This is a genomic window from Chromatiaceae bacterium (assembly GCA_016714645.1).
Taxonomy (GTDB): Bacteria; Pseudomonadota; Gammaproteobacteria; order Chromatiales; family Chromatiaceae; genus M0108.
The window spans coordinates 57,672-173,014 of sequence record JADKCI010000006.1; the positions used below are offsets into that span (position 1 = coordinate 57,672).

A 115,343-nucleotide genomic window follows, 5' to 3' on the forward strand; every position below is an offset into this window, starting at 1 on the left:
GGAGGCCCCTGTTTCTGGCCAGCCTGGTACTAGCGGTTGCCTGGACCCACACCTGCGCTAGCCGCTGTCCATTTGGAGAATGTTGTACATGCGCATCGCCGTGCTGTGGAAGCGTCGCTACATGGGCCAGGATGTGATCACGGATCGCTATGCCCGGCTTTTTGAACTGCCACAGGGGTTGGCGCAAGGGGGGCATGAGGTATTGGCCCTGTGTCTCAACTACCATCCTGGCCGGGCGGAATGCCGGGTTGATGCGGTTCCTCCGCCGGGTGCGCTGGTGTGGCGGGGGTATCAGGCGGGGCCTTGGCTGGTTGGCGGGCTGCCGGGCTACTGGCGGTCGGTGCTAGCGGAGCTAGAGGCGTTTCAGCCAGCCTTGTTGCTCGGTGGGTCGGATGCGCCCCATGCCATCCTCACCCGGCAACTTGCGCGCCGGCTCGGTATCCCCTATCTACTTGATCTCTATGACAACTATGAGTCCTTTGGGCTGGGGCGCCTGCCCGGAGTGACCCGTTGGTATCGGCGGGCCCTGCGCGAGGCGGCGGGCATTACCGCCGTGAGTGACTTGTTGACCGAATATGTGCGGACCTTGGCCCCCGGCGTGCCGGTGATGACGCTGGAAAGCACCATCGACCCCCGTCGCTTCTACCCCCGTGATCCTGTCGCCGCGCGCGAACGGCTGGGCCTGCCTGCGGCGGGGCGGCTACTGGGGGTCTCCGGCAGCCTTCATCCTAACCGGGGCATCGGCCAGGTCTATGCCGCTTTTGCGCGCTTGAGTGCCGCGGACCCAGGGCTGCATCTGGTCCTGGCCGGAGATGCGCCTCGGCGTCAGCCGCCGCCCCGGCATCCGCGGCTGCACTGGCTGGGCCGGCTGCCCCATGACGAGATGCCCTATTTTTTCAGCGCCCTCGACCTCGCCCTAGTGCCCATGATCGATACCGCCTTCGGGCGCTATGCCTTTCCGCAAAAGGCCTATGAAATCATGGCCTGCGGTACTCCGCTGTTGACCGCCCGGGTGGGCGCCCTGGCGCGGACCCTGGCCGGCTACCCAGCTTGTCTCTATGACGCCGGGAATCCAGGGGATCTCGATCAGCGCATCCAACAGCAATTAGCCAACCCAGTGACGCCAGAGATCCCCATTCCAAGCTGGGCGGACCAGTCGGTCCGGCTTGCCGGCTTCATCGCCGGGCAAGTTCCCGGGGTTGGTTAAATGGCTAAGCGTTCGCCAAAACTGGCCTTGCGGCAAAGCTGTGTGCTTGACCTAAGCCAATCCTGGTCTCAGGGTCGATTTCTGGAGGTCGGCGCCGGTATTGGCTACATGACCAGGCTGTTTCTTGAGCGTGGTCATTGGGGCCTGTGCTATGACCTTGATGACGCTAGTCGTAACCATCTGCGCCACAATCTTGCGGCTTATGGGGAGCGCATCCAGGTCCTTGATACCCTGGATAAGCTCCCCGAGGCCTCTTGTGACTATCTGCTCGCCTTTGAAGTGCTGGAGCATATTCAGGACGACCACCGGGCACTTTCCGACTGGAGCCGTTACCTCAAAACAGGCGGTAAGCTCATGGTGTCCGTACCGGCGCACCAGCGCCACTATGGGCCTTCGGATGCCCGGGTCGGGCACCTGAGACGCTACGAGCGGGCCGATCTGCTCGCCTTGCTTAGGCAATGCGGCTATCAAACCACTTGCCTGGTCAATTATGGCTATCCGTTGACCGAACTCAGTCGGCGCCTTTCCGACCGTTTGCTTCATCACGTCCCGGACCAACCGGAAAAAAGCCTGGCCCAGCGCAGCTTGGAAAGCAGTTATACGAGACCGCAACTCGCTAGTAAGGCCTTGGCGTTGATCAGCGAAGGGGTTTACCGCCCCTTCGCCATCTTGCAACGCCTCTGCTATCGCATGGATTGGGGTGATGGCATCGTCGCCGTGGCGGTGAAGGACCCCTGAACGGCCACGCTCGATTTGGACCTCGGCGGCCTGGTGGTTTGGGCGATACCACCATCCCCCGGGGCGTGCTGTTCGCCGCTTCGGCTTGCTAATCCTGCTTCGCCCCAGCGGCGCCGAGCAACAAGGCCGTATAGCGCCCGGCGATGGATACCCAATCGAAGGCCTCCAGGCAGCGTTGGCGGGCATTGGCGGCCAGGCGCTGCCGGCGTGGCGGGTCATTAAGCAAGGCGATAATGGCCGTCGCAAGGGCGGCGGAATGACCCGGGGGCACCAGCAGCGCCTCCACGTCGTGACGGATCACCTCGCCAAAGGCCGCTACCTCGCCGCAGATGATGGGGCAGCCGCAGCCAATCGCCTCCAGCGGGACTAACGGAAAGCCCTCCTGATCGCCGCTGGCGGCGACCATGAAGGGTGCCACGAACAGGGTGGCGCGTCGATAGAGCGGGGGCAGGGCCGACTGCGCAACCATGCCCAGGAAGTCCACTTGGTCGCCGATGCCGAGCCTGGCGGACAGTCGTCTCAGTTCCCCATCCAGTGGCCCCCCGCCGGCAATGATCAGACGCGTGCTTGGATGCCGCGCCAATACGTCGGGCATGGCCTGCAACAGGAGTGGCAGGCCCTTCTTTTCCACTAGGCGGCCAACGAATAGCAGTTCATGTGCTTGCCGCTCATCCCCCGGGCCTGGGGTGAAATGGCGCCGCATATCCACGCCCATGGGGATGACGGCCACCTTCTGGGGGGCGATGCCCATGGCCATGACCTGCGTACGCATGGCCGCGCTCACCACGCTGATTCGGGTGCTGGCGTTCATCACCCCCTGCTTGATCCGGCTGAGCAGTGCCCCCCGGAGGGCAAAGAGGTCGCCGCCATGGGAGGTGCAGACCAGTGGGACCGGGCGGCGGGTCAACCAGCGGGCGAGAACGGCCACCAGCCCTTGGGGGATCAGCCAGTGGGCGTGGATGAGGTCGATGGGCTCCTGCCTGAGGAGGCGGGTGAGCGCCCATAGCTCGCCGAGCAGGAAAGGCGGGATCAGCAAATAATTGAGCGGGTTGGCGCGCAGGCGATTGAGGATGCCGCCGCCGTGACTGGCGAGATTTTCCCAGCGCCGGATGAAGTAGGGGAAGCGGATGACTCTCAGCCCGTCCAGGGTTTCGTGGTCCAGGCTGCCCGGGGCGCGCGGCGCCAGGACGGTGATGTCGAAGGTGGCAGTCAAACGGCGGCTCAGCTCGAAGACAAAAGGCGGTTCCGGATCATCGCGCCAGCGCGGAAAGGTCGAGGTGAGGACCAGCAGGTGGGGCCTGGGTTTGGGTGTCATGGCGATCCTGCTAGCCAACCACCGGCTCAGCGATCCCCGTCGCGATAATTCAGCGCCGTGATCTGCTCCGAGATCAGGCCCATCATGAGAATCACCACGGCGGCGGTAAACAGCAGGGCGCTCATGTTGGTGAATCTATGCAGCGTGATGAAGGTATAGAGGTAATACCCTAAACCGCTGCCAAACAAGAGCCCACTGACCGGGAAGAAGATCTTCAAGGGTGAGTAGAGGGTGGCGATCTTAAAGATGATGAGGAGAAAGCGCACGCCATCGCGCCAGGGCCGCAGATGGCTGGCCCCCTGGCGGGCGCTGGCGTGGATCGGGACATAGCCGACCGGATACCCGGAGCGGAAGAAGGCCATGGTGATGGTTGTGGGATAGGAGAAACCGTTCGGCAACAGGTAGAGGAAGCGCTTGAAGTAGTCCGCGCGCACGGCGCGAAAGCCCGAGGTCAGGTCCAGGATGGTCTGCCCGGTGATCAGGGACGCAAGGCGGTTATAGAGACCATTGGCCAGCGCCCGCCCCCGGCTGGCTTGGGATGCGGAGTTGCGAGCTCCCACGACCATGGCGTAGCCTTCCTCGAATTTGGCCAGCAGGCGGGGTATGTCCGCCGGGTTGTGCTGACCATCCGCGTCCATGAAGACTAGGATATCCCCGGTTGCCGCCCGGGCCCCGGCCTTGATGGCGGCGCCATTGCCGAGGCTGTAGGGGTGGGTGATGACGCGGATGCCAGGATCAAGGGCTAAGCATCTGGTTTCGTCATCGGAGCCATCATCGATGAGGAGAATTTCTGCCCCGGGCACCTGGGCTCTGAGTTGCTCGATTAAAGGCACCAGGCTGCCGGCTTCATTCCTGGCGGGTAGCACAATGGAGATCTTAGGGCGTGGCGCGGGCATCGTTCAGCAGGGTCCTGAGTCGGGCGATTTCCTGATCATACAGGGTCCGGGAGCGTTTGAGGGTGTGATCGGACTGCTGTCGATACAGGGTCTCGGCCTGGTCAAGCAGGCGAAGGGAATTGTCGATATGGCCAGCATTGGCCATTAATGTCACCATCTGAAGTGCCGCGTCGATGTCATTGTAGCGGGCCATGGCGTTAGTCAATTCAACCAATGCCCGTTCTGGCAGGCCTTCGGCAAGGTAAAGCTGTCCTTTCAAATAGGGTACAAATCGCGAAAAAAGGGGCAACTGATTGTATTTGCTATTCTCGTTAAGCTTGTCAATCAGTTGGACAGACCCCGTGCGATAGAGGCTGGGGTAATTAGGGCCAACGATCCTTTCGACAAGGGTGCGCAAGCCCATCACGACTTGTGCATCGAAGGTCTGCTGGGCCAGGCGTTCGCCCGCGACATTAAAATCCTCGGCGGTTGCCTGCCGCACCCGAATTTTTTGTAACAAGCTGCTTAGGGTCAATAGACCGCTTTGGGGCAGGCGCTCCGTGGCCGTTTTTAATTGGCGTTGGGCGTCCTCGAATAAACCTTGCCGCATGTAATAGTCCGCGAGGGCATTCTGGGCGCGTGGGGAGTGCGTGGCCGTGGTTGCCCAATAGAGTTCGAGCCTGTCGGTGTCGGACCAGAGGTGGGCGCGATTCCAGGTAAAGAATGCCAGCAGGGCAAGGATGAGCAGGCCCAGCCCCATGGGGATGGCCTTGCTGATGTACTGACCGAGGATGTGCAGACCCGAGGCGATAGGCAGAAACAGGAAGGCGGCGGGAAGGTAATTGCGGTGTTCGAAATAGAGTTCGAGCCCCAGCAGGGTGGATTCGAGCAGATGCCCCGCCAAAAAGAACAGCATGCCGAGACTAAAGAGTGGGAAGCGCCGGCGCAGGGTGAGGGCGGCGCCGAGGAGTACCACTAGGCCCAGCAGGGCCGGCAAGGTTGAGCCGGGCGTGAAGAAATCCTGGGAAATGGCTAGGTCGTCGCGGTAAAGACCCTGCCCTTCGATGCGCGGCAACAGGAGATTGCCCAGGTAATCCCAGATGATGCGCGGCTCCGTCAAGAGCCGCTCGATCTGATTGAAGTTCCGCGTGGGCCAGGGGATGGGAGAAAAATTAATGTTGTTTGCCAGGTAGCCAAAGACGGTAAGGGCGGGTAGCCAAATGAAGAGGGCGCGGAATGCCAAGGCGGGGCGGATGATTGGGGCACCGCGCGGCGCGCAGAATTCAATGACCCCGACGAGGAGCGGCAGGAGTATGCCGTTTTCCTTACTGAGGAGGGCCAGTAGGGTGCCGAGGGTCAGGGAGCCGGCCATCCAAAGGTAAGCGGCGCGTGGGCGCCTTGGCAGCAGACTTCGCCCATGCAGATACCCCGCGATGCCAGCGAAGACAAAGAGGGCGGCCAATTGGGCCATGCGCTGCACCACGTAGAGGGTGGTGGAGACCAGAAAGGGATGCAGCAACCAGCAGGAGGCGGAAAAGGCGGCCAGCCATTGGGCGGTGGGTTCCTCATGGCCATAGCCGCGAAGCAGCAACAAGGTCGCCCACGCCAGTAGCAGACCACAGAGCAAATGAATGGCGAGGTTGGTGGGTTTGAACCAGGCGGCCTGGCTGGGCCAAGTGTTGTCATTGAGCAGGAAGCTCATCAGGCTCAGCGGTCGTCCCGTGGGACCAGACCAGCCTGCCAGCACAAAACTCTTGAAGGTTTCCCAATCGGTAACACCCCCGAGGGTGCCGAGGTCCTTGAGGTTGGGGGTGTCGTCAAAGAGAAACCCGCCATGCAGTCCGGGCCAGTAGCAGGCCAGGGTGAGGAGAAGGACGGCCAGCAACAGTAGCGAGGGGCCAAACGGGCGAGTCAGCATGGCAAAAGGGGATGGGCTCTAACAGGAACGCCCACTTGCGTGGGCGTCCCCGTCATACCCTCAGGGGAGGGTGGATGGTTTAGTTCCGGCAATTTGACGGCCGGTATTTCGCTGTAATGGAGGAGCCAGCGCTATCACCACAGGACCATCTGATCGAACCCCCCGCATTGAATGGGCTCAATACAATTGCATTTCCAGACTCGACCTTATCGTTATAGAGAATAGTGGCTGCGCCATCAACAACGGTGACCGACGTCACGGCATTGCCGCTGATCGAAGCTGCCGTAGCAAGTCCTGCGGATGCGTTGTTCGATGGGAAATGGCCAACATCGGCATAGAACTCAGCAATGGCTGTTTTGACACCGTCACCTAAGACCATGCCTTCTGACACATGGGTACGCTTAGTGTAGTCCTGATACGCAGGAATGGCGATTGCCGCCAGGATACCGATGATGGCAACCACGATCATGAGTTCGATCAAGGTGAAGCCGGATTGTAATTGACGTTTCATCTTCGTGCTCCCGTCTGGATTGTTTGTTCAAGGTTCTGTGTAGGCCGAAAGTGATCCTAGCCCTCGGCGAAGGGGGGCGGTCAGGGAACCGCTTGCTGCTAGCCATGCAAGTCCGAAGCCAGAACGCCCGATCTCCAGGCTTGTGCCTTTCCAGCGGGGTAACCCGCTAATCAAACGAGTAAATTTTCGCCTCCGGTTAGCCATGCCGTCTGGCGGCAGGAGGAAGGGCGCTCCCCAGGCGGTTTGAACCTTTCCCGAAGTGACAAAAATGGTCACATTGTGACGTGCCCGTGTGACCTAGCGCGGCCAGAGCCAGACCGGCGCTGGCCGTGCGGCGGTTCAGGTCTGGGTGGTCTGTTTCCTCAGGCGGAGAGCCCCTCCACGGCGGGGGGTGTTATCAAATGATCCCGATTCTGCCGCCGGGGTCCGGCCGGCGGGGGACGCTGACTAGGCCAAATTACCAAACGAACCCATTTTCCCCGCCTGAATGCGCGCCAGCACGGCACCCTCAGCTGGCAACTGATGATCGAGGGCGAGAGGGCGGAGGACTGTGGCGCCGACAGTGCACGGCGGCGCCGTCAGGAGATCATTGCGGGAGAAGCGATCAGCCGCGGGGCGTCAAGTTGGCGCGAGTCGGCGGGCCAGATGTCATCGGAACAGGTCGGCATGGGTGCCGGTGCGTTCAAAAATCACCGCACCGGATTCCAGCTTATCGATCAGCAGCCAGTCAGGTTCGATCTGACACCATAGCCCCAGCTTGGCGAACAACTCGTTCGCGTCCTGGCACCGCACCCAATCCTCACCGCGGTTAGTGGCTGCGAAGGTGGCTGCTGTTTCGCGGTTAGGTACGCTAATCTATCAGGCTGATAAAAAAGGGCGGGGGCACTGGCTCGCCGACACCAGGGCCGTCCAGTCGTCCGGTGGGTGTCCGCGCTCCAGCATGCGTTGAAAGACGGCATAGGGGTCGCTTTTGCTGCCGGAGGAGCGCAAGGTGGTTTCATCATTCACCCAGGCGAAAATAATGATCCGGGTTTTCGAGTCGAACCGAAAAAACAACCGGAATCGTCGACCCATTTTTGCCCGCCGCCAGTGGCGAAACGCCGTGCCCAGCGTGTTGCCCTGCCGATACTCCTCGCGATGCGGATCACTCGGCACGACCTCGAAAATCAATTTCGACAGTGCGGCGAACAGCCTGACGTTGGCGTTGGACTCGCAACCCCGCGGATCTTGCCGTTGCGCCCGCTCAGCGGCAGCACGCAGTTTTTGTAGCTGTTCAATTAAACATTCGTGAAAAAGCAGATTCCACCCGTGACGCTGGATCACAGCGCCACATCGCCTTCAATGTCCGCGGCTAGGTCGACAGGCTGGGGCAGTGTCGCCCGCATGGCTTGGGCAAGACCGTCGGGCAGGCTCGACAGGTGCCGACCCTTGCGAATGTCTGTTTCCAACAAGGCCAAAAAGCTCCCGATGGCCGGGTCTTCATGGACAGAGTGCTCGGCCCGGGTGACGATGACCTGCGACCCGCGCAGATCGAACGCCACCTTGCCACCGGAGTCCACGCCGAGCGCTTGGCGGATGGGCTTGGGTAGCGTGATCTGACCTTTCGAAGTGATGGTGGCAACTTCATGGATAGTGGACATTGCTTTTCTCCTCTGCACGCATCAAACGTAAGGAATATTCCTTATGCCGTCAAGTGCTCAAGGCTGGGCCTGGAGTACCTGATAACTGATTGCTTGCCGATATTGGCCAAATTACCAAACGAACCCATTTTGCTCGTCCGGCCGCCGGGCGCCATTATTCCCCTTGAATCGGCGGGTCTTTGGCCTTAAGTTACTTGATCATCCTGCCGTTTTGAGGTCTTTAACATGGCGATTTCTCCTACCCAGTTCCTGGCGAACCAGCTCAATGCCCTGCGCGCGACGGGGCCGCGCACGGCCGCCGGCAAGGCGGTGTCCAGCGCGAATGCGCGCAAGCACGGCATCCTCAGCCGGCAATTGATTATCGAGGGCGAGAGCGCGGAGGACTTTGGCGCCCTGCTGGAGGCCTTGCTGGCGGACGAGGCGCCGGTGGGGACCTTGGAATGCGCCTTGGTGGAGCGCCTGGCAATCGGTCTGTGGCGCCAGCGGCGGGCGGTGACGGCGGAGAGCGCGAGCCTGCATCTGCAGCGGTTGGCCTTGGCGGAGCCGGAGTGGCGGGTTATTCAGCAACTCTGCGGCGCCGACCTGGATCTGATCCGGGCGACCCTGGCGGATGGCCTGACGGTGGAGGCGGCCGAGGGGGTCGGCGAGGCTTTCGCGGCCTGGCAGGCGGTGCCGGATGCCGATAAGCCCCAGGATCTGGCCGCGCTGGAGGCGCGTTTTCCTCTCCTGCTGGAACTGCTCCAGGGGATCATGTCGGTGGATGCGGCGCTGCTGGTGGAGCTGGGGGCGCAGGGGTCGGAGTCGTCGGGGGCGGCGTCGCTGGGGGATCTGTTGGCGGCGCGCTGCGCGGGCTCCCTGACGGATTGCCTGGCCTTTGCCCAAGAGCACTTTCTGCGGCAGATGGCGATCCGCCGCGCCGCCGGCCATCTGCGCGCGGCCCGGCTGCTGCCGGCGGCCTCGGAGCAGTTGGCGCGCTACCAGTCGGCGCTGGACAATGAGTTGTATAAGGTGATCAAGGCCCTGCGGGAGGCGCAGACCCGCCGCCGGGCGTTATCGGTGCTGGATGCGGTGCCGGTGGGGGAGGGGGGGTAGGGGTTGCGGGCGTGCGGTCTTGCAGCAGGGCCGCGTCCAGGCGCTTGCTCCCTCCCCCCGGGTGGGGGAGGGCTGGGGAGAGGGTGTGCAGGGGGTTACGCCGCCGCAGGTCAAGAAGTATCCCCCCCGAGTAGGGCCCCGCAGACACCGTCGATTAGCGAGCCATTGTCATTGAACGGCTTGGGCGGTGTCTCTTGTGGTCGCGCTGTGCTAGCCTGATTATCAGCAAGTCAACCTTCGCCGAGGTCATCCGGGCATGAACGACCATCCGTCCACTAAACCAACATCCGCCCGTCGCCGCCTTACATCACCGGCGGGGGTTGCTGGGTGTACCAGGGTTTTGCAGGGTCACGAGCTGTTGGAGGATATGGAGGCCTATCGCGCCAAGGTGGCCGCCAGCCCGGAGTCCGCGCGTAACTTTCTCGTGCGCTTGGGCGTCATGACCGCGGAGGGTACCTTGAAGACCCTGATCCATGGCTAATCACTGGTCAATTTACCAACGCTCTCCCTACTTTGTGTTGGGGTTTCATGGTGGCGACAAAGCGACCATAGACGCCGTTCTTAGTGGCAATAGCGCGCATCTTGTTGAATCAAAGGGGCGCTTCGAGTGGCTGGGGAATGGCATCTATATTCTGGGAGAACGATCCGCAGCGCGGTTTGGAGTGGGCCGAAAGCGGCCATTCCAAGAAAAAGGCCAAGGAACCCGATGTGGTTGGAGCCATTATTGATCTCGGCCTGTGCCTGGATCTGACCACGCGGATGGGCCTTGATGAAGTCGCCAGGGCATTTGCCACCTTGAGCGATGCCTATGCCAGGACCGGTGAGCCTTTACCGACGAACGTCGGGGGCCCGGACCATTTTAAGCGTGAACTGGATTGCCAGGTTATCCAAGCCCTGCATCTCTACCGGCAAGAGCAGGGGCTGCAAGCGTACGATGCGGTGCGCGCCCCCTTCCCCGAGGATGAACCGCTCTTCAGTGGCGCGGGTTTTCGTCGGCGGAATCATATCCAGATTGCGGTCATTAATCCCAAGTGCATCAAGGGCTATTTCCGGCCCATGCAAGATCCATCAGCCTAATTCCGCCCATCATCCGCCGATTGGTTTTGCAGCAGGGCCGTGAGCCGCGCGATTTTGGCTAGGGCGGCGGCTTTCTCTGCTAGTGCCGTCTCTTTGGCTTGCAGCGCGGCGCGTTCTGCGTCGAGATGACGCTGGAGGGAGCGTTGCTGGCGCAGGAAATTCAGGCGGGCCTGATAGGCGTGATAGCTGCGCTCCTTATCGGAAAAGACCTGCAGGGTATTCATGGCTTGCCTCATTTCGTCGGTCTGCATCCAGTCCGGCAGCGTGGCTGCGTCCAGGCGCTTGCTCCCTCCCCCCGGCTACCGTCGCGTGTAGTAATATTTCCGTAACAAAAAATTCATAAAACTGTCGCATTTCAGAAATAATTCTGTAAGACTTCGCGGCTGTGGGGCCGTTGCGAGGGGGTGATCTGAACTCTGGCGAGGATGCTGGCGAGTGGCTGAAAGGGCTGCTGGTCGTGACTTCGCCAGGACACTTAGAAGAATCCTGGTTTTGCGTTCGCTTGGCCTCATGCCACGGCCGCCGTGAGGGGCGGGGTAGTTCCGCGCGGCATGGGTGGGCAGCCTCGATGCTGCAAGGAGGTTTGGCTCCTCCCGAGGGGAAAGTCCAAGAACAGCAGTTGCAAGATGGGCCAGTGAGTTTCCCCGGCCCTGATCCCCGCGGTGGGCGTTACTCGCCGCGCGTATCGGGTCTGGATCCCAGCAACAATCAGCAACAACCCAACAACCAGGCATTCAATGGATACTGTAACCATATTCGCCATAACGGCCATTGTGGTCGTACTGATCTTCGACTATACCAACGGGTTCCATGATGCGGCCAACATCATAGCGCCCATGATTGCCTCCCGCGCCATGACCCCCGTGCAAGCGGTGATCATCGTCGCGGCCTTCGAGTTTCTCGGGCCCTTGCTCGGCGGTACCGCCGTCGCCAACACCATCGGGAAATTTATTAACCTCAATGACGCATCAACGGTCTTGTCGGTCGCCGTGGTGATGTGCGGCGTCTTTGGGGCGATTTTCTGGAATATCTTGACGTGGTGGTACGGTATCCCTTCCTCCTCCTCTCACGCCTTGGTCGGCGGTCTGGCGGGTGCCGTTATCGCCGCGGTTGGCACCTCCGCCGTGGTGTGGGGCTTCGGGGAACTGGTTTCCAAGGGGCATCTCACGGGTGTCACCAAGGTAATCATGTCCTTGATCGTTTCGCCCTTGCTGGGGTTCTGGGTCGGCTTTCTCATCATGCGTCTTTTGAGTATGGTGCTTGCCAACGCCAAACCCTCCGCCAACAAACCACTGCGGAAGGTCCAGTTTGTCACCGCGGCGGCCCTGGCCTTTTCACATGGCGCCAATGACGCCCAAAAGAGCATGGGTATCATTACCCTGGTGCTGGTACTGGGTAACTTCATACCTACTTTCGAGGTTCCCTTCTGGGTCATTCTTTCCTGCGCCACCGTCATCACCCTGGGAATTCTCTCCGGCGGCTGGCGTATCGTGAAGACCGTGGGCTTTGCCATCTTCAAGATCCGTCCCATCCACGCGGTCAGTGCCCAATTGACCTCCGCGCTTATCATTTTCGGGGCCTCCGCCCTAGGCGCTCCGGTATCCACCACCCACGTGGTCAGTTCTTCCATCATGGGTATCGGCTCCTCGGAACGCCCCAAGGCGGTACGTTGGGCAAAGGCGCGAGACATCGCCAGTACCTGGATTATCACCATTCCGGGTTCGGGAGCGGTGGGGGCCCTCACCTATTACGTCATCGCTTTTGCAACGGGGGTTAGATGAGGAAAGCTCCGCCATCCTAGACCCGGCCCCCGCGCCGGTAAACCTTGACCCCTATCTGATTTTCGTTTTGCATTGAGGAACAGCACCATGAGTGGCGACTCGAATTCGGCGGTTGGCAAATTGATGGACCGCATTTTCCCGGTCATGCCGGACTTTTTCCGCATGATGAACGAGCAGTGCGATGTGGCCGTGCAGTCAACCACGGCTTTCCTCCGGTTCATGGAAACCGGGAGCGAGGATGCCCTGGATGAGGTACGTCGCCTCGAAAAAGAGGCGGACGACATCAAGAATCGGAATGTCGATGCCCTCTATAAGGCCTTTGCTACGCCTATGGATCGCGAGGATATCCTGCGTGCGATTCAGACCCTGGACTATGTGATCAATTACACCAAGATCACCGCGCGGGAGATGGGTGCCCTCCATTTCGATTCGGACAGGTACATCCTGGAGATGGCGGTCCTGTTGAACGAAGGGGTGGCATCCTTGCAGCGGGGCTATGCCAAACTGGCGAGCAACCCGGCCCTCGCGGATGTGGATGCCTCCGCCGCGCGCACCGCCGAGCGCCAGATGGAGCAAACTTATCGCCGCGCGCTGGTCCAGCTTTATGACAAGGACACCAACCTCAAGCTGTTGGCGGAAAAGGGGGAAGCCACGGCGGCGGAGGCCTTGAGCATGGCCCTGGATGTGTTTCGGACTCGGGAAATCTACCGGGATATGTTTGGGGCGGCGGACAAATTGCTGGAGGCCAGTCGCGTCCTGCACGACATCGTGGTCAAGATCGCTTAATCTCGCCTGACTTAGGTCAACCGCCAACCGCGGCTTGCGGTTGGCGTCTCGGTGTGCCGGCCATCATCCTCCGCCTGGCGCCTGGCTGAATGCCCTCATCTGAATACCCCGGCCGTGATCCCACCGGCCGGGGAGGGTAGCGACCCTTACCGCCAGCGTGACGCGACGCCAGGGCATCGTCAGGGGCCTTGATATCGTCGATGCTCAGCTTAACGGCGCGGTACTCGCGCTCATCATAGGCATGGAAAAATCCTCTGTTTCAGAAACCGCCGATCATAGCGTGTGGTCATAGCTTCAATTTGCTTCGCCACGCCCGGTAGGTGTCCGCCAGTTCCGCCGCTGCCACCACGGCGGACTCGATGGCCGCAAAACGCGTTTCCGGATCGTCGGGATATTCATGCGCCAGGCGATTACGCGTCTCCCGCCAGCTCAGCCAGTCATCGACACGCATAAATCCCAGCTTTTCCAGTCGGTTCAGGCGATCGATCATGGCCCAGTCTTCGTAAGGCTCGGCAAGTGCCGCCAGCGTCGCTGGCACCAGGCGTAACCCCATGACGTCTTGCAGCTTGGTAAAGCGAAACAGCAACTGGTCAAGGATTCTCAGCTTGTTGGGGTCTGATTCCAGGAGTAGCAGGCTGGCAGCGGGCGCAGCCTGCCAATCCCGCCAGGCGGATGCGAGCGTCGCAATATGCCGGTCGGCTTCCCAAAGGGCCGTCTCCAGGACATCCGCTATCGTCATTCCGGTACCTGCGTCAGTAATTGGCCGTGGCGGCGGGCCGCCTGGATGACCGGCCGGTCGTCGACGACCCCGGCGGGAACGATCAGGACGTCGATGCGCTGTTCGCCCAACTGGCGATAGAGCCGCGCGATGAAGCGATTACGGCGCTCGACCAATTCCTTGGGCGCCAGAGGCGTGGGTGGCTCGACCAGGAGATCAATATCGCCGCCGCGCCGCGCGTCATCCAGGCGTGAGCCGAACAGCCGGATCGTCGAACGGGGCGCGAAACATTCACGGGCCGCCCCCGCGATGGCCGCGAGTTGGGTGGGCGTCATACGCATGGGCATTATCTCTAAGCGAACTCTATCGATCATAGCTTACGGCACTGGCGCATGCGGCCGCTATTACGGGATATACCGCAGCGGGGTGTCCGCCGCGTGCCTGGCCGGGCACACGGCGGAAAATGGGCAAATTACCAAACGAACCCATTTCAAGTTTGAACAGGCCGCCGTTATTTTGCCGAGGGTCAGGCCGTGGGCAGGGCCGAGCAGCGCATCGACGCGGCGTCGATCGCGCAACTGGACACCTGGCTCGACGGTATCTTCGAGGCCCAGAGCCTGGAGGCCCTGATCGGTTCCGCACCCAACTGATCCGTGGGGCGAGGCGCGGCAGCGCCGCTCACCCGCATCAGCACCTTACGCACTGCGTTAGGTGTCTTGTCCCTGATGGAGACGCTGCGCTGATTCACCCTAGGTACCTTTCGCAAGGAGGCCCCGCGCATCCTTGAGCAAGAGCGGCCATGCTGTTCGAGCAAGGGTGATTGCATGAAACCTAACCGAGCATAGAAGTGCGCCGCCGCGTCGTCGATCGATCCGGTGGCGCGCGTCGAGGGGCTCCGGCGCGCCCAGGCTCATCGGCTCTCCCAGGGGTCGGGACGGGAGAAGAGGTCGCGTAGGCCCGGAGTACGCGGGACGCACGCAATCCAAGTGATCCTTGGACCGGCGTAGGTCGAGTTAGCGAAGCGTAACCCGACATTTGGCTACTTCCGCCTGTTACGCATGAGCACCTCGGATGACCTGCTGGCGCACCCTGGCCCCAGGCCGAAGGGATTGACTCGGTACCCGCCGCCTGCCTGGCTGGGCCGCGCCGCCCTTGCCCACCCCCATTCTTGCTATTACTGCTTGGCTAACTGTTAAGACCCGTGAGATTGTCTACCTTCCTTTTAAACAACCCCGGGCATTTCTCCTGCTAATCTTGCAGGGCCTGCACCGGCGCGATGTGCCCTAACGCGCGCTGGGGAATCAGCGCCTGGAGATTCGAGACGCCATGCCGGCGCAGGCAGCGATCCAGACCCGAGCGCGAAACATCGGGATTGAGGAACTCGCGCGTCACCGCCAGCAGGTCATCCAGGGGCAGGAGCAAGGTTTTACGCAACGCGATAACGACCCACTCCTGAGCCGGGGTGAGCGTGGTATGCAGACGATGGGACGATGCGACGCATCCTGACCGGTGTCGCGGCGCCGCCATTTGCGCACCGTGCTGCGATTCAGGTGGTACTCGCGGGCCAATTCGTGCTCTGACTTCGTGGATTCGCGCAGCTCCTGGCGGATGGCCGGGGTGGTGCGCGCATTCTTATGCAGGTTCAGATTCATGGTTCGCCGGTCTCCGGTCAGTCGTGGCCCTGGTCTTGCGCGTTGCGTGACGCGTGCGTTTAACCTCTTCCCTTCAACTCACCCGGACCGTGGCTGGCGGGTGATCTTCGACCGCCCCGCCCGTCAGCCACCCATCGCCGAGCTTATCCCCACCGCCGAGGTCAGCCCCCAGGAACCGGGTATTCAGGTGGTGCGGGGGTGATGTTGCCATCAGCCCGGCTGCGGCAGGCTGCCGGGGTAGGTATCAAAAGGCTCTGAATAGTCCGCCATCCGCCCTCGGGCGCCGTCGGTTTGCGCTATCCTGTGGCGGATCATGCCCCTGGCCATGCGGAGAAAAAATATGCCCCCGATTACCGGCAAGCTGCCCATTGGCATCCAGACCCTGCGTGAGATTCGTCAGGACGGCTATCTCTATGTGGATAAGACCCGCCATCTGCTGGAGATGGTGACCCAGGGCAAGGCCTATTTTCTCTCCCGCCCCCGCCGCTTTGGCAAGAGCCTGTTCCTCGATACCCTCAAGGAGGTGTTCGAGGGCAACCAGGCCCTTTTTTCTGGCCTCCACATCCATGACCGTTGGGACTGGCGGCAGACCTACCCGGTGATCAAACTGGATTTTACCGCCGGCCATGTGGCCAGCCGCGCTGCCCTGGATCTGCGCATCCGTCAACTCCTCGCCGAGAATCAGCAACGCCTGGGCTTGGCCCGCCCTGAGGCGGACAACGATATCCCCGGTTATTTTTCTCAACTGATTCAAGGGGCCCGCGAACGCTTCGGCCAGCCGGTCGTCATTTTGGTGGATGAATACGATAAGCCTATCCTGGATAATATCGAGGACCCGGTCATCGCCGCCGGGCAGCGTGACGGGCTCAAGAACCTCTACTCCGTCATGAAGGCCCAGGATGCCCACATCCGCTTCGTCTTTATGACCGGCGTCAGCAAATTCAGCAAGGTCAGCCTCTTTTCCGGCATCAACCAGTTACGCGACATCAGCCTCAGCGCCCAATATGCCACCCTGTGCGGTTACACCCAACAGGATCTGGAGACTACCTTCGCCGATCGCCTGCGCGGGGTGGACTGGGGTGAACTGAAACGCTGGTATAACGGCTATGGCTTCCTTGGCGAGACGGTGTACAACCCTTTCGACATCCTGCTGTTCATCAGCGAGGACCACAGTTATCGGAATTACTGGTTCGAGACCGGCAGCCCCAGCTTTCTCATCAAGCTGTTTCAGCGGGAGCGCTACTTCCTGCCCGAACTCGAGGAACTGGAGGTAACGGAGGAGATCCTTGACTCCTTCGATGTCGAGCGGATTGATCCCGTTACGCTGCTGTTCCAGGCGGGGTATCTGACGGTCAAGGGCATCCGTACCCACATGTTGCGCCAGACTTTCCGGCTGGGCGTCCCCAATCAGGAGGTCCGCCTCGCCCTCAACGACCAGTTCATCAACGCATATACTGGCCTGACCCGGGCGGACTGGGTAGTGGTAACGGGTGATTAGCGACTCGCTTGTCGATCTTTTCTATCATGCTATGCTCAGCCCGTTTAGCCCCCCGCCGTCCCTCGCGCCTCAGGAATTTGCTCATGACCCCGCTCCTTGCGACCTACCAGGAACTCCCATCCGAGCTACGGAGGCTGGTGCTCCTGACGGCGGTCTATGGGGAGGGCATCTACCTGACCACCCTCAAGACGCTGGTGAAGGAGCTGGGCTGGAAGGGCGAGGATGGCCGGGTCCTCTATCCACGCATCGACGCGACCCTGCGCGATCGTCTGTTGGGGCCGGGGCTGTGGCTTGATGATCGGGCGGGCCTGCGTTGTCATCCGGAGTTGGTCGAGGCGCTGACGGAGGAGGCCCGGGAGAAGGGGCTGCTGGAGCCGATCGTCGATGCGGCTTGCCGGCTGGTGCCCTATCGGCTGGGGGCCTATGGCATCGTCGATGATGAGTCTCAGCGCCGCTTTATGCGCGATGTCCGTTTCGCCATGCTGCGGAATGACCCCGGCCAGGTGTTTCGGCTGCTGGGCATGGATAAGCCGGATTATGTCCAGGCCAACCCTAAGTTCGCGGCGGATCTGGCGCGTATCTATGGTGACCGGCTCGCTCAGGCCCTGCCCGAGATCCAGTTCATGGCCCTGGACCCCATCCTGGATGAGGGCGATCTCCTGTTGCGGGACGCGCGGGAGCTCTATGCCCGCTTCGAGGCCTTTTTTGGCGTCATGCCCGATCCGGGCCCAGTGCTCGCCAACAGCTTGTGCCAGCGGCGGCTGATGCGGGGGGCCTTCGAGGCGGCGAAAACCCTGGCCCCGCCGGGCACCATCCTCGGCGCCATGACCCACGGCGTCGCGGCCTTTATGAGCGGGGATGACGCGACGGCCATTGCCCGCTTTCAGGAGGGGGTGGCCCTGCTGAAGAAGAGTGAGCGCAAGCGCAACATCCATATCCCGGGGCTGGCGGGAGTCTGTCATCTCCTGGCTTTGCTGCGGGAGGGCTCGCCCGCCGCCATGGCGATCTTGCGCACTCAGCTCGACGCGGCCCAGAAGCCCCTGTATCAGGATCATTTTCAGCGGTCCTTCCAGGTGCTGGAGGTGACCGTGGCGGTCATCCGGGAGGGTCGGGAGTTCAATAGCGGCCATCCCTTCTTTGCCCTGATCGCGGTTCAGAATCCCTGGCAGGAGCTGATTCAGGGCCTCTGTCTGCGCTGGCTGGGGGGGCAGCCCACCGTGGAGCGGCTGCGGCGGCTCAAGGAGCACCAGCGCAGCGCGACCCAGGGCGGTTACCTCTGGTATGCCCGCGAGGCGGCCCTGCTCCTGAATGCCTGGGGTGATGAGACCCAGTATGAAGGCATTGACGCCCTGGCTACCCAGCCCCTGATCAACCTGCGCCAGCCCGAGGCGTCCTGGGAGCGCGCCCTGCGCGTCCTGCGCGAGATCGCCACGCCGGCGGCCGCCGGCGCGGGCCCGGTCGCCAAGGCCGTGGGGGAGAGCGAACTCAGCATGGCCTGGGAGTTGACCGTCCTGAAGAATGGCCAGGTGTTCTTCGAGCCCCGGGAACGCAAACGCCGGGGCATGGGCTGGACCAAGGGCCGGGTGGTGGCCATCAAGCGGCTGCGGGAGGAACTGGATCGCTTTACCTATCTGACCCCGGCGGATCGGGCGATCTGCGGCTGTATCCGCGCCGAGCAGGTGGGCTGGGGCTGGGGCAGCTCCCGCACCGAGTATCTCATCGAGCCCCTCTGTGCCCTGCGGGCCGCCGTGGGTCATCCCTATCTGCAAACCCTGGCGGGTCCGGCGGAATTGGTCCAGGAACAGCCGTGCCTGCTGGTGGCGCGGACCAAGGATGGCATCCACATCACCCTGCACCCGCCCTGTGAGCGGGAGAGCAAGTATGCGGTCTCCCTGGAGGGCAGCCGGCTGCGGTTCTATGAGTTCACGGCGCAACACCAGTTGGCGGGCAACCTCTTGGGCAAGGAGGGTCTGCGGGTCCCCAAGGCCGCCGAGACCCAGGTCCTGGAGACCATCACCGCCCTGGCGCCCATGATTACCGTTCATTCCGAGATCGGCGGCGAGGCCGGTGGCGAGTTGGCCGGGGAGGTGGAGCGGGTGGCGGCGGACCCCCGGCCGCGCCTGCAACTTCACCCCCTGGCGGATGGCCTGCGCATCGCCTGCCTGGTGAAGCCCCTGGGCGACAAGGGGCCCAGCGCCCACCCGGGCGAGGGCGCGGCCTCCATCTTCAGCGAGATCGACGGCCAGCGGCTCCATGCCCGGCGCGATCTCAAGGCCGAACGGGCGGCGGTGGCGCACCTCTTTGCCGCTTGCCCCCATCTCGACCCCGAGTTCTGGGAATGGCCGCTGGACGAACCGGATCTGGCCCTGGAGACCCTGGAGGCCTTGCAGGAGTTGGGTGAGACGGTGGTGCTGGAGTGGCCCCAGGGCAAGGCCCTGCGGCTGGCCGGTAATCCGGGCCTGCGGGGGCTGGCGGTCAAAATCGGCGCCCAGCGGGATTGGTTCGGCGTGTCCGGGGAGCTGACCCTGGATGATGGCCGGGTGCTGGATATGGCGCGCCTGCTGGAGCTGCTGGGGTCGGCGCCCAGCCGCTTCGTCAAGATTGGCGAGGATGAATACCTGGCCCTGAGCCAGGAGTTGCGCAAGCGGCTGGATACCATCCGGGTCCTGCAGGACAAGGGCCGGGTCCATCCCCTGGCGGCGGGTCTGCTCGAAGAGGCCCTGGACGGGCTCCAGGTCAAGACCGACCGGGCCTGGCAGGCCCAACTCCAGCGCCTGACCGAGGCCCAGGATCTGGTCCCGGAGGTGCCCAGCACCCTCCGGGCGGAGTTGCGCGACTACCAGGTGGAGGGTTTCCGCTGGCTCGGGCGCCTGGCGCACTGGGGGGCAGGGGCCTGTCTCGCCGATGACATGGGGTTGGGCAAGACGGTGCAGACCCTGGCCCTGCTCCTGACCCGGGCCGCGGAGGGGCCGGCCCTGGTCCTGGCCCCCACCTCGGTCTGTTCCAACTGGGTCGAGGAGGCGGGGCGTTTTGCCCCCACGCTCAAGGCCCATCTGTTCGGGTCCGGGGACCGGGCGGCCTTTCTCGGCGCCCTGGGGCCCTTCGACCTGGTGATCTGTACCTACGGTCTGCTGTGGAGCGAGTCCGATGCCCTGACTCAGGTGCAGTGGCGCACCATCGTCGCCGACGAGGCCCAGGCCTTCAAGAACGCCCAGACCAAGCGCTCCAAGGCGGTGATGGACCTGAACGGCGATTTTCGCCTCATCACCACCGGCACCCCCATCGAGAACCACCTGGGGGAGTTGTGGAACCTGTTTCGCTTCATCAATCCGGGGCTCCTGGGGAGTCAGGAGCAGTTCAACCGGCGCTTCGCCATGCCTATCGAGCTGCGCCAGGACAAGGAGGCCAGCCGCCAGCTCAAGCGCCTGATCCGCCCCTTCATCCTGCGCCGGCTCAAGAGCGAGGTGCTATCGGAACTGCCGGAACGGACCGAGATCACCCTGCATGTGGAGTTGAGCGAGGCGGAACGCCTCTTCTACGAGGCCTTGCGCCGCACCGCCATCGAGCGCATCAGCCAGGTGGGGGGGCAGGGGCCCGGCGACGTCCGCTTCCAAGTCCTCGCCGAGATCATGCGGCTGCGCCGGGCCTGCTGTAACCCCAAGCTGGTCATGCCCGAGAGCCCTATTCCCAGCGCCAAACTCCTGGCCTTCGCGGAGATTGTCGAGGAATTGCGCGACAACCGGCATAAGGCGCTGGTCTTCAGCCAATTTGTCGATCATCTGACCCTGGTGCGGGCCTGGCTCGATGCCCAGGGGATTGCCTATCAGTACCTGGATGGGGCCACGCCCATCAAGCGCCGGCAGGAGGCCGTGGCGGCCTTCCAGGCGGGCCGGGGGGATTTTTTCCTGATCAGCCTCAAGGCGGGGGGCGCCGGGCTCAACCTGACGGCGGCGGATTATGTCATCCACCTCGATCCCTGGTGGAACCCCGCCGTCGAGGATCAGGCCTCGGACCGCGCCCATCGCATCGGCCAGCTACGGCCGGTGACCATCTACCGGCTGGTGGCCCGGGATACCATCGAGGATCGGATACTCGACCTGCATCGCCACAAGCGCGATCTGGCCGATTCCCTGCTGGAGGGCACCGAGATGAGTGCCCGCCTGGGGGTGGAGGAGATGATGGCCTTGCTGAGGGAGGCGGGGTAGGGGCGCGGGAGGTGCTTGAGGAATCGGGACCGTTTCGCCTAACTCCCTCCCCCCTCGCGGGGGAGGGCTGGGGAGAGGGGGCTGAACGCCCGGCTTATGCCCCCACCACCCGCCAGTCGGCCTGCACCAGATTGCGGGCCTGACGTTCGAAGACCAGCCCGACCTCGAACAGCCCCTGGTTGGGCAGACCGCGATACTTGGCGCTGTAGTCGCGGGCGCGGATCTGATCCAGGGCCGGGTTGGCGCCGCTTTGCAGGCGTAAGGGCGAGGCGGCGTCGTCTGACAGCGGGTCGAGGGGTGTGACGGGCCGAGCGGGGGTTTGGCCGCGCTGGAGTTTGATCTCGATAACGTAGATGAAGCCCTCTAGCTTGAGGGTCAGATCAACCTGACCCTGGTTGCCAATGTCCTCGGGGATGATGTCGGCGTTGAGGCTAACGAAGAAGGCGTAGAGGACGCTGGCGTAATAGCCCTCGGCATCCGGGAGATCATTCTGCGTGAAGTTGCGCCAGGGGATACCGGCGAACAGGCGGTGGATGGCGGCGACCAGGCCGGGCAGACCGCCCTGGATCAAACAGCCATAGAGGGCGTCTTGGCGCGGCGCCCGGCTACTGGGCAGAGTGCCGAGATAGCCGTCGATCAGGTGATCGGCCAGCGCCATATTCACCTCCTGGTTCGGCAGGCGCAGGCGGTAGAGCAGTCGCGACCGCTGCCAGCGGCTCTCGGCGATGGTCAGATACCCGGCCTGAAACCATGGGTGGCGAGGCCCCGAAACAGCTCCTCGCTGCCCTCGAACAGCTCCTTGAGGGTATCCAGAAACAGGCTCTTGCCGAAGCGGCGGGGGCGCGAGAGGAAGTAATATTTGCCCTCACTTGCCAGGGCAAAGGCCTGCGCGGTCTTGTCAACGTAGGTATAGCCCTCGGCAATGATCTGGCGGAAGGTCTGGATGCCGATGGGCAGTTTCTGCAACCGGGGGCTCATGGCGGCTCCTGATGGAGGGCAGGGCGAGGATGCCGACAGTCTAGCCCAACTGTCCAACGACCGCCGTTCTCCGCGGGCACCCGTCAAAAACCCTCACGCCTCACCCATTAATGCCCGCCGCCCTTGAGGGCGTTGCACATCCCTTCGATGGTGTCCTTGGCGCCCAGGGACTGGATCTGCTCCTGGGTCTCGGGGCGGACGTCGTAGGCATGGACGTCGCAACCCAGGCGGCGGGCGGTGGCGATGGCCTGGAGGCCGGCGACGCCGGCGCCGGCCTCGATCTGGACCTGGAAACCGGTCTTGACCAGCTTTTTGACCATCTCGGGGGAGGAGGCGACGCGGGTTTCCCCGGCGCAAGTCTCTTGGGGTACACCGATTTTCATAACAGCGGCATGCTTCGGCCAGGGCTAGAAAATTAATGGGCGAATCAGAGCAGCCCCCGCGTGCCAGGGAATCAAGGCATGGGGTGGGTTTATTGAGGCCAAGCCGGCGGGCTCGCGCTATGGTGGTGCGTAATTGATGGCCTTTGCCCCAATTATGAGCAAGGTTCGCGGCTTCTCGGTTTGGGGCGAGGCCGGAGCTTGGCCGGTGGGGGCCCTCGGGCAGGATTCCTGCACCGTGAGGGGGCAAGGCGCACCCTGGCTCGGGGCTGGGGGCCAGGTCCTTATTCGCTGGGCAGTTTTGGCATACATTTGGCATAATATCCCAAGCCTAACGAAATGCCGCCTCTGACTTGGCGGCCGAAAATCCGATACCGGTTCCCATGAGGTGAGCGATGAGCCTTAACGGCCTACCCCAAGCGCAGGGACTCTATGACCCCGCCTACGAGCATGATGCCTGTGGCGTGGGCTTCGTCTGCAATATCAAGAATGTCAAGAGCCGCCGTATCGTCGAGCAGGGTCTGGAGATCCTGGTCCGCCTGACGCACCGCGGGGCCGTGGGGGCCGATCCCCGCGCCGGTGATGGAGCCGGCATCCTGGTGCAGATCCCCGACGCCTTCCTGCGCGCCGAGGTGGGCTTCGAACTGCCCCCGGTGGGCAGCTATGCGGTCGGCATGATCTTTTTGCCCCGGGAGAGCGGTCGCCATGGGGAGATCCAGGCGGTCATTGAGCGCCAGATCGCCGAGGGCGGTGATCGGGTCCTGGGTTGGCGTGCCGTGCCGGTGGACAGCAGCGTCCTGAGTGCGAGCGTCCTCCCCACGGAGCCCGTGGTCCGCCAGCTATTCATCGCCCGCGGGGAGCGACATCTGGACCAGGACGCCTTCGAGCGCAGCCTTTTCGTGACCCGTAAGCGCATGGATAACGCCATCCGCTTCGCCGGGCTGCCCCAGGCCAGCTTTTACGTCGCCTCTCTCTCCACCCGCACCCTGGTCTATAAGGGCATGTTCCTGGCGGACCAGGTGGGGACCTACTACCGGGATCTGCACCATCCGCTGTTTGAGTCGGCCCTGGCCCTGGTCCACCAGCGTTTCTCCACCAATACCTTCCCGACCTGGAACCTGGCCCACCCCTTCCGCATGATCGCCCACAATGGCGAGATCAATACCCTGCGCGGCAACCTCAACTGGATGGCGGCCCGTCGCCACAACATGACGTCCGAGATCATCGGCCCGGACCTGGACAAGATCTGGCCCCTGATTCCCGAGAATCAGTCCGACTCCGCCTGTTTCGACAACGCCCTGGAACTCCTGGTGGTGGGCGGCTATTCCCTGGCCCACGCCATGATGGTCCTGATCCCCGAGGCCTGGGCCGGCAACCCACTGATGGACGATCGGCGCCGCGCCTTCTACGAGTACCACGCCGCCCTCATGGAGCCCTGGGATGGCCCGGCGGCGGTGGCCTTCACCGATGGCCGCCAGATTGGCGCCACCCTGGATCGCAATGGTCTGCGGCCCGCCCGCTATCTGATCACGGACGACGATCTGGTGGTCATGGCCTCCGAGATGGGCGTCCTGGACATCCCCGAGGAGCGCATCGTCCGTAAGTGGCGCCTGCAGCCCGGCAAGATGTTCCTCATCGATCTGGAGCAGGGGCGCATCATCGATGACGCCGAGGTCAAGGCCAGCCTGGCGGCCGCCAAGCCCTACCAGGAGTGGCTGGATCGCACCCAGATTCGCCTACGTGAGTTGCCGCCGGATATCGGCCCCATGGCCCCCGGTGCCCAGGCCCTGCTCGATCGCCAGCAGGCCTTCGGCTATACCCAGGAAGACCTCAAGTTCCTGATGACGCCCATGGCCACCACCGGCGAGGAGGCGGTGGGCTCCATGGGGGCGGACAACCCCATCGCCATCCTGTCGAATAAGCCCAAGCCCCTATTCAATTACTTCCAGCAGAACTTCGCCCAGGTCACCAACCCGCCCATCGACCCCATCCGCGAGGAGCTGGTGATGTCGCTGGTGTCCCTGATCGGGCCGCGCCCGAATCTGCTGGGCATCCACGACGGTGGCAACCACCTGCGGCTGGAGGTGGATCACCCCATCCTGACCAACACGGACCTGGCCCGCATCCGTCATATCGAGGATCACACCGCCGGGGCCTTCCGCACCCAGACCATCAGCATCTGTTACCCGGTGGATCAGGGGTCCGCAGGCATGAAGTCCGCCGTGGCCCTGCTCTGCGCGGCGGCGGAGCGGGCGGTCCGCGACGGCCACAACATCCTGGTGCTCTCGGACCGGGAGGTCGATGCGGACCATATTCCTATCCCCGCCCCGCTGGCCACCGCCGCCGTGCACCATCATCTGGTGCGCATGGGCCTGCGCACCGAGTCGGGTCTGGTGGTGGAGACGGGGGCGGCCCGCGAGATCCATCATTTCGCCGTCCTGGCCGGCTATGGCGCCGAGGCCATCAACCCCTACCTCGCCTTCGACAGCCTCTCGGCCCTGCGCCCCCAGCTGGCGGAGAAGATTTCCGAGGCGGAATTGCACAACCGCTATATGAAGAGCATCAAGAAGGGGCTGCTCAAGGTCATGTCCAAGATGGGCATCTCGACCTACCAATCCTACTGTGGTGCCCAGATCTTCGATGCCGTGGGGCTCTCCAGCGACTTTGTGGAGACCTATTTCACCGGCACGGCGACGCGCATCGAGGGTGTCGGCCTGCGGGAGATCGCGGAAGAGGCGGTGCGCTGGCACGCCGATGCCTTTGGCGCCAATCCTATCTACGAAAATGATCTGGACGTGGGCGGTGACTACGCCTTCCGCATCCGTGGCGAGGCCCATGCCTGGACCCCGGATTCCATCGCCCAGCTACAGCACGCCACCCGCGCCAACGACTGGCCGACCTACGAGGCCTTTTCCCGCACCATCAACGATCAGAATGAGCGGCTGCTGACCCTGCGCGGCCTGTTCGAGCTGGCCCTGGACCGCAACCCGGTGCCTCTCGACGAGGTCGAGCCGGCGGCCGGGATCGTCAAGCGCTTCGCCACCGGGGCCATGTCCTTCGGGTCCATCTCCCAGGAGGCCCACACCACTCTCGCCATCGCCATGAACCAGATCGGCGGTAAGTCCAATACGGGCGAGGGCGGCGAGGAGCCGGAGCGCTTCCTCCCCCTGGCGGATGGCTCGCGTAATCCCCAGCGCTCCGCCATCAAGCAGGTGGCCTCGGGGCGGTTTGGGGTGACCACTGAATACCTGGTCAACGCCGACGACATCCAGATCAAGATGGCGCAGGGCGCCAAGCCGGGAGAGGGCGGCCAGTTACCCGGCCATAAGGTGAGCAAACAGATCGCCCGGGTGCGGCACTCGACGCCGGGGGTTGGCCTCATCTCGCCGCCGCCGCACCATGACATCTATTCCATAGAGGATCTGGCGCAGCTCATCCATGACCTCAAGAACGTCAACCCCGGGGCCCGCATCTCGGTGAAGCTGGTCTCGGAGGTGGGCGTCGGCACGGTCGCGGCGGGTGTGGCCAAGGCCCACGCCGATCATGTCACCATCTCGGGCTACGAGGGCGGTACCGGGGCCTCGCCCCTGACCTCCATCAAGCATGCGGGTTCGCCATGGGAGATCGGCCTGGCCGAAACCCATCAGACCCTGGTGCTCAACCGCCTGCGCGGGCGCATCGCGGTGCAGGTCGATGGCGGCCTGCGTACCGGGCGCGACGTGGTGGTCGGGGCCCTGCTCGGGGCCGATGAGTTCGGCTTTGCGACCGCGCCCCTGGTGGTGTCGGGCTGCATCATGATGCGCAAGTGTCACCTCAATACCTGCCCGGTGGGAGTGGCGACCCAGGACCCGGAGTTGCGCAAGCGCTTCACGGGTAAGCCGGAACACGTCATCAATTATTTCTTCTTCGTGGCCGAGGAGGTGCGCCGTCTGATGGCGCGGCTGGGCTTCCGGCGCTTCGAGGACATGATCGGGCGCGCCGATCTTATCGATGTGCGCCGGGCCATCAGTCATTGGAAGGCCAAGGGCCTGGATTTCGCCCGCCTGCTGCACCTGCCGCCGGCTCGGGAGGGGGTCGCGACCCATCACTGCGAGCCCCAGGATCATGGCCTGGACAAGGCCCTGGATCACGAATTGATACGCCAGGCCGGGCCGGCCCTGGAGGGCGGCCAGCCGGTGCGGATCGAGATTCAGGTCCGTAACCACAACCGCACCTTTGGCGCCATGCTCTCGGGCCGGGTCGCGGCTCGCTACGGTCACGCCGGTCTGCCGGAGGACTGCATCTCGATCCGGGCCCTGGGCACCGCGGGCCAGTCCTTCGGGGCCTGGCTGGCGCGTGGCATCACGGTCGCCCTGGAGGGCGTCGCCAATGACTATGTGGGCAAGGGGCTCTCGGGCGGGCGCATCATCGCCCAGCCCCCGGCCAATACAGGCCTGGCCCGCGCCGAGGACAACATCATCGTCGGCAACACGGCCCTCTATGGCGCTATCTCCGGTGAGTGCTTCCTGCGCGGCGTCGCGGGCGAGCGCTTCGCGGTGCGTAACTCTGGGGCCACGGCGGTGGTCGAGGGGGTCGGTGATCATGGCTGCGAGTACATGACGGGTGGCGTGGTCGTCTGCCTGGGGCCCACGGGCCGCAACTTCGCGGCGGGCATGAGCGGCGGTATCGCCTATGTCCTCGACGAGGAGGGCCATTTCGCCAAGCGCTGCAACCAGACCATGGTCGAGCTCGAGCCTATCCCCCCCGAGGACGCCGCCCTGGAGGCCCTGTATCACCAGGGGGGTGACCTCGCGGCCCACGGCCGGGTCGATGTGAGTCACGACATGACGCGCTTCGATGCCGTCCGTCTGCGGCAACTGGTAGAGCGTCACCGCGACTACACCGGCAGCCCCGTCGCGCAACGGCTCCTCGACCATTGGGCCGAGAGCCTGCAGAAGTTCGTTAAGGTCATGCCGGTGGATTACCGGCGTGCGCTCACCCAGTTGCTCGCGGAACAACAGGCCGCGCTCGCCAAGGCCGCTTAGGAGGATCGCCAATCATGGGCAAGACAACCGGATTCATGGAATATCAGCGACAGGATCGGGCCTACGCCCCCGTCGCGGACCGTCTGCAAAATTACCAGGAGTTCGTCATTCCCCTGGGCGAGGAGGGGATGCGCCAGCAGGGGGCGCGCTGCATGGACTGCGGCATCCCCTTCTGTCATCAAGGCTGTCCGGTCAATAACCTGATTCCTGACTGGAACGACCTGGTATTTCGCGGCGATTGGCGACGGGCCATCGAGGTGCTGCACTCCACCAATAACTTTCCGGAGTTCACCGGTCGTATCTGTCCGGCCCCCTGCGAGGCCTCCTGCACCCTGAACATCGACGACACCCCGGTGGCCATCAAGGCCATCGAGTGTGCCATCGTCGATCGGGCCTGGGAGGAGGGCTGGATTCAGCCCAATATCCCGGAGCACCGCACCGGGCGGCGCATCGCCGTGGTGGGGTCGGGCCCGGCGGGCCTGGCCTGTGCACAGCAACTGGCGCGGGTCGGCCACAAGGTGCATGTTTACGAGAAGGCCGATCGGATCGGGGGCCTGCTACGCTACGGTATCCCGGACTTCAAGATGGAGAAGTTCCTGATCGACCGTCGCATCGCCCAGATGCATGCCGAGGGGGTGGCCTTCCATACCCAGACCCACGTCGGGGTGGATATGCCGGTGAGTCGGCTGCTGGACGACTTCGATGCCCTGGTCCTGGCGGGCGGGTCCGAGTATCCCCGTGATCTGCCCATCCCGGGCCGGGAACTGGAGGGGGTGCATTTCGCCCTGGATTTTCTGCAACCCCAGAATCACCGCGTCGCTGGCGATCGCATTAACGGCTTCACCGCCGAGGCGCGACACGTGGTGGTGATTGGCGGGGGCGATACAGGTTCCGACTGCATCGGCACCTCGAATCGCCAGGGTGCCCAGTCGGTGACCCAGATCGAAATTCTGCCCAAGCCCCCGGAGCGGGAGAACAAGGCCCTGACCTGGCCGGAATGGCCTAATCGTCTGCGGACCTCCTCCTCCCACGAGGAGGGTTGCGAGCGGATGTGGTCCATCGCCACCAAGGCCTTCCTCGACGATGGCCAGGGTCGGGTGCGGGCCGTGGCCTGCGTGCGGGTCGAATGGGCGCGGGATGAGGCGGGGGGCTGGCGCATGACCGAGGTCCCCGGCTCGGCGTTTGAGTTGCAGGCGGATCTGGTCTTGCTGGCCATGGGTTTCGTGCATCCCGTGCGCGAGGGCCTGCTGGCGGGCCTGCGGGTGGAACTGGACAGCCGGGGCAACGTCAAGAGCGGGACCGAGGGCCCCGAGGCCTACCATACCTCGGCGCCGCGGGTCTTCACCGCCGGCGATATGCGCCGGGGCCAATCCCTGGTGGTCTGGGCGATTCGCGAGGGGCGCCAATGCGCGCGGTCGGTGGATGAGTATCTGATGGGCAAGTCCGAGCTGCCCCGCTAGCAGCGGCGGGCCTGGAGGCAAAAAAAGGGGCGATCCTGGCGGACCGCCCCTTTTTCGTGGGTCAGCCTAGCGCGTTACACGCAACCCTGGGCCAGCATGGCGTCGGCCACCTTGACGAAGCCGGCGACGTTGGCGCCGCGGACATAATTCACGAAGCCATCCTGCTCGCCATACTGGACGCAGTTGGCGTGGATCGACTTCATGATCTGCTGGAGGCGCATATCCACCTCCGCGCGCGGCCAGCCGACGACGCCTGCGTTCTGGGTCATCTCCAGGCCAGAAACCGAGACGCCACCAGCGTTGGCGGCCTTGCCGGGTCCGTACAGGATGCGGGCCGCCAGGAAGACCTCGACACCCTCCGGGGTGGTGGGCATGTTGGCCCCCTCGGAGACGCAGAGGCAGCCGTTGGCCACCAGGGTCCGGGCATCGCTCTCGTCTACCTCGTTCTGGGTGGCGCTGGGGAAGGCCAGGTCGCACTTGACGCCCCAGGGCCTTTGACCGGCCAGGAAGCGGGCATTGGGGAAGCGGTTGGCGTATTCGCTGATCCGGCCCCGGCGCACGTTCTTGAGATCCATGACCCAGGCAAGCTTCTCGGCGTCGATGCCATCCTCGTCCACGATGGTGCCACCGGAATCGGAGAGGGTGACGGGCTTGGCGCCGCAGTCAATCAATTTTTCCACCGTGTACTGGGCGACATTGCCGGAGCCGGAGACGGTCGCGACCCTGCCTCTGACGTCCTGGCCACGGGTCGCCAACATCTCCTGGGCGAAATAGACGGCGCCGTAGCCCGTCGCCTCGGGACGTAGCAGTGAGCCACCAAAGGAGAGGCCTTTGCCGGTCAGGACGCCGTTAAAGCGGTTGGCGATACGCTTGTATTGCCCAAAGAGATAGCCAATCTCGCGACCACCCACGCCGATATCACCGGCGGGTACGTCGGTATCGGGGCCGATGTGGCGATAGAGTTCGGTCATGAAGGACTGGCAAAAGCGCATGACCTCATTGTTGCTCTTGCCCTTGGGATCGAAGTCCGAACCGCCCTTGCCGCCGCCCATGGAGAGGGTGGTGAGGCTGTTCTTGAGGACCTGTTCAAAGGCGAGGAATTTGAGGACGCCGAGGGTGACGGTGGGATGAAAGCGCAGGCCGCCTTTATAGGGGCCAATGGCGCTATTCATCTCGATGCGGTAGCCGCGATTGATCTGCATCTGGCCCTGATCATCGATCCAGGGCACCCGGAACATAACCACCCGTTCGGGTTCCACCAGTCGATCCAGGATGCGCGCCTCGCGATAGGCCGGGGTCGCCTCGACCACCGGATAGACGGAGTGAATGACCTCATGCACGGCTTGATGGAATTCAGGCTCATTCGGGTTCTTGGCTACGACCTCGGCCACGAATGCGGCGATTGCCTTTGTATTGGATGACATAGGATTTTTCTTCGGGCGGCGCCCGTCTCAGTGGGTAAATGAGAAGCTTGCGCGGATACTTTGCCCACGCAGTTTATCCAGGATCGGCTGGGGCAATGGTGATGAACCACCCAAGCCTTTCAAGGGGCGGGAAATAGTAGGCCTATCGGTGTCTTCACGCAACTTGCCAGAATCAGGAATACTTATTCGCGGACAAGCCTTTTCGGGGTAGGCGGCTAAGGGTTTATTGCAGATGACGCGCCAGCATAAAGGCCTCGGCGGCGTCGCATCCGACACTGGCGCCCCGCCAGCGGGCCAGGTGCTCGATGCCTTGGCGGGAACGGGGGTGGGGCCAGTCACGCAACTCGTCGGCATAGGCATCCAGGGCCGCGAGTTTGCCATCCAGCGTGGTGCTGATGTCCACGAACCAATGGGGGGTGAAGGCCAGGCCGGAGCCGGGGGGCTGCCACTCGGTGCTGGAGGGCAACTCAAAACAGAGGAGGGTGCGGACGGGGTGCCCCCGCTGGGGCCGGCAGGCAGTGATGACGGCCTGATGGGTGCGGCGGTGGTCGCTGTTGAGATCACCGGCATGGTGGGTGAAGAGGGTGGTGGGGCGATACAGGTCGATCAGGGCCTCCACCTTCTGGGTGATGTCCAGCAGGGGGATGCTGTCCAGCCGGTTGTCGGGCAGGTCGTCAAAGCTCAGGGAGGCGGCGCCCAGGATTTGGGCGGCGGACTCGGCGGCGGCGCGCCTATGTGCCAGTTCCGCCTGTCGCCGGGCGGGGTCCGGGTTGCGCGCTCCGATGCCGTCGGCCAGGAAGGCAATATGCACCTCGGCGCCCGCCGCCGTGAGCTTGAGGATGGCGCCGCCACAACCGAGGACTTCGTCATCGGGGTGGGCGGCGATGATGAGGGTGCGGTTCGCCATGCGGTCAGGACCTGTCAAGGGGATGGGTTGGCGTCGGATTGCTTGCGGCCCGGGCTCATTCAGGCCAGGGCGGCGGTCAACACCGCCATAACCCGGTCCTGCTCGGCCTCGGTCATGGTGGGGAAGAGCGGCAGGCTGATAGCGTGGTCATAGTAGGCCTCGGCCTGGGGAAAGTCGCCGCGCCGGAACCCGAATCGAGCGAAATCCGGCTGGGTATGGACCGGGATGTAGTGGACATTGACCCCAATGTCGGCCAGGCGCAGGGCCTCGAAAATCCGGCGTCTTTCCCTTAGGACCTGGATGGGGTAGAGATGAAGCGCCGATTGATGTCCCGGATCGCGATAGGGCAGGCGCAGGGGCAGATCCGCGAGGCCCCGGTCATAGCGCGCGGCCAGGCGCTGGCGGCAGGTGACATAGTCGTCGAGGCGTTGCAGTTGGCTGTGACCCAGGGCGGCCTGGATATCGGTGAGGCGATAGTTGAAACCCAACTCCATCTGCTGGTAATACCAGGGGCCCTCGGGTTCCCCCCGCATGCCGGCCGGGTCGCGGCTGATGCCGTGGCTGCGCAACCGGGCCATGCGCTCCGCCAGGGCGGGGTCGTTGGTGGTGGCCAGCCCGCCTTCGCCGGTGGTGATGATCTTGACCGGGTGGAAGCTGAAGACGGTGATGTCGCTGTAGCGACAGTTGCCGATGGCTTCCCCCCGATAGCGTCCGCCGATGGCGTGGGAGGCATCCTCGATGATGCGAAATCCGTAGCGCTGGCCCAGTTCGGCGATGGGCCGCATAGCGCAGGGCTGGCCAGCGAAGTGGACCGGGATGACCACCTTGGGCAGCCGGCCGCTGGCCGCGGCCTGTTCCAGCTTGGCGGCCAGGGCCGCGGGGCTCAGGTTGTAGCTGTCCGGGTCGATATCGACGAAATCCACCGCGGCACCGCAATAGCGCCCGCAATTGGCGGAGGCGACGAAGGTGTTGGGGGAGGTCCAGAGCCAGTCGCCAGGGCCGAGGTCGAGGGCCAGACAGGCGATATGCAGGGCGCTGGTGGCGGAATTGACCGCCACGCCGTGGGCGGCACCGCAATAGTCGGCGATGGCCCGCTCGAAGCGCGGCACCGCCGGGCCCTGGGTGAGGAAGTCGGAACCCAGCACCGCCGAAACGGCGGCGATGTCGGCGGCGGTGATCTCCTGGCGGCCATAGGGGATCATGTTGGTGGCCCCTGCCTCACAACTCCACGTTCATTTCATGCTGAATCATGGCGCGCAAGTCCTCGACGGTGAGAAAGTGCGGATTGGTGCCGCTGTTATAGGCATAGCCGGGTTCGACCGCCGGGCAGCCCAGACGCTCGCAATACTGGTCAACGCTGTACTTGGCGGCCATGGGCAGAATGGCGAAGTAGCGGCCGAGATCGACGGTATTGAAGCTGTCACTGGCGGTGATCATTTCCTCGTGGAGTTTCTCGCCGGGACGGATACCGATGACGGTGTGCTCGCAGTCGGGGCCAATGGCCTGGGCCAGGTCCGTGATGCGATAGCTGGGGATCTTGGGGACCAGGATCTCGCCGCCATGGGCGTTTTCCAGGGCCCAGAGGACCATGTCCACCCCCTCCTGCAGGCAAATGTTGAACCGGGTCATCTCGGGGTCGGTGATGGGCAGAATGCCGGTCTTGCGGCGAGCGAGAAAGAAGGGGACGACGGAGCCCCGGCTGCCCAGGACGTTGCCGTAACGCACCACGGCAAAACGGATGTCGCGCTGGCCGCGGATATTGTTGGCGGCGGTGAAGAGTTTGTCGGAACAGAGTTTGGTGGCGCCGTAAAGATTGATGGGGGCGGCTGCCTTGTCGGTGGAGAGGGAGATGACCCGCTTGACGTTGCATTCCAGGCAGGCATCCACCAGATTCTGGGCTCCCAGAATGTTGGTCTTGATGAACTCCGAGGGATTGAACTCGGCGGCCGGTACCTGTTTCAGGGCGGCGGCATGGATGACGGTATCGATACCTTCGAGGGCGCGCTTGAGGCGGTTGTAATCGCGTACGTCCCCGATGAAATAGCGCAGGTTGGGATAGATGGCCGGGTCGAAGACCTGCGACATTTCATACTGTTTGAGCTCGTCGCGACTAAAGATGACCAATCGCCGGGTTTTGGGATGAGCATCCAGTACCGTCTTGACGAAGGCCTTGCCGAAGGAGCCGGTGCCGCCCGTGATGAGTATGGAACTGTCGGTGAACATGGAATTCAGGTCTGATATGCGCCCGGAGGATTCCCGTGGGCGAGTGATAGCGAGCCGTCAGCGTACCGGCTGAACCCCGAGGAAACGATGCCATTTACGGGTTCTGTTGACCTTGGCCGGGCGGGCGATGGGATTTTCGAGAAAGAATTGCACGGCCTGGGCTACGGACAGGCCCCGGTGATGAATCGTCGCCAGGTGCCCGGTGATCGCCTCCCGCCAGCCGCGCTTGTTGGCCCAGTAGTGGGTGAAGTAAGGCTCCTGCCCGTCCGGATTGACTTCACGGATTTCCTGGTTATTGGCCGTCATGGCCGCGCTCATGGCGATCTGTTCGGTCAGCCGGTGCAGGACGTCCGTTGCCAGGATGGCGTCACAGACCGCCAGGGATTTTTTGACCAAGGGGAGATTGGCGCCGGAGAGTCCGGTAATGCCGGTATTCCACATGGGGGTCTTGCGGTCTATGGTGATCCCCGACCATTCCCGGTTGCCGACCTGTGCCCACAACTTTTTGGCGCCCTTATTGCCTTTGCGACCGCTGTCGTAGAGATTGTATTCAAAGCGATCCATATAGATGGCGCCCGCCTTTATCCCGGCGATCACGGGGGCGAGACTGCGATTGAGTACCATGTCGGAATCGAGGTAGAAGACCGCATCCGCGGCGGGTTGCAGCTCCAATCCGAATTCCACGGTCTTGATGAGGGCGCGAAAAAAGTGCCCCTCCGGCCCTATCCACTGGTTAACGTCCTGTTCGGACATGCCATGCACCCTGACGGCATCGCCAAACCAATTAAAGTGGTCCGGGTGATCCGTGGCGATGGCAATATCGTAGGGCGGTTCGGCATGAGCGATCAGGCTCAGAATTAACCAGTGCGCTTGCCAATAGAGGGCATCATCCTTGCCGAATACCATGATGGTGTAACGCGTGAGCATGATTCATTCCGCTCATGCAGACTGAAGGTTGAAGGGTTATTCGGAAGACAATCGCTATCTTGGCTCTTGATTCTGAATGACGCCCGAAAATATTTACAAGATTTTTCAATATTGTAGTCCCGTCATCTGGGCCGCGCAATATTAGGGTAACGCCAGGCCCCGGATTACCCTGGGGTTCAGTCCCAAGCGAACAACCGGCCTCGCGGACCCCTGCTGGCTAACCTAGGCCCACCGGTTGGCAAGGTCGTATAATCCCGATTCGCGCCACTTCCTCTGGTCGGAGCCCCGCGGCAGGCGGGGTGGGTTGGGGCCGGCCAGCTTGCCACAGACCCAGGTATCCGCATGATCGAATCCCACTTCAGCACCGGCATCACGGCCCTCGACCGCGTCTTCCGGGGTTTGCTGCCCGGTGACAACCTGGTCTGGCATATCGATGACATCGCTGATTTCGTGCCCCTGGTGCCGGCCTATTGCCGGGCGGCGCGCAAAGAGGGGCGCCGGTTGATTTACTTCCGCTTCGCCGATCACCCCCCGCTGTTCCAAGAGGGTGACGCGGGGGAGATCCACTATCTGGATATCTCCCTGGGCTTCGAGCGCTTTATCACCCAGGTCCGGGCGGAGATCCGCGAGGCGGGTCGCGGGGCCTTCTTTTTGTTCGACTGCCTGTCCACCCTGGCCGAGGCCTGGTCCAGCGACCGGATGCTCGGCAATTTCTTTATGCTGACCTGCCCCTATGTCTTCGACCTGGAGTCCCTGGCCTATTTCCCCCTCCAGCGTAACACCCATTCGGTGCAGGCCACGGTTCCCATCTCCCACACCACCCAGATTCTGACCGAGGTCTATCGGCGTAAGGGGAAGGTCTATATCCAGCCGAGCAAGGTCGAACATCGCTACTCGCCGACCATGTACATGCTGCATGTCTGGGAGGGCGATCACTTCACGCCGATCTCGGACAGCGCGACCATCGCGGAGATCCTGACCGCCAAGCCCTGGGCGGGTCTGGACGCCGTGCATTTCCGTCTTGGCAAGTGGAACCGCACCTTTCTGCAAGCGGAGCGGGTCTGGGAGCAGCAAGAGCGTGGCGAGGACCTGGGTCAGGAGGCCCAGGAGGTGTTTCGCACCCTGACGGAGATGGTCTTCAGCCGCGAGGAGCGGGTCCTGAGCCTGGCCGAAAAGTTTCTCGATCTCGGCGATCTGCTGACCATCTGGAAGCGGATCATCGGTACGGGTCTGATCGGCGGCAAATCGGTGGGCATGCTGCTGGCGCGTGCCATTCTGCGCAAGGTGGACCCCCGCTGGGGCGACTTATTAGAGGCCCACGATTCCTTCTTTATCGGTTCCGACATCTTCTATTCCTACCTGGTCGATAACGGCTGCTGGCTCCATCGCCAACGGCAGATCATGGGCCAGGATGCCCTGCTCGACGACTTGCACGAGGCGCGCCGCCGTATCATCACCGGCCACTTCCCCAATGAACTCATGGAGGAGTTCGTCGAGATGCTCGATTATTTCAGCCAATCGCCAATCATTGTCCGTTCCAGCAGCCTGCTGGAGGACAGCTATGGCAATGCCTTCGCGGGCAAATACGAGAGCGTCTTTTGCGCCAATCAGGGCTCTCACCAGAAACGTCTCGACGACTTCATCGCCGCCGTCAAGACCATTTATGCCAGCACCCTGAGCGAAAAGGCCCTGCGCTATCGGGAACAGCGTGGCCTGCTGGACCGGGACGAGCAGATGTCGCTGCTGGTGCAGCGGGTCTCGGGCCGCCGCTACGAGAATCACTTCTTTCCCCAGATCGCCGGGGTGGGTCTGTCCAAGAACCCCTATGCCTGGAACAAGTTGATCGACCCCGCGGCCGGCATGGTGCGGCTGGTGTTTGGGCTGGGCACCCGGGCGGTGGATCGCTCGGACGATGACTACACCCGGGTGGTCGCCCTCAATGCGCCGCAGCGCCGGCCCGAGAGTGACGACGAGGAGGTGCGCCAGTACTCCCAGCGGCGCGTGGATGTGATCGACCTGGATGCCAGCCAGGTGGTGGCGGTCGAGTTCACCGACATGACCAGTCGCAGGGACGACCTGCCGCTGCATATCTTCAGTTCCCCGGACGAGGGCCTGGCGCGCCGCGCGGCGAATCAGGGCCTGCCCCCCCCCAGGGCGCGGCTCCTGACCTTTGATCATCTCCTGTCCAAGACCCCCTTCGTCAAGGACATGCGGGAGATGCTGAGAATTATCGAGGAGGCCTACGACTATCCGGTGGACATCGAGTTCACCGCCAACTTCAGCGACGATGAGGACTACCGGATCAATCTGGTGCAGTGCCGTCCCTTGCAAATCTCCGCCGATGGCGCTGATGCCCAACTGCCGATCGCTGCGACCGGGGGCAAAATCGTGCTGGAGGCCGCGGGCGCCGTGATCGGCAAGAGTCGCCAACACGAGATCGATCGCATTATTTATGTCATGCCCAGCGTTTATGGGCATCTCCCCATCCAGGATCGCTATGCGGTGGCGCGGCTGATCGGGCGTCTCCTGCGTGTCGATGACCAGGGGCGCAAGGTCATGCTGCTTGGGCCGGGGCGCTGGGGCACCACCATGCCGCTGCTCGGTGTGCCGGTCTCTTTCGCGGAGATCGACAAGGTGGCGGTGCTCTGCGAGATCGTGGCGATGCGGGAGAATCTCATTCCCGATGTCTCTCTTGGCACCCACTTTTTCAATGACCTGGTGGAGTGGAACATGCTCTACCTGGCGCTCTTTCCTGGCCGGGAGGGCAATCTGTGGGACCTGGGCTTCTTCGAGCAGTCCCCGAACCGTCTGGCGGAACTGGTGCCCGAGGCGGCGAGGTGGGAACACGCCGTGCGAGTCCTCGATCTTGACCGGGAGCAGGGCGTCATGACCATCTGGGCCAGCTCGCTCGAACAAAAGGTGCTGTGCTACCTGGCCTCGGACCACCAGGATCAGGCTTAGGGGCTGGCGGATTCGAGACCTAATTCATTATCAATAGGAAGCATTATGAAGAATAAGCTTTTCACCCTCGCCCTCTTTGCCCTCCCCAGTCTCGCCCTGGCGGCCCCCTACGCCCTGTACGAGAGCGAGAGCGACTTTGACACCGTGCTGGATGGCGCCAAGAACGCCATCCAGGAGCGGGGGCTCTATATCAACAACATCATGCACCTGGGCGAGATGCTGGAGCGTACCGGCAAGGACCTGGGGATTGGCGGGCCCATCTATAGCCGCGCCGAGTCCATCGAGTTCTGTAGCGCCACCCTGTCGCGGAAGATGACCGAAGAGAACCCCCAGCGCCTCGTCAATTGTCCCTTCATTCTGTCCATCTATGCCTTGCCAGGCCAGGCGGGCAAGACCTTCATCGTCCATCGCAACATCTCCGAGGAAGAGACCGCCAACAGCCCCGCCATGCGCGAGGTGGCGGAGATGCTGAAAGGTGTCGCCGAGGGAGCGGCTTCCTGGTGAGGGTCGGGTTCGCTGGCTATACCCAGCGCTGGTCACTCGCCGGCCTTATAGCAGGAGGGCCGGCCCGGGAAACCGAAAACTCCGGTGTGTTGGGTATGAATGGGCTAATATTTCAACGCTGTCGGCGGCGGTCGCCACCGGTGGGTACAAGCTGGATAGACTTGAGGACGAATAAATGAAAAATATCAGAACGCCAATTGCCGCCTGTTTGATCTGTGTGGGACTGAGTGGATGCACCGCCACCACGGGCTCCAACCAGGCCACGGGTACTGCGGTTGGAGCAACCGGAGGGGCGTTGGCGGGAGCCATTATCGCCAATAACAGTGGCGGCAACCCACTTATTGGGGCCCTGATTGGCGGCATCGCCGGCGGTGTTATTGGTGCCGCTATTGGTGCGCAATTGGACGAGCAGGAGCGCATAGCCATGGAGGCGGCTATGCAGAGGGCTGCCGTAGCCAAGCCGAACCAGAAGATTGCCTGGACATCTCCGACCCCGTCCAAGAAATCTGGCAAGAAGACCACCGGCTACGTCATCCCCGGCGAAATTTATACCAATACCTCCGGTCAGCAATGCCGCAATATCGAGCAGGTTGCCGAAAAGGACGGTAAGACCATCCAGGGCAAGACGACGGCCTGCAAGACCAACAAGGGTTGGACCGAGGCCGCTGTTTAATGCTTTGTTGAATTTACGACGGCGGGCAGGGAAGCCCGCATCGATGGTGTTTGACCCCTCATTCGAGGGCGCCAGGATGTATCACTTTAGAAATCCTTAACCTGGCGGTAGCTCTCGGAGCCCGTGCCCCCCCCGCCGCGTAGCTTGGCGACTGCGTCGGGATTGATCTCTTCCAGCTTCTTTAGGGTGTTCTCATCCTTGGCGATATGGCGCAACCGTTCCGGCGTGGCGGCGGCCAGGGCGGCCGGCGGCTTGGAATTGAAATCCGCCAGCAGTCGGTCCAGGTCCTTGTTGCCATGGAAGCTGACTTTGACGACACCTTGCTCCACCGAGTCGAGTTGGAAGGCCTTCTCGCCAAATTTGGCGTTCAGGGGTTTGATTAATACATTGTTGACCAACTCGGCAAAGTTGTTATTGTTGCCGGCAAACTCAATCTCATAAACTGAAATCCCGTTAGCGGTGAAGTTGCGGAAATCCACCCTGATCACCGGCCTGAGGCCGATAAGCTCCTTTTTGAACAGGACCCCGACATCGTAATTGGGGAGACCCACCACGCGCAGTTCATAAACCTTGCTGGGGCTCATGAGACGTTGTTCGAAGAAGTCCTTGGAGAACTCGGAACCGATGAGCTTGCCGATGTCCTGGACTGCCTCGTCCTCGCTCGCCCAGCTATGGCGCCGTGGGACCTTGTTATTGAAGTAAATCTCCTCGCCGGTATGGTTATCAACGCACTTGACGGTCCAGGAGGTGATGATGTGTTTTTTAACATTTACCCCGGATGCCTGCAGGGTGACACTCCGGACATCGAATTTGACCTTGCCATATATTGAAAAATCAGACTCTTTAAGATGGGAGACTGAAATGGTGGTATCCACCTGATTCTCAAGTTCGGAAGATTCTCTCATTTCCGCTTTGATTTTCTTGGTCATTTCCTCCGACCAGACCCGATAGCCAAAGCCGGAGATATGCTCCTTGAGGATGTTTTCGGCGATGTCCGAACGGCTCTCCCAACTGCCACGCTCCGCATCCTGGGCAAATACCGCCACGGATATTTTGGGATCGCCATACTGCCGGATATAACCGACCCGCGAAGATCGCGACATTTCCTGGAGGGCCTCTTCGACTCCGGTGACAAACACCTCGGCCTGAATCAGCATGTGCATAAAGCCATCCTCTCCGAGCCAGGGATTGCTCTCCTTGATCACGCGCTTGATGAGCCCGGTGGATTGGCTGAAGACCCGGTCCTCCAGCAGCACATAGTTCTCCACCAGGGTGCTGCTATCGATGAAGGCGCCAACGGCCTTCTCAATGACCTGTCGCCGGGCATCCTGGCGCAGATCATCGATCATGAGTCCCTTGTCGCGTTGGTAGGTTTCCGCGTTGGGGTCGGCCAATCCCTCGGCGGTGACGGTAATGGTGTCCGCCGCAAGGGCCGGGAAGCTGAAGAATCCCAATAAAGACAGGAGGAATAGCTGGCGGAGGGCGCAGGCCATGTATCGCATCATCATCACTCCATCCGCGCACGGACAGTCATGGGCGCCAAGACGCGGTCAACATTCCGTGAGATCGACATTATCTGGATCGTAAGGGAGCGAAGCCGGCCGCGAATCTCGGCTCGGCTTCGGTCCCAACTAGCATGGTGGCTAAGGTCAGGTTATGGCGCGTTCCGCGCTAGGGGCGCAAGTTGGCGCCGCCCCCCTGGGCCTCGGGCGGCAAGATCGGGACCGCATCCGGGCCCACGGGTACATTGATAGTGCCCTCGCGGATCTGGGTACGGCCAGTAAAATTGCCATCCCCGCCAAAACTAGCCGGCGCCTGATTGAAGTCGTCATGCTGGGCACCGATGCCTTCGACCTCGATCACCTCGCCGTCGTATTTGAGGCGGCGACCCACTACATCCTGTATAAAGCCGAACTTCAGGCGCATCTTCACATAGGCGTCACCGTTTTCATCCCAGCGGTAGCCCACCAGTTCCGCGCCATAAATCGCCGCCATCATCTTGGCGCGGATGGAGTCGGACTTCAGGATGAAATCCTTGACCGAAGTGTTACTGTCAATCTTGAAGCCAATAATAGTCTTGGCCAATTGCTTGTAGGCGTCCAGTTCCGCGGCCCGCAGGGCGCGCAGGGGGCCCGCCATCTCGGGAGTAGAGGTCGCGAAGCCTACGCGCTGAATGGTCTGACCGCCGAAATCGATGTTCTTGCCGATGATGTTGGTCACCCTTCCCAATTTGATGGAGGCCGTCACCTGGGCAATATCCTTGTCGGGATCGTAGATGGCCTCCGTGTATTCAATACCCTTGATGGCGGCCGCGGTCTTGGCATCGACGGTGACCTCCTGCGCGACCAGATCCTCGACGCTCTCGCGACTGCGCACCTTGAGACCGATCACGCTTTCCACGATGGCCCGCTCGGCGGCGACCTTGGCGGCATTCACGGTCATCAGCTTTTTGTTGCCCGCGATGGCTACTTGACTACCTAGCAGCAAGGCCAGCGCTACCAGGGTGAAACGAAAATAAAGGCGAGTCATCTGTTACTCCTCGGAATTATCAAAAAAATTAATTGCCATTGGATCGGCTTTCCCCGCCATGAAGGAGCCTTGGGCTCTTCACCAATACAGCAGGGTGGCGCCGCCGCCGATGTTGATGGATTTTAGGGGTGCCAGTTGCTTTATATCCTCCGGGGATAGGTCGATCATCTTGATGTCGGGGTGACTATTAAACAGGACCTCCAGTTTTTGCCGTCCGTCCGCCAGGGGTATCGGGAGTGGCGCCGTGGTGAGGGCGGCGGCTAACGGGGCTCCCTGTGGGTTGGTACGGTGAGACGCCGGGATGGGTCCAAAGCGGATGCTGGGGGCATGGTCACCAAAGGGGGCTAGCACCTCCTTGCCTCCACCCGTATTACCCGTCGTTTGAAGCTCGAAGGGCCGACTGGTACCCGCCTCGGGCTCGGGAGGTCCCAGGCGTTCGAAGCGATCCACCTTGATGACGCGCTCGCCATTCTGTTCGACGATGCGTGCCATCAGGCGGTACTCCCCGTCCTGGCTACCCGCCTTGAGCCCTTCCAAGACTTCCCGGTTGATGTCGATGAGCTCCTCGGCATTGCGCTCCATCAGGGTGCTGTTGCCGGCCCAAACCGGGGCCGGCACAGCGACGATCGCCATCAAGACCAGGCCGTGCATGATGGCGCCCATGGGGACTACCATTCGCCTGGCTTCAGTGCCCGGCCGCCACCCATGAACTCCGTGGCCCTTTCGACCTTGGGTGGACGCTGCCCACCACCACCACCACCGCCACAAATTTCACGTTGCGCGCGACGCAGGCCTTCCTGGGCATCCAACAGTCCGGGATTGAGCGCCAGCGCCTTTTTGTACATGTCCACACTCGCCTTGCACTGACCCTTCATCCGATAAATCTCGCCCAGATAATAGAAAGGCATGGGTTGGGCGGGAGAATACTGGGTAGCCTGTTTCAGGTGCGTTTCAGCCGGACCGTATTGGTGCATTTTGAAGTAGATGATGCCGGCACCGGCCTGAGCCCCGCCATGACTGGGTTGAACACGGATGGCGCTCAAATAGGCGTCAAGTGCCTGAGGTTGCATGTTGAGGCCCTCGTAGGCCTTGCCCAGCCCATAAAAGGCCTCGCCAAAGCGGGGGTCCAGGCGCACCGCCTCCTGAAAATTCATGAGGGCGCCATTGTAATCCCCGACATCGTAGGCGGCCCTACCCTGGTTGTAATAATCCGTTGCCGTTCCGCCCCCCTGAGGGATCGTTTGGCAGCCTACCAGTATCAAGCTCATCAACAGCATGACAAAGAGACGACGCATCTCAACTTCTCCTCTATTCAATCTAGTGTGGATGGAAAAAGGGTTCCGCAAATTTTGGCTTAACTATAGGATCCCGAGGGGCTGCTTACCATGGATTTTTAGCCTGACCCTGCGTCTCCGGCGCCTACCGTTTTACGGCAATCGGGAAATCCGGAATGGTCTGCGGCTTGGTAGTGGTGGGGGTCTGCTTGTTTCCCGTGAGCGATTTGACGCGCTCGCTGAGATACAGATCAAGCTGATTGATGGTGATGCGGCCGTCCTTGGTATAGTTCGCGGCCCCGTCGAAACCCTCCACCAGGGCCTTGGTAAAGGCCCCATTGCCCCATTCGGGATTTTCCAGTGAATACTGTTTGCCCGTGGAACTGGCAAAGACCACCACCCCATTCTCGGCGGCGGTCAGATCGTTGATGACGCCGGTTATGTTGGCCACCTCCCCCCGCCTCGCGCCCATGATGTTGCCGGAATGGCAGGTGTCCACGAAGGCCAGCACCTTGCTCGGCAGGGACGAGAGGGTCTTTTTGACATCAAAAGAGGAGACGGCGGTGCGGCGCAGGCGCTCGGGGTCGGAATTCCGGGTCAGGTAATAGTAGTCGCCATCGGGGTCGTTCGCGCCGTGGCCAGACACGAAGATGACGGCGATGTCCTTGCTGGTGACCTCCTGGCGTAGCCAGTCGAGGCCATCGAGAAGTTCATCACTGGTCGGATTTTCCAGGATGCGGACCATCACCTCGCGGTAGATACCTCCGGACTGGCGCTCCAGGGCGGCGCCGAAATCCTTCGCATCCTTGGCGGCATAGGTGAGGTCCAGGCTGTCGTTGGCATAATCCGAAACCCCGGCCGCCAGGGCATAGAGCTTGGGCTGGAGAATGAATGCATCCGGCTGGCCGCCCCCTTCCCAGCGCAGCCTGATGGTCTCGGGCGGGGAGGCGCCGTACCGATTCTCGGCCACCAGGCTGAGGGTCAGGTCGCGGCCGGGCAGGCTAATCTCCAGGATTTCCTCACCTGCCGCCGGCTGGGCAGGCTCTTCCTGTTTGGTAATGCGCTGGAGCCCCCGTTGGGCATCCAGGGGCCGGCCGTCCACCAGTATTTGCAACGGGCGGAGGGGCTCGCCACTGGGATTTTTGATGCGATAGCGGAGGCTGGTCTGGCCTTGGGCGAAACCCTCGCCATCCCGGGGGCTGATGATCTGGACGAGGGGGGGCAGGGATGTCGCTACGCTTTGGTTGGGCAGGGTCTTTTCGCCCTGGGTATTGGCCTTGGCAATCGCCTGGCCCTCGTCCAGGGTCTCCAGGATGTTCGCCACCACCTGGGGACGGTAGAAACGCTCCCGGAAACTGCTGACGGGGTAGAAGTCGGAGGCATTGGCCTGGGTCATGGCCCGCCCGACCACCGCCCCTACCTTGGGTGGGGCCTGGGGGTTCGATCGCTGGGGAAAGATGTCGAAGGTGAGATATTCCATGCCTCGAATAATATTGGCATGGACGGCTTCACCGGCGCCTGTCTGGTTGATGACCTCGATCAACTCCTCTCGCGATTTGACCCGGACGCCATTGACCGATTCGATTTGGTCCCCGGCGAGGATGCCCGCGTTAGCGGCGGCGGAGCCTGGGACCAGGTTGAGCACCGACAGGCCCTCCCCCATCTCGACGCGGTTCAGGTGCCAACCAATCAGCCGGTCCCCGCCGGGACTGGCATCGTAGTAACCATCCGGGCTCCAAAGTACCCATTCCCGGGTCTCCTTGTGCACGAACAGCGCCAGTAACTCCTGGCCATCGGCGTAGCGGTACCAGCGGACCGTGCCATCCCCGAAGGCGGCCGTGGCCAGCCGGCCATCGGCGCTGATGTTGACACCCCAGGCGGTGTCATGGACCTGGGTCTGCCAGACCGGCTGGCCCTGGCGGTCGAAACGGCGGAGATACCAGGCCGTGCCCAACAGGAAGCTTTGTCCATCGGGGGCGATGGCCAGGGCGCGGGAGGTTTCGTGCGGTGCCAGGGGCAGGGCCTTGTCATTGAGCTTAGGCCCCGGCTTGTTCTCCCAGTCGCTGACCTTAAGGCCCTGAGCCTTGATGCGGGGCGCGGCCAGGGGGCTGATGCCCAGGCCGCGGCGCACCGCATCGTCCAGGCCGCCAGGACCCATGCCTTGGGCCTGGCGCCATTGATTGAGGGCTACCTTTAATTGGGGCCCCGCCTGGCCATCGATCCCACCGGGGTCGAAGCCTGATTCAACCAGGCGTTGCTGGAGCAGCCAGGTCTCGTTGATCTGGCCCTCGAAGAGTCGCTTGGAATTGATATCGAACATGACGGTTTGTTCGCCGCCATAGCCGAGACCCACGGCGATCCGGCGCCCATTGGCGGAGACCCGGAAATGCTCGCCGAGCTTATTGCGTAAATCAGGAATCACCGTGCGCCGCTTCTGGATCAAGTCCCCATCGTGATTGAACTTGAGCCAGGCGGGGTCGTTGGTGGCGGCAAGGAGCCCGCCATTGGCCAAGGGCCTCAAGTCAGCCAGGCTGTTACCCGTGCCTTGCCAAAAGCGCCTTTCGCCCTTGCCAGCCTTTTCCCAGGCCACGATCGGAAACTTGCCGTCGAGCTGGAAGCGACCCCCCGCGAACAGGTGCTGGCCATCGCTGGACCAGGCGACCTTGCTCAAATCCCCGTTGTCTATCCCTTTCCGGTTGGGGTGCTCCAGGGGTTGCAGATCCTTGCCAGAGAGCAGATTCACCACCGGGGCATCCGCGAAGCCGACGGCGATCCGGGCGCCATCGGGGGAAAAGGTGACGGCGAAGGGCTCCTTGCCACCCGGGGCCGCGCGCTTGGCCGCGAGATGGAACTGGTCGTCGTAGAGGCGGATCTGGCCGTCCAGGGAACTGGTTACCAGCTGGCCCTTGGCGTCGAAGTCGCACCAGTGGCTGGCGTCGCCATAATCGCTGTCGCTGGCCACCTGCCGCCAGCCATCCGTAGCCCAGACGCGGATGCCGTCGCCACCCAGGCTGGCTACCAGGTAGCCGCCATCCCGGGAAAAACAGAGGTGGTTGATGACATTGGGTAAACCAAGCAGATGCTGCCGCAATTCGCCGCTGACCCGGTCGAAAAGGTAGAGATGGTAATTGCCCGGCCCCTCGGTCCCGGCCTTGGTGGCCCCGCCGGCGGCGATCCATTGGCCGTCGGGTGACAGGGCGGCGGCGTACAGACGGCCTTCCTCGCCTTCGCCGATCGGTATCCGCAAGGTCTTGCTCAGGTTCCCGTCATCGAGGGTCCAGAGGCGCAGGGTCTTGTCGTCGGAGGCGGTGATCAGCAGCCCCCCCGCCTGATCGACGGAGATGCGCTTGATCGGGCCCGTATGCATGCCCGTTTCCAGGCGGAGGATTGGCTCGGTGGGCAAGCCATCGGCCTTTAGGATGGGCGGGGATAGGGATAGGGCAATGCCAAGGATGCCGAATAGCACAAGGTTAGACTGACGACGCAACTGTCCCTCTCCCATTTCGCCAAGCGCGCTGGGCCTTGAACCTTGGCCAAAGCGGATGATGTCCCCAGGGAGGGCATGAATTATCCAAGGTCTCCCCGTACCCCTTGTCGCGACCCTATAATAATGAAAAATCCAGCCCGATGTTTGCGGCTGTTCGGACCCAGGTCGGGGAGTGAATAGCCGGCGCACCGCCATCACGAGCGAGGAATCCAGTCGATGACTTATTGCCGTTTCCTTGCCGGTATCCTTGGCCTCTGGCTCCCCGGCCTGACCTGGGGTGATTGCGCTACCCTGGCCGCTGATATCCAGAACGCCTCGCGGGCGGGGGAGGTGACAGCACTCGCCGATTATGCCCGCCAGATCCCGACCGAGCCCAGCTGCGCCGATGATTTTCGCGTCAACCTGGCCCGGGTGGCGGCCTATGGATTTCTTCGCGAGGTCCAGAGTCGTCTGGCCAAGGGCGCTACCCTGGCGGATCAGGAGCCCCTCCTGCGCCAGTCGCTGGCGGTGGCCCGTACCTGGCAGGTGCTGGCCCTGCTGGGCGATCTGGAACTGGAGCGTAAGCATTACGACGTCGCGACCCTGACCTATCAGGAGGCCCTGGGTTTGATCAATGACCCGGTGGCGACGCCCAAGGCGCCCCCCGAGGCCCAGATTGAGTCCATCTTCCGCAAGGCCGCGGAGTCCCGCCTCCTGGCCGAGCGTTATGTGGCCGTACCCGTCAATCACCGCTCTGGCACCGCCGAGGGCCTGGCTCTGACCTCCGTGCGCGGCTGGGCGGTGCAGCGGGTACCCATCCCGGTCACCTTTGAAAGCTACTCCGCCCAATTCTCGCCCAAGGGCGAGCAGGCGGCCAGCGATCTGGCGGCCTATCTCCTCAAGCAGGCGCCGGCGGAGATTACGCTGGTCGGTCACACCGATGAGCGGGGCTCGGACCAGGAAAATCTGATCCTCTCCAAACGCCGGGCCGAGGTTCTCGCCAAGTATCTGAAAGATCAGGGTTACGGGGGCCGTATCCGTATCGAGGGTGCCGGTGAATCCCAGCCCATCAAACTGGACGATCCCGATCGCTATACCCAGGAGGAAATCTGGGAACTCAATCGCCGGGTCGAACTGGTGCGGAAATGAGGACATGACCATGATCAGGCGGCAGGCTCCTAGGTCCCGTTCCGCTCCAGCAACCCTAGATCATTCATGGCCCATCAGGTGTTGCCTCCAAGCCGCCCTGACTCTGGGTTGGCTGATGGCAGGTTCCGCTCTGGCCGAGGTCCGCGCCCTGGTGATCGGCATTGATGCCTATCAACACGGTTCCCCGCTCAAGGGCGCCGTGTCGGATGCCCAGGATGTCGCCCAGGCACTACGCCAGCTCGGCGTGGCGGATCTCACGCTGCGCCTCAACCAGGACGTGACCCGGGACCGCCTGGTCCAGGACTGGCGGGAGTTGCTCTCGCGTGCCCAGAGCGGCGATACCCTGGTGTTGACCTATGCCGGTCATGGCTCGCAGGAGCCGGAGCGGGTCGCGGGGAACGAGCAGGACGGCAAGGATGAGGTGCTCCTGCTGGCGGGCTTCTCGGAAACCGGCCCGGGGACCCGTGAACGCCTGGTGGATGATGAACTCTACCAATGGTTTCGCGAGGCCAACGACCGGGGGCTGGAACTGTTGTTCGTCGCCGATGCCTGTCACTCCGGCACCCTGACCCGGGGCGTGGATCCGCGCGCGGGTGGGGGGCGGGTGCGCTACAGCGCCTATACCATTAGCGACGACGAGCTCGATCTGCAAATTCCCACTCCGGCCACTGGCGGCTCGGGCGGGGAGGACTTACCCCGCCTGACCTTTCTAGCCGCGGGGCAGGAAAACCAAAAGGTGCCCGAGGTCGATCTTCTGGATACCCAGGGACACCCTTCGCCGCGGGGGGCTCTGAGTTGGGCCTTCGCCCGGGCCCTGGAGGGGCAGGCCGATCAGGATAGCGACGCCCGGCTGACCCGAGACGAAATCAACCGCTTTGTGCGCGCCAATGTGCGCGCCATTGCCGAGGCTCGGCAGACTCCGAACCTGCTGCCAATGAGTGATGAGGGGCGAGTCGTCCTGCCGGTGGTTGCCGCCACGACGCGTTCCGCCACCCTGGCCAGCCATTGGCCGGAGGCGCGGGTACGCATTCTGGCGTCGGACGAACGCTCCGCGGCCGCCCTGGCCGGGGAATTGACCGGGATTGCCCGGGTGGCCGAGGGCGAGGATGCCGATCTGATCCTCGATCTGCGCGCGCGCCAGGCGATCTCCGGGCAGGGGGACGTCCTGGCGCGGGATTTGGTCCGGCCCGCGCTGCAAACCCTCATCGATAAATGGAGTGGTCTGGAAAAGCTCAAGTTCGAGCGGTTGGGGGACCGCTTGACCATGCGCGTGCTCCCCAATGATGGCACCCACCGCCAGGGCCAGGAGATGGCCTTCGAGATTGATGACATCCGCCTGCCCTATCTGGTGTTTTTCAGCCTCTCGGGCGACGGCACCCTGAATTTTCACTATCCCTTGCCGGATGATCCCGACACCGTGCCCACGGGCCGGCCGGTCAAGATCAGCTTCAAGGTTACGCCACCCTATGGCGCGGATCACATCATCGCCGTGGCCAGCGACCAGTCCCTGGGTGAGTTAGCGGCCCTGCTCAGGTCTCTGGATGGCAAGCCCGCCCCCCGGCCGGCCGTCGAGGCGGTCATCGCCGTCCTCCGTCAGGGCAGCCGCCAATTGGGGATTCAGGGTCTTTATACCGCCCCCTGACTCGCCGCCTCCGCCCCTCGCCGCCGACTTACCTCGGGAGATTCCCTTTGAAAACCCGCATCCCATCCCGGTCCCGGTTAGCCGCCAGTCTTAACCTTGCCCGCTGTCGTTCCCTCCTGGCGCCCTGGCCAGGGCTAGCTTGGCTGCTGGTGGCGGGCCTGCTGGTACCGTCGCCGCCACTCTGGGCTCAGGTTTCCGCCGTGGACCTGGCGGAATGGGGTCAGGAGAAAGCAGCGCCACGCCCGGCGGAGCCGGCGCCGGGAGAAATAACCGCCCTGGACACTGGCGACGAAGAAGCCGAACAAGCGGCAAAGGCCGTGGAAACAAAGCCCACCAAGCCCCGGGTAGCGGTCTATCAATTCAAGGTGCGCGGTGATCTGGGCATTCCGGACGCGGGTGACATCATCGGTGAATGGATGATCGGCGCCTTGGCCGCGACGGGCCGCTTTACCCTCATGGAGCGGGTGCTGCTCCAAAAGGTATTCGAGGAAAATGAACTCCAGTCCAGTCATCTGGCCGACGAATCCACTCTGGCCGCCGAGGCCGGCCGGCTCTATGGCGTGGAGGCCATCGTTAGCGGCACCGCCATCAAGTGGGGCGAGACCATTTCCATCGTGGCGCGCCTGATCGATACCAGTACGGGCGTCATTCGCAGCGCCGCCGAGATCAAGACCACGAATCGCAACAACATTCCCGACCAGATTGACCTGCTGGCCCGTAAGCTCGTGGGCCCCGTACCCGCCGCTGCCAAGACCAAAACGCTGAAACAGGATGACGCTGGCGCGGGGCTGGTTGCCCAAAATCCGGCGCGGCTGGCCATTCAGATCCTGCCCAAGGAGCGTTTTCGCCTCGGCCAGGAGATGCGCTTCCGCATCACCAGCCAGCAGGAGGGCCATCTGTTGGTGGTGGATCTGAATGCGGGCGGAGAGCTGACCCAGGTTTATCCCTTGGATGAGGGCGCTGTCGGGGCCATCGACAACCGCCTGCGCTCGGGCCGGGCCCTCACCCTGCCGGAGCCCCAGTCGGGATTAAGTTTCACCGCCAGTGAACCCACTGGCACCGGCCGGCTGGTGGCTATTCTCACGGAGGAGGCGGTGGACCTCGGGGACTTGCGGGATGGGGGGCGGCTGACGGGAGCCGGGCAAGACCCCGTCAGCGGTATCCTTGATCGGCTATCCCAGCTTCAGGCCAAAAGCCCATCCGCCACATCCTGGTCCATGACCCAGGCAGAGTATCTGATCGAGCCCTAGCCCGCCCTCGGCCCTCCCCCCGCCTGCCGTAGCGTGACTGGGGAATAAGACAGAGGCCGGCTATCCAGGGCCCTTTAATCGTTGGCCTGGATCCGTTAGCCGGCCTGCGGCTTGAGCCCGCTCGCTGGATTTTGCCTCCCTTTGCCCCTATTCTGCCGGTCATGATGAAGAAACTCTATATCCAGACCAATGGCTGCCAGATGAACGAGTACGACTCCGCGCGCATGGCGGATGTGCTGCGGGAGTCCCATGGCCTGGAACTGGCGGCCTGCGCCGAGGAGGCGGATGTCCTTCTGCTGAACACCTGCTCCATCCGCGAGAAGGCGCAGGAGAAGGTCTTTTCCGCCCTGGGGCGCTGGAAGCCCCTCAAGCAGCAGCGGCCGGACCTGGTGATTGGCGTCGGCGGCTGCGTTGCCAGCCAGGAGGGCGAGGCCCTGCGCGAGCGGGCACCCTTCGTCGATTTGGTGTTCGGGCCCCAGACCCTGCATCGCTTGCCCGGGATGCTGCGGGAGTTGGCGGCGGGGCAGGGTCCCCGGGTGGACGTGTCCTTTCCGGCCATCGAGAAGTTCGACAGTCTGCCGGCGCCGCGGGCCGAGGGGCCCACGGCCTTCGTCTCGGTCATGGAGGGCTGTTCCAAGTTCTGCACCTATTGCGTGGTCCCCTATACGCGGGGCGCCGAGGTCAGCCGGCCCTTCGACGATGTCATCGCCGAGGTCGCGGGCCTGGCGGCCCAGGGGGTGCGGGAGGTCAATCTGCTGGGTCAGAACGTCAACGCCTATCGCGGCTTGCAGCATGACGGCGAGGTCGCCGACCTGGCCCTGCTGATCCGCTATCTGGCGGCCATCGAGGGCATTGACCGCATCCGCTACACGACCTCTCATCCGGTGGAGTTTTCGGACGCCCTGATCGAGGTCTATGGCGAGGTGCCGGAGTTGGTCGATCATCTGCACCTGCCGGTACAGAGCGGGTCCGATCCGATCCTGGCGGCCATGAAGCGCGGTCACACGGCGGCCCAATACCAGGACAAAATTCGCCGGCTGCGCGCGGTGCGGCCCAACATCAGCATTTCGTCGGACTTCATCGTCGGCTTTCCCGGCGAGACGGACGAGGACTTTGCCGCCACCCTGGCGCTGATCGGGGACGTCGGCTTCGATGCCAGCTTCAGCTTCATTTATAGCCGCCGCCCGGGCACCCCGGCGGCGGATTACCCGGACGAGACCCCGCACCCGGTCAAGCAGGAGCGCCTGATGCGCCTGCAGGCGCGGCTGGCGAACCAGGCCCAGAGCATCAGCCGGCGCATGGTCGGCACCCTGGAGCGCGTCCTGGTGGAGGGGCCCGCCCGCAAGGACCCGCGCGAGCTGGCCGGTCGCACCGAGAACAACCGGGTAGTCAATTTCGCCGGACCCGCGGACCTCATCGGCCAGTTCGCCGAGGTCCGCATCACCCAGGCCCTGCCCAATTCCCTGCGCGGGGAACGGGTGCTGGCGCCCCTGTCCTGAGAGCCTGCAGCAGCCCCCCTTGTCCCAGACACCCGAAACCCTCGACCTCCGGCTCGCGCCCGAGGACAACATCCGTCTCGCCAATCTCACCGGTCAGCTCGACACCCATCTGCGCCAGATCGAGCGCCGGCTGGGTATCGAGATCGCCAATCGCGGCCACCTCTTCCGCCTCATTGGCGAGGGCCAGGCGATACGGGCCGGTGAGCAAGTCCTGGAGCGTCTCTATGCCGTGACCGCGGAGGAGGTGCTGACCCCCGAGGCCATTCACCTGCAACTGCAGGCCTCGGGCGTTGAGGCCCTGCTCGACGACGCGGACGCGGAGCGCCCGGAATTGGCCGTGCGGCTCAAACGCGCCCTGATCCGCGCCCGTGGGCCGAATCAGCAGGCCTATCTCGATGCGGTGATGCGCCACGACATTAACTTTGGCGTCGGCCCCGCCGGGACGGGCAAGACCTATCTCGCCGTCGCCTGCGCCGTGGAGGCCCTGGAGACGGACCGGGTGCGGCGGGTCCTGCTGGTGCGACCGGCGGTGGAGGCCGGCGAGCGCCTGGGCTTCCTGCCGGGCGACCTGGCCCAGAAGATCGACCCCTATCTGCGGCCCCTCTACGACGCCCTCTACGAGATGCTCGGCTTCGAGAAGGTGACCCGGCTCATGGAACGCCATGTCATCGAGGTCGCGCCCCTGGCCTACATGCGCGGGCGCACCCTCAACGATGCCTTCATCATTCTGGACGAGGCCCAGAACACCACGCCGGAGCAGATGAAGATGTTCCTGACCCGCATCGGTTTCGGTTCCACGGCCGTCATCACCGGCGACGTGACCCAAGTGGATCTACCCCGGGGCCAGACCTCGGGTCTGCGCCAGGGCATCGAGGTCTTGCGGCATGTGGAGGGCATCAGCTTCACCTTCTTCAATTCCCGTGACGTGGTGCGCCACGCCCTGGTGCAACGTATCGTCAATGCCTATGACGCCTTTGATCGGGGCCTGCCGGCGGAGTAGGAGTAGGGGGTGAAGATCAAGCTGGCTATTCAGCGGGCCTCCACCGCGAGCCGGGTGCCGGCAAAGGCGGAGGTGAAGCGATGGGTGGCGGTAGCCTTGAAGGGGCGGCGCAAGCAGGCTCGCCTCAGCCTGCGCATCCTCGATGAGGCAGAGTCGGCCGCCCTGAACCTGCGCTATCGCGGTAAGGCGGGACCGACCAATGTCCTCTCCTTTCCCTTCGAGCCCCCGCCGGGCCTGCCGGATCCCCAGCCCTTCATGGGCGATCTCGCCATCTGTGCCCCGGTGGTGGAGCGCGAGGCCGTGGAACAGGGCAAGTCCCTGGAGGCCCACTGGGCCCACATGATCGTCCACGGCATCCTGCACCTGCTGGGCCATGACCACCTCGACGAGGGCGAGGCCCAGGAGATGGAGGCGCTGGAGACCCGTATTCTGGAGGAGCTAGGTTTTCCCGCCCCCTACGAGGATTGAGACGCGGGCCCTGGGATCGGCAGGGCCGCGCGGGTCGGGGGATAGGCGATGCGCGGCAAGACTCAGCCGTTACATTTGGACATGAGGCATTCGATGATGGGCTGGAGGATGATCTCCATGGCGAAGCCCATCTTGCCGCCGGGGACCACCATGCTGTTGCGGCGGGTCATGAAGGAGTTATGGATCATGGACAGGAGATAGGGGAAGTCCACATCCCATTTATTCGGGTTGCGGAAGCGAATGATGACGAAGCTCTCGTCCGGGGTGGGGATGTCGCGGGCGATGAAGGGATTGGAGGTATCGACGGTCGCCACGCGCTGGAAGTTGATATCCGTCAGGGAGAACTGAGGGACGATGGTGGTGATGTAGTCCGGCATGCGGCGCATGATGGTATCCACGATGGCCTCCGCCGAATAGCCGCGCTCCGCGTTGTCGCGATGAATCTTCTGAATCCACTCCAGGTTGACGATGGGCACCACGCCGATGCCCAGGTCAACGTGCTTGGCGACGTTGTGGTCCTCGGTAATCACCAGGCCATGCAGGCCCTCGTAAAAGAGCAGGTCCGTGCCTTCCGGTAGGTCCTCGAGGGGGGTGAACTGGCCCGGCTTGAGGCTGGTGCCGAGACGGGCATTGAGCTCGACGGCCTCTTCCTCGCTATGGATGTAATACCGTTTTTTGCCGGCGCCTGACTCGCCATAGGTTTTGAACAGGTCCTCAAGCATGTCGAAGCGGTTGGCCTCGGCGCCAAAGTGACTCAGGTTGCGGTGGGCGGCGGAGGCCTTGGCCGTTTCCAGCTTCATCTCGGCACGGTCGTAACGATGGAAGCTGTCACCCTCGATGATGGCGGGGGTGATACCGTCACGGTAGAAGATATGCTCGAAGGCCCGCTTGACAGTGGTCGTACCGGCGCCCGAGGAACCGGTGACCGCGATGACAGGGTGTTGTATGGACATGAAGGTCTCCTCTGTTCTATTGCTCTCAGGATTATTGGCGCTGGCCACGACCCGCTGGGGTTTCGGCCGAGGGTGAGTGGGTTTAAACCCTGCTTGAAGTTGAAAGGAAGCCCTGCGATGGCGGATCTACGCGCGCGGGGATCTTAAAGTAATTACTAATATACCACGGGGCTTCCCCAAGTCTTGGGAAAAGCGCGCGGGGCATGGATACCTCGCCAGGTGTCTCGCCTCGGCGCGGGTCATGGCGTACCCTTGGCACCCTTAATAGCCAGTGAGGATTGGAGCTTGAACCCAGACATCAGCAAGCGGATCGCCGGACGCAGCAGGCCAGCGGGGCGCCAGGGCGGTTTCATCGCCGGACTGGGCCAGTGGCTGGACCGTAACATTCTCGAATTGGGGCGCGAGTTGCGCCTCTCCTATCTGCCACCCCTGATGATCTACGTCGCCTATGGCATCCAGGGGCTGACGGCTATCGTCGGCACCTTCTTCGTCAAGGATTACCTGGGCCTGTCCGCGGCCTTCCTGGCGGCCCTGGGCTTCTGGGCGGGCATCCCCTGGGCCCTCAAGATGCCCCTGGGCCACCTGGTCGATCTGATCTGGCGCCATAAGTCCGCCCTGGTCTATCTGGGCGCGAGCCTCCTCACCGCCAGTCTGCTGATCATGATCGGCCTGCTGGGGCACCGGGTCGCCCTGGCCGCCATCATGCCGGTGGAGGCCTGGTACGTCCTCGCCGCCCTGCTGGCGCCCGTGGGCTATGTGATTCAGGACGTGGTGGCGGACGCCATGACGGTGGAGGCGGTCCCCCGGGTGGACGCCGATGGCCGGCCCATCGATCCGGCGGCGCGCAAACTGATGCATACCACCATGCAGACCCTGGGGCGGGTAGCCATCATCGGCGGCGGTGTCTTGGTGGCCCTCGCCAATGTCTACCTCTTCGCCGGGGTCGAGGCGATGTCGGAGGCGGACAAGGTCGCGACCTATATCCTTATCTACGAGATGGCCTTGGCGATTCCCCTTGTCTCCATCCTGGGCGTGGCCCTGGCCGCCTTCATCAAGCGTCGCGACCTGCGCCGCCTGATGGCCAAGGGGCTGGGACGCGCCGAGGCCGTTCGCCGGCTGGAGCACCCCCTGGAGAAGACCCATCCGAACTGGTGGATCCTGGGCGGCAGCCTGGTCTTCGTCGTCTTCACCCTGAGCCTGGGGCTGACGGACGTGCCCTATAACCAGGAGATCATCTTCGTCGGGTCCATGGTCATCGTCCTCTTCCTGATATCGCGCCTGCTGCGGGCCCTCGACCCGGAGGCGCGGCTCTATCTGGTGGGCACCGCCTTCATCATCTTCGTCTTCCGGGCCATGCCGGGGCCCGGGTCGGGCCAGACCTGGTGGATGATCGATGAACTGGCCTTTGATCAGCAATTCCTGTCCGTCCTGTCGCTGATCGGCAGCAGCCTGACCCTGCTCGGGCTCTTTATGTTTCGGCGCTTCATGGCCGAGCGCTCCATTGCCTATGTGGTGGTCTTCCTGACGGTGATTTCCAGCCTCCTCTATCTGCCTATCATCGGCATGTACCACGGGCTCCACGAATGGACGGCGGCGCTGACCGGCGGCCTCATCGACGCCCGGGTCATCGCCATCGTGGACACGGCCCTGGAGTCGCCCCTGGGGCAGATCGCCATGGTGCCCATGCTGGCCTGGATCGCCAATTCCGCCCCGGAGAATCTCAAGGCCACCTTCTTCGCCGTCATGGCCTCCTTCACCAACCTGGCCCTGTCGGCTGGACAGTTGGGGACCAAATATCTCAACGAGTTCTTCCTGGTGACTCGGGAGGTCAAGGACCCCCTGAGCGGCGAGATCACGGTACCGGCGGACTATGGCGACTTGGGGATACTGATGACGGCCGCCTTGCTGATCGGCCTGCTGTTGCCCCTGGCCGCCGTGGCCCTGGTCAAGATGACGCGGCTGCGAACGGCCTGAGCGCGAGCGAAGGTGTCAAGCGATTCATTTTGCCGATGCTGTGCGCCTCAAACTTGAGACCGCACATTGAATCCTTGGCACAATAACTCTTTTAAGTACCTGTTATATTTGGAAAACACTGTCTGTCCCCAATTTCCCTTTACTGGTAGGTTCGTCCGGCTTGCTTGAGCCAACCCGCTTGATGTCGACCACTCGGGTCGCGATGCGTCCAGTGGACAACGCCACCTTTGGCGTTCCACTCGTACACCCCGTTGAACGCGACCGAGTCACCCGCCTTTAATGAGGCGAGTCGAGGTGCAAGATCAATGTTGTGAGCGACCAAGAGCATCTGGCCCGAGGAAAGCGTCAAGATGAAGCGTTGGTGGCGGCTACCTTCAGTGTCATCGGCCAGGAGCTTTGTGACCATGCCCTCGCCTGTGACTTGGATGCCACGCTTCTGTGCGGCGAATGCGGCACTAAGCTCATCGACCTGACCGACCGATACCCCCGGTGCCTGAGTGGTAAATGCGTCGGTAACTTGGCGCAAAGCACCGGACTGACCCAAGCCGAAGTAAATGGTTACCGCGGCGATGATTGCAAGAATGAGTGTCTTCACGCGTCCTCAATGCTTCCCTGGCTGTCTGGATGGTAGTGCTTGCGGATCTTCTTTGACCCTTAACGACAAGCATCACCGGCTGCCAAAAGCGGTGTGACTGTAGCGTAGTGAAAGCCGCGCCGCTTTTGGCTGTCCGCGTGTATGCTTTTGTTAGGCTATTGATTCCAAATTGTTTATAAGTTCTACAACCGAATCAGAATCAACTCCGTTAACCCAATGTTCATGTGATAGGATATGATCTTTAATTTCATCCAAATCCGCCACACAAAACGATTCTTTTATCAGGGTATAATATATCAGTTCAAGCCGTATATCGTCGTAATTATCCAAAATAAACTGAATCCCGTAGTTCTTTACACAGACCACAAACGCTTTTCTTTGAAGCCAAAGATCATAACCAAGAAAATCAGGGACATCATGAGGACTTTCTAATGCTATACGCCTTAAAAAATCAGAATCATTTTTAAAACGCTTTACAATTAAGAACGAGAAAAAGACAACAGGGAATAATGTGTAAAAACTATTCCAATCTTTTGGTGTCGTATTTTCAATTGGGTCCATTATACCTGTTTCTTCAATTCTTTTTTCGGGATCACTGATTTCCTTGTTTTCACCACATATCCAGAAATCTAAGTACGATTTTAAAGTAGATTCTGAATCATCAATCAACTGATTTACGTTGCCTAAATAATGCTCCCAGCTACCCTTTTTAATATATAGTTCGCTATCCCCAAGAAATTTCCAATTTTCGTTGTGATAATTGCTTTTCAATCCCACAAGATAATCCTTAATTGCTTTTTCGCCATATTCGTTTGCAAGGCGATGATAAATTCCATCATGTTCTTGATTTAGAAAAGCCTCCCACAAGCGGTAGAAGGCGATATCAATTGAGCCTGGGAAATTATCAAAGGCTTTAATTCTATCAATAATCTCTGGGAAGTTGGTACTTTCCTGAAGGTAAATAGGCACCCAGTTATTTTCGAACTCCAATTTCTCAGATACCCTCTGACGCTCAATAAAATCAAGCGTGACACCTCCTTCAATACAGTAACCACACATTAAAATGTCCTCATGCGTCGCAAGAGCAGCGCTGACTCGATAAAAGAATTACCATGCTCATCGAATTCACCAATTATCTTCATCAAATTTATATTCATGATCTTCAATCATTTTTTCTGGATAAAGGGGCCAGGCTCAAATATTCAGCGATAAATCGAGCCTGGCTCCTTTTCCGGTTTCTTTTCCGTTTTCCGCTGGTTGATTAGCGGGTTAGCCGTCATTGGAGCAACTGTGTGAGCTGTTTTGGACCTAGCCAAGGTCTCCGACGGTGCAGCATACGGTGGCAGTTTGAGCAGACCAATGCAATGTCGTCAACTCGAGTCAGTTCGCCATCGATGTGCAGTGAACTCAGTGGCTTTGTGTGGTGACCTTCGATGAAATCCTTACCTGGTTTTCCATAAACCTTCTCAAAGTCAAATCCACAGCATGCGCACCTGAGAACCCCATCCCTTGTGAGCGCGATCTGCTTCGCGCGCCGAATGATTTCGGGATTTCGCTCTCTAGACCGGTGAAGGCGCTCCTTCAGTTTGCCCTCTGGAAATCCTTCTCTCGTTGGGGGTCGACGTGGGTCAAGCGTGTCGGCTTTCTGCCTACTTTCCGCCAGCGAAAAGAGTTCTTCAAGGAAATCCTCCACCATATCTGGTTCTGTCGGAACTGAGATGAAGACGTCCTTTGACTTAAAGGCCTCTTCAAAGTAGGCGCGGCGCTCATGGTTATTGCCGTCCTGCTTCGTTGGGTTGTACTTCCAATGAAGCGTTGGTTCCCCATCTGTGTCGACGCAGTGGTGTATCTCCGCGAGGGGTCCGCTTCGAGATTCTGGGAATAGCGCTAGGTAGTAATTTGATGTTCGCTTCCAATCGACTATTACGAGCCAAAGAAAAAAGTTGTTTGGCGATCCAAGCAGGAAGGCTCCTTCGCAAGGACGGTTGTCTGCCCATTGATGAAAGTCAACGAGCTGGCCGCTCTTGAGTCTTCGTTGCTTGACGGTGTATGCGCGACTCCCGTTACGGTACACCCGGATCAGCGTAGATAGTGACTTTGCGATATTCGCGTGCATGGCGGGCTTCTTGATGACGGCTAACGTAGAGCTAACCGGCGCTGCGCGGGTTTATCGCGCAGCGTCCGAGTTGAGCGCCGGGTTGGGCGATACGCTTTGGCAGGACACGACAAGACGAGCGCCCCGAAGAAGTCGGCGCTGGCACTACAGCGATCCTGAGCCGATGCGCTGTTCCAATTGATCCACTTGATCGAGCAATCGCGCGAACTCGCCTCCGAAGGCGGTGATGTGGTATTCGACGCGCGGCGGCACCTCCGGGTAGCTGGTCTTTTCCAGGATACCGAAGCGCACCAGCTTGACCAAGCGCTCGTTAAGCACCTTGGCGCTGAGGCCGTCGATGGCGTGTTCCATGGCGCCGGGCCGGTGCACGCCATGACGCACCAGGTCGATTACGGTCAGCGACCATTTGCAGCCGATCACGCTTTCCATCATCTGATGCACGCTGGATGTTTCCACGAAAATAATCTCCGCTGCCGATTCAACAAGATGCACCGTTTGGTGTCTACCCCACGATTTGGTACCCGCTTTTCACCGCCGTTTGCGGTGCATAGATTTGTGCTTACAGGCCGATAGATCACATTTAGAGAGGAGAATATCATGCGCTACATTCCTGTATTCACACTGGCACTCCTGAGCACCACGACGGCCCTTGCCGCAGACACTGCCGCCGTCCCCTATCCACAGAACTACCGTGACTGGCATCACGTCAAGAGCATGGTCATCAATTCGGGCCACCCGCTGTACGATGACTTCGGAGGCATCCACCACCTCTACGCCAATGCTGCCGCCGTGAAGGGGTACAAGAGCGGCACCTGGCCCGACGGCGCGGTGATAGTGTTCGATCTGCTGGAGGCGAAATCCGCCGACAACGCCGTTACCGAGGGTGCGCGCAAGGTGGTCGGCGTGATGCACCGCGACGCGAAGAAATTTGCCGCGACCGGCGGCTGGGGCTACGAGGGCTTTAAGGGCGACAGCAAGACCGATCGCGCGGTCAGCGCCAATGCGCTGGCGGCCTGCCACACCTGCCACACTGCGCAGAAGGACAGCGGCTTCGTCTTCAGCAAGCTGCGGCCGTGAGCGGCGCACGGGACTTTGCACCGATGCCACTGCGCTGGTTGCCGTAATTGGCTCGGTGGTCATTGAGAGGCCCAACGCTACGGTTCAGCGGCGGGCCGCGCAGCGAACCGTCCGCTGCAACCGGTTGTTAGGTGGTCAGCAGCGGAAACGCAACTGCACCTGCGGGCGATGCCCAGTTCTTGACCAGTTCAGCAACCATGGCGTTAGTGCTAGTGAGGTGAACACCCGCCTGCTCCATTCTCCGCCACGACATTTCTTCGGCGATCTGATTGGTTGACCCGCAAGCGTCGCAGACCACCTTCACCACGAAGCCCTCTTCCACCGCGCTGATCGCCGGTGCGACCATGCATACGTCCGTGGTGACGCCGGCCATCACAAAGTTCTTCCGGCGCGTGTTTCGGCAAGCGTCGGCAAAGGCCGGGTCATCCCACGCGTTGACTACTCCTTGCCGCTTGATGCGGGCGGCGAACGCCTCTGGAAGAATCGCCTGCAACTCGGGCATCAGCGGTCCCTGGACGTTGACGTTCGTCTCTTGGCTCGAGGTCAGAACCACCGGCATCCCCGTGCCTTTGGCGAACTTCGCCAGAATGATCACGTTCCGCTGAAGCAGCGGTAGGGGCGTGGTGCTAGCCCAAGTATTCGTCCCGACCTGGTGGTCGATCAAGATCACTGCCGTGTCTTCGGTACTAAAAGTCTTCATCTTTGTCTCCTTCTCTCGTACTCAATGGATACGATAATGTCCGATTGAAGCCGCATAAACCCTTTCTTAGGCCGTTGATCTAGGGGCCGACACATAGGTTCGGCACGGTAAGACGCTCGAAGAGGTGCGGAGACGCAACAGCCGAAGACGGGTAGTGCTCCAATGCGCTCTTGAAGTCGGGATGGCTGAACGCAGCTCGGAAATGGGCCACAGACTCCCAGATCGCGTAGTTCAGGAATACCGTGCTGCCTGCGATACCGCGATGCAGCTGGGTTGAGATATAGCCCGGTTGTTTCTTCATCCAGTTTGCGTCCGCTGTCCAGGCCGTGAGCAAAGCTGGGATGTCTCCTTCCGCGACGGAGAAGACGTTCGCCAAGATGACGGGCGACTGCTCCGTTTGGATTTGTTGAAAGATCGGGACGGCCGGGTCGAGCGGCTTGAGTTGAAGCATGTATCGTCTCCTTTGGTGAAAGTATCAGGGCGACCAGACGAAGGCGCATCGCGCAAAGCCGCCTAACGCCCTGCCATTAAGCTGCGGGCGGGCGCCGCAGGCGACCGACCGTCAGCTTCAATGGCATGTTGGACGAAGCCGCTACCGCGGCAGATGAGCTGACCCCCGATCCTCTCCCAGCCGCCCGATCTCCGGGCGGTCGCGACCATCGCGACATTCCTGCTGGAGAGTATCCCCTTGAATTCTATTGAGCAAGCCCAGCTTGACCCCCTCTATGCCACCATGCAGCGCGCCCTGCAGCTCCAGGGCAAGGCCGAGAAGACCCGCGAAGCCTATGCCCGAGGTCTGCGGCGCAGCGCCGATTTCTTCAAGCGCTGCCCCGACGACCTGACGGCTGAGGAGCTCCAGACCTACTTCTCGGCACTCCTGAAGTCCCATTCCTGGTCTAGGGTCAAGCTCGACCGCTGTGGATTGCAGTTCTTCTACCGCTAGGTCCTCAAGCGGCCGTGGGACTGGACCGAGATCGTCAAGCCGCCGCGTCCCCAGCGCCTGCCGGACGTGCTGACGCGGGAGGAGACCCTGCGGCTGCTGGGCACGGTTCGCAAGCTGCGCTATCGGGTCTTCTTCACCACCCTCTACAGCACCGGCCTGCGTCTGAGCGAAGGGTTGGCGCTGGAGGTGGGCGACATCGACGCGCAACGGCTGCGCATTCATGTGCGCGGGGGCAAGGGCAACAAGGACCGCTAGGTGCCGATCACCGACACGTTGCTCCACATGCTGCGCCGCTGGTGGGCAACCCACCGCCATGCGCGCCTGCTCTTTCCCAGCCCCACCGGCGGCCCCGAGCGGATGTGTCAGGCCACCACCCCCATGGACCGCGGCGGGGTGCAGGCAGCAATCAGCGCAGCGGTGGCCGATGCCCGCATCCGCCTGCGCATCAGCGTCCACAGCCTACGCCACTGCTTCTCGACCCACCTGCTGGAGCTGGGGGTGGATTTGCGCGAGCTGCAGACGATCCTCGGCCACGCCCACCCGGAGACCACCGCCCGCTACGCGCACCTGACCGAGGTCACCGCCGCCCAGGCGCGCGAGCGCCAAGGCCATCTGCTGGAGTCCTTCGTCCTGCGCTGGAGGGACGCGGCATGATCCGCCTGGCCGAGATCATCAAGACCTTCCTCCCGGATCTGGAGCAGAAGTACGGTAGCCGGCTGTTGCCCAGCCACCGCCAGGCCCTGACGGCGATCGAGCAGTGCCGCACCCAGGCACTGGGCACCGCCGCCAGCCACTGCCACGACTGCGACAGCCACGCGGTCTTCCCGCTGTCCTGCGGCCACCGCTTCTGCCCCCAGTGCCAGCACGAGGCCGGCGAGACCTGGCTCGAACGGCAGCGCGCCAAGCTCCTGCCGGTCGACGACTACCTGATCACCTTCACCCTGCCTGCGACCTGGCGTGCGCTGGTCTACGACCATCAGCGCGAAGCCTATGATCTGCTCATCCGCCTCGCCTGGCAGACCCTCGCGGCGTTCGGGCTGCGCGACAAGGCCCTGCACGGGGACCTGGGCGCCACCGTGGTACTGCACACCCACAGCCGCGCCCTCGACTTCCATCCCCACGTGCATGTGGTGCTGCCCGCCGGGGCCATCGACCCCGCCACCCGCCACGGGAATCGCAAGACGGGCAAGTTCCTCTTCCCCCACCAGGCCCTGGCCAAGGTCTTCCGGGCCAAGTGGTTCGCCGCAATGAAGGAACTCGGCTGGACCGTCCAGGCCAACCTGCCGGCCCAGTGGGTGGTCGATTGCAAGCAGGTCGGCAACGGTGACAAGGCGCTGATCTACCTCGGGCGCTATCTCTACCGCGGCGTGCTGCCGGAGAAGAACATCCTGCGCCACGCGGACGGCCAGGTGACCTTTCGCTACACCGACAACACCGGAACCCACAAAACCCGCACCCTGGCCGGGGCGGACTTCCTGTGGCTGTTGCTGCGTCACGTCCTGCCCAAAGGCTTTCGGCGCAGTCGCGACTATGGCTTTCTCCATGCCAACTGCAAACGGTTGATTCGGCTGCTGCATCGGGTGCTGCGCTTCATCCCGCCCCAGCCCAAGCAACGGCCACCGCGGTGCTGCATACACTGCGGCGGAACGGTGACGGTGTCGATCTTCCCCATCCCCGCCCATCTGAGGTCCGCCGCAAGGCCCGCGGCGGCGGCCCTGGAGATGGCGATGTAACCCGCCCCCCCTTCACCTCCCGCATCGGGCGATTCCCGCCCGAGGGGTGCGCTCGGCTCAAAATCAGGCATTTCTGACCCAATTTCAGCCAACCTGGGCCGGATGGAGCCCTCCTCCGGTCGCTGAGCCACCCTCTCTCCCACCACCATCCCCCGGGATCGCCTCACGCGGGATGGTCGGCAAAAAGATATTCCCTATCACAGGCTCCGTACCAACCCGCCGGGCTCGTCCAACCATAAGGACAACTCGTGGTTCGCTGCGCTCACACGAGTTGTCCTTACTCGTTAGACGGCCTCGCCGCCGAGAACATCCTTCAGGTCTTTCATGCCGAGCCATGGACGCCGACGGTGCAACATTCGGTGGCAGTTCGAACATACCAGGGCAAGATCCTCAACCCGAGTCTCTCTGACACCGTCGAGCTGGCTCAGCGGAATCGTGTGATGGGCCTCGATGAAATCGCGGCCCAGGTCCCCGTAGACCTTCGCGAAGTCGAATTCGCAGACCTGGCAAGAGAGATGACCATCGCGATTCATGGCCCTCCGCTTGGCCAGGAGGACCAGGTTGCGACTTCGTTCCCGTGCGGTGTGCAGCCGCTCGTATGCGATCCCTTCCGGGAACGAGTCGCGCCCAGCTGGTTTGGCCGTCCGAAGATCGTCAGCTGCGAGTCGATGTTCAACCAGGTCGAATAGATCCTCGAGGAAGGTCAGCAGCGATTCGCCGTCATTCGGAACGGAGATTTGGATCTGAACGTCGCCAAAGCCAAAGGTTCGTGCGAAGTAGGCCGTCCGCTCTGGGTTCCTTCCATCTCTCTTCGTCGGAGCATATCGCCACAGGAACGTCCGCTCGTCGGCATCCGTCTTGTGGATTTCAACAAGAGGTTGGGATTGGTTCTCCGGGTAGACGACAACGTACCAACTGTCGCCGTCGCGCCACGGGGTCAGGAGAAGAAAGTAGGTTGGTCCGCCCTCACGGGATATTCGGTCGATCGAGAAGAGCGGACGCCCATCGACCCATGGGTGAAAGTTCGTGGTAGGCCTGGCGCCGCGGATTCGCCTGGTGCTGAATCCTGTGACTTCGTTGTTTGCCAGCAATGCCGAGAGCGATTTTGCGAGCGACTTCTTCACGATGTCTCCCTTCGGTCCGTCTAACAATGAATTGTATGGATCTGCCTATCTCCCCCTCTAGGATGATAGCCGGCCAGCCAGATCATTCGAACCCTCATCAGATGGGGTCATTAGCGCTAATGTTCAGCTCATCAGTGCTCGCCGGCCGGCGGCCTACCCTGGTTACTGAGTTCTGGCAATCCCGGCCGGAATGACGTCCTCAAAATCGGTCATACCGGCAGGGAATGCGGGGATTCAGGTGCCAGGAGAGGGTCCGGTCTGGATAGCGGGGTTTTGACGCCAATTACCTCCGGTGGTGCCGGCTGATTAAACCGTGGTTCACTGCATTTGACAAGAATAAGGAGCGGGTCGCCGCGCTCCTCGCCCTGACCACCGTATCCCGTCAGCAGACTCAAGGGCCGCTGAAAGGGCATCGTTTGGAAATTTCGCTCGAAAAACCGGGCCAGCAACGGGAGGACTTTGCCCGCCTGGGCGGCGACGACATCGTCCTGCTTTGGCGCACCGCACCGCCGCGGATGCCCGCCCACTAGGCGGGGCCTGCTCCCGGGAAGCGAATGTGCTCATCCTATCCCTGTCCGAGGGACCCCATGTCGATTAAAGTGGGTACCTACCCATCCGGGAGCGGCGTTGCCATGCCCCCTGCCAACCCCGGTAAGTCAATTATCTGGCGCGGCCAGCAGCCATCACCCCAATGAGGCCGCGCCCACCGCCCCGGATCCTACAGAGGAACTGACTCATGCGTCCCTTACGCTGGAAAAGCCGTTTTCAGACTGGCGATATCGCGACCGACCGCCAGAAACGGGCCTTCTTCGACTGTCTCAATAGCCTGATCACCGCTGCCGGGCACCGCGAGCATTGCCAGGAGATGGAGGATTTCCTGGGGCGGAACCTGATCCAGGCGGAACAGGCCCTGCTGCAACCCGCCCCCAACCCTGATCTGGGCCAGGCATTCGCCCGCCAATTGCTGGGCTCTCTGCCCCTCCGTCCCTACGGCAGCCCCGCCTGCCGCCAATGCGGGCTTTGCGACCTGGCCCAGCAAAAGGTCGCCGAGCACCTGCAAGCCCCGGCGGAATGCCTGCTCAAGCACCTGGCCTGAGCCGCACAATGGGCTTTGCTTCCCTGGCCACGGATGCGGGCATTACCCACAACACAGCCAAGGCCTGGACTTCGGTATTGGCGACCAGTTATATCCTTTTTCCACTCCGCCCCCCACGCCAATTTCCACAAGCGGCTGATCAAGGCGCCCAACCTCTCCTGTTACAACACCGGCCTGCCGTGCTGGCTGCTGGGTATTCAGAACCCGGTACAGATTGGGACCCATCCCTTGGGCGCCAACCATCCGCCGCCCGGCCCGAGGGCACTAACCCCCACTGATCGTGGCCGAAATCGTCTGTGGTATGGGCATGGCTACCCTGTGCACCCGCTGGCTCAGGCCGCAGAGTAACTCGTAGTTAATCGTGCCCGCGGCCTGGGCGATCTCCTCCACCGGCAGGCCGCGTCCCCAGAGGAGGACCTCATCGCCCGGCTGGGTCCCGGGGGCCTGGCGCAGATCCAGGCTGATGCTGTCCATGGAGACCCGTCCGATCAGGGCCACCCGCTGGCCAGCTACCAGCACCGGCGTGCCCGTAGGGGCATGGCGGGGGTAGCCGTCGCCATAGCCGATGGCGGCCACGCCCACCGGCATGTCTTCCGGGCATGAGAAGGTGCCCCCATAGCCAATGCGGTCCCCGGCGCGGAAGTGATGGACGGCGGAAATCTGGGTCTTGAGGGTCATCACCGGCGCTAGGCCCAATTCCCTCGCGCCTAGATCCGCGAAGGGCGAGCCGCCGTAAAGCATGATGCCCGGCCTAACCCAATCAGCCCGGGCAGCCGGACAGGCCAGGAGGCCGCCGGAGTTGCCGATATTCAAGGCCTGGCCCGGCTTGGCCAAGGCCCGCAGGCGCTGGCATTGGTGGTTCGTCAGGGGGTCATCGGGGTTGTCGGCATTGGCCAGATGGGTCATGAGACCCGGCAGCGGTGCCACTCGCGGGCAGGCGGCCAGTCGCGACTGGATGGCGGGTAACTCCGCCGGATCGAGGCCCAGGCGGTGCATCCCCGTATCCACCTTGATCCAGATGCGCAGCGGGAGGCCAGGCGGCAAGGCCTCCAGCCAGGTCATCTGGGCTTCCCGATGCAGGGCCAGGTCGAGCCGGTGCCCTTGGGCCGTCAGGACTTCCTCGGGGGAGAGGGCGCCGCCCAGAACCAGGATGGGGTGCTCAACCCCCGCCCCGCGCAGGTGCAGGGCCTCCTCGACCCGGGCCACGGCGAAGCCGTCCGCCGCCGCCAGGGCCGCGGCGGCCTGCTCCAGGCCGTGGCCATAGGCATCCGCCTTGATGACGGCCCAGATGCGGCTGCTGGGGGCCCGCTGCTGCGCCACCCCCAGATTGTGGCGTAGCGCTGCCTCGTCAAAGAGGGCGATTGGGCCGCACCCGCTCACCGGTAGCCCTCGTCCCCGTAAACGTCCGAGATGTAGTTCTCGAACTTGGTGTACTTGCCCAGGAAGGTCAGCCGGGTGGTACCGATGGGTCCATTGCGCTGTTTGCCGATGATGATTTCGGCGACCCCCTTGTCCTTGCTGTCCTCGTGATAAACCTCGTCGCGGTAAATAAAAACAATAAGATCCGCGTCCTGTTCGATGGCTCCGGAGTTATGGCTGACGATGCCGTCCGCCAGCCAACTGGCAGGGCCTGGGACCGTGAGATCGAAGACCTCCTCTTCCCCCGCTTCCTCAATGGCGACGATGCGATCCCAGAAGATGTCGCTGCTGGCCTGATTGCGCAGTGGCTCGTCGTCCAGGAGTTCGGCATAGCTCGCCAGAGTTTGACGCGATGGTGCGAAGTTGAAGTGCGCCTGGCCGCCATAGGAGGTACCACGCATTTGGGCCATCCCTCGGGTAGTGACACCTTGGGAACGCATGGCCGCACGAACCTGGTCGAAGACCTGGACGGGTAAAGTGTCCAAATTAGTGTTGGGGACCGTATGGGTTATCAGGGCGCTAAGCAGCTTGGCCTGGTTTTCTCTGGGGCCAAAGGCCCCGACCTCTCCGAGAAAAAGCCGTTGCTGTTCCGCGCCCCTGATCCAGACCATATAAGTGGTGCGGTATTGCTCGCTCTTCACGGCCTGGATGCGTCCGCGGATACCCAGGCGGAGCAGAAGGGCCATGACATCGTCAGCCAGGCCCTGACAGTTGGTGCTGAGGTGGACACCGTGACTGCCGCGTTGACCAGGTTTTCGGGGGGAGATGGTGCCGTCGGTAGCCCAGAGATGTCTCAGGAAGAGGGCGATTTGCTCGTTGGCGAGTTGGAAGAGGGCCGATGGCACCCGCTTTTCGTGAGACCGTTGGCCAAAAATCCCCAGATTGCGCAGCCAGAGGTTCATACCCGCTGGATGCCAGCGATTACCGTTGCCGCTGAATACCAATTGATGCCAAGCCCCCTTGCCTTCATGGCGATTGACCTGAACGCCGAAGTGCTGGATTGCGGAATCAGACACTATCCGGCTATTGGCATCGGATGCCGTGGTATAGCGTAAGGGCTGGCCCTTGAGGTAGCTGCCGTCACCCATCAGGTGGGCAAGCAGAATGATTTCCGGCTCGGGCCAAACCAGGGCTGTGGAGGGTTCTGGCACTTGCCGCGCGGTACCCAGGCGGTCACCCGCACTGAGTTCACCGATGGTACGCCAACCCTCCGCGCCATAAAGCCGGTGGTTAACCGTGCCACGCAGGCGGCGTCCACTGGCTAGTCGGACCTCGAATACGGGTTTAGGGCCAACACGCCAAACCTTATCCGAGGTGGCCTTGATCAGCCTGCCCTGTTCATTCATCGAGAGCACTTCCGGGGTCTGGCCGACCAGGTCGCGAATGGGAACCCGGCTGCCATCGGCCAGCAAGACTAAGGTATCCCCGGTCACGCACTCGCGCAGATCCGACATCACCGGCCGCTTGTTGGGGCGCTGTTCCAGGCTGCGGTTGAGCTGGGAGAGGGCGACGACGGGGACCTTGAGTTCCTTGGCCAGGGCCTTGAGGGAGCGGGAGATGGCGGAGATCTCGGTGGCGCGGTTCTCGCTGTTGCCCGGCACCTGCATGAGCTGGAGGTAGTCCAGGACGATGAGCGCCAGGTCGCCGTGCTCGCGCTTCAGGCGGCGGGCGCGGGCGCGGACCTCGGTGGGCGACAGGGCCGGGGTGTCGTCGATATAGACGGGGGCGTCCGCCAGCATGTTCACCGCCGAGGTCAGGCGCGGCCACTCGTCCTCTTCCAGCTTGCCGGTGCGCACCCGGTGCTGGTCGATGCGCCCCAGGGAGGACATCATGCGCATGGCCAGGGCGTCGCCGGGCATCTCCATGCTGAAGATGGCGACTGGCCGTTTAACCTCCAGGGCCACGTTTTCCGCCAGGTTCATCGCGAAGCTGGTCTTGCCCATCGAGGGCCTCCCCGCCACGATGATGAGATCCGATGGCTGGAGGCCGGAGGTCATTTCGTCGAAATCGGCGAAGCCGGTGGGCAGGCCGGTGATGGGCTCGTTGCGCTGAAAGAGGATCTCGATGCGCTCCACGGCCCGGCCGAGGAGGCCGCGCAGGGACTGGAAGCCGCCACCGCCGCGCTGTTCCTGCTCGGCGATCTCGAAGACCCGCCGTTCCGCCTCGTCCAGCAGCTCCGCCACCTCCCGGCCCTCGGTGTTGAAGGCGATGTCGCTGATGCCGGTGCCGACGGAGATGAGCTGGCGCAGCACCGAGCGCTCGCGCACGATCTTGGCGTAGGCCTTGACGTTGGCGGCGCTGGGGGTGCCGGTGGCGATGACGCCCAGATAGGGCAAGCCCCCGGCGTCCTCCAGTTGGCCGGTGCGCTCCAGCATCTCGGCCAGGGTGACGACGTCGAAGGGCTGGTCACGGGCCGCCAGGTCGCGGATGGCGCCAAAGATTAGCCGGTGTTCGCGCCGGTAGAAGTCGCCCTCGCCCACCTTGTCGGCCACCGAGTCCCAGGTCTGGTTGTCCAGCATGAGGCCCCCGAGCAGGGACTGTTCCGCCTGGTTCGAATGGGGGGGGATGCGCAGCCGTTCGCCGGACGGCAGTTCCTGTTCGGGGTAAGGCAGGTCGTAGGGGTCGGACATGGAATGCTCCAAGCCGGGCGCAAGCGGGGAAGGCGCCGCGAGGGGGTAGGTCTTGGACCTGACCCGGGCCGGGGCGCATCTCGCCCCGGCCCGGGTCGCGCGATTAGCTCGCGGGGACGATCTCGATCTTGAGGGTGGCGTCAATCTCGGGATGGAGATGGACGACGACCTCGTAATGGCCGGTGGCCCGGAAGGAGCCCGCGGGCAGGCGCACTTCCTGCTTGTTGAGCTTTAAGCCCAGGGCCACCACCGCCTCGGCGATATCGCCGGTGCCCACGGAGCCGAAGAGACGGCCCTCGTCGCCAGCCTTGCGGGCGATGGTCACGGAGCGGCCATCGAGCTCTTCCCGGCGTTCGTCGGCGATGGCATAGGCCTCGGCGGCGAGTTGTTCCAGTTCGGAGCGACGCTCCTCGAAGCGCTTGAGGTTATCCGCCGTGGCGGGTACCGCATAGCCCTGCGGAATGAGGAAATTGCGGCCGTAACCGGCGCGAATGTCCACCTTTTCGCCTAGGTTGCCGAGATTGGCGACCTTTTTCATCAGGATGACTTCCACTTGGGTACCCCCAGTAAGATTTTCAGTAGCGGCGGACCAGGTCACGGGGTGGCACGGTCCACGATGGATGTCGAGGCCGCCCCGGGGCGGCCGTCTTCAGTTCTTGTCGGCCTGGCGCGGTCTGACCCTAGCGCGCACGTTTACCCAAATATCCGCCAAACCCAGGCCGGCGGTCAAAACCTGAGCGTGGGGCAGCGCCAGCAGGAAGAGGGCGTATAAGCCAATCAACCAGCCCCGGTTGGCCTGCAGCGCCTTGACCAGCCAGTGGATCAGCGCCAATCCCTGGAGCAGAAACAGGGGGGTGATCAGGATGAGCAGATCCGCCGCCGATTGGTTTTCGCCCTTAACCAGGATGAAGGCCATCAGGGCCAGCCCCAGGACCCCCAGCCCCTTGCCCAGGCGCAGATCACGAAACTCGGCGCCGAACCCGCCGGGATTGTAAAGCAACGACTGCCACCAACGCCCCAGGAAGAGTGCCAGCAGGGCCTGGAAGTAAAAGGTCGCGGCGAAGGCCCCCGTCATCCATCGGGCCACCTCCAGGATCAGGGCCTGGCTTTCAGCATCGGTCAGGATGCTACCCTCGATCAGGCCTTGTCGCACCGGCTCCATGAGTTCGGCCCAGTAGGCGGCGGGGTCGGCCAGGCCCACCTTCAGCCCGATCAGGATGGCCAGGCCCATGAGACCCGCCGTCGTCACCGTCAGGGCTGGCGAGCCGCTGTTGCGCAGCAGCACCGCCAGGACCCAGACTGGCAGCCAGAGAGCCAGTGCGAAGCCCAGGGCGGGTCCGGGGCTGCCCAGGGCCGCGAAGGCGAAGAGACCGCTCGCCAGCCCGGCGAAGAGCCCCACCAGCAGGCCTTCCACCGGACCCTGGCGCAAGGTGGCCAGGGCCAGGGTCGCGGAACTGAGCAGGCCCGTCAGCGGGAAGAGCAGCGACAGGAGCGCGAACACCGCGGCCACCAGCGCGGCCTGGGAACGGCCGCGCATGATGAAGGAAGCCAGCCCTAGCATGGAGCGTCTCGTCTCGTCGGACCTGGGTCCAGGCCACCCCGGACGCCTGTCCCGGATGGCCTGGACCGGCGCCTGATCAATGGCCGTCGGAGTAGGGCAGCAGGGCCAGGAAACGCGCCCGCTTGACGGCCAGGGCCAATTGACGTTGATACTTGGCCGAGGTGCCGGTGATGCGGCTGGGCACTATCTTGCCCGACTCGCTGACATAAGCCTTGAGGAGATTGAGATCCTTGTAGTCGATCTCGGTAATGCCCTCGGCGGTGAAGCGACAGTAGCGCTTGCGGCGGAAAAATTTTGACATGGCAACCTCTTACTCAAGCTCGTCTTCGTCGTCCATTTCCTCGATCCGCTCCACGCGCTCGGGGCGGTCGCGGCGGCGGCGCTCGCCTCCAGAGTCATCGGAGGAGGGTTCCTCCTCGGACTTGGCGAGGGGCGAGGGCTCGGTAACGGCCGCGTCGCGGATGAGGATGAGGTTACGCAGCACCGCGTCATTGAAGCGGAAGGCGCTTTCCAGTTCGTCCAGGGTGGGCTGGTCGCACTCGACATTCATGAGAATGTAGTGGGCCTTGTGGATCTTGTTGATCGGATAGGCCAGTTGCCGGCGACCCCAATCCTCGTAGCGATGGATCTTGCCGCCGGACTTTTCAATGCTGGCGCGATAGCGCTCCACCATGGCGGGCACCTGCTCGCTCTGGCTGGGGTGCACCAGGAACACGATTTCGTAATGACGCATGTGGTCTCCTTACGGGTTGAACAGCCTCGCATGGGACAGTGAGGCAAGGAGTAGCCTCCCGAAGCCGGGAGGATCGAGCATTATACGGAAATACCCCGCCGGGTCAAAAACCATCGAAGGGGCGCGGGCGCGGGGTTAAACTCCCTGACGACTGATTGCACCCCCCGCGAGGACACCTCATTGCCCACATCACCCACCAAGGTCCGCCTGGCCTATGTCTGTAGTGGTTGCGGCGCCAGCCTCAACAAATGGGCCGGGCGCTGCCCGGATTGCGGCGCCTGGAACTCGGTCGAGGAGATCCCGGACGCGCCGGCGGCGGGCCGCGGCCGGCAGGGCTATGCGGGTGCCGCGGACAGCGCCCGGGTCCTGTCCCTGGAGGCGGTCAGTCCGGAACGGGAGACGCGCACCAGCAGTGGCATCGCCGAGCTGGACCGGGTCCTGGGCGGTGGTCTGGTGGCCGGGTCCGTGGTCCTGATCGGCGGCGACCCGGGCATCGGCAAGTCCACCCTCCTGCTCCAGGCCTGCGCCGCCCTCAGCGCCAGCCTGGGGCCCGAACGGCCGGTGCTCTACGTCACCGGCGAAGAATCGCCCCAACAGGTGAGTTTGCGCGCCCGCCGCCTGGGCCTGAGCGGGGCCGGCATCCGTCTGCTGGCGGAGACCGGGGTCGAACGCATCCTCGCCGCGGCCTCCAGCGAGCAGCCGCGGGTCCTGGTGGTGGACTCCATCCAGACCACCTACACAGACCTCTTGCCGTCCGCCCCCGGCTCCGTATCCCAGGTGCGCGAGACGGCGGCGCAACTGGTGCGCTGGGCCAAGCAGGGCGATACCTGCGTCTTCCTGGTGGGACACGTCACCAAGGAAGGGGCCTTGGCCGGGCCCCGGGTGCTGGAGCACATGGTCGATACCGTCCTCTATTTCGAGGGCGAGGCCGGCAGCCCTTACCGATTGGTGCGCGCGGTCAAGAACCGCTTTGGCGCCGTCAACGAACTGGGCGTCTTCGCCATGACGGACCGTGGCTTGAAGGAGGTCCGCAACCCCTCCGCCATCTTCCTCTCCCGTCACGACCAGCCCGTGCCTGGCAGTCTGGTTATGATTACCCGCGAGGGCACCCGGCCCCTCATGGTCGAGGTCCAGGCCCTGGTGGACGAGAGCCCCCTGGCCAATCCCCGACGCGTGGCCCTGGGCCTGGAGCAGAATCGCCTGTCCATGCTCCTGGCCGTGCTCCACCGCCATGGCGGTCTGGCCATGTTCGACCGGGATGTCTTCGTCAACGTAGTGGGCGGGGTGCGCATCACGGAGACCGCCGCCGACCTGGCGGTACTGCTGGCGGTCCTCTCCAGCTATCGCGACCGGCCCCTGGACCTGGAGTTGGCCGTCTTCGGCGAGGTGGGCCTGAGTGGCGAGATCCGCCCCGTGCCCAACGGTCCCGACCGGCTGCGCGAGGCCGCCAAGCATGGCATCAAACGCGTTATCGCCCCCAAGGGCAATGTCCCCAAGGGCGGGGTCGAGGGTCTGGAGATCCTGGAGGTGCGTAGCCTGAAGGAGGCGATCGACGGGGTCTGAAGGCATCCTGGCCACGCGAGATGACGGACGGGACAGCCGACTTCCGGCTATGGGTTCTGTTTCTCCGTACATCTGAGCGCCAGAAGCGCCTCGTCGAACTTGCCGCGCAGCTCCGGGGTCCAGTCGATGGGCAGGTGCGGCGGCAGCGGCGCGGGTACAAAGGCCTGGGCCTTCTCACCCACCGTCGAAATGGTCACATATCTGCCTTGGAGTGCTCGCTTCATCCTGCCTGCCTCGAACCTAAAATAAGATTCGTCTTTATTTTATTTTTACTGCTCATCCTAAAATAAAGGGTCGGGATGGGAAAACCAACCCCTGCGCCTTGCGCAGCAGATGGGCCCAACAGCGTTGGCACTGTTGCGGCCAGGAGGTCTCATCGGCATGCAGCAAGCCGCTGCTCTGAATATCGGCGAGCAGCGTCGCTGCGGCGGGCGCGACCACGGCGGCATCAAGAGGCAACGCCTCTCAAATCCGTAGGTAGGTGATGTAGTACAACCGACCGGGAAAATCCCAACCCTGTTCTGACATCAAAAGGCCCCGCCCGCTTCAGTCCTCGTAATGAAACCGACAGGCCACGATGACTAGGGTCGATTCGGTCGTGCGATAGACGAGGCGGTGGGTATCATCGATACGGCGGGACCAGTAGCCCGAGAGGTTGCCTCGCAGGGGCTCGGGTTTGCCAAGACCGGCGAAGGGTTCGCGGGCGGCGTCCTGGATCAGGGCATTGATGCGCTTCAGCGTCTTGCGATCCTGGCTTTGCCAATACATATAGGCGTCCCAGGCATCAGGCACGAATTCGATGGCGCGCACGGTCAGTCGTTATCCGCATCGAGCAGCCCGCGCGGTTGAGCCTGGCCGGCGCGATCCTGTTCAATGGCGCGAACCAGTCCCCTGGCATTGGCCGGCGTCGAGAGCAGATGCAGGGTTTCCATCAGGCTGTTGTAGTGCGCCAATGACATGATCACCGCATCATCTTCGGCATCACGCCGGCTGATGACCGTCACGTCGATGTCTTGAACCACGGCATCCAGCAAGGATTTCAAGGTATTGCGTGCATGGGAGTAAGTGACCACCTTCATTGAGGACCTCATATGTACAAATTATTGTGCAAGTCTAGCATTGGTTGCTTGAGCGTGACGACGAGTCCATCACTCTCATTCCAGCGCAATCCGCACCTTGGCCGGGTCCTTGCCCTTGGTTAGCTGATCAATGTAGTCGGCAAAGCATTTCTTCATCTCCGCCGGGTTGGCGGGGGCGTCGGTGACCTGCATAGCCTGTTGCAGTGCCTGCGCCCTAACAGTTGCCATCCTGTTAGGGCGTGATCGCGACCGCGCTTACCAGTAGGCCAGCAGCCGGTCGCCCTCGACCTGGTGTTCGAAGCAGCGCAGGGGCCGGTTGCCGACCTCGACGCATTCGCCGGTGGTGAGGTCGAAGGCCCAGTTATGCTTGGGGCAGGTCAGGCGGCCATCGACCAGGGCCAGGTGGGGGATGTTGGTCTCCTGGTGGGGGCAGCGGGAGTCATAGACCCGGAAGTCGTCCCCGGTGCGATAAATGTAGAGAGAGCGGCCATCGGCCTCGACGAAGGAGACCTTGCCATCGGCCAGGTCGGCGAGCGCGGCCAGGTCGTGCCATTCCGGCTGGGCATCCAGGTTTTCCGGGCGGAATTCAGGCAGGTCCATCTTCAGGAGGATATCCGTGGCCCAGACGATCTTGGCCAGGCCTAGGACTGGGAAGGCCATGAGCAGGGCGTCGATAATCTCGTGGGGGCTGGCGCCATTGCGCATCGCCCGCGTCAGGTATTGCTTGAAGCCGGGCTCGGTCTGGACCGCGACCTTGGTGATGACCGAGATGAGGTCCCGGGTGCGGACATCCAGGTGGTCGCCGGCTTTCTTGAGGAAGGTGAAATAGCTGGTCATGGCCTCGGGCCGGACCTTGACCAGGTAATTGAGGGCGTCGCTCATGCTCTTACTCCCGCGTGATGGACTGTCACCCCGGAAATGGGGTGATGGACGCATTATCCGCGCCAAGGGCGGAGAATTCGACTATCTTTCCCGCACCATGAATGCCGCCCACTTCACCGACCCGCAAACCGGTTTCGCTGCCTATGACCCCATCCAGGCCGAGGCCGCGCGCCGGCTCGCGGCCTTGCATGCCACCCTGGCGCAAACGCCCATCCCGGGTCCGGTCCGGAGGGGATTGGCGGGCCGGATCAGGTCGCGCTTCAAGCCACCGCCCGCGCCCGCGCCCGTACCGGGCCTGTATCTCTGGGGAGGCGTGGGGCGGGGCAAGACCTATTTGATGGACTGGTTCGCCGAGGCCCTGCCCCTGCCGGGTAAGCAGCGGCTCCATTTTCATCACCTGATGCGCGACCTGCATGAGGAGATGGCGGGCCTGCCGCGCCAGCCGGACCCGCTGGAACTGGTCGCGGAGCGGCGCTGCCAGGACCTGCGGGTGCTGTGCCTGGATGAGTTCGTGGTCACCGACATCGCCGACGCCACCCTGCTGCATGGCCTGTTGCGCGCCTTCTTCCGCCGGGGCGTGACCCTGGTGACGACCTCCAACACCCCGCCGGACCGCCTCTATCTCAACGGCCTGCAACGCCCGCTCTTTCTCCCCGCCATCGCCCTCCTCAAGCAGCATACCCAGGTGTTCGAGCTGGACGGCGGCGTCGATTACCGGCTGCAAACCCTGCGGGAGGATGGCGTTTATCACCATGCCGCGGAGGGCGACGCCGAGGCCCATCTCGCCGCTACCTTCGCGCGCCTGGCGGGTGGGCATCAGGGAGGGCCGGCGGCGTTGCACGTCAATGGGCGCGATATCCCGGCGCGCCGGCTGGGGCCCGACCTGGCCTGGTTCGATTTCGAGGTGCTGTGTGGCGGCCCCCGCGCTGCCGCCGATTACATCGAGATTGCACGGGAGTTTCACACCGTCCTGCTCTCCGGGGTGCCCCGCCTCACCGCCCGCCAGGACGCGGCGGCGCGGCGCTTCCTGCATCTGGTGGACGAACTCTACGATCGCCGCGTCAAGCTGATCCTCAGCGCCGCGGTGCCTCTGGAGGCGCTCTATTCAGGCGAACTGCACGAATTTGCTCATGAACGCCTGACGAGCAGGCTGGTGGAGATGCAGTCAACCGGCTATCTCGCCGCCGGGGGCGAGGGGCGGGCGCCTTAGCTCGAGGTTGGGGCGCCGCCCGGGTAGGTCGCGAGCAGCCGCCGAAACCGGTCCCAGTCGAAGGCCGGACCCGGGTCCGTCTTGCGTCCGGGGGCAATGGCGCTATGGCCGACGATGCGTTCGGGGGTGATGGCGGGAAAACGCGCCAGGAGGTCGCGGCTGGTCTCGGCCAGGACCTGGTACTGGGCGGTGGTGTAGGGCACCTCGTCCGCCCCCTCCAGTTCGATGCCGATGGCGTAGTCGTTGCAGCGCTCCCGGCCCAGGAAGCTTGAGGCCCCGGCGTGCCAGGCGCGTTTATGCAGATCGACGTACTGAATGAGCTCGCCATCGCGGCGGATCAGCAGGTGGCTGGAGACGCGCAGCCCGGCGATGGGGCGAAAATAGGGATGGGCCTCGGGGTCGAGGCGGTTCTGGAAGAGGGCGTCGATCCAGGGGCCGCCAAAGTCTCCGGGCGGCAAGCTGACCCCATGGATGACCAGCAGATCCACCGGGATGCCGGGCGGGCGCTCATCCCAGTTGGGGGAGAGACGTCGCCGGGCCTGGGGCAGCCAACCGGGGCCCAGCTCTCCTGTGGGTGCCAGGCCCGGATCCCTATCCATGCGCGGCGCTCAGAGGTGGGGCACCAGGCCCTTCATCACCAGGTCGGTGAGGCTCACCACCCCCAGTACCCGCCGGTCCTGGACCACCGGCGCCCGGCTCAGGTCGAAGCGGTCGAAGAGGCGGGCGCAATAGCGGATATCCATGTCGGGATGGACGGTGATGGCCGGCTTGACCATGATCTCGTAGATATTGACCCGGTCCGGGGCCCGGTCCCTGGCCAGCACCTCGCGGGCGATGTCGGACAGGACGACGATGCCCAGTTCATCGTTCTCGCTGCGTCGCTTGACGATGAGGGTCTTGGTGTCGACGTGGCGCATGGCCTCCAGGGCGGCGGCCACCGTCGCCATGCCATCGACCAGGTCGAAATGGGGCTTCATGACCTCGCGGACGCGGATCAGGGGGCGGGTGCTCATGGATCAAAGCTCCTCTTCGACGAGTTGCGCTAGCTTGCGTAACTGGTGATCGATGCCGACCGCGTCCTCCACATCGACCTGAAAGGCGATGCCGGACCCCGGCCGGTCGCGGAAGCCACCGGCCTGGGCGATGGTCTCCAGGATGTGCCGGCTGAGGTGCTCCTCCACCAGCAACAGGATGACATCCCGCTGGGTCTCCAGGGTCAGGCCGAAGAAGGTCTTGGACTTCTCCGCCCCTTCGCCCCGGGCCTGGTTGATGACGGTGGAGCCCGTGGCGCCGGCCTTGCGGGCGGCATCCAGGACGGCCTGGGTCGATCGGTCCTCGACGAAGGCCAGAATCAGTTTGAAGTGCATGGATCTCAATCCTCGCGATACGGGGGCTGGGTGTTGGACGGCCAGGGGCTCGGGGTCAATCCCCCGATGCCGCCCGTGCCGCGGGGGTAAGCGCTTCCTCCTGGGGGGAGCTTCTCCTGTGCAGCCACCAGTGGGCAAGCATGCCGTAGGACATGACGATGATCATGGGTAACAGGGATGCGAAGGCAATCAGACCGAAACCGTCGATCATGGGATCTCGCCCCGGGGTGCGTTCGGCGAGACCGACACCCAACGCTGTGACCAGCGGCACGGTTACCGTCGAGGTGGTAACGCCGCCGCAGTCGAAGGCGATCGGGACGATAAAGCGTGGCGCCAGCTTGGCCATGGCCAATACCAATAGGTAGCCCGGGATCAGCCAGTAGGCGATGTTGGTGCCATCGACGATGCGCGCACAGCCGATCACGATGCCGATCCCGACGCCGACCGAAACCAGGGATCGCAGCCACATGCCATTCAGTTGGCCGACACTGACCTTGTCGGCCTTGATCGACAAGGCGATCAGGGCCGGTTCCGCCATGGTCGTCGCAAAGCCGATCAGGAAGCCATAGAGGTAGAGTACCCACATCGAAACGCCGTCGCGCATCAGGCCCCGGGTCATCTCCTCGCCCAGCGGGAAGAGCCCGACTTGCAGGCCTTCGTCGAACATGTAGAGACCCAGGGCCACCAGCAGCATGCCAACCGCCAGGCCCTTGGGGTTGGCCAAGGGCCGCCGCAGGATGACATAACTCGACAACAGGACCACGGCGATGATCGGCAAGAGATTGCGGACCATGTGCAGAAAGTCGGTCAGTATCTCCAGGGCGGGATGGAGGTGTTGGGCCTCCGGGGGCAAGGCCACCGCGATGGCGGCCTGATCGGCGGGCAGGAAAAAGAGAATGCCGTAGATCTGGATAATGATCATGGGTGCCAGGGCACCGAAGGCGATGAGGCCGAAACCATCGAGCATGGGATTGCGGCCGCTGATCGTCATGGCCAGGCCGACGCCGAGAGCAGCCAACAGGGGCGCGGTAACCGTGGACGCGACCACCCCGCCGGAATCGAAGGCCAGGCCTACCAGTTCTGGTGGCGCGAAGGCGGTGGAAATGATGACGATCAGGTAGCCGGGGATCAGATAGTGGGCGATGGTATGTCCGCGCACAATGCGCCAGACGCCCACCATGACCGCCAGACCCACGCCCAGGGCCGCCACCATGCGCAGGGTCAGCGCGCCCATGCTTCCACCCGATACCGCCTCGGCCTTATAGGCCACCGCCATCAAGGCCGGCTCGGCGGCCACCGAGGCGAAGCTGATGGAGAAGGCGAACAGCATCAGCCAGAGGAAGGAGCCGCGGCGGGCATAATCGTAAGCCATCGTCTCGCCGATGGGAAAGATGGCCACGTCGAGGCCCTTGACGAACAGGGCCAGGCCGAGCAGCACGACGGCAAAGCCTCCGATGAGGGCGACCGGGTTATCCGGCATGTGCTGGATGAAGAAGGCCTGGAAAATGACCACGACGATCAGGGTCGGGGCCAGATCCCGAGCCGCGTCGTAGAGCAGTTCGCGGACGGCGTGGATCAGTGCGACAGCCATGCCTGCCCCGTTTCTTGAAGGCCTTGCGCGGGCGATATCCCGCGGGATAAGCGGGAGGGGTACGGATGCTGGTCTGTCATCGGCTCTTAAAAAAATCAATAAAATTATGTAATAAGGCGTTGCCGGCAGGGACAACCCTTACCGAGGCCAAGGGCCATGTCCAACAAAAAGATCCCTCGGCTGCGAGGATTTTGGGGGTTGCCGGCGGCCTTGGCGCGGGCGGTTCAGGCAATCTGTCGGTACAATGCTGGCTGGATTGTAACAAAATAATTAAAAATGGCGAGGGCCAAGGGCTGCCGCCAAGAAGAGGTAGATTTATCATGAGTCAAGACATGTCTTCTCCCCCGCTGCCAGGGGACACGCCCGCATACCTGGATCACCGTATCATCACCGAGCAGGTCCGCGCCGCCTTGGTCGAGGACCTCGGCGATGGGGATCGCACCGCCCGCCTGCTGCCGGCGGACCAGGTCGCGCGGGTGGAACTGATCACCCGCCAGGATGCGGTCATCTGCGGCCGCGCCTGGTTTGACGAGACCTTCCGCCAGATCGATGGCCGGGTCGTCAGCGACTGGCGGGTGGGCGACGGGGATCGCGTCGGCCCCGGCGACTGTCTGTGCCGCATGCAGGGCCCCAGCCGCGCCCTCCTCACGGGGGAGCGCACCGCCATGAACTTTCTGCAGACCCTGTCGGGCACCGCCACCCGCGCCCGCCATTACGCCCAGGTCGTCGCCGATCTGCCGGTACGCCTCCTTGACACCCGCAAGACCCTCCCGGGCCTGCGCCTGGCCCAAAAATATGCCGTGCGTTGCGGCGGTGGCCATAACCACCGCCTGGGGCTGTTTGATGCCATCCTGATCAAGGAGAACCACATCCTGGCGGCGGGTTCCATCGCCACCGCCCTCGCCGCCGCCCGCGCCCTGGCCGACGGCCTGCCGGTGGAGATCGAGGTCGAAAGCCTCTCCGAGGTCGAGCAGGCCCTGGCGGCGGGCGCCACCCATCTGCTCCTCGACAACTTCACCCTTGAGGCCCTGCGCCAGGCGGTACGCCTGGTCGCGGGTCGCGCCCGTCTGGAGGCCTCCGGCGGCATCACCCTGGAGACCCTGAGGGTCATCGCCGAGACCGGCGTAGACGACATCTCCATCGGTGATTTGACGAAGGATTTGGTGAGCGTCGATCTCTCCATGCGGTTTTTGCCGGCTTGAGCCCAATAGCGAGGTTTAGCGGAACAGGCCCAACGAGATCTTGGGTGCCTGGATCATCCTATTGGCCCAGGAAGGCGTGATCATCCGCGCCAGGAACCTAAACCATATCGCTCCGGTTAGCGGGCCGCCGGGTTCCGCCGCAAGCGATCAACCTTAAGGAGAAGATCGCCTCATGCCCCGCATCTTCGACAATATCGACCAGACCCTGCTACCGGCCTTGCGGGAGACGCTGACGGTGGGCGAGCGGGCCGACTTCTGTGTCGGCTATTTCAACCTGCGGGGTTGGCGCCATCTGGCGGATCTCATATTCACCCCTTGCCCACACGGCGCCGCATCAGCGCCGGCACGGGCTGAGGACGCCTGCGGCGCAACAACAGCAAGCTTTTTATCTTAATTGGGTCAGACCCCCTCCTGTCGGAGGGGGCCACCTCACGCTGGGGCAGCGCCAAACCGCTGCAATTGACGAAGGCGGACCCGCTTAAACTCGGGGCTAAACTGTCCTGGACATGGGGTCCACTTTAATGGGCGACTGGTGGTGGCCGCGATGGACTGTCACGCGGGGGGTGTTACGTCAGCGGGGGTAGCGCCGCTTCAGCAAAAGCATTTGCCAATAGCGATCGCCGCGCTCGTGGCCGAAGGCCAGGCGGAGATTGGCACGGTTCAGACGCAGGAACCGGATCAGTCGATCCGACCGGAACTCCGCCAAGTGCCAGCAGGGCGGATAGTCGAGCAGGGCATAGCCGTTTGCGATCTCTTTGGAAAAGGTGCCGCTCAGCTCGATCGCATGGGCGAGCGTCGCGGTGTGCTCGGGCTTGAGGACGATGCGGAAGGATCCCGGGTTCGGATCGTTGGTCCAGATCGTCGTGAGCTTGAGGGTGAATTTAGGCATAGGGACCTCTCTCTGTTTGAGCGCCACGGGGGCGCGGTTGGGACAGAGGCCGCCGCCAGTCGCCGAATTGTCAAAGAACCCCGGATTGCGGGACACAAAAACCCGCAAGCCACGCAGTGGTCTGCGTGACAGCCATCGGTAGGGTTCTCTGACGCAGGGTCAGCTTGGTGGCGAGAGAGAGGTCATGAGCGGATCGGTGGAGAACCAGGCAATAAAGTAGGATCAAATCGGGTCACCCGGCCGAGGCGGCGGCAGGCAGGCCGCGCGACGGGTGGCTGACGTCGCAAAGTGTAACCTGGACGGGTCGCGGGATCAAAGCCGCGGCGCCGTCATATCCATAACGCCCCCGGCGAAGTGTTTTTCAAACGCCAGATGATCCGCCGAAGGCTGGCGGCCGAAGTTCCAGCCGGACCCTATGGCTCAGCACCAACAAAGAAGCAGGGCGCGGTGCTGAAATCGGCATGGGCAAGGCGGGAGAATGGCTCGAAGCCTTCTGAAAACAGGGAACCCTCGGGCGTTGGGCTAATGGAAACGGTATCAGCGGCGCCAAGCAACTTCCGATCGCCGCGCGCGCCGATCTCAATCGAACGGTGAAGCAGGAGAGTCCAGATGAAGAGTCCTTTCGAGGTACCCCCAGCCGACCGCGGCCAGCCAGAGAGACGTAACTGCGACAAATGCGATGGCTCGGGTAAGGTCAGGGACAAGAAGTGCGATCGCTGCAACGGCTCCGGGAAGGTCCGGTAGCAGTCAGCATGATCCAGACCTATCAGACCTCTTGCCAGGGGGTGACGTCCGTCGTGAACAGCGACGCGATGGCCGTCACGGAGTGCGGCGGCCTTGTGGTCGCGGTGGTCTGCGACGGCGTCTCTTCGGCCCCTCGCGCCAGTGATGCAGCGCGGCTGTCCGTTCAGATCGTCATGGATGCCTGTCAGCGCCAGTTGGACTGGTCCGACCCGCTCGGCCTGGCCGAGGATTGGGCGCTGGCTGCGCACTCGCTGGTCGCCGACCGGTTCGGACACAGTGGGCTGTGCACCCTGGTGCTGGCGATCGTTGGGATGGACCACCTCTGGGGCATCCACGTTGGCGATTCCACCTGTCTGGTGATCCGCCGCGGGAGCGGGATCACGCGGCTGACCGAGCCGCACCGAAAGGGCGTGCTGCGCAGGTTGAACGGTAAACCCGTACTGCTGCATGGCATGCCGGTGTTCGATCAGGGTCTCACCCGCGTGATTGGTCAGTCCGCCCCTCTGGTCCCGGACCGCTTCGAGCATGCGCTCACCCACGGGGACTGGGTGGCCTGTTTTACCGATGGGGTCGAAAATGATGCGGTCGAGGATCTCGTCCGCCAGGGACAGGTGACTGCGGAAGGCGTCAAGATGCTGGTCGAGCGGTGCGCGCGGAACACCAATGACGATGCGACCTTGATCCTGCTCCAATCCTCCGAATCCATCGACTGGGATTCGCTGCTTCGCGGCCTTGCGGACTATGCCCGACTGGACGCCGAGGAGCGCGAAGGCCTGATCAGTCGTCTCCAGGACGCGCCCTTCGGCGTGGCTGGCGCGACAGCAGGCGACGGGCTGTTGCAGGCCTACGCCGCGGAATGCGCCGACGGGCGCGCCGCCCGGCTCGCCCGGCTGGTCCTCGCCGCGGGCAGGCCGGAGCGCCGCGCCGTCGAACAGATGCTGGACCAGGCGATCCTGCGCCGACAGAACACGACCGCCCGGGTGCTGAAGGCGGCCCTGTCGGCGTGGGGATAGATCCCATCGGCGGATCCATTGCCAAAGGCTGAACCGCCCAACGGAAACCCATCGCCTGGCGCCGACGAGTGGCGAGGGTTAAGATTCTCCCCTATCGCTCAAGAAAAGCGCTCAATATGAGCAATAGCCGCTCCCCCTATGCATCATGGTCTGGAACTGGCAACAATCCGACTGGCCCGATTTCGCCTACGACAGCGCGTCGCTCGCGCCGCTAGAGTCGCGCCTGCTGCACGAGTCCGGGCTCCTGTTCGGCGCCTTCGCGCATCTGGACGACTCCGAGCAACGGGCACTGACGGTCGACCTGATCGGCGACGAGGCCCTGATGACCGCCCGCATCGAGGGCGAGTATCTGGATCGCGATAGCCTCCAGTCCTCCCTCTTGCGCGAGTTTGGCCTGGCCGAAGACCCGCGTCGTGTCGCCCCGGCCGAGGCCGGGATGGCGGAGCTGATGGTCGATCTCTATCGGCACTTTCAGGCCCCCCTGACCCATGAGACCCTGTGGACCTGGCATCGGATGCTGATGGCCGGACGGCGAGACCTGCGCGATGTCGGGTGCTACCGCACTTTGGAAGAGCCGATGCAGGTGGTGTCCGGGGCCATCTATGCACCCAGGGTCCATTTCGAGGCACCGCCCGTCCAGCAGGTATCCGGGGAGATGGACCGCTTCGTCGGCTGGCTCGACCGCAGCGCCCCGACCGGCGAGGGTCCGCTGCCGACCCTGACGCGTGCGGGTATTGCCCACCTCTATTTCGTCTCGATTCACCCCTTCGAGGACGGCAACGGCCGGATGGCGCGTGCCATTGCGGAACAGGTCCTGGCGCAGGGTCTCGGGCAACCCACCCTGATTGCGCTATCCAACACCATCGAACGGCACAAGAAGGCCTATTACGCCGCACTGGAGCGGGCGAATAAGGTCAATCGCATTGACGATTGGCTGGACTATTTCGCCCATACCGTCCTGGATGCGCTGGACTACACCCGCGCGCGGGTCGTCTTTCTCATCGGCAAGGCCAGGCTCTATGACCGACTCGGGGGTCAATTGAATGAGCGTCAGGACAGAGTGCTCGCGCGTCTCTTCCGGGCGGGACTGGAGGGCTTCGTCGGGGGCTTGAGTGCCGAAAACTATATCGCCATCACCCGCACTTCACGCGCCACCGCGACTCGCGACCTCCAGGACCTGGTCGCCAAGGGCGCGCTCGTGCGCACCGGGGAGCGCAAGCATGCCCGCTACGCCTTGCATCTCGCGAAAGCTGCGACTCAGGGTCTGATCGACAGCAAGGGCATGGCGTCATAGGTTCCAGACCGGGATCGCCGTCAGGTCGGCGGACAGCGGCAGGTCGGTCTCTCTGAGGCACAGCACGGCCCCCTCGCCGATGCCGAGCCCAAGCTTCTCCAAGGCCCCGAAACCGCGCGTCGCGCTACGGCTCGGGGTGGCGGTCTTCTTGATCTCGGCGGGATAGAGCCGGTTGTCCTGCTCGATCAGGAGGTCGATCTCGTTGCCGTCCCGGTCTCGATAAAAGTAGAGAGTCGGCGTGTGCCCCTTGTGCCAATAGCCCTTGAGGATCTCGGCGACCACATGGGTCTCCAGGATGGCGCCTGACATAGCCCCGGCCTCCAGGGATTGGGGAGAGCCCCAGCGTGTGAGATAGGCATAGAGCCCGGTGTCGAGGAAATAGAGCTTCGGGGTCTTCACCAGCCGCTTGCCGAAGTTGCGGTGATAGGGCGGCAGCAGGTGGACCAGATAGCTCGCCTCCAACACGCTGAGCCAGGCACGGGCGGTCCCTTGCGCGATGCCGGCCTCTCCTGCCAGCGCGCTCAGATTGAGGAGTTGCCCGGTTCGGCCGGCGCAGAGCTTCAAGAAGCGCTGAAAGGCGGTCAAATCCAGGATATTCACGATCTGCCGGACATCACGTTCCAGGTAGGTTGCCACATAGGCGGCGAGCCAGTCGCCGGGAGCAATGGCGTGGGCGTGAATGGCCGGGTAGCCCCCGGCGAGCATCAGGGCGTCAAGCTCCGGGAGCGCCAAGGACGACGCGGAGAGCTCGGTGACCGAGAGCGGCAGCAGGTGGGCGATCCCCACCCGCCCGGCCAGCGACTGTGTAATCCCGGCGAGCAGGCCGAATTGCTGGGAGCCCGTGAGGACGAAACGCCCCGGCACGCGCTCCTCGTCAACCATGCCCTGGCACCAGGAGATTGGCCGCCATGCCACCAGTACCTCAAGCACACCGCCTTCCTGCTTGCTGTGTCGCGCCGATCAAGTCGGCGAAGGATGCCCTGCATCCTTTTCTCCCGACTGAACGGCCTGATCGCCCGAATTCCGCTCCAGCCATGCCCGCGCGGCCGCCCAGGCGGCCGGGGAAGGATCGGCGTTGCGCCGCCGCCGGAACTCGTCGATGACGAGACCGTGAGGCTTGATTCCGATCTGCAGCGTTCCGCGCTCGCCGCACACGTTGACCCGGTAGACGTAGCATTCGCCCGCCAGGATATCGCTGGCGCGCGTCGCCACGCAATGCCGCATCGTCTTCCCTTCCTCCTGGAGCTCGCCCACGGTCGTGACAGCCTGGAAATGGTCGTCCGGGGGGATCGGCGGCGGGCCAAGAGAGCGGGCGGGGTCCAGGTCCGATGCGTGCTGCTCGCCGCACAGCACCATCAGCCCGTCGTGCGCGCGCTGGACACCGCTCCAGTCGCGGCAGAATTGGTGGACGAAGCGATCCGTGCGGTTCCGTGGATACTCCTCCAGCAGCCGGCCGGTGTCCACGAGCAGGGCGATTCTCCCCTCCAGGATCTGATTCAGCAGCCAATGGTTCTGGGTGGCGGCTAGCTGATCGCGCAACCAGTGAAGGTGGCGCAACAGGCGACCGCGTCCCAGCGGCACCAGGCTCGACGGCAGTCTCGGCCAATGCCTAAAAGCCATCGCGGCATCCAGGTCGGCTGCCAGATCCCGGATGTCTTCTAGCACGCGACGGGTTCCCTCCCTGAGAACGATCTTGCGCAGCAGGCGCACCTGGACCGGCCGCACGTCCGGCAGATCCAGCGCCGCTGCCAGCAATTCGCGTTGCGAGAGCCGCAACAGCTCCGGTAGCCGGGCGTGCCAGCCCGCGTCCTCTGTATAGCGTGCCGCCGCGATCCAGAGCAGGACCAGGTTCGAGCGGGCAAGGTCGCGCGCCGCCGGGTAGCGGGCGCAGACCTGCATGGCAGCGGACTGCGCGTACCAGACGGGGTGAAGGGCGCGGATGAAGTCCCGCGGCCAGGGCTCCAGGTAGCGCAGGACCGGCAGGTCCTGCCGGGACTCGTGGGCCGGGTTGACGAGCCGGGCACCCCAGTCGTAAGCAGTTTCGACCCAGCCGCCCCTCGTGCGACGGAACCACGGCATGCCTGCCGCAAAAGGCCCATAACCGAGGATCGGCCCCCCCTGATCGCGGAGGTCGACACTCAGGGTGCCGTCTGGCTGATAGTGGGAAACGAGCGCCGATAGAAACATGATGTTCTGGCCGCAGGCCGCCGCCCTTGCGGCGGCGCTGCCGGTCTGGTGGATCGTCAGGCTGCTTTAGTCGAGCGGGACAGTGTAGGCGCCGCCGCCGATGCGGTAAGGGCCGAACGACTGCCCACGCCCCCGAATCGACAGCTCCCGTGGGTTCTCATCGTCCGCGGCGGTCTCAAACCCCGCGTGACCCTCCTCGTCGCTGTAGGCGTCCAGGGTCCCGCGAGTCCGGACCCCCTTGAGGTCAACGGTCACCTCGGTGCCCGCACCGGGGTCGCCATCACTGACCAGCATATCAGGGTCGAGTTGATGAGGCATATTCGTCTCCGATGGTCTGCGAACAGGTTAGTCGAGACGTGGATACCGATTGCAGTCTGGACCCTGGCATCGACTCGGTCAGGGTATCGCCCTGGGTTGGTCAGGGGGTTCGTCCAGGGACCAGTTGGCAGCATCACCTGGCTCCGTTGTCCCGTTGAGATGTGTCTGGGGATCCCTCAGACCGCCAACGCCGCGGGCGTCAGTGTTTTCAAGGGGGACTCGGTGCAAGAGGTCGCGGAGCTGCGGCGAAGCACCTCTGCGAGCAGTGCGTCGTAGGTCTCTTCGCCCAGGCACTGGCGCAGTGCCATGCGCGCCGTTGCTTGGCCCTCGACCTCCCTGGTGCGGCGGCCTCGCTGGCCTGAGCGGGTGGCCAGGATCCACCATCCCTGCTCCAAGTGTCGGCGGACCTCGGCACTGCGGCAGTGCCGCAGGAGCTCTGCCACGGCCTGGATACAGCCCGGTGAGGGCTTAGCGTTGTTCTCGGCCGAGTGCTGGACGACCGCCAGGTCGTAGGTGTGTGTTGCAGGGTAGCGCCTCAGGGCGATCTCCGCCGTGGAGCAGGGCACGCCGGTCGCGGCATCGAACAGGCCGACAATGAAGGTAGTGCCCTGCGAACTCTTGTACAGATAGCGGGTGGCGTATCCCCAACCGAGACAGTTGGCGAGCGCGGCCCCATGCGCCGTTAGCTCCCCGAGGGTCCCCAGCGGCCGGACGAGCCGCGCACCGTCGGAGGAGACGAAATCGGCCGGGATCAGTGGCCACATCTCCTCGCCGGAGGCGACCCGCGACGGCCGTGCCTCCCGCAGCCGTCGCCGCAGGTCTGCCAGTGCGCCCTGGTAGTCCGCCGTGATCTTGCCCAACCCGCGGCGCGCCGAGCGCGAGAGGAACTGATCGATGACGTCCTCGCAGGCGAGCGATAGGGACTGAGCCCGGGCCTGTGTCGCACCGCCCGCGTCACGGCGCAGGCTCGCGGTGAGCGCGTCGCGGAACCGCTCGATCTCCCGCAGCGTCGCCGGGTCGGGGAGCCAGCGCAGGCGGCCGGCTGCGGACCCGCGCTGCGTCTGGTGGACGCACGCGCGCAGCCACTCAAGCCCGTCTTCGGACTGCCACGGCGGCTTGTGAAACAACCTCTGGCCGATCACGACCGTTTGGTTGAACTGGTCCCAGGCCTCGGTGGTGTCCGCTGGGATATCCTCGGGACGCAGTGCATTGAGCAGCAGCGCGAACTCGCGGGGCCGCGCCACCCAGCCGATCCCGATCAGCTCGGGCGGCCGACCGACCAGTTGGCGGATGACACCCGGTCTCACGCCCCAGCGCGCGGCGAGGCCCTTCACCACCGGGCGGCCCTCATCGACGATGGCCCGGAGTTCCGCACCCAGGGTACCGGGCGCCCCCTGGACCGTGGCGCGGAACAGACTGGGAAAAGTCGTGGCGAACTGGAGCCGAAATCTACGAAAGGGCATGTGCACCCGATAGTTGTAGATCGCGAGGTCGAGCGGCCCGTCCGGACTGGCCGCCTCGAGGACTTTGGCCTCCAGGCCCGAGACGAAAGCTGCCAACGCCACGGCGAGTTCGCGCTGGAGGGCTGCCTCGACCTGGCGAACCGCATCGCCGGTATCCGCGGAGTAGGCGCCTTGGACCAGCGCCGCTCCGCTTCGGGTCACCAGGGCCGCTGCGGTCCGACGGAGGTCCCACTGGAGGGGATCCGGTGTCGCGAGACAGGGTGCCTCGAACCTGACGCCCTCCAGACCAGGCACCCGGTGGATCCGCCGCTCGGCCTCGTTAGGCGGTCCGGCCGACGCCTCGGCGATCACCCCGGCGGCGGACAGGAGCCTGCCCCGGGTCCAGGCCCGGCCTGGGAGTCGGACCATCCAGACCGTGCCGTCTGCCAGACGCAGCAGTGCGCAGCCGCACACGTGGCCCAGGGGTCGAGGACTCAACATCGCCTCAGGGGCGGGGAAGACGACCTGCTCTCGGATCGGCCCGCTGGCCGCGACGGTGCGATCGATGAGTCTTGCGATCGGGCAGCCGGTCTGACTGCGCGGCTGGGCCAGGGTGGCTCGAAGTGCATTCCGGATGTCGGTCATGCCTGTGGGGACCATAGTGGTGAATCATCCGTCATGACTTGATGTTTCCTCCTTACCGAAACCCAAGAGAGTGGACCGAAGCCGGCCGGCTTCGGCCCGTGCGGAGCTACCAACTCGAGTCGTAATAAACGGTGAGCCCTTGCGCGATGGCTTCCCTGGCCTTGGCGATGAAGGTCAGATCCTCCTCGGTGCGTCCCGCCGAAAAGCCGAAGAAGAAGCCGGCCGTAAAGGGTAGCCTATCCGCCCTGACATCGGCCTCCAGCCGGTCCAGGTCTTCCGCGGTCAGTACCACCGGCGTGTGATTGAACATTTCCGCCTTGCCGCCCTTGGCGCGGTAGAGCGCCTCCATCCAGCCGTGCAGGTTCGGATGCTTCCACCACTCGACAATCTGCCGCGCGTCACTGACCTTGAAATCGACTGGGCTGGACGGCTTCTCGGCGGTTACGTTCACGAACATCTCAAGTCCCATTGGTTTTCTTCTCCCGTTGGATATTGCTCATCCCGAAGGACGCGGAACGGAGGGCGGCGGGACCCGGCCGGGACCGGCACGTGGGCTCGGCTAGGCTGGGGGGAGTCTGGCCGCGTCATGTTTGGTCTCGCCGCCCTCTCGTGACTCGACAACGCCCGGCGCCCAATAATTTTCAAAGGCTGGGGCGGATTCACATCGCCGGCGTTGCAACTTGGCGAGCTCAGCTCCCGGGGGCGGCCCCGGGTCCATGCAGTCAGCGCGGCGAATCCCCGAAACGCCGTAAGACTGCTATCAATGCAATCATCTCTTCCGGCGGGAGTCTCTTCATGGCCAATCTGGTTGTCAGAAATCTTGATCAGCGTCTTGTGGATGCCTTAAAGCAGGGTGCTGCCATGGCTGGCCGCAGTGCCGAGGCCGAGCACCGTCGCATTCTTGAAGAGGTGCTGTGTGCGCCGCGGAAACGCAGCCTAGCGGAGGTGCTGGCCTCCATGCCGGATGTGGGACAGGCCAGTGACTTTGAGCGGTCGGAAGATACGGAGCTGGCGGCGCGTGTATTTAGTTGACACCAACGTTATCAGCGAGGCAAGGGTGTCCGCTTTATCCCCCCAGGGTATCATCGAAAGGGAGCCTGCCATGTTCGATCGTCTCAAGACCCTGATGCACCGCCTGACTAATCATACCGTCCTGTCCGATCTGCTCGACCCCGTGTCCCGGGCCTTGGCGCGGGTGCGACAGGCGGCGGTGGGTCGCACCCTGACCATTCCAGATTTTATCGCATGGGGGGGTGCGGTGCCACCTGCAAGGGATGACGACCCGGCGCGAGTAGGTGCAGACCTGGCTGCGTCTGTACCCGGAGGTCGCGGCGCGGGGGCCGCTGGCGCGCTCCACCGGGTCCGATGCGCTGGCGGCGCCGAGTCGCCAGGCGGTCTTGGCCGCGGTGGTGCCGGCTTTGGTCCAAGAGGCGCGGCCGGTGCTGCCTGATCGGCTGGCGGGCATTCCCGGCCTGGGTGATCGCCTGGTGCGGGCCATCGATGGCACCTACCAGGCCGAGAGCGCCCATTGCCGGCGGCGCACCCCCCGCAGGGGGGTGAGGACAATCCCAAGGGCCATGCCTGGCTGAGCTGTTATCACCTGCGCCTGGGCGTTCCCGAAGACGTCCGGGTCGACACGCGCCGCCGCCACGCAACCCGGATCTGGCGCGATGATGACCAGGAGCCCCAGACCCTGACCCGCGAGCGCCGGGGATACACTCGCACGGGGTAATCCACAAGCCCTCAGGGGCGAGCCGGACCATGGGGCTGGGTTGGCGTGGATGACGCCGTGGAAGATGCCCCGAGACCCTGGCCGCTTATACTGAGCCCCGTTCTTCACCCATCTCGCTGGGCAAACCTGGCAGGATCACCCCATGCACGTCTCCTTCGTCCATGTCCACGTCAAACCCGATCACATGGATGTCTTCATCGGCGCCAGCGGTGCCAATCATGAGGCCTCGGTGCAGGTGCCGGGCAACCGGCGCTTCGATGTGCTCCAGGATCCCGAGGATTCGGGACATTTCATCCTTTACGAAGCCTATACCTCCGTCGAGGACGCCACGGCCCACAAGCAGACGGTCCACTATGCCCTTTGGCGCGACAGGGTTGCGGCCATGATGGCCGAGCCACGCCAGGGCGTGCCCATGACTGGGCTTTTCCCAAGAGACTGAAATGATCAATCCATTTTCAATGGGCCGCCTGCCACGCATCGAGTTCGGGTCAGGCGCCATCGCCCAACTGCCCGCTATCGCAGCCCGCCATGGCCGGCGCTTGCTGATCCTGACCGGTGCTCACTCCTTTACCACATCCTCACACTGGGAGGCGCTGCGTAAGGCGCTGGCGGATGGCTACTTCGGGGGCGAGGTCGTGCGCATCACGGGCGAGCCTTCACCGGATGAGATCGATAGCATCGTCCGGCTCAGCCGGGGGGGCCGCATCGATGCGGTGATCGGCATCGGTGGTGGTAGCGTACTGGACGCCGCCAAGGCCGTGGCGGGTCTGCTGAAGCCCGGCAACAGCGTCATGGACCATCTGGAGGGCGTCGGTCCGGAGCTGCCCTATCGCGGTCCGGCCACGCCCTTCATCGCCGTCCCCACCACGGCGGGCACGGGCTCGGAGGCGACGAAAAATGCCGTCCTCTCCCGCCAGGGCCCGCATGGCTTCAAGAAGTCCTTCCGCGACGATGCCCTGATGGCCGAATACGCCATCGTCGATCCGGACCTGCTGGCGTCCTGTCCAGCGGCCTTGATCGCCGCCAACGGCATGGACGCCTTTACCCAATTGCTAGAGGCCTATGTCTCGACCCGCGCCAATCTCATGACCGACGCCTTGGCGCTGGCGGGGCTGGCGGCGGTGCGCGATGGCTTGCTGGCCTGGTATCAGGGCGGGGAGGGTGCCGCCGCCGGGCGGGAAAAGATGGCCCTGGCCGCCCTGCTGTCCGGCGTCTGTCTCGCCCAGGCCGGGCTGGGGTCGGTGCATGGTCTGGCCCAGCCGCTGGGATCTTTCTTCCCCATCTCGCATGGCGTGGTCTGCGGGACCCTGGTGGCGGCGGCGACGCGGATCAATATCGAGGCCCTGCGGGCGCGGGCGCCGGACTCGACCGCCCTCGCCAGGTACGCAGTCGTCGGCCGCCTGCTGGGCGCCGAGCCGGGCGCTAGCGATGACGCCGCCCGTGACGGCTTGCTGGCCACCCTGGAGGAATGGACCCGGCTCATGAAGCTGCCACTGCTCTCGGAACTGGGCGTCGCGGCGGGAGATTTTCCCCGTATCCTGGCCAACGCGCGGGGCTCCAGCATGAAGACCAACCCCATCGCCTTGCAGGACGCCGAGATTGAGCGGATTCTCCAGATGCGGTTGCTGGTGGCTTAGGGGCCAAGCCGTCCCGGCGGCCATCGGGGACCTCCCGGCGGCTTGATTCCGGCGCGGACATGCGCCTAGAATGAACGTTCATTCCAGTTCCGTCGCGTTTCGCGCCGAGGTGCTTCATGGGTCACCTGCTTTCTGTTGCCGCCCTGCGGAGGGCGGGTCTGATCACCACCCTCCTGCTCGCCGGCTGTGGTCAGGGTTCCTCAACCGGTGGACCAGGTGGGGCGCCGGGCCAGATGCCGCCGCCCGAGTTGGGTATCTTCACCGTCGTGGCGGAGCCCGTCGATCTGACCATGGAACTGGTGGGCCGCGCCACGCCCTACCGGATCGCGGAGGTGCGGCCCCAGGTGGGTGGCATCATCAAGTCCCGCGAGTTCCCGGAGGGTGGCGAGATCACCGCCGGCCAGCCCCTCTACCTCATCGATCCCGCTCGCTACGAGGCGGTCCGGGACAGCGCCGAGGCGGCCCTGGTCCGCGCCCGCGCCACTCGGGAGCGCGCCGAGAAGAAGGCGGAGCGTTATGGCAATCTGCTGAGGAACAAGGCGGGTAGCCTGGAGCAATTCGATGATGCCCAGGTGGCCCTGAAGGAGTCGGCGGCGGATGTCCAGGTCGCTGCGGCGGACCTGACCAAGGCCCGCATTGAACTGGAATACACCCGTATCACCTCCCCCATCGACGGCCAGATCGGCCGCTCGACCGTGACCCAGGGCGCCTTGGTGACCGCCAACCAGGCGCAGGCCCTGGCGACGGTCCAGCAACTCGACCCCATTTATGTCGATCTCACCCAGTCGGCGGCCCAGCAGTTGCGGTTGCGCCGTGCCTTGGAGGATGGCCGCCTGCGGCGCTCGGAGGACGGGCAGCCCAAGGCGACTCTGACCCTGGAGGACGGCTCGACCTATCCCCACGAGGGGCGTCTGGAATTCTCCGAGGTCAGCGTGGATCAGGGCACGGGTACCGTCACCCTGCGGGCGACCTTCCCCAATCCCGACCATGTCCTGCTGCCGGGTATGTTCGTGCGTGCCCAGGTCGAGGAGGGGACGCGCCAGGAGGCCATCCTGGTGCCTCAGCAAGGTATCCAGCGGGATCGGCAAGGTCAGGCGTTGGCCCTGGTGTTGAACGAGGAGGACCTGGTCGAACAGCGCCGGGTCGAGACGGATCGGGCCCTGGGTAGCCACTGGCTGATCAATGAGGGTCTCAAGCCCGGTGACCGCTTGATCGTCGAGGGGGTGCAGAAGGCTAAGCCCGGCATCAAGGCCAAGGCCGTCGATTGGAAGCCGGCCGCGCCCTGAATTGGCCCATCCGCGGTTGCACTGGGTATTCGCCCGCCGCGGTTGCCTGCGTCGCTTCGTCACCTAGAGAGACTCCCTCATGGCCCATTTTTTCATCGACCGTCCCGTCTTCGCCTGGGTTATCGCCATCCTGATCATGTTGGCCGGGCTGCTGGCGATCTGGACCCTGCCGGTTAGCCAATATCCCGCCATCGCCCCGCCCGCCATCTCCATTACCGCCAACTATCCCGGTGCCTCGGCGCAAACGGTTCAGGACTCGGTGACCCAGATCATCGAGCAGCAGATGAACGGCCTCGATGGCCTGCGCTACATGTCCGCCACCAGCGAATCGAATGGCCAGGCGACGGTGACCCTGACCTTCGCTAACGGGACCAACCCCGATACCGCCCAGATGCAGGTGCAGAACAAGCTGCAATTGGCCAGCGTGCTGTTGCCGGAGGAGGTACGGCAGCAGGGGCTGACGGTCGCCAAGTCGGTGCGTAACTTTCTCATGATCGTGGCCTTCGTTTCCCGGGACGGCCGTCTGACCAAGGCCGATCTGGGCGACTATGCCAACAGCATGGTTAAGGACCCCATCAGCCGGATTCCGGGCGTGGGGGAGGTGACCCTCTTCGAGACCCAATACGCCATGCGCATCTGGCTCGATCCCAACAAACTGAACCAGTATGGCCTCACGCCCGCCGAGGTCTGGAGCGCCATCGAGGCCGAAAACGCCCAGATCTCCGCGGGTCAACTCGGTGCCCGCCCGGCGGACCAGGATCAACAGTTCACCGCAACCGTGAACGTCCAGAGCCGTCTGGCGACGCCGGAGGAGTTTGGTGAAATTCGCCTGCGCACCCAGGAGGACGGGGCCGTGGTGCAGCTGCGGGACGTGGCCCGCGTCGCCCTGGGCAGCGAGAGCTATAGCCGCAACGGCCGCCACCTGGGTAAGCCCGCCGCCGGCATGGCGATCCGCCTGGCCACCGGGGCCAATGCCCTGGAGACCGCCGATGCCGTCAAACGCAAGGTGGCGGATCTGGCCGCCTACTTCCCGGCGGGTATGGAGTACGTCTTCCCCTACGACACCACGCCCTTCGTGCGCATCTCCATCGGCAAGGTGGTGACGACCCTCTTCGAGGCGGTGGCTCTGGTGTTTTTGGTCATGTACCTCTTCCTGCAGAATTTCCGGGCCACCTTGATCCCGGCCATCGCCGTGCCCGTGGTGTTGCTGGGCACCTTTGGGGTCCTGGCGGCCTTTGGCTATTCCATCAATACCCTGACCCTCTTTGCCATGGTGCTGGCCATTGGCCTGCTGGTGGACGACGCCATCGTGGTGGTGGAAAACGTCGCGCGGGTGATGCACGAGGATCATTTGCCGCCCCGGGAGGCGACGCGCAAGTCCATGGACCAGATTACCAGCGCCATTATCGGCATCGCCCTGGTGCTCTCGGCGGTCTTCGTCCCCATGGCCTTCTTCGGGGGTTCCACCGGCGTTATCTACCGCCAGTTTGCCGTAACCATCGTCGCGGCCATGCTGCTGTCGGTGCTGGTGGCCCTGACCCTGACGCCGGCCTTGACAGCGACCCTGCTCCAGCCCCTCGATCAGGATCATCATGAGCGGCGCCGGGGCTTTCTGGGCTGGTTCAACCGCGGCTTCAACCGCAGCGTCGGTTTTTACACCTGGGGCACGGGCTTCATGCTCCAGCGGCGCTGGTTCTTTCTCGCGGTCTATCTGCTGCTGGTGGGCGCCCTGGCCTGGTTATACCCGCGCCTGCCAAGTGCCTTCCTGCCGGATGAGGACCAGGGCATCCTCATCATGCAGGCAGTGCTGCCCGCTGGGGCCACCCTGGAGCGCACCGAAAAAGTCCTGGAACAGATCGAGCGGCATTTCCGCGAAAACGAGTCTGAGGCGGTTCAGGAATTCATCACGGTGGCCGGCTTCAGTTTCGCTGGCCAGGGCCAGAACATGGCCATCGGTTTCGTCAAGCTGAAGGATTGGTCGGAGCGCAATCGGCCGGATCTGGGGGTGCGCGCCGTCGCCGGACGGGCCATGCAGGCCTTCGCGGGCATCCGCGATGCCCAGGTCTTCGCCTTCCCGCCGCCGGCTGTGATCGAACTGGGTACCGCCACGGGCTGGAACGTGCAACTCCAGGACCGGGTCGGGGTGGGACACGAGGCCCTGATGGCGGCCCAGGGCCAATTCATGGGCATGGCGGCCCAGGACCCGCGGTTGATGGCGGTACGGCCTAATGGACGCGAGGACGAGGCCCAGCTCCAGGTGGACGTGGACCGGACCCGCGCCGGGGCCCTGGGCCTGTCGCTGGCGGACATCAACCGGACCCTGGCGGTCGCCTGGGGGAGTGCCTACATCGATGACTTCGTCCATGAGGGCCGGGTCAAACGGGTTTATCTCCAGGCCGATGCCCCCTTCCGCATGTTGCCGGAGGACCTGGATGTCTGGTACGTGCGCAACAAGCAGGGCGAGATGGTGCCCTTCTCGGCCTTTGCCACCCTGCGCTGGGTCTTTGGGTCGCCGCGTCTGGAACGCTTCAACGGTCTGGCCTCGGCCGAGATCCTGGGTCAGGCCGCCCCCGGCGTCAGTTCCGGGGAGGCCATGGCGGCGGTCGAGGAACTGGTCGGGAAGCTGCCAAGCGGCATAGGCCTGGAATGGACCGGCATCTCCTTCGAGGAGCGCAGCGCCGGGGCCCAGGCACCCCTACTCTTTAGCTTGTCGGTGCTGGTGGTCTTGCTGACCCTGGCCGCGCTTTACGAGAGTTGGTCCGTGCCCTTCGCCGTCATTCTGGGGGTGCCCATCGGCGTCCTGGGCGCGGTCCTCGCGGCCATGGGGCGGGGTCTGCCGAGTGATATCTACTTCCAGGTCGGGCTGTTGGCCACCATCGGTCTGGCGGCCAAGAACGCCATCCTCATCGTCGAGTTTGCCCGCACCCTGCAGGAACAGGGTCGGGATGCCGCGGGCGCGGCGCTGGAGGCGGCCCGGCTGCGTATCCGGCCCATCGTCATGACCTCCCTGGCCTTCGGCTTTGGCGTGCTGCCGCTGGCCATCAGCACGGGGGCGGGTTCCGGGGCCCAGCATGCCGTGGGCACGGGGGTGTTGGGCGGCGTCATCGCCAGTACCCTGCTGGGGGTCTTTTTCGTGCCCCTCTTCTTTGTCCTGATCCGGGGGCGGATGCGTAAGAGGGCGGACAAGGCCGTCGCCTTGCCGGAGGTCTCAGCCCATGGTTGACCCAGTGGATCAGTTCCTGGATCAGGAGGTCCGCGGCCAGGTCCGGCGGCAGCGGATCCTGGACGCTGCCGCGGCCTGCTTTGTCCGCGAGGGTTTTCATGGCGCCAGCATTGCCCGTATCGCCAAGGCGGCGGGCATGAGCGCCGGCAACCTCTATCACTTCTTCGCGAGCAAGGAGGCCATAATCGGGGCCCTGGTGCAGCGCAAGCTGGATGAGTCGCTGGCCCTCTTTGCCCAGATCGAGAACGCCGAGGACCTGTTTCAGGCCATGATGGAGCGGGTCGAGGCGAGTCTCAATGAGCGGACGGACAGGGATAATGCCGCCCTGGAGTTGGAGATTCTGGCCGAGGCGGCGCGCAATCCCGCTGTGGCGACCATCGTCCGCGCCGCCGACGCCGCCACGCGCGAGCGCCTGCGCCATCTCTATCGCGCTGCCCGCCAGGCGCGGGGCCTGCCGGTGGAGGACGAGGCCGCCGCCACCGAGGTGTTGACGGCCCTGTTCCAGGGGCTGCCGGCCCGCGCCATCAGTCATCCCGAGCTGGACCGGGTCGGTCTGGTGCCCATGCTGCGGCTGGCCTTGGGAACCCTGTTTTGAGGCGACCCCTGCGGATCGAGGGTGGGGATATCAGAGGTCGCCGCTGGCGCCGGCTTCCATGATCTCGCGCAGGGTGTCGCGGACCTTGATGGCCTTTTCCAACAGGACGGGCGGCAAGTCGGCGGAGCGTATCGCCAGATCCAGGTCCAGGGTCACCAGCCAGGTATGGCCGTCCTTGTCCTCGATGAGGGTGATGCGGCACGGCAGATAGGCGGAAAAGTCGATGTCGTGCTCGAGCATCTCGTGGGCGATGAGGGCATCGCAGAACTGAAAGATCTCCACCCGCCGGCTTTCGATGTCCATGCTTCGCAATTGCTGGGAGAGGGGCAGGTGGGCAACCAGTTTGAAATTCAGGGCATTGGCGCGCAGCTTCATGGACTCGATGGCGCTGTCCGCGGTGATGCCCTCCGCCAGGGGCATTTTGAGCACGGTATCGGCAATCTTCGGCATGGCCTCCCCCTGCTCGGCCAAACCGAGGGGACTGACGAGCAGCGAAAGCACTGCCAGGATGGCGATGGCGGTCAATTTGCGCATCTGTTGGAACTCCTTGGGCGCGGCACGGGCCCGTTCGTGATGGGTGGGAGAAAGGTGTCTTAGGAAGAATATTCTGGACCTTTGGCCAGGGGCTGCCAATCAGGGTTCGGCTAATGGACGTCCTGTTTCAAGATTCCCCTGTCCCCCTTGCCGCCCCTGCCGCATCCCTTGTCAGTTGTCTAACCGGTAATGCTTCTCGACGGGCTCCAGAACCTCCCAGGCGCAGGTCAGGCCGGCGGGGAAGGTGATGAGGTCGCCGCGCTTGAATTCGCGGGGCTCGCCACCCTCGGGGGTGACCCGAAAGCGTCCGCGCTGGATATAGCAGGTCTCGGTCTTGGTGTAACGCCAGGGAAATGACGAGACTTCCTTGCGCCAGAGGGGCCAGTGATCGATACCCAGTACCTCCAGCTTGGCGGGTGAGGGTTTGTGCTCGCAGTGGATTTCCTGGTCGCGGTCTGGATCGCTCATGGCTTGGGCTCCGAGTTGGCGGGGTGCCGGGTCACCCCGGCGCGGTAAGTCCCTCTGGAGTAGGGATAGCGGCACCGGCTTTTCAAGTCAGGACCCCTCAAGGCACCCTCTTGCGCCTTTGGCCGGCGTGTCGGAAACTCTTAACCATGGAAGCATACCTTGAAAAGCTGGCGGAAGCGGTCGGTCATCGTCTGCTGGCGCGCCAGGCCCTAGTCGCCACGGCCGAATCCTGCACCGGTGGTTGGATCGCCCAGGTGCTGACGTCCGTGCCGGGTTCCAGCCTTTGGTTCGATCGGGGCTTCGTCACCTACAGCAATCAGGCCAAGCAAGAGATGCTGGGCGTGGCGCCTGAAACCCTGGCGGCCCATGGGGCCGTCAGCGCCCCGGTGGTGGCGGAGATGGTGGTCGGGGCCCTGAGTCACAGTCAGGCCCGGGTCACTCTGGCGGTGACTGGCATCGCGGGGCCGGGTGGCGGTAGCGAGGACAAACCCGTCGGTACCGTCTATCTGGCCTGGGCCTGGCGGGATCAGGTGCCCCTGATCCAGCGCCGGCAATTCGCCGGTGATCGCGAAGCGGTCCGTCGCCAGACGGTTCGTGTGGCCTTGGAGCGCCTCATCGAATTACTCGATGCCGATGGCTGAGCGCCTCTTCCTGGCCATCTGGCCCGGCGCGGCCCCGCGTCTGGCCCTCGCCCGGGTCCAGGCGGCCCTGCCCCCGCGGGCCGGGCGCGCGACCCACCCCGAGGATATCCATCTCACCCTGGTCTTTTTGGGCCCTGCCAGCCTGGAACAGCGCCGCTGCGTCGAGGCAGCCGCCGGGCGGGCGAGGGGCCACCCCTTTGAATTGGTGCTGGATCGGGTGGGCGCCTTCCCCCGCGCCCGGGTTCTCTGGTGCGGGGCCGATACCGCGCCGCCGCCCTTGGCCGATCTGGTTCTGGCCCTGCGGTCGGAACTGGCGGGCTGTGGCTTTGCCCTCGACAACCGCCCCTACTGTCCCCACGCCACCCTCGCGCGCAAGGCGCCCGCCCTGGAGGCCTATACCCTGGACCCGCCCATCCGCTGGCCAGTGGATTCGTTCGTGCTCGCCTATGGCCAGGAAGGTCCGCCGCCCCGTTACCGCATCCTGCGGAGCTGGTCTTTGGACGGATCTTGCTGAATCAAGCCTTCGGCGCCATGACGGCGCCAATCCTCTATGCGATACTTGATCCCTTGAGTTTGGGCGGTGCCAAAGAGCCGCCCAGCGACGGCAACCCCCTAGCCAGGAGCTAACAAAGATGGATGAAAACCGCAAGAAGGCGTTGGCCGCCGCCCTCACCCAGATCGAGAAGCAGTTCGGCAAGGGTTCGGTCATGCGCATGGGCGACGCGGGCGCCATCCGCAACGTGGAGGTCATCTCCACGGGCTCCCTGGGCCTGGATATCGCCTTGGGTGTCGGGGGGGTGCCCAGGGGCCGGGTGGTGGAGATCTATGGTCCCGAGTCCTCCGGTAAGACGACCCTGACCCTGCATATCGTCGCCGAGGCCCAGAAACTGGGCGGCACCTGTGCCTTTGTCGATGCGGAACACGCCCTGGACCCCCTCTATGCCGGGCGCCTGGGCGTCAACATGGACGAATTGCTGGTGTCCCAGCCGGATACGGGGGAGCAGGCCCTGGAGATCACCGACATGCTGGTGCGCTCCGGCGCCGTGGACGTGGTGGTGGTCGATTCGGTGGCGGCCCTGACGCCCAAGGCGGAGATCGAGGGCGAGATGGGTGATTCCCATGTCGGCCTGCAGGCGCGCCTCATGTCCCAGGCCCTGCGCAAGCTTACCGGCAATATCAACCGCTCCAACTGCATGGTGGTCTTCATCAATCAGATTAGGATGAAGATCGGCGTCATGTTCGGTAGCCCGGAGACCACTACCGGCGGCAATGCCCTCAAGTTTTACGCCTCGGTGCGGCTGGATATCCGCCGCATCGGCGCCCTCAAGAAGGGCGAGGAGGTCATCGGCAACGAGACCAAGGTCAAGGTGGTCAAGAACAAGGTGGCGCCCCCCTTCAAGCAGGCGGAGTTTGACATCCTGTATGGCGAGGGCATCTCCCGCGAGGGCGAGATCATTGATCTGGGCTCCCAGCATGGCATCATCGATAAGTCGGGGGCCTGGTACAGCTATGGCGGCAACCGCATCGGCCAGGGCAAGGACAATGTCCGCATCTATTTGAAGCAGAACCCGGCCTTGGCCGCCGAGATCGAGGCCAAGATCCGCGCCAAGCTGCTGCCGTCCGCCGAAGCCGCTCCGTCTCCCGAGGCCGCGCCGGCGGAGTAGCCCCAGGCCGCGCCAGATCCCGATCGCTATGGACGAGGACCCGGCGGAGTTCGAAGATGAACTCCTGACGGAGGCCCCGGCGACCCAGGGGGCCGACGCCGTACGCAACCAGGCCCTGCGCCTGCTCGCCAGCCGCGAGCACAGCCGTAGAGAACTGGAACGTAAGTTGCTGGCGCGGGGCTACGAGGCGGCCGTCCTGGCGGGGGTACTGGATGCCCTGACCGAGACGGGTCTCCTGAGCGACGAACGCATGGCCGAGGCCTACGTGGCCGGCCGGCTGCGCAAGGGTTTCGGTCCCCTGCGCCTGCGCCAGGAGCTGCGCGAGCGGGGCCTGGACGACGACCTGATCGGCCCCTGCCTTGACCGGAGCGCCAGCGATTGGCTGGAACTCATGACCCGGGTGGCGGCCAGGAAATTCGGCCCGGGCCGGGTCACCGATCGCAAGGAACTGGCGCGCCGCGCCCGTTTCCTTGAATATCGCGGCTTTCCGCCGGATCTCGTCGGTCGCTACCTGCGCGGCGGGTCTGAAGCCTGACATCGCCCGGGACCCGGGGGGGCGATAAGCGAAAACTGCCATTAATTCCGTATTGAGTTTGCCGTCATGAAGAGCAGCGCCGAGCTGAGAGCCAGTTTCCTCGATTTTTTCGCCGCCCGCGGCCATCAGGTGGTGCCGAGCAGCCCACTGGTCCCGGCTAACGACCCGACCCTGCTGTTCACCAACGCGGGCATGGTCCAGTTCAAGGATGTCTTCCTGGGCCAAGACAAGCGTCCCTATCACCGGGCCACCAGCACCCAGCGCTGCGTGCGCGCCGGCGGTAAGCACAACGACCTGGAAAATGTCGGCTACACCGCCCGCCATCACACCTTCTTCGAGATGCTGGGTAATTTCAGCTTCGGGGACTATTTCAAGCACAGCGCCATTCTTTACGCCTGGGAATATCTCACCCAGGTCCTCGCCATCCCCCCGGAGCGCCTCTGGGTGACGGTCTTCCAGGACGACGACGAGGCCGCCGCCATCTGGCTCGACGAGATCGGCGTGGACCCCGCCCGCTTCTCCCGCTGCGGCGAGAAGGATAATTTCTGGTCCATGGGCGATACCGGGCCCTGTGGCCCCTGCTCCGAGATCTTTTACGACCATGGCCCCCAGGTCCCCGGTGGCCCCCCGGGTTCCCCGGACGCCGACGGCGACCGCTATATCGAGATCTGGAATCTGGTCTTCATGCAGTTCGACCGGGACGTCAGCGGCAGGCTGACCCCCCTGCCCAAGCCCTCGGTGGATACCGGCATGGGGCTGGAGCGCCTGGCGGCGGTCATGCAGGGCGTCCACAGCAACTACGAGATCGATCTCTTCGTTAAACTCATCGATGCGGCGGCCGAGGCCACGGGCGCCCCGGACCGGGAGTCCAAGGCCCTGCGCGTCATCGCGGACCATATCCGCTCCGCCGCCTTCCTCATCGTTGACGGCGTCACGCCCGGCAACGAGGGGCGTGGCTATGTCCTGCGCCGTATCATCCGCCGCGCCATTCGCCATGGCTACCAACTCGGCCAGTCCGAGCCCTTCTTCTTCGCGCTGGTCGCGCCCCTGGCGGCTGAAATGGGCGAGGCCTTCCCCGAGTTGCCTAAGGCCCAGGAGCGGGTGGCCCACGTCCTCAAGTTGGAGGAGGAGCGCTTCGCCGAGACCCTGGAACAGGGCATGCGCATCCTGGAGCAGGCCGTCGTCGGTCTCGCGGGGGCCGTCATCCCCGGCGAAACGGTTTTCAAGCTCTACGACACCTACGGCTTCCCCCTGGATCTGACCGCCGACATCGCCCGCGAGCGGGGCTTGACCCTGGATACCGCCGGCTTTGACCGCGAGATGACCCGGCAGAAGGAGCGCGCCCGCGCCGCAAGCCATTTCAGCGCCGGTGCTGGCTCCGCCCTGCGGCTGGAAGGCGAGACCTGCTTTACGGGCTATGAGCGCCTGGACGACCGTGCCCAGGTGCTTGGCCTCTACCGGGGCGAGGCGGCGGTCGAAAGCCTGAGGGTTGGCGACGAAGGTATCGTGGTTCTCGACACCACTCCCTTCTATGCCGAGTCGGGTGGCCAGGTCGGTGACCGCGGCTGGCTGACGGGTGAAGAGGTGCGCCTGACCGTGCTCAATACCCAGAAGCTGGGCGGCGATGTCTTCGGCCATGTCTGCCGGGTGGAGGCGGGCGAACTGCGCGTCGGTGATAAGCTCGAAGCCAAGGTGGATGCGGAACGGCGTCGAGCCACGGCCCTCAACCACTCCGCCACCCACCTGATGCATGCGGCTCTACGCCACATCCTGGGCGACCACGTCCAGCAGAAGGGCTCCCTGGTGGACCCCGAGCGGTTGCGCTTCGACTTCTCCCACTTCGAGCCCGTCAGTCGGGAGCAACTTCGGGCGATCGAACGCCGGGTGAACCAGGAAATCCGCGAGAACCACCCGGTCGAGACCCGCGTCATGACCCTGGAGGACGCCAAGGCCACAGGCGCCATGGCCCTCTTCGGCGAGAAATACGCCGACCAGGTGCGGGTGCTGCGCATGGGCGACTTCTCCACCGAACTCTGTGGCGGCACCCATGCCCGGGCGGTGGGGGACATCGGTCTCTTCAAGATCCTAGGCGAGGGGGGCATCGCCTCCGGCGTGCGCCGCATCGAGGCCACCACCGGGGCCCAGGCCCTGGCGGCCGTCGAGGCGGACGAGGAGCGTCTGCTGCGCCTGGCCAGTCTGGTCAAGGGCGGCCGGGAAGACCTGGACGACAAGGTCGCCGCCCTGCTGGAGCGCGCCAAGCGGCTGGAAAAGGAACTGGCGGACCTCAAGGCCAAGGCCGCCAGCGCCGCGGGCCAGGATCTGGCCGACCAGGCGGAGGAGATCAGTGGCATCAAGGTGCTGGCGGCGCGGCTGGATGGCGCCGACGCCAAGGCCCTGCGTGACGCCCTGGACCGGCTCAAGGACAAGCTGGGTTCCGCCATCATCCTCCTCGCCGCCGAGAGCGAGGGCCGGGTCAACCTGGTGGCCGGCGTGACCAAGGACCTGACCGACCGCTTCCAGGCTGGCGATCTCATCCGCGAGGCCGCCGCCAAGGTGGGTGGGAAAGGGGGCGGCCGGGCGGACATGGCCCAGGCGGGAGGCTCCGATCCCGCCGGCCTGCCCGCGGCCCTGGCCCTGGCCAAGGAATGGACCCGGGCTCGGGTCACTCCCTAGAATTCCGTTTTCTTCCCCTGGTCGCCCCGCCTCGCGTGGCGGCTGGGTATTCTTGACATTGGCAGAAGTAAGGAGAGTGCCATGGCGCTCATTGTTCAAAAATACGGCGGTACCTCCGTCGGCAGCGTGGAGCGCATCCAGAACGTTGCCCAGCGCGTGAAACGCTGGCGCGATCGGGGCGATCAGGTGGTGGTGGTCGTCTCCGCCATGTCCGGCGAGACGGATCGTCTCATCGGCCTGGCCAAGGCCCTGCAGGAGCGCCCCCTCCCGCGGGAACTGGATGTGTTGCTAGCTACCGGCGAACAGGTCACCATCGCCCTGCTGGCCATGGCGCTGGACCAGATTGGCTGTCCCGCCCGCTCCTATACGGGTGCCCAGGTCCAAATCCTCACGGACAGCGCCCACAACAAGGCGCGCATCCGCGAGATCGAGGGGACCAACATCCGGGCGGATCTGGATGCCGGGAGCGTGGTCGTGGTGGCGGGCTTTCAGGGCGTGGACGAAGATGGCAATATCACCACCCTGGGGCGGGGTGGGTCGGACACCTCCGCCGTGGCTGTGGCCGCCGCCCTGCACGCCGACGAGTGCCAGATCTACACCGACGTGGATGGGGTCTATACCACGGACCCGCGCGTGGAGCCCCGCGCCCGCAAACTCGACCGCATCACCTTCGAGGAGATGCTTGAGATGGCCAGCCTGGGCTCCAAGGTCTTGCAAATCCGCTCCGTGGAGTTTGCGGGTAAGTACAGGGTCCCATTGCGCGTGCTCTCCAGCTTTGAAGAGGGGGAGGGCACGCTGATTTCACTTGAGGAGGACGCCGTGGAACAAGCGGTCATTTCCGGTATTGCATTCGCCCGCGACGAGGCCAAGCTGACCATCCTGGGAGTTCCGGACCAGCCGGGTGTCGCCTACAAGATTTTGGGTCCCATCGCGGACGCCAATATCGAAGTGGACATGATCATCCAAAATATCGCCGCCGACGAGGCGACGACGGACTTCACCTTCACCGTCCATCGCGGCGAGTATCAGCGGGCCCTGGAGATCCTCAAGGGCACCGCCGCCTCCCTGTCCGCGCGTCAGGTCCTGGGTGACGATCGGATCGCCAAGATCTCCATCGTGGGCGTAGGGATGCGCTCCCACGCGGGCATCGCCAGCAAGATGTTCGCCGCCCTGGCTAAGGAGGGGATCAACATCCGCATGATCTCCACCTCCGAGATCAAGATCTCCGTGGTCGTGGACGAGAAGTATCTGGAACTCGGCGTGCGCACCCTGCATAGTGCCTTTGGCCTGGACAAAAATGATTGACCGGAGGCGACCCGTCCCAAAAAGGCTGGCTATCGCGCAAAAAGGCCTTTTTGGGGCCTCTGGCAGTTGCTAAAATTCACTACACACGGGGTCGTACCCAGGCCTTCGTGTTTGTTTGCTTCGCGGTCCCAGCGTCTGAGCCGGCAATGCCGCTCCTCGCCGCCTCTGGCCCGCGTTCTGGTTAAAGGAATAGAAAGGGAGAGAACGCGAAATGTTGATACTCACGAGAAGGGTCGGCGAGACCCTCATGATCGGAGATGAGGTGACCGTCACCGTCCTTGGCGTCAAGGGCAACCAGGTGCGCATCGGCGTCAACGCCCCCCGGGACGTCGCCGTCCATCGCGAGGAGATCTACGAGCGTATCAAGCGTGAACAGGCCGGGCAGGGCGGCGGTGGCGAAATCGATAGCGATATGGATAACGACAGCGATTAACTGTGGCGCCCAACGGCAGGCGGGACTATAATCCACCGCCTGCTAAGGCACCTGCCACAACCGCCAAGGTTTCCAGGAGAGATGGCCGAGAGGCTGAAGGCGCTCCCCTGCTAAGGGAGTATGGGGCTTATACCTCCATCGAGGGTTCGAATCCCTCTCTCTCCGCCACTAAACTTTTCTATTCTGCTGAATAAACAAGGCGATATTTCTTGAATATGCCTTGTCTCTCCCCGGTCGCGACCCTTAGCGATCCTTTATACCCCTAGGTTTTCTGGATCTTTCCCGCTTTCTCCATCCCCTTGCCGCCAAGCATTAGCCGGTTGTTTGTTCCTTGAATCGCGTTTTTCCCTTGATCGTCCTGATCCTCGCGATCGCGGTTGCTGGAGGCTGTAGTTCGGCCAGCAAACGGCAGCAGGACGGCGTGGCATCCTGGTACGGACCCCAACACCACGGCAGGAAAACCGCCAGTGGTCAGCCTTTTAACCAAAATACCCTGACCGCGGCCCACCCCAGTTTGCCTTTTGGGACCCAAGTCAGGGTCACGAATCTTGCCAATGGCAAGCAGGTTGTCGTGAGCATAAACGACCGCGGACCCTACAAAGGCGGTAGGATTATCGATCTCTCCCGAGCGGCGGCGCGGAAACTGGAAATGGATGGCATTGCTCGCGTTCGCGTTGAAGTGCTTTCGGATTAATGGCTTGGACGCGGCTTAGTGCCCTCCGCCTAGGGCCACGGGGCCTTAAGGTCCAAGACCCTCAGAGCGGTGCTGACGGCGGTCCAGGTCGTCAATGGGACTGCAGGGTTCGATGGACCTGTTAGGATTAGGGGCAGAAAGCGTGGGTGAGAATTCCAGGTCCTGGCGCCTTGAAATCATCCCGGCCTTCCCAACCTAGCCACCATAACCGATTGCAGTCGTGGAGATTCTCAGTCATGCGCATGGATAAATTGACGTCCAAGTTCCAGATGGCCCTGCAAGATGCGCAGAGTCTGGCGGTGGGGCGTGACCATCAGTTCATCGAGCCTATCCATTTGATGGCGGCCTTGCTGGATCAGGAGGGTGGCAGTTCGCGGCATCTGCTGGCGCAGGCGGACGTGAACGTGAACCGGCTGCGCTCGGCCTTGGGCGAGGCCCTGGAGCGGTTGCCGCGGGTGGAGGGTAACGCGGGGGAGGTGCATCTCGGCAATGACCTGAGCCGGTTGCTGAACCAGACTGACAAGCTGGCCCAGCAGCGCAAGGACCAGTACATCTCGTCCGAGCTTTTTGTGTTGGTGGCCGTAGAGGATAAGGGCGAACTGGGCCGGCTGCTGCGCGAGGCCGGGGCCAGCAAGGGGCCCATCGAGCGCGCCATCGAGCAGATGCGGGGTGGCCAGGCGGTTAGCGACCCCAATGCCGAGGAGCAGCGCCAGGCCCTGGAGAAGTACACCATCGACCTGACCGAGCGCGCCGAGCAGGGCAAGCTGGACCCGGTCATCGGTCGCGACGACGAGATCCGCCGCACCATCCAGGTCCTGCAGCGCCGCACCAAGAATAACCCGGTGCTAATCGGCGAGCCTGGCGTTGGCAAGACCGCCATCGTCGAGGGCCTGGCCCAGCGTATCGTCAACGGCGAGGTACCGGAGGGCCTCAAGACCAAGCGGCTGCTGTCCCTGGACATGGCGGCCCTCATCGCCGGCGCTAAGTTTCGCGGCGAGTTTGAGGAGCGCCTCAAGGCGGTGCTCAATGACGTGGCGCGCCAGGAGGGCAACATCATCCTCTTTATCGATGAGTTGCATACCATGGTGGGTGCGGGCAAGGCCGAGGGGGCCATGGATGCGGGCAATATGCTCAAGCCGGCCCTGGCACGGGGCGAGTTGCATTGTGTGGGCGCCACCACCCTGGACGAATACCGCAAGTATGTGGAAAAGGATGCCGCCCTAGAGCGCCGCTTCCAGAAGGTGCTGGTGCGGGAGCCTAATGTCGAGGACACCATCGCCATTCTGCGGGGTCTCAAGGAGCGCTACGAGCTGCATCACAAGGTGGATATCACGGACCCGGCCATCGTTGCCGCCGCTACCCTTTCCCACCGTTACATTGCCGACCGCCAGTTGCCGGACAAGGCCATCGATCTCATGGACGAGGCCGCCTCCCAACTCCGCATGGAAAACGAATCCATGCCGGAGGAGATGGACCGCCTCAAACGCCGCCTGATCCAACTCAAGATCGAGCGCGAGGCTATGAAGAAGGAGTCCGACGAGGCATCCAAGCGGCGCATGGCGGATCTTGAGGAGCAAATCACCAAGGGGGATCGGGAGTTTTCCGATCTCGACGAGGTCTGGAAGGCGGAGAAGGCGACTCTCCAGGGAACGGTCCATATCAAGGAGGAGCTGGACCGGGTGCGGGTGGAGTTGGAGACCGCCCGGCGCGCGGGTGATCTGGCGCGCATGTCCGAGCTGCAGTATGGCCGCATCCCGGAACTGGTGAAGCGTCTGGAGGCGGCCACCGCCGCCGAACACACCGAAAAAAAATTGTTGCGTAACAAGGTTACCGAGGAAGAGATCGCCGACATCGTCTCCAAGTGGACCGGTATCCCCGTCTCGCGCATGCTGGAGGGGGAGCGCGACAAACTGCTGCGCATGGAGCATGCCTTGGGCAAGCGGGTGGTGGGTCAGGGCGAGGCGGTTGCCGCCGTCAGCGATGCCATTCGCCGGTCGCGGGCGGGGCTTTCCGATCCTACGCGCCCCATCGGCTCCTTCCTCTTCCTGGGCCCCACAGGCGTGGGCAAGACGGAGCTGTGCAAGGCCCTGGCGGAGTTTCTCTTCGATACCGAGGAGGCCATGGTCCGCATCGACATGTCCGAGTTCATGGAGAAGCACTCGGTAGCGCGGCTCATTGGTGCCCCGCCGGGCTACGTGGGTTACGAGGAGGGTGGCTATCTCACCGAGGCGGTGCGGCGCCGGCCCTATAGCGTCATCCTGCTGGACGAGGTTGAAAAGGCCCACCCGGACGTCTTCAATGTCCTACTCCAGGTCCTGGACGACGGGCGCTTGACCGATGGTCAGGGGCGGACGGTCGATTTTCGCAACGCCGTCATCGTATTGACCTCCAATCTGGGCTCGGACGTTATCCAGCAGATGGCCGGGGAGGAGCGCTATGCCGAGATGAAGGCGGCGGTGATGGAGGTGGTCCGCATCGCCTTCCGCCCCGAGTTTATCAATCGCCTGGACGAGATCGTGGTCTTCCACCCCCTGCGTCGTGACCAGATTCGCGCCATCGCCCGCATCCAGATCCTCTTCTTGCAGAAGCGGTTGGCGGATCGGGACATGAAGCTGGTGGTGGACGATGCCGCCCTCGACCACTTGGGCGAGGCCGGCTTCGACCCTGTCTATGGCGCCCGGCCTCTCAAGCGGGCCATTCGCGCCCAAATGGAAAATCCCCTGGCCCAGGAGATCCTCGCCGGCCGGTTCGGCCCTGGCGATGTTATCGAGGTCGAGGCTATCGACGGTGCCCTGGCCTTCGAGCGGGTGTTGGAGGGGGTGATCGTGGATTGAGGCCGGCGGAGGGGTGCCCATGAAAAAGGGGCCCGAAGGCCCCCAAAGTGTCGCCACAACGCACCCCTGGGGGCGCGTCTCTCTTCTTGTTACTTGAAGATGTCCTTGATGATGTTGTCGTACCAGCTATAGGCGTACTGGACTTCGCGGGCATGGGCCTCGGGGGAGGCGTCCATCGGGGTCAGACCACCAGAGTTGGGGACCTCGGCGATCTTGCCATCGGCACCCAGCTTGTAAACGCCCGCGACGGAGATGGCCCAGTCGGGGGTGATGAGGGAGTAGCAGGTGTTGACGAAGGCGGGCACCCCGACCTCGCCACCCTTGAGCAGAGCGACTACTGCGGCAGCGCAAACCTTGGCCTGACTGTTGGCGGCATAGGCGGACTTGGGCATGGCGCCGGCGATGACGGCATCACCAATGACATGGACGCCGGGCACCTTCTTGGATTCGAAGCTGCGTTGATCCACCGGGCACCAGCCACTGTCATCGGCCAAACCAGCGACCTGGGCAATCTTGCCGGCGCGCTGGGGTGGAATGACGTTGATGACATCCGCCTTCATCTCCTCGCCCACTTCGCCGTAGGTGAGGGTCATGGCGGCGGGATCGACCTTGGTGACGGTGGCATCGGGACCTGGACGCCATTCGATCAGGGCCTTGGGGGTGCCATAGCCGTAAAATTTCTCCCAGGCCTGGATGAAGAGCCCCTGCTTGGAAAACTTCTGCTTGGCATCCAGGATGACGACCTTGGATTTGGGCTTGTGCTTCTGCAGGTAATGGGCGATGAGGCTGGCGCGCTCATAGGGCCCAGGGGGGCAGCGGAAGGGGTTCGGCGGGGCGACGATGGCGACCACGCCGCCGTCCTTCATGTCCTCGATCTGCTTTTTCAGCAGGAGGGTTTGCGGGCCGGCCTTCCAGGCATGCGGCATCTGCTTGTCGGCGACTTCGGGCGTGTAGCCCTCGATCTTGTCATAGACAAACTCGACGCCGGGAGAGACGACGCACCGGTCGAAGGCCAGGGACTGGCCGCCGGCGGTCTTGACGGTCTTGGCGGCGCCATCGATGGCCTCCGCCGAGTCAAAGACGACGTTGATGCCCATCTTCTTGACATCGTCATAGCCCACTTCGAGGGACTTGAGGTCACGCTCGCCGGCAATGACTTCATTGCTGAAGTAGCAGGTGAAATAGGTCTTGTTGGGCTCGACGATGGTGACGTCGATGGAGGGATCCAAGCGCTTGATGTACTTGGCGGCGGTGGTACCGCCCGTGCCCCCGCCGACAACCACCACCTTGCTGGCGGCGCCGAAGGCGAGGTGAGGCATGCCAACCATGGCAACGGCGGCGGCCGTGCCGGTGGCTTTGACGAAATCGCGACGATTCATTTTCATGTTAGGTAACCTCCCCGGTCCTTATTGCTGGCTGGCGTAAAAGGCGTAAAGGGCGTCGAGTCCCTTGTCACCTTCCTTCTTGACCATGCCGTCGAACTTCTCCTTCATCTTCTTGGGCATTTCACGCTTACTGGTCTGGTAGTCTTGCAAGGTGTACTTCAGGTAGGGGGTCCACTGACCGGCGATGACCTGGTATTCCTCGTCCGCGACCACCTTGCCACCTTCCGCGTGGCATTTTTCGCACCACTTGTCGTGAATCTTCTTGCCGGCGGCGGCCAGCTTGTCGTCGAATTTCTGCTTGGCGGGCACGTAGGGCTTGGCGGCGAAGTACTCGGCCATGAGCTTGATTTCGTCCTCGGAGTAGCCCTTGGCGATGCGGCCCATGACGGTGGAGTAGGCCGTGCCTTCCTGGAAGCTCTTCATGATGGAGGCAAAGTACTCGGGATGCAGACCGCCGATATTCGGCGAGGCGGGTCCGGCGCTGGCGCCGTCGGTGCCGTGACAGCCGTTGCAGGTCTCGCTCAGCATTGGGGCGCTGGCGCCGGAGATGAGTTCGACGGGTGCGGCGGCTGGGGCAGGTGCCGCGGCCGGAGCGGGTTTGGCTTCTTCTTTTGCAGCAAAAGCGGTGGTCGCGAGGCCCAGGGTAACGGCGCTCGCGAGCAAGGCCAGCTTCATTAATTTTTTGGCCATGATTCCTCCTTATGGGTGACAGATTTCTCGGGTAAAACGGAGAACCGGGTCTCCGTCATGCGTGAAGCGCCCGTAGGACGCCTCCCTTCGCATAGGTTGTCGGTGCCAGCATCCTTAATCAGGGTAGTCCGGCCCCTCACATATTCATGGTTTGGACAGCAGGGCGATGGCATCCTGATTGCCCTTCTGGCGGGCGATGTCCATCGCAGAACGACCCTTGGCATCCTTGAGGGATGGGTCCGCGCGGTAACTCAGCAGCGGGCCGATGAAATCGCCGTGACCGGTGTTGACGGCCTCAATCAGGGCGCTGACGCCATCGGTATCCTGCTGGTTGGGATCCGCGCCAGCGGCCAGCAGCAGTTCGGCCACATCGGTGCGATGACTGCCGATGGCCCAGATGAGGGCCGTGCCCCCGAGCTTGTCATGGGCGTTGGGATTGGCCCCCTTGGCGAGCAGGGTAGCCACGACATCGGTTTGGCCCTCGCCAGCGGCAAGAAGGAGTGCCGTCGCGCCTTCCTTGTCCTTGGCCTCCAGTTCGGCGCCAGCATCGACCAGCAGCTTCACCACTTGAGAGTGGCCCCGGGCGGCGGCGTCCATCATGGCGGTACGGTGATCCTTGTCCGAGGCCTTGGGATCGGCGCCCTTATAAAGCAGTTGCTCCACCATATCGGCGATGCCGTACCGGGCGGCGATCATGAGGGCGTCCCAGCCACCGCGGGTGCGGTCGTGTAGGTTGGCGCCCCGCTCGATGAGGAGGGCGGTGATGCCGATGTGGCCGTTCTCGGCGGCGAAGGTCAGGGCGGTGCAGTTGGCGTTGGCGCGGGCGTTGACATTGGCGCCCCGGGCCAGGAGCAGGGCGACGGTCTCCAGGTTGTCGCCCTCGACGGCCATCATCAGGGCCGTCTTGCCCAACTCATTGGCGGCATCGACCGGTACGCCTTGATCGAGGTGGCGCATGACCTCTTCAGTCTTGCCGACGGCGGCGGCATTGCGCATCTCCTTGCCAAGGGAGTTATCGGCGGCCTGTGCCGGGAGCGCGGCGACGAGTGCCAGGAGAAGGGGCAGGGCGGTTAGGTATCGGGTGGTCATGTCGGCGGCGCCTCGAGGCGATCGGTTCCGGTGGATGGATCCGGCGATCATTCGGATTTAGCTTTGCTTTCGGCTTCCATATCGGCCTGGGTTTGCGCCGTGCCCGCGTCTGGATCGACCTCGTCGGGCTCTTCGGGCAGGGTATGGGCTATGCCCTTATGGCAGTCAATACAAGTATCGCCCTTGTCGGGGGCATTGCTGTGGCGGTTGCGGGCGGAGCGGTCCTGGGCCGCCAGGTCCATATGGGAATATTCGTGACAGGAACGGCACTCGCGGGAATCGGTGGCCTTCATCTTCTCCCAGACGCGGCTGGCCATGTTCCAGCGGTGAGCCTCGTACTTCTCCGGGGTGTCGATGGTGCCCATGAACTCATGATAGACGTCCTTGGCGGCCATGACCTTGGCGATCATCTTGGGGATAAAGGGCTGGGGGACATGGCAGTCGGCGCATCCCGCATGAACGCCCGAGGCGTTCTGCCAGTGGACCGATTGTTGCAGTTCCTCCCGAACCGTCTGCATGGTGTGGCAGGAGGTGCAGAATTCCGTGGTATTGGTGTGGGCCAGTCCGGCGTTGAAGAGTCCGGCGAAAACGATTCCCGCCACGAAAATGACAGCAAAACCAAGGATTAATTTCTTGCGGGAGGCGCCTTCGGGCTTGGCCATGGAAATCCTCATTGGGGGTGGCAATGGCATTCAGGTGGCTCGGGTATGCCGAGTCACGAGCCCGGCGGGACGGCTGCCAGGCTTCATTCTTGTTATCTGTTTCGATGTTAAGGCATGGCGGAGGCTTTGCCAAGAATTCGGGGTGGCAGCCTTGAAAAAAACCGTGGCAGTCATAGGCCCCCTTAATGCCCAGGCGTGCGGGTTTGCCGTCCCCCGATGCCCCGCTCCCGGGCAAAATCCAGCATCCGCTGGATGGGTAGTCGTGCTTGGGCGCAGATGTCGGGGGCAATCGCGACCTCCTGGTCGCCGGTTATCAGGACCTGCTCCAGGTTCTGTAAGGCATTCATGGCCATCCAGGGACAGCGGGCACAACTCTCGCAGGTGGCGCCCACGCCGGCGGTGGGTGCGGCGATGAGCTTCTTGTCCGGGGCGAGCTGGTGCATCTTCCAGAAGATGCCCTCATCCGTGGCAACGATAAACTCCTGGTTAGGCATCTCCAGCACCGCCTTGATCAACTGGGTGGTGGAGCCCACCACATCCGCCTGATCCACGACCTCGTCCGGTGCCTCGGGGTGGACGAGAACGGCGGCGCCGGGGTGCAGGCGCCGTACCCGGTCGAGGGCGAAGCCCTTGAATTCCTCGTGGACCACGCAGGCCCCGGGCCATAGCAGCATTTCGGCGCCCGTGATCCGTTCGATGTAATGCCCAAGGTGCTTGTCCGGGGCCCAGAGGACCTTTTGTCCCTGGGCCTGGAGGTGCTCGACCACCGGCAGGGCGATGCTGGAGGTCACTACCCAGTCGGATCTGGCCTTGACCGCCGCCGAGGTGTTGGCATAGACCACCACGGCGTGATCCGGGTGCTGGTCGCAAAAGGACGCGAAAAGGTCCGCTGGACAGCCCTCGTCCAGCGAGCAGGTGGCCGCCAGGTTGGGCATGAGGACGCGCTTTTCAGGATTGAGAATCTTAGCGGTCTCGCCCATAAAGCGTACGCCGCACACCACCAGGGTGCTGGCTTGACTCTCGCTGCCGAAGCGCGCCATCTCCAGTGAGTCGGCGACGTAGCCACCCGTCTCCTCCGCCAGTTCCTGCAGGTCTCCATCCGTGTAGTAGTGGGCGACCAGGACGGCATTGAGTCTCGCCAGGAGGCTCTTGATGCGCGCCTTGAGGTCTGCCTTCTCCTCGGGAGGCAGGACCGGCCAGACCGGGTGGGGAGGTACCCGGACGACCGGTATGCCGATGGCTTGTGGGTACGACATGCGTAGGTCTCCGTGTCGAGGGCGTGGTGGGTTAATCCCCTTCCTGGACCGGGGCAGGCTGGGCATACGGTACCAGGCCCTCGCCCGAGGGATTGGTGAAGCGGTCGTTCAAGGTCTGGACGTAGGAGTTGGCGTCCTCGCGAATCTTGGCCAGGCGCCGCCGGGCCGTGCCGGTCCAGCCCGCCGGGTTGGGGGCAAGGATGGTGCGCCAGGCCTTGGTGTTGCGCTGGAAGGCGGCTATGAGGTCGCCGCGGACCCCCAGGGTCGCCGCCTCCTGGCGCAGGGAGTTCATCAGACTCATAGCGGCCAGATTGCGGATACTAAAGTGGATGAGGGCAGCGATGCCGAGCAACACGGCCAGGAATACCAGGTCCAGGGAGAGATTCACCAGGGTCGAAACCCAGCCTGGCTGGGCGGCGGGCTCGCCCCAGTAGCCGATTTGCAGGGTGCCGGCCAGGGAGAGGATGGTCAGGGCGCCGAGGGCGATACCGTCCCCCCAGAGGGTGCGCAGGCGCCAGCGGCTAAGGGCACGGATCAGGAAGGGGGCGGCCTTGTCGCTGATGTCTTTCGCGGTCTTGTCGAGGGCGCCGACGATGCGGTAGGCGCGCTCGATCTCGACCTCCTGCATGCGGCCGTGGATTTCCCCCAAGTCCAGGTCGCGCTTGGCCTCGAAGCGCTTGCGTTTGCCCTCGTCCTCGATGGGCGTCGCGGCATCGGGATTATATATAGTGTAGAAACGACCGGCGGTCAGGCCCTCCTCGCCGAGGGCGCGCTGCCAGGCGGCGACGACGTCCTCTGGGTTGTCCTCCCGTGCCGCGGTATCAATTTGATTGAGAATATAGAGAAACTTGCTCGAGTCCGATCGGCCGATGGTATCGGCGACCAGGTGCTTCAGGGTGTCGCGCATGGCCCCCGGTTCCGGGTGACGGGCATCGAAAAACACCAGTACCAGGTCGGAAAGATCAATGATGTGATCCGTGATCCGCAGGGTCGCGGTGCGCTGGGCATCGGCGTCGAAGCCGGGGGAGTCAATGAGGATTTTGCCGCGCAGGGCCTCGCTCGGGCAGGTCTTGAGCTGGAGATAGGTATCGATGCGCTTACCCTCGCCGGCCGCCGCCACATCAATGTCCTTGGAGATCTGATAGAGCGGGAAGCGGGGGTCCGAATCCAGGGCTA

General features: G+C 63.5%; 100 protein-coding genes, 1 tRNA gene and 7 pseudogenes (1 of these 108 only partly in view). 49 read left to right on the forward strand and 59 right to left on the reverse strand.

Annotation, left to right across the window (positions count from 1 at the left end):
* The first annotated feature begins 88 nt into the window (after window positions 1-88).
* Together IPN92_19890 and IPN92_19895 are read left to right on the forward strand one after the other, a co-directional pair.
* Complete coding sequence (locus IPN92_19890) at window positions 89-1,207, forward strand: glycosyltransferase family 4 protein (protein MBK8640432.1); 1,119 nt, start codon at window positions 89-91, stop codon at window positions 1,205-1,207.
* Complete coding sequence (locus tag IPN92_19895) at window positions 1,208-1,945, forward strand: class I SAM-dependent methyltransferase (GenBank protein ID MBK8640433.1); 738 nt, start codon at window positions 1,208-1,210, stop codon at window positions 1,943-1,945.
* Window positions 1,946-2,033: 88 nt separating this feature from the next.
* Here the strand turns inward: IPN92_19895 and IPN92_19900 are convergent, their stop codons facing one another.
* From IPN92_19900 to IPN92_19930, 7 genes and pseudogenes are all read right to left on the reverse strand, one after another.
* Window positions 2,034-3,260, reverse strand: a complete 1,227-nt coding sequence (locus IPN92_19900) for a glycosyltransferase (GenBank protein MBK8640434.1) — start codon at window positions 3,258-3,260, stop codon at window positions 2,034-2,036.
* A gap of 26 nt (window positions 3,261-3,286) precedes the next feature.
* The gene (locus IPN92_19905) at window positions 3,287-4,156 is read right to left on the reverse strand and encodes a glycosyltransferase family 2 protein (GenBank protein MBK8640435.1); all 870 of its coding nucleotides are present in this window, start codon (window positions 4,154-4,156) and stop codon (window positions 3,287-3,289) included.
* Window positions 4,137-6,053 carry a tetratricopeptide repeat protein gene (locus IPN92_19910; protein ID MBK8640436.1) on the reverse strand — a complete coding sequence of 639 codons (1,917 nt, stop codon included), beginning with the start codon at window positions 6,051-6,053 and terminating at the stop codon, window positions 4,137-4,139. Before IPN92_19910 ends, IPN92_19905 begins: the two co-directional genes overlap by 20 nt.
* A gap of 79 nt (window positions 6,054-6,132) precedes the next feature.
* On the reverse strand, window positions 6,133-6,564 hold the full coding sequence (locus IPN92_19915) for a pilin (GenBank protein ID MBK8640437.1): 432 nt from the start codon (window positions 6,562-6,564) through the stop codon (window positions 6,133-6,135).
* Between the two features lie 648 nt (window positions 6,565-7,212).
* Window positions 7,213-7,308, reverse strand: a pseudogene (locus IPN92_19920) (type II toxin-antitoxin system YafQ family toxin).
* A gap of 114 nt (window positions 7,309-7,422) precedes the next feature.
* Window positions 7,423-7,884 carry a type II toxin-antitoxin system YhaV family toxin gene (locus tag IPN92_19925; GenBank protein MBK8640438.1) on the reverse strand — a complete coding sequence of 154 codons (462 nt, stop codon included), beginning with the start codon at window positions 7,882-7,884 and terminating at the stop codon, window positions 7,423-7,425.
* Window positions 7,884-8,204: a type II toxin-antitoxin system PrlF family antitoxin gene (locus IPN92_19930; protein ID MBK8640439.1), complete on the reverse strand. Its 321-nt coding sequence runs from the start codon at window positions 8,202-8,204 to the stop codon at window positions 7,884-7,886. Before IPN92_19930 ends, IPN92_19925 begins: the two co-directional genes overlap by 1 nt.
* Before the next feature lie 225 nt (window positions 8,205-8,429).
* On the opposite strand from IPN92_19930, the gene IPN92_19935 reads away from it, so the two are divergent.
* From IPN92_19935 to IPN92_19945, 3 genes and pseudogenes are all read left to right on the forward strand, one after another.
* A complete protein-coding gene (locus IPN92_19935) occupies window positions 8,430-9,296 on the forward strand; it encodes a hypothetical protein (GenBank protein ID MBK8640440.1) in 867 nt (288 codons plus the stop codon).
* Window positions 9,297-9,636: 340 nt separating this feature from the next.
* Entirely contained in the window at window positions 9,637-9,777 is a 141-nt protein-coding gene (locus tag IPN92_19940) for a hypothetical protein (protein MBK8640441.1), read from the forward strand.
* Window positions 9,770-10,373 (forward strand): annotated as a pseudogene (locus IPN92_19945) (hypothetical protein). The gene IPN92_19940 and the pseudogene IPN92_19945 overlap by 8 nt, the downstream one beginning before the upstream one ends.
* Here the strand turns inward: IPN92_19945 and IPN92_19950 are convergent.
* Complete coding sequence (locus IPN92_19950; GenBank protein ID MBK8640442.1) at window positions 10,370-10,597, reverse strand: hypothetical protein; 228 nt, start codon at window positions 10,595-10,597, stop codon at window positions 10,370-10,372. The pseudogene IPN92_19945 and the gene IPN92_19950 overlap by 4 nt on opposite strands.
* A 513-nt stretch (window positions 10,598-11,110) precedes the next feature.
* Between IPN92_19950 and IPN92_19955 the strand changes: the two genes are divergently transcribed.
* Window positions 11,111-12,154 carry an inorganic phosphate transporter gene (locus IPN92_19955; protein ID MBK8640443.1) on the forward strand — a complete coding sequence of 348 codons (1,044 nt, stop codon included), beginning with the start codon at window positions 11,111-11,113 and terminating at the stop codon, window positions 12,152-12,154.
* A gap of 87 nt (window positions 12,155-12,241) precedes the next feature.
* On the forward strand, window positions 12,242-12,940 hold the full coding sequence (locus IPN92_19960) for a DUF47 family protein (GenBank protein ID MBK8640444.1): 699 nt from the start codon (window positions 12,242-12,244) through the stop codon (window positions 12,938-12,940).
* Between the two features lie 286 nt (window positions 12,941-13,226).
* On the opposite strand, the gene IPN92_19965 is transcribed toward IPN92_19960, so the two are convergent.
* The 3 genes from IPN92_19965 to IPN92_19975 form a co-directional block, all read right to left on the reverse strand.
* Window positions 13,227-13,679, reverse strand: a complete 453-nt coding sequence (locus tag IPN92_19965) for a hypothetical protein (GenBank protein MBK8640445.1) — start codon at window positions 13,677-13,679, stop codon at window positions 13,227-13,229.
* Entirely contained in the window at window positions 13,676-13,999 is a 324-nt protein-coding gene (locus IPN92_19970; GenBank protein MBK8640446.1) for a nucleotidyltransferase domain-containing protein, read from the reverse strand. Before IPN92_19970 ends, IPN92_19965 begins: the two co-directional genes overlap by 4 nt.
* A gap of 907 nt (window positions 14,000-14,906) precedes the next feature.
* A complete protein-coding gene (locus IPN92_19975; GenBank protein MBK8640447.1) occupies window positions 14,907-15,092 on the reverse strand; it encodes a hypothetical protein in 186 nt (61 codons plus the stop codon).
* 264 nt (window positions 15,093-15,356) lie between these two features.
* Between IPN92_19975 and IPN92_19980 the strand changes: the two genes are divergently transcribed.
* The 3 genes from IPN92_19980 to IPN92_19990 all read left to right on the forward strand — a co-directional run bounded on the left by IPN92_19980 (window position 15,357) and on the right by IPN92_19990 (window position 21,013).
* Complete coding sequence (locus IPN92_19980) at window positions 15,357-15,512, forward strand: hypothetical protein (GenBank protein ID MBK8640448.1); 156 nt, start codon at window positions 15,357-15,359, stop codon at window positions 15,510-15,512.
* Between the two features lie 138 nt (window positions 15,513-15,650).
* Window positions 15,651-16,808: an AAA family ATPase gene (locus IPN92_19985; protein MBK8640449.1), complete on the forward strand. Its 1,158-nt coding sequence runs from the start codon at window positions 15,651-15,653 to the stop codon at window positions 16,806-16,808.
* An 83-nt stretch (window positions 16,809-16,891) separates the two neighbouring features.
* Window positions 16,892-21,013, forward strand: a complete 4,122-nt coding sequence (locus IPN92_19990) for a DEAD/DEAH box helicase (protein MBK8640450.1) — start codon at window positions 16,892-16,894, stop codon at window positions 21,011-21,013.
* A gap of 94 nt (window positions 21,014-21,107) precedes the next feature.
* On the opposite strand, the pseudogene IPN92_19995 reads toward IPN92_19990, so the two are convergent.
* Together IPN92_19995 and IPN92_20000 are read right to left on the reverse strand one after the other, a co-directional pair.
* Window positions 21,108-21,991 (reverse strand): annotated as a pseudogene (locus IPN92_19995) (AAA family ATPase).
* 155 nt (window positions 21,992-22,146) lie between these two features.
* A pseudogene (locus IPN92_20000) lies at window positions 22,147-22,374 on the reverse strand (hypothetical protein).
* 392 nt (window positions 22,375-22,766) lie between these two features.
* Here IPN92_20000 and gltB point away from each other — a divergent pair.
* Together gltB and IPN92_20010 are read left to right on the forward strand one after the other, a co-directional pair.
* Window positions 22,767-27,395, forward strand: a complete 4,629-nt coding sequence (gltB, locus tag IPN92_20005) for a glutamate synthase large subunit (protein MBK8640451.1) — start codon at window positions 22,767-22,769, stop codon at window positions 27,393-27,395.
* Between the two features lie 14 nt (window positions 27,396-27,409).
* Complete coding sequence (locus tag IPN92_20010; GenBank protein ID MBK8640452.1) at window positions 27,410-28,855, forward strand: glutamate synthase subunit beta; 1,446 nt, start codon at window positions 27,410-27,412, stop codon at window positions 28,853-28,855.
* A gap of 74 nt (window positions 28,856-28,929) precedes the next feature.
* Here the strand turns inward: IPN92_20010 and gdhA are convergent, their stop codons facing one another.
* The 5 genes from gdhA to IPN92_20035 all read right to left on the reverse strand — a co-directional run bounded on the left by gdhA (window position 28,930) and on the right by IPN92_20035 (window position 34,336).
* Window positions 28,930-30,279, reverse strand: a complete 1,350-nt coding sequence (gdhA, locus tag IPN92_20015; GenBank protein ID MBK8640453.1) for an NADP-specific glutamate dehydrogenase — start codon at window positions 30,277-30,279, stop codon at window positions 28,930-28,932.
* Between the two features lie 223 nt (window positions 30,280-30,502).
* Complete coding sequence (locus tag IPN92_20020) at window positions 30,503-31,186, reverse strand: PIG-L family deacetylase (GenBank protein MBK8640454.1); 684 nt, start codon at window positions 31,184-31,186, stop codon at window positions 30,503-30,505.
* Window positions 31,187-31,245: 59 nt separating this feature from the next.
* Complete coding sequence (gene pseC, locus IPN92_20025; GenBank protein ID MBK8640455.1) at window positions 31,246-32,388, reverse strand: UDP-4-amino-4,6-dideoxy-N-acetyl-beta-L-altrosamine transaminase; 1,143 nt, start codon at window positions 32,386-32,388, stop codon at window positions 31,246-31,248.
* 16 nt (window positions 32,389-32,404) lie between these two features.
* Window positions 32,405-33,409: a UDP-N-acetylglucosamine 4,6-dehydratase (inverting) gene (gene pseB / locus IPN92_20030; GenBank protein MBK8640456.1), complete on the reverse strand. Its 1,005-nt coding sequence runs from the start codon at window positions 33,407-33,409 to the stop codon at window positions 32,405-32,407.
* A gap of 57 nt (window positions 33,410-33,466) precedes the next feature.
* A complete protein-coding gene (locus tag IPN92_20035; protein ID MBK8640457.1) occupies window positions 33,467-34,336 on the reverse strand; it encodes a hypothetical protein in 870 nt (289 codons plus the stop codon).
* A gap of 342 nt (window positions 34,337-34,678) precedes the next feature.
* Here IPN92_20035 and IPN92_20040 point away from each other — a divergent pair, with 342 nt between their 5' ends.
* The 3 genes from IPN92_20040 (at window position 34,679) to IPN92_20050 (ending at window position 38,474) form a co-directional block, all read left to right on the forward strand.
* Window positions 34,679-37,297 carry a pyruvate, phosphate dikinase gene (locus IPN92_20040; GenBank protein ID MBK8640458.1) on the forward strand — a complete coding sequence of 873 codons (2,619 nt, stop codon included), beginning with the start codon at window positions 34,679-34,681 and terminating at the stop codon, window positions 37,295-37,297.
* Between the two features lie 45 nt (window positions 37,298-37,342).
* A complete protein-coding gene (locus IPN92_20045) occupies window positions 37,343-37,801 on the forward strand; it encodes a DUF302 domain-containing protein (GenBank protein ID MBK8640459.1) in 459 nt (152 codons plus the stop codon).
* A 175-nt stretch (window positions 37,802-37,976) separates the two neighbouring features.
* Window positions 37,977-38,474, forward strand: coding sequence for a hypothetical protein (locus tag IPN92_20050; GenBank protein ID MBK8640460.1), 498 nt, complete (start codon window positions 37,977-37,979; stop codon window positions 38,472-38,474).
* 86 nt (window positions 38,475-38,560) lie between these two features.
* On the opposite strand, the gene IPN92_20055 is transcribed toward IPN92_20050, so the two are convergent.
* The 5 genes from IPN92_20055 to IPN92_20075 all read right to left on the reverse strand — a co-directional run bounded on the left by IPN92_20055 (window position 38,561) and on the right by IPN92_20075 (window position 45,644).
* On the reverse strand, window positions 38,561-39,982 hold the full coding sequence (locus IPN92_20055) for a hypothetical protein (GenBank protein MBK8640461.1): 1,422 nt from the start codon (window positions 39,980-39,982) through the stop codon (window positions 38,561-38,563).
* Between the two features lie 163 nt (window positions 39,983-40,145).
* Complete coding sequence (locus IPN92_20060) at window positions 40,146-41,003, reverse strand: hypothetical protein (GenBank protein MBK8640462.1); 858 nt, start codon at window positions 41,001-41,003, stop codon at window positions 40,146-40,148.
* A gap of 78 nt (window positions 41,004-41,081) precedes the next feature.
* Window positions 41,082-41,678 carry a hypothetical protein gene (locus IPN92_20065; protein ID MBK8640463.1) on the reverse strand — a complete coding sequence of 199 codons (597 nt, stop codon included), beginning with the start codon at window positions 41,676-41,678 and terminating at the stop codon, window positions 41,082-41,084.
* Window positions 41,672-42,298, reverse strand: coding sequence for a tetratricopeptide repeat protein (locus IPN92_20070; GenBank protein ID MBK8640464.1), 627 nt, complete (start codon window positions 42,296-42,298; stop codon window positions 41,672-41,674). Before IPN92_20070 ends, IPN92_20065 begins: the two co-directional genes overlap by 7 nt.
* A gap of 124 nt (window positions 42,299-42,422) precedes the next feature.
* A complete protein-coding gene (locus IPN92_20075; GenBank protein MBK8640465.1) occupies window positions 42,423-45,644 on the reverse strand; it encodes a caspase family protein in 3,222 nt (1,073 codons plus the stop codon).
* A 336-nt stretch (window positions 45,645-45,980) separates the two neighbouring features.
* Between IPN92_20075 and IPN92_20080 the strand changes: the two genes are divergently transcribed.
* The 6 genes from IPN92_20080 (at window position 45,981) to ybeY (ending at window position 52,751) form a co-directional block, all read left to right on the forward strand.
* Complete coding sequence (locus IPN92_20080) at window positions 45,981-46,892, forward strand: OmpA family protein (protein ID MBK8640466.1); 912 nt, start codon at window positions 45,981-45,983, stop codon at window positions 46,890-46,892.
* A gap of 115 nt (window positions 46,893-47,007) precedes the next feature.
* Complete coding sequence (locus IPN92_20085; protein MBK8640467.1) at window positions 47,008-48,534, forward strand: caspase family protein; 1,527 nt, start codon at window positions 47,008-47,010, stop codon at window positions 48,532-48,534.
* Window positions 48,535-48,581: 47 nt separating this feature from the next.
* Window positions 48,582-49,784, forward strand: coding sequence for a DUF4384 domain-containing protein (locus IPN92_20090; GenBank protein MBK8640468.1), 1,203 nt, complete (start codon window positions 48,582-48,584; stop codon window positions 49,782-49,784).
* Window positions 49,785-49,945: 161 nt separating this feature from the next.
* Entirely contained in the window at window positions 49,946-51,283 is a 1,338-nt protein-coding gene (gene miaB, locus IPN92_20095; protein ID MBK8640469.1) for a tRNA (N6-isopentenyl adenosine(37)-C2)-methylthiotransferase MiaB, read from the forward strand.
* A gap of 19 nt (window positions 51,284-51,302) precedes the next feature.
* A complete protein-coding gene (locus IPN92_20100; GenBank protein ID MBK8640470.1) occupies window positions 51,303-52,283 on the forward strand; it encodes a PhoH family protein in 981 nt (326 codons plus the stop codon).
* Window positions 52,284-52,292: 9 nt separating this feature from the next.
* Entirely contained in the window at window positions 52,293-52,751 is a 459-nt protein-coding gene (ybeY, locus tag IPN92_20105; protein ID MBK8640471.1) for an rRNA maturation RNase YbeY, read from the forward strand.
* Between the two features lie 62 nt (window positions 52,752-52,813).
* Here ybeY and IPN92_20110 read toward each other — a convergent pair whose 3' ends face one another.
* On the reverse strand, window positions 52,814-53,704 hold the full coding sequence (locus IPN92_20110; protein ID MBK8640472.1) for a phosphoribulokinase: 891 nt from the start codon (window positions 53,702-53,704) through the stop codon (window positions 52,814-52,816).
* Window positions 53,705-54,013: 309 nt separating this feature from the next.
* Between IPN92_20110 and IPN92_20115 the strand changes: the two genes are divergently transcribed.
* Window positions 54,014-55,678 carry a hypothetical protein gene (locus IPN92_20115; GenBank protein ID MBK8640473.1) on the forward strand — a complete coding sequence of 555 codons (1,665 nt, stop codon included), beginning with the start codon at window positions 54,014-54,016 and terminating at the stop codon, window positions 55,676-55,678.
* Window positions 55,679-55,817: 139 nt separating this feature from the next.
* Here IPN92_20115 and IPN92_20120 read toward each other — a convergent pair whose 3' ends face one another.
* From IPN92_20120 to IPN92_20135, 4 genes are all read right to left on the reverse strand, one after another.
* Window positions 55,818-56,273 (reverse strand): DUF3465 domain-containing protein, encoded by a 456-nt coding sequence (locus IPN92_20120; GenBank protein ID MBK8640474.1) that lies wholly within the window; start codon window positions 56,271-56,273, stop codon window positions 55,818-55,820.
* Window positions 56,274-56,423: 150 nt separating this feature from the next.
* Window positions 56,424-57,332: a hypothetical protein gene (locus IPN92_20125; GenBank protein ID MBK8640475.1), complete on the reverse strand. Its 909-nt coding sequence runs from the start codon at window positions 57,330-57,332 to the stop codon at window positions 56,424-56,426.
* 217 nt (window positions 57,333-57,549) lie between these two features.
* The gene (locus tag IPN92_20130; GenBank protein MBK8640476.1) at window positions 57,550-57,969 is read right to left on the reverse strand and encodes an HNH endonuclease; all 420 of its coding nucleotides are present in this window, start codon (window positions 57,967-57,969) and stop codon (window positions 57,550-57,552) included.
* 564 nt (window positions 57,970-58,533) lie between these two features.
* Window positions 58,534-58,821: a helix-turn-helix transcriptional regulator gene (locus tag IPN92_20135; GenBank protein ID MBK8640477.1), complete on the reverse strand. Its 288-nt coding sequence runs from the start codon at window positions 58,819-58,821 to the stop codon at window positions 58,534-58,536.
* A gap of 165 nt (window positions 58,822-58,986) precedes the next feature.
* Here IPN92_20135 and IPN92_20140 point away from each other — a divergent pair, with 165 nt between their 5' ends.
* Window positions 58,987-59,466, forward strand: a complete 480-nt coding sequence (locus tag IPN92_20140; GenBank protein MBK8640478.1) for a cytochrome P460 family protein — start codon at window positions 58,987-58,989, stop codon at window positions 59,464-59,466.
* Window positions 59,467-59,593: 127 nt separating this feature from the next.
* Here the strand turns inward: IPN92_20140 and IPN92_20145 are convergent, their stop codons facing one another.
* Together IPN92_20145 and IPN92_20150 are read right to left on the reverse strand one after the other, a co-directional pair.
* On the reverse strand, window positions 59,594-60,166 hold the full coding sequence (locus IPN92_20145; protein ID MBK8640479.1) for an isochorismatase family protein: 573 nt from the start codon (window positions 60,164-60,166) through the stop codon (window positions 59,594-59,596).
* A 79-nt stretch (window positions 60,167-60,245) separates the two neighbouring features.
* Complete coding sequence (locus IPN92_20150; GenBank protein MBK8640480.1) at window positions 60,246-60,617, reverse strand: antibiotic biosynthesis monooxygenase; 372 nt, start codon at window positions 60,615-60,617, stop codon at window positions 60,246-60,248.
* A 282-nt stretch (window positions 60,618-60,899) separates the two neighbouring features.
* On the opposite strand from IPN92_20150, the pseudogene IPN92_20155 reads away from it, so the two are divergent.
* A pseudogene (locus IPN92_20155) lies at window positions 60,900-61,763 on the forward strand (site-specific integrase).
* Window positions 61,760-62,767, forward strand: a pseudogene (locus tag IPN92_20160) (transposase). The pseudogenes IPN92_20155 and IPN92_20160 overlap by 4 nt, the downstream one beginning before the upstream one ends.
* A gap of 359 nt (window positions 62,768-63,126) precedes the next feature.
* Here IPN92_20160 and IPN92_20165 read toward each other — a convergent pair.
* The gene (locus IPN92_20165) at window positions 63,127-63,966 is read right to left on the reverse strand and encodes an HNH endonuclease (GenBank protein ID MBK8640481.1); all 840 of its coding nucleotides are present in this window, start codon (window positions 63,964-63,966) and stop codon (window positions 63,127-63,129) included.
* A gap of 736 nt (window positions 63,967-64,702) precedes the next feature.
* On the opposite strand from IPN92_20165, the gene IPN92_20170 reads away from it, so the two are divergent.
* Complete coding sequence (locus IPN92_20170) at window positions 64,703-65,062, forward strand: hypothetical protein (GenBank protein MBK8640482.1); 360 nt, start codon at window positions 64,703-64,705, stop codon at window positions 65,060-65,062.
* A gap of 264 nt (window positions 65,063-65,326) precedes the next feature.
* On the opposite strand, the gene alr is transcribed toward IPN92_20170, so the two are convergent.
* The 6 genes from alr to rpsF all read right to left on the reverse strand — a co-directional run bounded on the left by alr (window position 65,327) and on the right by rpsF (window position 71,405).
* Window positions 65,327-66,442, reverse strand: coding sequence for an alanine racemase (gene alr / locus IPN92_20175; GenBank protein MBK8640483.1), 1,116 nt, complete (start codon window positions 66,440-66,442; stop codon window positions 65,327-65,329).
* On the reverse strand, window positions 66,439-69,111 hold the full coding sequence (locus tag IPN92_20180; protein MBK8640484.1) for a replicative DNA helicase: 2,673 nt from the start codon (window positions 69,109-69,111) through the stop codon (window positions 66,439-66,441). Before IPN92_20180 ends, alr begins: the two co-directional genes overlap by 4 nt.
* 103 nt (window positions 69,112-69,214) lie before the next feature.
* Window positions 69,215-69,664: a 50S ribosomal protein L9 gene (gene rplI / locus IPN92_20185; protein ID MBK8640485.1), complete on the reverse strand. Its 450-nt coding sequence runs from the start codon at window positions 69,662-69,664 to the stop codon at window positions 69,215-69,217.
* Window positions 69,665-69,760: 96 nt separating this feature from the next.
* On the reverse strand, window positions 69,761-70,672 hold the full coding sequence (locus IPN92_20190) for a hypothetical protein (GenBank protein MBK8640486.1): 912 nt from the start codon (window positions 70,670-70,672) through the stop codon (window positions 69,761-69,763).
* Window positions 70,673-70,748: 76 nt separating this feature from the next.
* A complete protein-coding gene (gene rpsR / locus IPN92_20195) occupies window positions 70,749-70,973 on the reverse strand; it encodes a 30S ribosomal protein S18 (GenBank protein ID MBK8640487.1) in 225 nt (74 codons plus the stop codon).
* A gap of 9 nt (window positions 70,974-70,982) precedes the next feature.
* On the reverse strand, window positions 70,983-71,405 hold the full coding sequence (gene rpsF / locus IPN92_20200; protein ID MBK8640488.1) for a 30S ribosomal protein S6: 423 nt from the start codon (window positions 71,403-71,405) through the stop codon (window positions 70,983-70,985).
* Between the two features lie 180 nt (window positions 71,406-71,585).
* On the opposite strand from rpsF, the gene radA reads away from it, so the two are divergent.
* Window positions 71,586-72,968: a DNA repair protein RadA gene (radA, locus tag IPN92_20205; GenBank protein MBK8640489.1), complete on the forward strand. Its 1,383-nt coding sequence runs from the start codon at window positions 71,586-71,588 to the stop codon at window positions 72,966-72,968.
* Window positions 72,969-73,042: 74 nt separating this feature from the next.
* Here the strand turns inward: radA and IPN92_20210 are convergent.
* From IPN92_20210 to IPN92_20225, 4 genes and pseudogenes are all read right to left on the reverse strand, one after another.
* Window positions 73,043-73,192 (reverse strand): annotated as a pseudogene (locus IPN92_20210) (Fic family protein).
* Window positions 73,193-73,514: 322 nt separating this feature from the next.
* The gene (locus tag IPN92_20215) at window positions 73,515-73,778 is read right to left on the reverse strand and encodes a Txe/YoeB family addiction module toxin (protein ID MBK8640490.1); all 264 of its coding nucleotides are present in this window, start codon (window positions 73,776-73,778) and stop codon (window positions 73,515-73,517) included.
* A gap of 2 nt (window positions 73,779-73,780) precedes the next feature.
* The gene (locus tag IPN92_20220) at window positions 73,781-74,047 is read right to left on the reverse strand and encodes a type II toxin-antitoxin system prevent-host-death family antitoxin (protein MBK8640491.1); all 267 of its coding nucleotides are present in this window, start codon (window positions 74,045-74,047) and stop codon (window positions 73,781-73,783) included.
* A gap of 255 nt (window positions 74,048-74,302) precedes the next feature.
* Entirely contained in the window at window positions 74,303-74,929 is a 627-nt protein-coding gene (locus IPN92_20225) for a Rieske 2Fe-2S domain-containing protein (protein MBK8640492.1), read from the reverse strand.
* A gap of 97 nt (window positions 74,930-75,026) precedes the next feature.
* On the opposite strand from IPN92_20225, the gene IPN92_20230 reads away from it, so the two are divergent.
* Window positions 75,027-76,139 (forward strand): AFG1 family ATPase, encoded by a 1,113-nt coding sequence (locus IPN92_20230; protein MBK8640493.1) that lies wholly within the window; start codon window positions 75,027-75,029, stop codon window positions 76,137-76,139.
* On the opposite strand, the gene ampD is transcribed toward IPN92_20230, so the two are convergent.
* From ampD to IPN92_20250, 4 genes are read right to left on the reverse strand one after another with little or no spacing between them, the layout of a single operon-like run.
* Window positions 76,136-76,738 (reverse strand): 1,6-anhydro-N-acetylmuramyl-L-alanine amidase AmpD, encoded by a 603-nt coding sequence (gene ampD / locus IPN92_20235; protein ID MBK8640494.1) that lies wholly within the window; start codon window positions 76,736-76,738, stop codon window positions 76,136-76,138. The two genes, IPN92_20230 and ampD, sit on opposite strands and share 4 nt — an antisense overlap.
* A 9-nt stretch (window positions 76,739-76,747) precedes the next feature.
* Window positions 76,748-77,152 carry a CBS domain-containing protein gene (locus IPN92_20240; GenBank protein MBK8640495.1) on the reverse strand — a complete coding sequence of 135 codons (405 nt, stop codon included), beginning with the start codon at window positions 77,150-77,152 and terminating at the stop codon, window positions 76,748-76,750.
* Window positions 77,153-77,155: 3 nt separating this feature from the next.
* Window positions 77,156-77,506, reverse strand: coding sequence for a P-II family nitrogen regulator (locus tag IPN92_20245; protein MBK8640496.1), 351 nt, complete (start codon window positions 77,504-77,506; stop codon window positions 77,156-77,158).
* Window positions 77,507-77,561: 55 nt separating this feature from the next.
* A complete protein-coding gene (locus IPN92_20250; protein ID MBK8640497.1) occupies window positions 77,562-79,097 on the reverse strand; it encodes a DUF1538 domain-containing protein in 1,536 nt (511 codons plus the stop codon).
* A 320-nt stretch (window positions 79,098-79,417) separates the two neighbouring features.
* Here IPN92_20250 and IPN92_20255 point away from each other — a divergent pair, with 320 nt between their 5' ends.
* Both IPN92_20255 and IPN92_20260 read left to right on the forward strand, forming a co-directional pair.
* Window positions 79,418-80,299 carry a carboxylating nicotinate-nucleotide diphosphorylase gene (locus IPN92_20255; GenBank protein ID MBK8640498.1) on the forward strand — a complete coding sequence of 294 codons (882 nt, stop codon included), beginning with the start codon at window positions 79,418-79,420 and terminating at the stop codon, window positions 80,297-80,299.
* Window positions 80,300-80,471: 172 nt separating this feature from the next.
* Window positions 80,472-80,693, forward strand: a complete 222-nt coding sequence (locus IPN92_20260) for a hypothetical protein (protein MBK8640499.1) — start codon at window positions 80,472-80,474, stop codon at window positions 80,691-80,693.
* Between the two features lie 177 nt (window positions 80,694-80,870).
* Here IPN92_20260 and IPN92_20265 read toward each other — a convergent pair whose 3' ends face one another.
* Complete coding sequence (locus IPN92_20265; GenBank protein ID MBK8640500.1) at window positions 80,871-81,188, reverse strand: hypothetical protein; 318 nt, start codon at window positions 81,186-81,188, stop codon at window positions 80,871-80,873.
* A 752-nt stretch (window positions 81,189-81,940) separates the two neighbouring features.
* Here IPN92_20265 and IPN92_20270 point away from each other — a divergent pair.
* Both IPN92_20270 and IPN92_20275 read left to right on the forward strand, forming a co-directional pair.
* A complete protein-coding gene (locus IPN92_20270; protein ID MBK8640501.1) occupies window positions 81,941-82,945 on the forward strand; it encodes a protein phosphatase 2C domain-containing protein in 1,005 nt (334 codons plus the stop codon).
* A 145-nt stretch (window positions 82,946-83,090) separates the two neighbouring features.
* A complete protein-coding gene (locus IPN92_20275; GenBank protein ID MBK8640502.1) occupies window positions 83,091-84,239 on the forward strand; it encodes a Fic family protein in 1,149 nt (382 codons plus the stop codon).
* On the opposite strand, the gene IPN92_20280 is transcribed toward IPN92_20275, so the two are convergent.
* From IPN92_20280 to IPN92_20300, 5 genes are all read right to left on the reverse strand, one after another.
* Window positions 84,234-85,121, reverse strand: a complete 888-nt coding sequence (locus IPN92_20280) for a DUF4143 domain-containing protein (GenBank protein ID MBK8640503.1) — start codon at window positions 85,119-85,121, stop codon at window positions 84,234-84,236. The genes IPN92_20275 and IPN92_20280 overlap by 6 nt on opposite strands.
* A 78-nt stretch (window positions 85,122-85,199) precedes the next feature.
* A complete protein-coding gene (locus IPN92_20285; GenBank protein ID MBK8640504.1) occupies window positions 85,200-86,426 on the reverse strand; it encodes a PcfJ domain-containing protein in 1,227 nt (408 codons plus the stop codon).
* 66 nt (window positions 86,427-86,492) lie between these two features.
* On the reverse strand, window positions 86,493-86,744 hold the full coding sequence (locus IPN92_20290; GenBank protein ID MBK8640505.1) for a hypothetical protein: 252 nt from the start codon (window positions 86,742-86,744) through the stop codon (window positions 86,493-86,495).
* Between the two features lie 176 nt (window positions 86,745-86,920).
* Window positions 86,921-88,831: a hypothetical protein gene (locus IPN92_20295; protein MBK8640506.1), complete on the reverse strand. Its 1,911-nt coding sequence runs from the start codon at window positions 88,829-88,831 to the stop codon at window positions 86,921-86,923.
* Window positions 88,832-88,937: 106 nt separating this feature from the next.
* Window positions 88,938-89,300, reverse strand: a complete 363-nt coding sequence (locus IPN92_20300; protein MBK8640507.1) for a phosphoglycerate kinase — start codon at window positions 89,298-89,300, stop codon at window positions 88,938-88,940.
* A 326-nt stretch (window positions 89,301-89,626) separates the two neighbouring features.
* Between IPN92_20300 and IPN92_20305 the strand changes: the two genes are divergently transcribed.
* The 7 genes from IPN92_20305 (at window position 89,627) to IPN92_20335 (ending at window position 97,304) form a co-directional block, all read left to right on the forward strand.
* A complete protein-coding gene (locus IPN92_20305; protein ID MBK8640508.1) occupies window positions 89,627-89,863 on the forward strand; it encodes a DNA-binding protein in 237 nt (78 codons plus the stop codon).
* Window positions 89,864-90,126: 263 nt separating this feature from the next.
* Entirely contained in the window at window positions 90,127-90,420 is a 294-nt protein-coding gene (locus IPN92_20310; protein MBK8640509.1) for a hypothetical protein, read from the forward strand.
* Between the two features lie 285 nt (window positions 90,421-90,705).
* Window positions 90,706-91,002, forward strand: a complete 297-nt coding sequence (locus tag IPN92_20315) for an antibiotic biosynthesis monooxygenase (protein MBK8640510.1) — start codon at window positions 90,706-90,708, stop codon at window positions 91,000-91,002.
* A gap of 1 nt (window position 91,003) precedes the next feature.
* Window positions 91,004-92,200, forward strand: a complete 1,197-nt coding sequence (locus IPN92_20320) for an iron-containing alcohol dehydrogenase (protein MBK8640511.1) — start codon at window positions 91,004-91,006, stop codon at window positions 92,198-92,200.
* Between the two features lie 116 nt (window positions 92,201-92,316).
* On the forward strand, window positions 92,317-93,486 hold the full coding sequence (locus IPN92_20325) for an efflux RND transporter periplasmic adaptor subunit (protein MBK8640512.1): 1,170 nt from the start codon (window positions 92,317-92,319) through the stop codon (window positions 93,484-93,486).
* A 79-nt stretch (window positions 93,487-93,565) separates the two neighbouring features.
* Complete coding sequence (locus tag IPN92_20330) at window positions 93,566-96,709, forward strand: efflux RND transporter permease subunit (protein ID MBK8640513.1); 3,144 nt, start codon at window positions 93,566-93,568, stop codon at window positions 96,707-96,709.
* The gene (locus IPN92_20335) at window positions 96,702-97,304 is read left to right on the forward strand and encodes a TetR/AcrR family transcriptional regulator (protein MBK8640514.1); all 603 of its coding nucleotides are present in this window, start codon (window positions 96,702-96,704) and stop codon (window positions 97,302-97,304) included. The genes IPN92_20330 and IPN92_20335 overlap by 8 nt, the downstream gene beginning before the upstream one ends.
* 30 nt (window positions 97,305-97,334) lie before the next feature.
* Here IPN92_20335 and IPN92_20340 read toward each other — a convergent pair whose 3' ends face one another.
* Window positions 97,335-97,838 carry a DUF302 domain-containing protein gene (locus tag IPN92_20340; protein MBK8640515.1) on the reverse strand — a complete coding sequence of 168 codons (504 nt, stop codon included), beginning with the start codon at window positions 97,836-97,838 and terminating at the stop codon, window positions 97,335-97,337.
* A gap of 171 nt (window positions 97,839-98,009) precedes the next feature.
* The gene (locus IPN92_20345; protein ID MBK8640516.1) at window positions 98,010-98,306 is read right to left on the reverse strand and encodes a cupin domain-containing protein; all 297 of its coding nucleotides are present in this window, start codon (window positions 98,304-98,306) and stop codon (window positions 98,010-98,012) included.
* 146 nt (window positions 98,307-98,452) lie between these two features.
* Between IPN92_20345 and pncC the strand changes: the two genes are divergently transcribed.
* The 10 genes from pncC to clpB all read left to right on the forward strand — a co-directional run bounded on the left by pncC (window position 98,453) and on the right by clpB (window position 109,085).
* Entirely contained in the window at window positions 98,453-98,947 is a 495-nt protein-coding gene (pncC, locus tag IPN92_20350; protein ID MBK8640517.1) for a nicotinamide-nucleotide amidase, read from the forward strand.
* Window positions 98,934-99,461, forward strand: a complete 528-nt coding sequence (gene thpR / locus IPN92_20355) for an RNA 2',3'-cyclic phosphodiesterase (GenBank protein MBK8640518.1) — start codon at window positions 98,934-98,936, stop codon at window positions 99,459-99,461. Before pncC ends, thpR begins: the two co-directional genes overlap by 14 nt.
* A 118-nt stretch (window positions 99,462-99,579) precedes the next feature.
* Complete coding sequence (recA, locus tag IPN92_20360) at window positions 99,580-100,611, forward strand: recombinase RecA (GenBank protein ID MBK8640519.1); 1,032 nt, start codon at window positions 99,580-99,582, stop codon at window positions 100,609-100,611.
* A 28-nt stretch (window positions 100,612-100,639) separates the two neighbouring features.
* The gene (locus IPN92_20365; GenBank protein MBK8640520.1) at window positions 100,640-101,146 is read left to right on the forward strand and encodes a regulatory protein RecX; all 507 of its coding nucleotides are present in this window, start codon (window positions 100,640-100,642) and stop codon (window positions 101,144-101,146) included.
* A gap of 66 nt (window positions 101,147-101,212) precedes the next feature.
* Window positions 101,213-103,819, forward strand: coding sequence for an alanine--tRNA ligase (alaS, locus tag IPN92_20370; GenBank protein MBK8640521.1), 2,607 nt, complete (start codon window positions 101,213-101,215; stop codon window positions 103,817-103,819).
* An 81-nt stretch (window positions 103,820-103,900) separates the two neighbouring features.
* Window positions 103,901-105,124, forward strand: coding sequence for an aspartate kinase (locus IPN92_20375; GenBank protein ID MBK8640522.1), 1,224 nt, complete (start codon window positions 103,901-103,903; stop codon window positions 105,122-105,124).
* 211 nt (window positions 105,125-105,335) lie between these two features.
* The gene (gene csrA, locus IPN92_20380) at window positions 105,336-105,557 is read left to right on the forward strand and encodes a carbon storage regulator CsrA (protein ID MBK8640523.1); all 222 of its coding nucleotides are present in this window, start codon (window positions 105,336-105,338) and stop codon (window positions 105,555-105,557) included.
* A gap of 75 nt (window positions 105,558-105,632) precedes the next feature.
* Window positions 105,633-105,725: transfer RNA gene (locus IPN92_20385), tRNA-Ser, on the forward strand.
* A 163-nt stretch (window positions 105,726-105,888) separates the two neighbouring features.
* Window positions 105,889-106,251 (forward strand): septal ring lytic transglycosylase RlpA family protein, encoded by a 363-nt coding sequence (locus tag IPN92_20390; protein ID MBK8640524.1) that lies wholly within the window; start codon window positions 105,889-105,891, stop codon window positions 106,249-106,251.
* A 236-nt stretch (window positions 106,252-106,487) separates the two neighbouring features.
* Window positions 106,488-109,085 (forward strand): ATP-dependent chaperone ClpB, encoded by a 2,598-nt coding sequence (clpB, locus tag IPN92_20395; protein MBK8640525.1) that lies wholly within the window; start codon window positions 106,488-106,490, stop codon window positions 109,083-109,085.
* Between the two features lie 89 nt (window positions 109,086-109,174).
* Here clpB and IPN92_20400 read toward each other — a convergent pair whose 3' ends face one another.
* The 6 genes from IPN92_20400 to IPN92_20425 all read right to left on the reverse strand — a co-directional run.
* Window positions 109,175-110,470 carry an FCSD flavin-binding domain-containing protein gene (locus IPN92_20400; protein MBK8640526.1) on the reverse strand — a complete coding sequence of 432 codons (1,296 nt, stop codon included), beginning with the start codon at window positions 110,468-110,470 and terminating at the stop codon, window positions 109,175-109,177.
* Between the two features lie 21 nt (window positions 110,471-110,491).
* Complete coding sequence (locus IPN92_20405) at window positions 110,492-111,160, reverse strand: c-type cytochrome (protein MBK8640527.1); 669 nt, start codon at window positions 111,158-111,160, stop codon at window positions 110,492-110,494.
* A 144-nt stretch (window positions 111,161-111,304) separates the two neighbouring features.
* On the reverse strand, window positions 111,305-112,249 hold the full coding sequence (locus IPN92_20410; GenBank protein MBK8640528.1) for an ankyrin repeat domain-containing protein: 945 nt from the start codon (window positions 112,247-112,249) through the stop codon (window positions 111,305-111,307).
* Between the two features lie 47 nt (window positions 112,250-112,296).
* Window positions 112,297-112,911: a NapC/NirT family cytochrome c gene (locus IPN92_20415; GenBank protein MBK8640529.1), complete on the reverse strand. Its 615-nt coding sequence runs from the start codon at window positions 112,909-112,911 to the stop codon at window positions 112,297-112,299.
* Between the two features lie 182 nt (window positions 112,912-113,093).
* Window positions 113,094-114,167: a quinolinate synthase NadA gene (gene nadA / locus IPN92_20420; protein ID MBK8640530.1), complete on the reverse strand. Its 1,074-nt coding sequence runs from the start codon at window positions 114,165-114,167 to the stop codon at window positions 113,094-113,096.
* Between the two features lie 31 nt (window positions 114,168-114,198).
* Window positions 114,199-115,343: the 3' portion of a dynamin family protein gene (locus IPN92_20425; GenBank protein MBK8640531.1), read on the reverse strand. Its footprint extends 337 nt past the window's final position; 1,145 of the gene's 1,482 nt are visible here — the last part of the coding sequence; the start codon falls outside the window, past its right edge; the stop codon is at window positions 114,199-114,201.

Coding starts and splice junctions, on each gene's coding strand:
- IPN92_20075 (MBK8640465.1), bottom strand. CDS start 45,644: ATGCATACGGGCCCGATCAAGCGCATCTCCGTCGATCAGGCGGGGGGG.
- IPN92_20145 (MBK8640479.1), bottom strand. CDS start 60,166: ATGAAGACTTTTAGTACCGAAGACACGGCAGTGATCTTGATCGACCAC.
- IPN92_20295 (MBK8640506.1), bottom strand. CDS start 88,831: ATGACCGACATCCGGAATGCACTTCGAGCCACCCTGGCCCAGCCGCGC.
- IPN92_20320 (MBK8640511.1), top strand. CDS start 91,004: ATGATCAATCCATTTTCAATGGGCCGCCTGCCACGCATCGAGTTCGGG.
- IPN92_20315 (MBK8640510.1), top strand. CDS start 90,706: ATGCACGTCTCCTTCGTCCATGTCCACGTCAAACCCGATCACATGGAT.
- thpR (MBK8640518.1), top strand. CDS start 98,934: ATGCCGATGGCTGAGCGCCTCTTCCTGGCCATCTGGCCCGGCGCGGCC.
- IPN92_20245 (MBK8640496.1), bottom strand. CDS start 77,506: ATGCACTTCAAACTGATTCTGGCCTTCGTCGAGGACCGATCGACCCAG.
- IPN92_20300 (MBK8640507.1), bottom strand. CDS start 89,300: ATGGGACTTGAGATGTTCGTGAACGTAACCGCCGAGAAGCCGTCCAGC.
- IPN92_19970 (MBK8640446.1), bottom strand. CDS start 13,999: ATGCGTATGACGCCCACCCAACTCGCGGCCATCGCGGGGGCGGCCCGT.
- pseC (MBK8640455.1), bottom strand. CDS start 32,388: ATGATCCCCTATGGCCGCCAGGAGATCACCGCCGCCGACATCGCCGCC.
- IPN92_20375 (MBK8640522.1), top strand. CDS start 103,901: ATGGCGCTCATTGTTCAAAAATACGGCGGTACCTCCGTCGGCAGCGTG.
- IPN92_20365 (MBK8640520.1), top strand. CDS start 100,640: ATGGACGAGGACCCGGCGGAGTTCGAAGATGAACTCCTGACGGAGGCC.
- IPN92_19910 (MBK8640436.1), bottom strand. CDS start 6,053: ATGCTGACTCGCCCGTTTGGCCCCTCGCTACTGTTGCTGGCCGTCCTT.
- IPN92_20275 (MBK8640502.1), top strand. CDS start 83,091: ATGGTCTGGAACTGGCAACAATCCGACTGGCCCGATTTCGCCTACGAC.
- IPN92_20280 (MBK8640503.1), bottom strand. CDS start 85,121: ATGGTTGACGAGGAGCGCGTGCCGGGGCGTTTCGTCCTCACGGGCTCC.
- IPN92_20055 (MBK8640461.1), bottom strand. CDS start 39,982: ATGATGATGCGATACATGGCCTGCGCCCTCCGCCAGCTATTCCTCCTG.
- IPN92_19965 (MBK8640445.1), bottom strand. CDS start 13,679: ATGACGATAGCGGATGTCCTGGAGACGGCCCTTTGGGAAGCCGACCGG.
- IPN92_19900 (MBK8640434.1), bottom strand. CDS start 3,260: ATGACACCCAAACCCAGGCCCCACCTGCTGGTCCTCACCTCGACCTTT.
- IPN92_20150 (MBK8640480.1), bottom strand. CDS start 60,617: ATGCTTCAACTCAAGCCGCTCGACCCGGCCGTCCCGATCTTTCAACAA.
- IPN92_20260 (MBK8640499.1), top strand. CDS start 80,472: ATGCCCCGCATCTTCGACAATATCGACCAGACCCTGCTACCGGCCTTG.
- IPN92_19960 (MBK8640444.1), top strand. CDS start 12,242: ATGAGTGGCGACTCGAATTCGGCGGTTGGCAAATTGATGGACCGCATT.
- ampD (MBK8640494.1), bottom strand. CDS start 76,738: ATGGATAGGGATCCGGGCCTGGCACCCACAGGAGAGCTGGGCCCCGGT.
- nadA (MBK8640530.1), bottom strand. CDS start 114,167: ATGTCGTACCCACAAGCCATCGGCATACCGGTCGTCCGGGTACCTCCC.
- IPN92_20180 (MBK8640484.1), bottom strand. CDS start 69,111: ATGTCCGACCCCTACGACCTGCCTTACCCCGAACAGGAACTGCCGTCC.
- pseB (MBK8640456.1), bottom strand. CDS start 33,409: ATGTTCACCGACAGTTCCATACTCATCACGGGCGGCACCGGCTCCTTC.
- IPN92_19950 (MBK8640442.1), bottom strand. CDS start 10,597: ATGAATACCCTGCAGGTCTTTTCCGATAAGGAGCGCAGCTATCACGCC.
- alaS (MBK8640521.1), top strand. CDS start 101,213: ATGAAGAGCAGCGCCGAGCTGAGAGCCAGTTTCCTCGATTTTTTCGCC.
- IPN92_20240 (MBK8640495.1), bottom strand. CDS start 77,152: ATGAGCACCCGCCCCCTGATCCGCGTCCGCGAGGTCATGAAGCCCCAT.
- IPN92_20410 (MBK8640528.1), bottom strand. CDS start 112,249: ATGACCACCCGATACCTAACCGCCCTGCCCCTTCTCCTGGCACTCGTC.
- csrA (MBK8640523.1), top strand. CDS start 105,336: ATGTTGATACTCACGAGAAGGGTCGGCGAGACCCTCATGATCGGAGAT.
- rpsR (MBK8640487.1), bottom strand. CDS start 70,973: ATGTCAAAATTTTTCCGCCGCAAGCGCTACTGTCGCTTCACCGCCGAG.
- IPN92_20250 (MBK8640497.1), bottom strand. CDS start 79,097: ATGGCTGTCGCACTGATCCACGCCGTCCGCGAACTGCTCTACGACGCG.
- IPN92_20305 (MBK8640508.1), top strand. CDS start 89,627: ATGGCCAATCTGGTTGTCAGAAATCTTGATCAGCGTCTTGTGGATGCC.
- gdhA (MBK8640453.1), bottom strand. CDS start 30,279: ATGTCATCCAATACAAAGGCAATCGCCGCATTCGTGGCCGAGGTCGTA.
- IPN92_20290 (MBK8640505.1), bottom strand. CDS start 86,744: ATGCCTCATCAACTCGACCCTGATATGCTGGTCAGTGATGGCGACCCC.
- IPN92_19915 (MBK8640437.1), bottom strand. CDS start 6,564: ATGAAACGTCAATTACAATCCGGCTTCACCTTGATCGAACTCATGATC.
- IPN92_19905 (MBK8640435.1), bottom strand. CDS start 4,156: ATGCCCGCGCCACGCCCTAAGATCTCCATTGTGCTACCCGCCAGGAAT.
- IPN92_20020 (MBK8640454.1), bottom strand. CDS start 31,186: ATGGCGAACCGCACCCTCATCATCGCCGCCCACCCCGATGACGAAGTC.
- IPN92_20415 (MBK8640529.1), bottom strand. CDS start 112,911: ATGGCCAAGCCCGAAGGCGCCTCCCGCAAGAAATTAATCCTTGGTTTT.
- recA (MBK8640519.1), top strand. CDS start 99,580: ATGGATGAAAACCGCAAGAAGGCGTTGGCCGCCGCCCTCACCCAGATC.
- IPN92_20225 (MBK8640492.1), bottom strand. CDS start 74,929: ATGAGCGACGCCCTCAATTACCTGGTCAAGGTCCGGCCCGAGGCCATG.
- IPN92_19985 (MBK8640449.1), top strand. CDS start 15,651: ATGCCCCCGATTACCGGCAAGCTGCCCATTGGCATCCAGACCCTGCGT.
- IPN92_20400 (MBK8640526.1), bottom strand. CDS start 110,470: ATGAAAATGAATCGTCGCGATTTCGTCAAAGCCACCGGCACGGCCGCC.
- IPN92_19955 (MBK8640443.1), top strand. CDS start 11,111: ATGGATACTGTAACCATATTCGCCATAACGGCCATTGTGGTCGTACTG.
- IPN92_20035 (MBK8640457.1), bottom strand. CDS start 34,336: ATGCTCACGCGTTACACCATCATGGTATTCGGCAAGGATGATGCCCTC.
- IPN92_20265 (MBK8640500.1), bottom strand. CDS start 81,188: ATGCCTAAATTCACCCTCAAGCTCACGACGATCTGGACCAACGATCCG.
- IPN92_20140 (MBK8640478.1), top strand. CDS start 58,987: ATGCGCTACATTCCTGTATTCACACTGGCACTCCTGAGCACCACGACG.
- rpsF (MBK8640488.1), bottom strand. CDS start 71,405: ATGCGTCATTACGAAATCGTGTTCCTGGTGCACCCCAGCCAGAGCGAG.
- IPN92_20125 (MBK8640475.1), bottom strand. CDS start 57,332: ATGTGTGGTTACTGTATTGAAGGAGGTGTCACGCTTGATTTTATTGAG.
- IPN92_20085 (MBK8640467.1), top strand. CDS start 47,008: ATGGCAGGTTCCGCTCTGGCCGAGGTCCGCGCCCTGGTGATCGGCATT.
- IPN92_20010 (MBK8640452.1), top strand. CDS start 27,410: ATGGGCAAGACAACCGGATTCATGGAATATCAGCGACAGGATCGGGCC.
- IPN92_20130 (MBK8640476.1), bottom strand. CDS start 57,969: ATGGTGGAGGATTTCCTTGAAGAACTCTTTTCGCTGGCGGAAAGTAGG.
- IPN92_20325 (MBK8640512.1), top strand. CDS start 92,317: ATGGGTCACCTGCTTTCTGTTGCCGCCCTGCGGAGGGCGGGTCTGATC.
- IPN92_20170 (MBK8640482.1), top strand. CDS start 64,703: ATGCGTCCCTTACGCTGGAAAAGCCGTTTTCAGACTGGCGATATCGCG.
- IPN92_20080 (MBK8640466.1), top strand. CDS start 45,981: ATGACTTATTGCCGTTTCCTTGCCGGTATCCTTGGCCTCTGGCTCCCC.
- IPN92_20050 (MBK8640460.1), top strand. CDS start 37,977: ATGAAAAATATCAGAACGCCAATTGCCGCCTGTTTGATCTGTGTGGGA.
- clpB (MBK8640525.1), top strand. CDS start 106,488: ATGCGCATGGATAAATTGACGTCCAAGTTCCAGATGGCCCTGCAAGAT.
- IPN92_20065 (MBK8640463.1), bottom strand. CDS start 41,678: ATGGTAGTCCCCATGGGCGCCATCATGCACGGCCTGGTCTTGATGGCG.
- IPN92_20285 (MBK8640504.1), bottom strand. CDS start 86,426: ATGTTTCTATCGGCGCTCGTTTCCCACTATCAGCCAGACGGCACCCTG.
- gltB (MBK8640451.1), top strand. CDS start 22,767: ATGAGCCTTAACGGCCTACCCCAAGCGCAGGGACTCTATGACCCCGCC.
- IPN92_20405 (MBK8640527.1), bottom strand. CDS start 111,160: ATGGCCAAAAAATTAATGAAGCTGGCCTTGCTCGCGAGCGCCGTTACC.
- IPN92_19930 (MBK8640439.1), bottom strand. CDS start 8,204: ATGTCCACTATCCATGAAGTTGCCACCATCACTTCGAAAGGTCAGATC.
- IPN92_20335 (MBK8640514.1), top strand. CDS start 96,702: ATGGTTGACCCAGTGGATCAGTTCCTGGATCAGGAGGTCCGCGGCCAG.
- IPN92_20345 (MBK8640516.1), bottom strand. CDS start 98,306: ATGAGCGATCCAGACCGCGACCAGGAAATCCACTGCGAGCACAAACCC.
- IPN92_20190 (MBK8640486.1), bottom strand. CDS start 70,672: ATGCTAGGGCTGGCTTCCTTCATCATGCGCGGCCGTTCCCAGGCCGCG.
- miaB (MBK8640469.1), top strand. CDS start 49,946: ATGATGAAGAAACTCTATATCCAGACCAATGGCTGCCAGATGAACGAG.
- IPN92_20070 (MBK8640464.1), bottom strand. CDS start 42,298: ATGCGTCGTCTCTTTGTCATGCTGTTGATGAGCTTGATACTGGTAGGC.
- IPN92_20340 (MBK8640515.1), bottom strand. CDS start 97,838: ATGCGCAAATTGACCGCCATCGCCATCCTGGCAGTGCTTTCGCTGCTC.
- IPN92_20330 (MBK8640513.1), top strand. CDS start 93,566: ATGGCCCATTTTTTCATCGACCGTCCCGTCTTCGCCTGGGTTATCGCC.
- IPN92_19895 (MBK8640433.1), top strand. CDS start 1,208: ATGGCTAAGCGTTCGCCAAAACTGGCCTTGCGGCAAAGCTGTGTGCTT.
- IPN92_20255 (MBK8640498.1), top strand. CDS start 79,418: ATGAGTCAAGACATGTCTTCTCCCCCGCTGCCAGGGGACACGCCCGCA.
- IPN92_20040 (MBK8640458.1), top strand. CDS start 34,679: ATGATCGAATCCCACTTCAGCACCGGCATCACGGCCCTCGACCGCGTC.
- IPN92_20060 (MBK8640462.1), bottom strand. CDS start 41,003: ATGACTCGCCTTTATTTTCGTTTCACCCTGGTAGCGCTGGCCTTGCTG.
- IPN92_20135 (MBK8640477.1), bottom strand. CDS start 58,821: ATGATGGAAAGCGTGATCGGCTGCAAATGGTCGCTGACCGTAATCGAC.
- IPN92_20110 (MBK8640472.1), bottom strand. CDS start 53,704: ATGTCCATACAACACCCTGTCATCGCGGTCACCGGTTCCTCGGGCGCC.
- IPN92_20045 (MBK8640459.1), top strand. CDS start 37,343: ATGAAGAATAAGCTTTTCACCCTCGCCCTCTTTGCCCTCCCCAGTCTC.
- IPN92_19990 (MBK8640450.1), top strand. CDS start 16,892: ATGACCCCGCTCCTTGCGACCTACCAGGAACTCCCATCCGAGCTACGG.
- IPN92_20220 (MBK8640491.1), bottom strand. CDS start 74,047: ATGAAGGTGGTCACTTACTCCCATGCACGCAATACCTTGAAATCCTTG.
- IPN92_19890 (MBK8640432.1), top strand. CDS start 89: ATGCGCATCGCCGTGCTGTGGAAGCGTCGCTACATGGGCCAGGATGTG.
- IPN92_20270 (MBK8640501.1), top strand. CDS start 81,941: ATGATCCAGACCTATCAGACCTCTTGCCAGGGGGTGACGTCCGTCGTG.
- pncC (MBK8640517.1), top strand. CDS start 98,453: ATGGAAGCATACCTTGAAAAGCTGGCGGAAGCGGTCGGTCATCGTCTG.
- IPN92_20230 (MBK8640493.1), top strand. CDS start 75,027: ATGAATGCCGCCCACTTCACCGACCCGCAAACCGGTTTCGCTGCCTAT.
- IPN92_19935 (MBK8640440.1), top strand. CDS start 8,430: ATGGCGATTTCTCCTACCCAGTTCCTGGCGAACCAGCTCAATGCCCTG.